The 113653-nt window shown below is 73.5% G+C and carries 106 protein-coding genes (1 of these 106 cut by a window edge); 39 read left to right on the forward strand and 67 right to left on the reverse strand.

Annotated features, from left to right (window positions below):
• The 3 genes from GA0070214_RS19330 to GA0070214_RS19340 all read left to right on the forward strand — a co-directional run.
• On the forward strand, positions 1-415 hold a 415-nt coding region (locus GA0070214_RS19330), incomplete at its 5' end, for a C39 family peptidase (protein ID WP_208602827.1).
• Between the two features lie 217 nt (positions 416-632).
• On the forward strand, positions 633-2036 hold the full coding sequence (locus tag GA0070214_RS19335) for an acyl-CoA synthetase (RefSeq protein ID WP_091265636.1): 1404 nt from the start codon (positions 633-635) through the stop codon (positions 2034-2036).
• 62 nt (positions 2037-2098) lie between these two features.
• Positions 2099-2836 carry a zf-HC2 domain-containing protein gene (locus GA0070214_RS19340; RefSeq protein WP_091265639.1) on the forward strand — a complete coding sequence of 246 codons (738 nt, stop codon included), beginning with the start codon at positions 2099-2101 and terminating at the stop codon, positions 2834-2836.
• 13 nt (positions 2837-2849) lie between these two features.
• Here GA0070214_RS19340 and GA0070214_RS19345 read toward each other — a convergent pair whose 3' ends face one another.
• Positions 2850-3425, reverse strand: a complete 576-nt coding sequence (locus GA0070214_RS19345) for a sigma-70 family RNA polymerase sigma factor (RefSeq protein ID WP_091265642.1) — start codon at positions 3423-3425, stop codon at positions 2850-2852.
• A gap of 152 nt (positions 3426-3577) precedes the next feature.
• Complete coding sequence (locus GA0070214_RS19350) at positions 3578-4051, reverse strand: molybdenum cofactor biosysynthesis protein (protein WP_091265645.1); 474 nt, start codon at positions 4049-4051, stop codon at positions 3578-3580.
• A gap of 89 nt (positions 4052-4140) precedes the next feature.
• Between GA0070214_RS19350 and GA0070214_RS19355 the strand changes: the two genes are divergently transcribed.
• Positions 4141-5364, forward strand: a complete 1224-nt coding sequence (locus tag GA0070214_RS19355) for a hypothetical protein (protein WP_091265648.1) — start codon at positions 4141-4143, stop codon at positions 5362-5364.
• Between the two features lie 18 nt (positions 5365-5382).
• Here the strand turns inward: GA0070214_RS19355 and GA0070214_RS19360 are convergent, their stop codons facing one another.
• The 4 genes from GA0070214_RS19360 to GA0070214_RS19375 form a co-directional block, all read right to left on the reverse strand.
• The gene (locus GA0070214_RS19360; protein ID WP_091265650.1) at positions 5383-6474 is read right to left on the reverse strand and encodes a PIN domain-containing protein; all 1092 of its coding nucleotides are present in this window, start codon (positions 6472-6474) and stop codon (positions 5383-5385) included.
• A 36-nt stretch (positions 6475-6510) separates the two neighbouring features.
• Positions 6511-6738 carry a hypothetical protein gene (locus GA0070214_RS19365; RefSeq protein ID WP_091265653.1) on the reverse strand — a complete coding sequence of 76 codons (228 nt, stop codon included), beginning with the start codon at positions 6736-6738 and terminating at the stop codon, positions 6511-6513.
• 46 nt (positions 6739-6784) lie between these two features.
• Positions 6785-7396, reverse strand: a complete 612-nt coding sequence (locus GA0070214_RS19370; protein ID WP_091265657.1) for a hypothetical protein — start codon at positions 7394-7396, stop codon at positions 6785-6787.
• Positions 7397-7676: 280 nt separating this feature from the next.
• Positions 7677-8231, reverse strand: coding sequence for a winged helix-turn-helix domain-containing protein (locus tag GA0070214_RS19375; RefSeq protein ID WP_091265660.1), 555 nt, complete (start codon positions 8229-8231; stop codon positions 7677-7679).
• Between the two features lie 303 nt (positions 8232-8534).
• Here GA0070214_RS19375 and GA0070214_RS19380 point away from each other — a divergent pair, with 303 nt between their 5' ends.
• Positions 8535-12944, forward strand: a complete 4410-nt coding sequence (locus GA0070214_RS19380) for a S8 family serine peptidase (protein ID WP_091265663.1) — start codon at positions 8535-8537, stop codon at positions 12942-12944.
• A 114-nt stretch (positions 12945-13058) separates the two neighbouring features.
• Here GA0070214_RS19380 and GA0070214_RS19385 read toward each other — a convergent pair whose 3' ends face one another.
• The 5 genes from GA0070214_RS19385 to GA0070214_RS31890 form a co-directional block, all read right to left on the reverse strand.
• The gene (locus GA0070214_RS19385) at positions 13059-13562 is read right to left on the reverse strand and encodes a winged helix-turn-helix domain-containing protein (protein WP_091266580.1); all 504 of its coding nucleotides are present in this window, start codon (positions 13560-13562) and stop codon (positions 13059-13061) included.
• Positions 13563-13823: 261 nt separating this feature from the next.
• Positions 13824-14375 carry a dihydrofolate reductase family protein gene (locus GA0070214_RS19390; RefSeq protein ID WP_091266584.1) on the reverse strand — a complete coding sequence of 184 codons (552 nt, stop codon included), beginning with the start codon at positions 14373-14375 and terminating at the stop codon, positions 13824-13826.
• A 55-nt stretch (positions 14376-14430) separates the two neighbouring features.
• A complete protein-coding gene (locus tag GA0070214_RS19395; protein ID WP_091265666.1) occupies positions 14431-15369 on the reverse strand; it encodes a sigma-70 family RNA polymerase sigma factor in 939 nt (312 codons plus the stop codon).
• Between the two features lie 24 nt (positions 15370-15393).
• Positions 15394-15879, reverse strand: a complete 486-nt coding sequence (locus GA0070214_RS19400) for a GNAT family N-acetyltransferase (protein WP_091265668.1) — start codon at positions 15877-15879, stop codon at positions 15394-15396.
• A gap of 20 nt (positions 15880-15899) precedes the next feature.
• Positions 15900-16313, reverse strand: a complete 414-nt coding sequence (locus GA0070214_RS31890) for a nuclear transport factor 2 family protein (RefSeq protein WP_167364295.1) — start codon at positions 16311-16313, stop codon at positions 15900-15902.
• A 160-nt stretch (positions 16314-16473) separates the two neighbouring features.
• Between GA0070214_RS31890 and GA0070214_RS31895 the strand changes: the two genes are divergently transcribed.
• Positions 16474-16989 (forward strand): DinB family protein, encoded by a 516-nt coding sequence (locus GA0070214_RS31895; RefSeq protein ID WP_167364296.1) that lies wholly within the window; start codon positions 16474-16476, stop codon positions 16987-16989.
• 84 nt (positions 16990-17073) lie between these two features.
• Here the strand turns inward: GA0070214_RS31895 and GA0070214_RS19410 are convergent, their stop codons facing one another.
• The gene (locus GA0070214_RS19410) at positions 17074-18660 is read right to left on the reverse strand and encodes a DHA2 family efflux MFS transporter permease subunit (protein WP_091265675.1); all 1587 of its coding nucleotides are present in this window, start codon (positions 18658-18660) and stop codon (positions 17074-17076) included.
• Positions 18661-18823: 163 nt separating this feature from the next.
• Positions 18824-19756 (reverse strand): AraC family transcriptional regulator, encoded by a 933-nt coding sequence (locus GA0070214_RS19415; protein WP_091265678.1) that lies wholly within the window; start codon positions 19754-19756, stop codon positions 18824-18826.
• An 81-nt stretch (positions 19757-19837) separates the two neighbouring features.
• On the opposite strand from GA0070214_RS19415, the gene GA0070214_RS19420 reads away from it, so the two are divergent.
• A complete protein-coding gene (locus tag GA0070214_RS19420; protein WP_091266588.1) occupies positions 19838-20338 on the forward strand; it encodes an anthrone oxygenase family protein in 501 nt (166 codons plus the stop codon).
• A gap of 8 nt (positions 20339-20346) precedes the next feature.
• Here GA0070214_RS19420 and GA0070214_RS19425 read toward each other — a convergent pair whose 3' ends face one another.
• Entirely contained in the window at positions 20347-20910 is a 564-nt protein-coding gene (locus GA0070214_RS19425) for a DUF305 domain-containing protein (protein ID WP_091265680.1), read from the reverse strand.
• 71 nt (positions 20911-20981) lie between these two features.
• Entirely contained in the window at positions 20982-21728 is a 747-nt protein-coding gene (locus tag GA0070214_RS19430; RefSeq protein WP_091265682.1) for a lytic polysaccharide monooxygenase, read from the reverse strand.
• 243 nt (positions 21729-21971) lie between these two features.
• On the opposite strand from GA0070214_RS19430, the gene GA0070214_RS19435 reads away from it, so the two are divergent.
• Positions 21972-24059, forward strand: coding sequence for a cellulose binding domain-containing protein (locus GA0070214_RS19435; RefSeq protein WP_091265685.1), 2088 nt, complete (start codon positions 21972-21974; stop codon positions 24057-24059).
• Positions 24060-24071: 12 nt separating this feature from the next.
• Here the strand turns inward: GA0070214_RS19435 and GA0070214_RS19440 are convergent, their stop codons facing one another.
• The 3 genes from GA0070214_RS19440 to GA0070214_RS32845 form a co-directional block, all read right to left on the reverse strand.
• Positions 24072-24956 carry a phosphatase PAP2 family protein gene (locus tag GA0070214_RS19440; protein ID WP_244167769.1) on the reverse strand — a complete coding sequence of 295 codons (885 nt, stop codon included), beginning with the start codon at positions 24954-24956 and terminating at the stop codon, positions 24072-24074.
• Between the two features lie 97 nt (positions 24957-25053).
• Positions 25054-26691 carry an MDR family MFS transporter gene (locus GA0070214_RS19445; protein WP_091265687.1) on the reverse strand — a complete coding sequence of 546 codons (1638 nt, stop codon included), beginning with the start codon at positions 26689-26691 and terminating at the stop codon, positions 25054-25056.
• The gene (locus GA0070214_RS32845) at positions 26688-27158 is read right to left on the reverse strand and encodes a MarR family winged helix-turn-helix transcriptional regulator (protein ID WP_279615663.1); all 471 of its coding nucleotides are present in this window, start codon (positions 27156-27158) and stop codon (positions 26688-26690) included. The genes GA0070214_RS19445 and GA0070214_RS32845 overlap by 4 nt, the downstream gene beginning before the upstream one ends.
• A gap of 101 nt (positions 27159-27259) precedes the next feature.
• Here GA0070214_RS32845 and GA0070214_RS19455 point away from each other — a divergent pair, with 101 nt between their 5' ends.
• From GA0070214_RS19455 to GA0070214_RS19470, 4 genes are all read left to right on the forward strand, one after another.
• On the forward strand, positions 27260-27850 hold the full coding sequence (locus GA0070214_RS19455; protein WP_091265695.1) for a TetR/AcrR family transcriptional regulator: 591 nt from the start codon (positions 27260-27262) through the stop codon (positions 27848-27850).
• 30 nt (positions 27851-27880) lie between these two features.
• Positions 27881-28222 (forward strand): MmcQ/YjbR family DNA-binding protein, encoded by a 342-nt coding sequence (locus GA0070214_RS19460; RefSeq protein ID WP_091265699.1) that lies wholly within the window; start codon positions 27881-27883, stop codon positions 28220-28222.
• A gap of 122 nt (positions 28223-28344) precedes the next feature.
• On the forward strand, positions 28345-29637 hold the full coding sequence (locus GA0070214_RS19465; RefSeq protein ID WP_377463581.1) for a low temperature requirement protein A: 1293 nt from the start codon (positions 28345-28347) through the stop codon (positions 29635-29637).
• A gap of 45 nt (positions 29638-29682) precedes the next feature.
• Positions 29683-30747 (forward strand): SRPBCC domain-containing protein, encoded by a 1065-nt coding sequence (locus GA0070214_RS19470; protein WP_091265705.1) that lies wholly within the window; start codon positions 29683-29685, stop codon positions 30745-30747.
• Between the two features lie 15 nt (positions 30748-30762).
• Here GA0070214_RS19470 and GA0070214_RS19475 read toward each other — a convergent pair whose 3' ends face one another.
• The 9 genes from GA0070214_RS19475 to GA0070214_RS19515 all read right to left on the reverse strand — a co-directional run bounded on the left by GA0070214_RS19475 (position 30763) and on the right by GA0070214_RS19515 (position 45212).
• Positions 30763-31047, reverse strand: a complete 285-nt coding sequence (locus tag GA0070214_RS19475) for a hypothetical protein (RefSeq protein ID WP_244167770.1) — start codon at positions 31045-31047, stop codon at positions 30763-30765.
• Positions 31041-31358, reverse strand: a complete 318-nt coding sequence (locus GA0070214_RS19480; RefSeq protein WP_244167771.1) for a hypothetical protein — start codon at positions 31356-31358, stop codon at positions 31041-31043. Before GA0070214_RS19480 ends, GA0070214_RS19475 begins: the two co-directional genes overlap by 7 nt.
• Before the next feature lie 112 nt (positions 31359-31470).
• On the reverse strand, positions 31471-35754 hold the full coding sequence (locus tag GA0070214_RS19485; protein ID WP_091265708.1) for a discoidin domain-containing protein: 4284 nt from the start codon (positions 35752-35754) through the stop codon (positions 31471-31473).
• Between the two features lie 93 nt (positions 35755-35847).
• A complete protein-coding gene (locus GA0070214_RS19490; protein ID WP_091265711.1) occupies positions 35848-38730 on the reverse strand; it encodes a galactose-binding domain-containing protein in 2883 nt (960 codons plus the stop codon).
• Between the two features lie 126 nt (positions 38731-38856).
• Positions 38857-40482, reverse strand: coding sequence for a glycoside hydrolase family 13 protein (locus GA0070214_RS19495; RefSeq protein ID WP_091266602.1), 1626 nt, complete (start codon positions 40480-40482; stop codon positions 38857-38859).
• A 110-nt stretch (positions 40483-40592) separates the two neighbouring features.
• A complete protein-coding gene (locus GA0070214_RS19500) occupies positions 40593-41480 on the reverse strand; it encodes a carbohydrate ABC transporter permease (protein ID WP_091265715.1) in 888 nt (295 codons plus the stop codon).
• 12 nt (positions 41481-41492) lie between these two features.
• Positions 41493-42446 (reverse strand): carbohydrate ABC transporter permease, encoded by a 954-nt coding sequence (locus GA0070214_RS19505; protein ID WP_091265717.1) that lies wholly within the window; start codon positions 42444-42446, stop codon positions 41493-41495.
• A gap of 79 nt (positions 42447-42525) precedes the next feature.
• Positions 42526-43905, reverse strand: coding sequence for an ABC transporter substrate-binding protein (locus tag GA0070214_RS19510; RefSeq protein ID WP_091265721.1), 1380 nt, complete (start codon positions 43903-43905; stop codon positions 42526-42528).
• A 305-nt stretch (positions 43906-44210) separates the two neighbouring features.
• Positions 44211-45212 (reverse strand): LacI family DNA-binding transcriptional regulator, encoded by a 1002-nt coding sequence (locus tag GA0070214_RS19515; RefSeq protein WP_091265725.1) that lies wholly within the window; start codon positions 45210-45212, stop codon positions 44211-44213.
• A 248-nt stretch (positions 45213-45460) separates the two neighbouring features.
• Between GA0070214_RS19515 and GA0070214_RS19520 the strand changes: the two genes are divergently transcribed.
• Complete coding sequence (locus GA0070214_RS19520) at positions 45461-47497, forward strand: glycosyl hydrolase family 28-related protein (protein ID WP_091265728.1); 2037 nt, start codon at positions 45461-45463, stop codon at positions 47495-47497.
• A gap of 72 nt (positions 47498-47569) precedes the next feature.
• Here GA0070214_RS19520 and GA0070214_RS19525 read toward each other — a convergent pair whose 3' ends face one another.
• Positions 47570-48346, reverse strand: a complete 777-nt coding sequence (locus tag GA0070214_RS19525) for an alpha/beta fold hydrolase (RefSeq protein WP_091266605.1) — start codon at positions 48344-48346, stop codon at positions 47570-47572.
• 56 nt (positions 48347-48402) lie between these two features.
• Between GA0070214_RS19525 and GA0070214_RS19530 the strand changes: the two genes are divergently transcribed.
• A complete protein-coding gene (locus GA0070214_RS19530) occupies positions 48403-48933 on the forward strand; it encodes a PadR family transcriptional regulator (protein ID WP_091266609.1) in 531 nt (176 codons plus the stop codon).
• Positions 48934-49020: 87 nt separating this feature from the next.
• Here the strand turns inward: GA0070214_RS19530 and GA0070214_RS19535 are convergent, their stop codons facing one another.
• The 5 genes from GA0070214_RS19535 to GA0070214_RS19555 all read right to left on the reverse strand — a co-directional run bounded on the left by GA0070214_RS19535 (position 49021) and on the right by GA0070214_RS19555 (position 57301).
• The gene (locus GA0070214_RS19535) at positions 49021-53472 is read right to left on the reverse strand and encodes a HAMP domain-containing protein (protein ID WP_341845078.1); all 4452 of its coding nucleotides are present in this window, start codon (positions 53470-53472) and stop codon (positions 49021-49023) included.
• A gap of 283 nt (positions 53473-53755) precedes the next feature.
• A complete protein-coding gene (locus GA0070214_RS19540; protein WP_091265731.1) occupies positions 53756-54568 on the reverse strand; it encodes a SigB/SigF/SigG family RNA polymerase sigma factor in 813 nt (270 codons plus the stop codon).
• Positions 54569-54723: 155 nt separating this feature from the next.
• Positions 54724-55284 carry a GerMN domain-containing protein gene (locus GA0070214_RS19545; protein ID WP_091265734.1) on the reverse strand — a complete coding sequence of 187 codons (561 nt, stop codon included), beginning with the start codon at positions 55282-55284 and terminating at the stop codon, positions 54724-54726.
• Positions 55281-56630, reverse strand: coding sequence for a sensor histidine kinase (locus tag GA0070214_RS19550; protein WP_091265737.1), 1350 nt, complete (start codon positions 56628-56630; stop codon positions 55281-55283). Before GA0070214_RS19550 ends, GA0070214_RS19545 begins: the two co-directional genes overlap by 4 nt.
• Positions 56627-57301 (reverse strand): response regulator transcription factor, encoded by a 675-nt coding sequence (locus GA0070214_RS19555; RefSeq protein WP_091265741.1) that lies wholly within the window; start codon positions 57299-57301, stop codon positions 56627-56629. The genes GA0070214_RS19550 and GA0070214_RS19555 overlap by 4 nt, the downstream gene beginning before the upstream one ends.
• Before the next feature lie 155 nt (positions 57302-57456).
• On the opposite strand from GA0070214_RS19555, the gene GA0070214_RS19560 reads away from it, so the two are divergent.
• The 4 genes from GA0070214_RS19560 to GA0070214_RS19575 all read left to right on the forward strand — a co-directional run bounded on the left by GA0070214_RS19560 (position 57457) and on the right by GA0070214_RS19575 (position 60244).
• Complete coding sequence (locus GA0070214_RS19560; RefSeq protein ID WP_091265744.1) at positions 57457-57771, forward strand: hypothetical protein; 315 nt, start codon at positions 57457-57459, stop codon at positions 57769-57771.
• A complete protein-coding gene (locus GA0070214_RS19565) occupies positions 57768-58364 on the forward strand; it encodes an STAS domain-containing protein (RefSeq protein ID WP_091265748.1) in 597 nt (198 codons plus the stop codon). The genes GA0070214_RS19560 and GA0070214_RS19565 overlap by 4 nt, the downstream gene beginning before the upstream one ends.
• The gene (locus GA0070214_RS19570) at positions 58364-58651 is read left to right on the forward strand and encodes a BON domain-containing protein (protein WP_091265750.1); all 288 of its coding nucleotides are present in this window, start codon (positions 58364-58366) and stop codon (positions 58649-58651) included. The genes GA0070214_RS19565 and GA0070214_RS19570 overlap by 1 nt, the downstream gene beginning before the upstream one ends.
• Before the next feature lie 132 nt (positions 58652-58783).
• Complete coding sequence (locus tag GA0070214_RS19575) at positions 58784-60244, forward strand: cellulase family glycosylhydrolase (RefSeq protein WP_091265753.1); 1461 nt, start codon at positions 58784-58786, stop codon at positions 60242-60244.
• Between the two features lie 44 nt (positions 60245-60288).
• Here GA0070214_RS19575 and GA0070214_RS19580 read toward each other — a convergent pair whose 3' ends face one another.
• Entirely contained in the window at positions 60289-61191 is a 903-nt protein-coding gene (locus tag GA0070214_RS19580; protein ID WP_091265756.1) for an AurF N-oxygenase family protein, read from the reverse strand.
• A gap of 49 nt (positions 61192-61240) precedes the next feature.
• Here GA0070214_RS19580 and GA0070214_RS19585 point away from each other — a divergent pair, with 49 nt between their 5' ends.
• The 4 genes from GA0070214_RS19585 to GA0070214_RS19600 all read left to right on the forward strand — a co-directional run bounded on the left by GA0070214_RS19585 (position 61241) and on the right by GA0070214_RS19600 (position 63741).
• A complete protein-coding gene (locus GA0070214_RS19585) occupies positions 61241-61957 on the forward strand; it encodes a TetR family transcriptional regulator (protein ID WP_091265759.1) in 717 nt (238 codons plus the stop codon).
• Positions 61954-62229, forward strand: coding sequence for a DUF4873 domain-containing protein (locus GA0070214_RS19590; protein ID WP_091265763.1), 276 nt, complete (start codon positions 61954-61956; stop codon positions 62227-62229). The genes GA0070214_RS19585 and GA0070214_RS19590 overlap by 4 nt, the downstream gene beginning before the upstream one ends.
• 26 nt (positions 62230-62255) lie before the next feature.
• Positions 62256-62921 (forward strand): ElyC/SanA/YdcF family protein, encoded by a 666-nt coding sequence (locus tag GA0070214_RS19595; RefSeq protein ID WP_091265766.1) that lies wholly within the window; start codon positions 62256-62258, stop codon positions 62919-62921.
• A 61-nt stretch (positions 62922-62982) separates the two neighbouring features.
• Positions 62983-63741, forward strand: coding sequence for a glycosyltransferase family 2 protein (locus GA0070214_RS19600; protein ID WP_091265769.1), 759 nt, complete (start codon positions 62983-62985; stop codon positions 63739-63741).
• On the opposite strand, the gene GA0070214_RS19605 is transcribed toward GA0070214_RS19600, so the two are convergent.
• The 4 genes from GA0070214_RS19605 to GA0070214_RS19620 form a co-directional block, all read right to left on the reverse strand.
• Positions 63701-64474 (reverse strand): SDR family oxidoreductase, encoded by a 774-nt coding sequence (locus GA0070214_RS19605; protein WP_091265772.1) that lies wholly within the window; start codon positions 64472-64474, stop codon positions 63701-63703. The genes GA0070214_RS19600 and GA0070214_RS19605 overlap by 41 nt on opposite strands.
• Positions 64475-64478: 4 nt before the next feature.
• Positions 64479-64601, reverse strand: a complete 123-nt coding sequence (locus GA0070214_RS19610) for a 50S ribosomal protein L36 (RefSeq protein WP_091265774.1) — start codon at positions 64599-64601, stop codon at positions 64479-64481.
• Positions 64602-64704: 103 nt separating this feature from the next.
• Entirely contained in the window at positions 64705-67290 is a 2586-nt protein-coding gene (locus tag GA0070214_RS19615) for a discoidin domain-containing protein (RefSeq protein WP_244167773.1), read from the reverse strand.
• Between the two features lie 253 nt (positions 67291-67543).
• On the reverse strand, positions 67544-68134 hold the full coding sequence (locus GA0070214_RS19620) for a TetR/AcrR family transcriptional regulator (protein ID WP_091265776.1): 591 nt from the start codon (positions 68132-68134) through the stop codon (positions 67544-67546).
• A 47-nt stretch (positions 68135-68181) separates the two neighbouring features.
• On the opposite strand from GA0070214_RS19620, the gene GA0070214_RS19625 reads away from it, so the two are divergent.
• Positions 68182-68745 carry a GNAT family N-acetyltransferase gene (locus GA0070214_RS19625; RefSeq protein ID WP_091265779.1) on the forward strand — a complete coding sequence of 188 codons (564 nt, stop codon included), beginning with the start codon at positions 68182-68184 and terminating at the stop codon, positions 68743-68745.
• Here GA0070214_RS19625 and GA0070214_RS19630 read toward each other — a convergent pair.
• A complete protein-coding gene (locus tag GA0070214_RS19630; RefSeq protein WP_091265782.1) occupies positions 68742-69725 on the reverse strand; it encodes an NAD(P)-dependent alcohol dehydrogenase in 984 nt (327 codons plus the stop codon). The genes GA0070214_RS19625 and GA0070214_RS19630 overlap by 4 nt on opposite strands.
• 101 nt (positions 69726-69826) lie before the next feature.
• On the opposite strand from GA0070214_RS19630, the gene GA0070214_RS19635 reads away from it, so the two are divergent.
• Positions 69827-70546: a TetR/AcrR family transcriptional regulator gene (locus GA0070214_RS19635; protein WP_091265785.1), complete on the forward strand. Its 720-nt coding sequence runs from the start codon at positions 69827-69829 to the stop codon at positions 70544-70546.
• 19 nt (positions 70547-70565) lie between these two features.
• Here the strand turns inward: GA0070214_RS19635 and GA0070214_RS19640 are convergent, their stop codons facing one another.
• On the reverse strand, positions 70566-71474 hold the full coding sequence (locus GA0070214_RS19640; protein ID WP_091265788.1) for a winged helix-turn-helix transcriptional regulator: 909 nt from the start codon (positions 71472-71474) through the stop codon (positions 70566-70568).
• Positions 71475-71558: 84 nt separating this feature from the next.
• On the opposite strand from GA0070214_RS19640, the gene GA0070214_RS19645 reads away from it, so the two are divergent.
• Positions 71559-72821: an MFS transporter gene (locus GA0070214_RS19645; protein ID WP_091265791.1), complete on the forward strand. Its 1263-nt coding sequence runs from the start codon at positions 71559-71561 to the stop codon at positions 72819-72821.
• A 6-nt stretch (positions 72822-72827) separates the two neighbouring features.
• Here GA0070214_RS19645 and GA0070214_RS19650 read toward each other — a convergent pair whose 3' ends face one another.
• Positions 72828-73199 carry a winged helix-turn-helix transcriptional regulator gene (locus GA0070214_RS19650; protein ID WP_091265795.1) on the reverse strand — a complete coding sequence of 124 codons (372 nt, stop codon included), beginning with the start codon at positions 73197-73199 and terminating at the stop codon, positions 72828-72830.
• A 54-nt stretch (positions 73200-73253) separates the two neighbouring features.
• On the opposite strand from GA0070214_RS19650, the gene GA0070214_RS19655 reads away from it, so the two are divergent.
• Positions 73254-74099: an MBL fold metallo-hydrolase gene (locus tag GA0070214_RS19655; protein ID WP_091265798.1), complete on the forward strand. Its 846-nt coding sequence runs from the start codon at positions 73254-73256 to the stop codon at positions 74097-74099.
• Between the two features lie 100 nt (positions 74100-74199).
• Here GA0070214_RS19655 and GA0070214_RS19660 read toward each other — a convergent pair whose 3' ends face one another.
• On the reverse strand, positions 74200-75273 hold the full coding sequence (locus GA0070214_RS19660) for a DUF4037 domain-containing protein (RefSeq protein WP_091265802.1): 1074 nt from the start codon (positions 75271-75273) through the stop codon (positions 74200-74202).
• A gap of 104 nt (positions 75274-75377) precedes the next feature.
• Between GA0070214_RS19660 and GA0070214_RS19665 the strand changes: the two genes are divergently transcribed.
• Entirely contained in the window at positions 75378-76301 is a 924-nt protein-coding gene (locus GA0070214_RS19665; protein WP_091265805.1) for a 5'-3' exonuclease, read from the forward strand.
• A gap of 41 nt (positions 76302-76342) precedes the next feature.
• Here GA0070214_RS19665 and GA0070214_RS19670 read toward each other — a convergent pair whose 3' ends face one another.
• Complete coding sequence (locus GA0070214_RS19670; RefSeq protein ID WP_091265807.1) at positions 76343-77215, reverse strand: MHYT domain-containing protein; 873 nt, start codon at positions 77213-77215, stop codon at positions 76343-76345.
• Positions 77216-77381: 166 nt separating this feature from the next.
• Positions 77382-80183, reverse strand: coding sequence for a DEAD/DEAH box helicase (locus GA0070214_RS19675; RefSeq protein WP_091265811.1), 2802 nt, complete (start codon positions 80181-80183; stop codon positions 77382-77384).
• Positions 80184-80269: 86 nt separating this feature from the next.
• Between GA0070214_RS19675 and GA0070214_RS19680 the strand changes: the two genes are divergently transcribed.
• Together GA0070214_RS19680 and GA0070214_RS19685 are read left to right on the forward strand one after the other, a co-directional pair.
• Positions 80270-81034 (forward strand): HAD family hydrolase, encoded by a 765-nt coding sequence (locus GA0070214_RS19680; RefSeq protein WP_091266619.1) that lies wholly within the window; start codon positions 80270-80272, stop codon positions 81032-81034.
• Between the two features lie 80 nt (positions 81035-81114).
• On the forward strand, positions 81115-82080 hold the full coding sequence (locus tag GA0070214_RS19685) for an EamA family transporter (RefSeq protein WP_091265815.1): 966 nt from the start codon (positions 81115-81117) through the stop codon (positions 82078-82080).
• On the opposite strand, the gene GA0070214_RS19690 is transcribed toward GA0070214_RS19685, so the two are convergent.
• The 5 genes from GA0070214_RS19690 to GA0070214_RS19710 form a co-directional block, all read right to left on the reverse strand.
• A complete protein-coding gene (locus GA0070214_RS19690) occupies positions 82043-82969 on the reverse strand; it encodes a diacylglycerol kinase (protein ID WP_091265820.1) in 927 nt (308 codons plus the stop codon). The two genes, GA0070214_RS19685 and GA0070214_RS19690, sit on opposite strands and share 38 nt — an antisense overlap.
• A 60-nt stretch (positions 82970-83029) precedes the next feature.
• Positions 83030-84073: a zinc-dependent alcohol dehydrogenase family protein gene (locus GA0070214_RS19695; protein ID WP_091265823.1), complete on the reverse strand. Its 1044-nt coding sequence runs from the start codon at positions 84071-84073 to the stop codon at positions 83030-83032.
• A gap of 138 nt (positions 84074-84211) precedes the next feature.
• Positions 84212-84907: a hypothetical protein gene (locus tag GA0070214_RS19700; RefSeq protein ID WP_091265827.1), complete on the reverse strand. Its 696-nt coding sequence runs from the start codon at positions 84905-84907 to the stop codon at positions 84212-84214.
• A gap of 182 nt (positions 84908-85089) precedes the next feature.
• Positions 85090-87141 carry an amylo-alpha-1,6-glucosidase gene (locus tag GA0070214_RS19705; RefSeq protein WP_091265830.1) on the reverse strand — a complete coding sequence of 684 codons (2052 nt, stop codon included), beginning with the start codon at positions 87139-87141 and terminating at the stop codon, positions 85090-85092.
• On the reverse strand, positions 87138-87506 hold the full coding sequence (locus tag GA0070214_RS19710; protein ID WP_167364297.1) for an SCP2 sterol-binding domain-containing protein: 369 nt from the start codon (positions 87504-87506) through the stop codon (positions 87138-87140). The genes GA0070214_RS19705 and GA0070214_RS19710 overlap by 4 nt, the downstream gene beginning before the upstream one ends.
• Positions 87507-87664: 158 nt before the next feature.
• Between GA0070214_RS19710 and GA0070214_RS19715 the strand changes: the two genes are divergently transcribed.
• Positions 87665-88549 carry an ABC transporter substrate-binding protein gene (locus tag GA0070214_RS19715; protein WP_091265834.1) on the forward strand — a complete coding sequence of 295 codons (885 nt, stop codon included), beginning with the start codon at positions 87665-87667 and terminating at the stop codon, positions 88547-88549.
• 10 nt (positions 88550-88559) lie between these two features.
• On the opposite strand, the gene GA0070214_RS19720 is transcribed toward GA0070214_RS19715, so the two are convergent.
• From GA0070214_RS19720 to GA0070214_RS19745, 6 genes are all read right to left on the reverse strand, one after another.
• On the reverse strand, positions 88560-88955 hold the full coding sequence (locus GA0070214_RS19720) for a hypothetical protein (RefSeq protein WP_208602830.1): 396 nt from the start codon (positions 88953-88955) through the stop codon (positions 88560-88562).
• A gap of 132 nt (positions 88956-89087) precedes the next feature.
• Positions 89088-90041, reverse strand: a complete 954-nt coding sequence (gene tatC / locus GA0070214_RS19725) for a twin-arginine translocase subunit TatC (RefSeq protein ID WP_091265838.1) — start codon at positions 90039-90041, stop codon at positions 89088-89090.
• A 20-nt stretch (positions 90042-90061) separates the two neighbouring features.
• Complete coding sequence (gene tatA / locus GA0070214_RS19730) at positions 90062-90352, reverse strand: Sec-independent protein translocase subunit TatA (protein ID WP_091265840.1); 291 nt, start codon at positions 90350-90352, stop codon at positions 90062-90064.
• A gap of 215 nt (positions 90353-90567) precedes the next feature.
• Positions 90568-90816 carry a hypothetical protein gene (locus GA0070214_RS19735; RefSeq protein WP_091265841.1) on the reverse strand — a complete coding sequence of 83 codons (249 nt, stop codon included), beginning with the start codon at positions 90814-90816 and terminating at the stop codon, positions 90568-90570.
• Positions 90817-90821: 5 nt separating this feature from the next.
• Positions 90822-91835: a helix-turn-helix transcriptional regulator gene (locus tag GA0070214_RS19740; protein WP_091265844.1), complete on the reverse strand. Its 1014-nt coding sequence runs from the start codon at positions 91833-91835 to the stop codon at positions 90822-90824.
• On the reverse strand, positions 91832-92830 hold the full coding sequence (locus GA0070214_RS19745; RefSeq protein ID WP_091265847.1) for a helix-turn-helix transcriptional regulator: 999 nt from the start codon (positions 92828-92830) through the stop codon (positions 91832-91834). The genes GA0070214_RS19740 and GA0070214_RS19745 overlap by 4 nt, the downstream gene beginning before the upstream one ends.
• A 151-nt stretch (positions 92831-92981) precedes the next feature.
• Between GA0070214_RS19745 and GA0070214_RS19750 the strand changes: the two genes are divergently transcribed.
• Together GA0070214_RS19750 and GA0070214_RS19755 are read left to right on the forward strand one after the other, a co-directional pair.
• On the forward strand, positions 92982-93989 hold the full coding sequence (locus GA0070214_RS19750; RefSeq protein ID WP_091265850.1) for a cation diffusion facilitator family transporter: 1008 nt from the start codon (positions 92982-92984) through the stop codon (positions 93987-93989).
• A 59-nt stretch (positions 93990-94048) separates the two neighbouring features.
• A complete protein-coding gene (locus GA0070214_RS19755; protein WP_091265853.1) occupies positions 94049-95134 on the forward strand; it encodes a DUF3866 family protein in 1086 nt (361 codons plus the stop codon).
• 12 nt (positions 95135-95146) lie between these two features.
• Here the strand turns inward: GA0070214_RS19755 and GA0070214_RS19760 are convergent, their stop codons facing one another.
• From GA0070214_RS19760 to pafA, 3 genes are all read right to left on the reverse strand, one after another.
• On the reverse strand, positions 95147-95695 hold the full coding sequence (locus GA0070214_RS19760; RefSeq protein ID WP_091266623.1) for a carboxymuconolactone decarboxylase family protein: 549 nt from the start codon (positions 95693-95695) through the stop codon (positions 95147-95149).
• Positions 95696-95796: 101 nt separating this feature from the next.
• The gene (locus GA0070214_RS19765; protein WP_091265856.1) at positions 95797-96018 is read right to left on the reverse strand and encodes a hypothetical protein; all 222 of its coding nucleotides are present in this window, start codon (positions 96016-96018) and stop codon (positions 95797-95799) included.
• A 64-nt stretch (positions 96019-96082) separates the two neighbouring features.
• Entirely contained in the window at positions 96083-97441 is a 1359-nt protein-coding gene (pafA, locus tag GA0070214_RS19770; protein ID WP_091265859.1) for a Pup--protein ligase, read from the reverse strand.
• Positions 97442-97559: 118 nt separating this feature from the next.
• Between pafA and rfbB the strand changes: the two genes are divergently transcribed.
• Positions 97560-98537: a dTDP-glucose 4,6-dehydratase gene (rfbB, locus tag GA0070214_RS19775; protein ID WP_091265863.1), complete on the forward strand. Its 978-nt coding sequence runs from the start codon at positions 97560-97562 to the stop codon at positions 98535-98537.
• 140 nt (positions 98538-98677) lie between these two features.
• Here the strand turns inward: rfbB and prcA are convergent, their stop codons facing one another.
• The 6 genes from prcA to arc form a co-directional block, all read right to left on the reverse strand.
• On the reverse strand, positions 98678-99514 hold the full coding sequence (gene prcA / locus GA0070214_RS19780) for a proteasome subunit alpha (RefSeq protein WP_091265865.1): 837 nt from the start codon (positions 99512-99514) through the stop codon (positions 98678-98680).
• Positions 99515-99572: 58 nt separating this feature from the next.
• Positions 99573-100412, reverse strand: coding sequence for a proteasome subunit beta (prcB, locus tag GA0070214_RS19785; RefSeq protein ID WP_208602831.1), 840 nt, complete (start codon positions 100410-100412; stop codon positions 99573-99575).
• Positions 100331-100648 carry an endonuclease VII domain-containing protein gene (locus tag GA0070214_RS33045; protein ID WP_377463559.1) on the reverse strand — a complete coding sequence of 106 codons (318 nt, stop codon included), beginning with the start codon at positions 100646-100648 and terminating at the stop codon, positions 100331-100333. Before GA0070214_RS33045 ends, prcB begins: the two co-directional genes overlap by 82 nt.
• Entirely contained in the window at positions 100626-100832 is a 207-nt protein-coding gene (locus GA0070214_RS19795) for a ubiquitin-like protein Pup (RefSeq protein WP_073836803.1), read from the reverse strand. The genes GA0070214_RS33045 and GA0070214_RS19795 overlap by 23 nt, the downstream gene beginning before the upstream one ends.
• A gap of 106 nt (positions 100833-100938) precedes the next feature.
• On the reverse strand, positions 100939-102456 hold the full coding sequence (gene dop, locus GA0070214_RS19800) for a depupylase/deamidase Dop (RefSeq protein ID WP_091265872.1): 1518 nt from the start codon (positions 102454-102456) through the stop codon (positions 100939-100941).
• Positions 102457-102636: 180 nt separating this feature from the next.
• Complete coding sequence (gene arc / locus GA0070214_RS19805) at positions 102637-104418, reverse strand: proteasome ATPase (RefSeq protein ID WP_091265875.1); 1782 nt, start codon at positions 104416-104418, stop codon at positions 102637-102639.
• Between the two features lie 177 nt (positions 104419-104595).
• Here arc and GA0070214_RS19810 point away from each other — a divergent pair, with 177 nt between their 5' ends.
• Positions 104596-104889 (forward strand): ferredoxin, encoded by a 294-nt coding sequence (locus tag GA0070214_RS19810; RefSeq protein WP_091265879.1) that lies wholly within the window; start codon positions 104596-104598, stop codon positions 104887-104889.
• A gap of 51 nt (positions 104890-104940) precedes the next feature.
• Here the strand turns inward: GA0070214_RS19810 and GA0070214_RS19815 are convergent, their stop codons facing one another.
• From GA0070214_RS19815 to GA0070214_RS19825, 3 genes are all read right to left on the reverse strand, one after another.
• A complete protein-coding gene (locus tag GA0070214_RS19815) occupies positions 104941-105513 on the reverse strand; it encodes a hypothetical protein (RefSeq protein WP_091265882.1) in 573 nt (190 codons plus the stop codon).
• Positions 105514-105680: 167 nt separating this feature from the next.
• Entirely contained in the window at positions 105681-106637 is a 957-nt protein-coding gene (locus tag GA0070214_RS19820) for a tRNA (adenine-N1)-methyltransferase (protein WP_091265885.1), read from the reverse strand.
• A complete protein-coding gene (locus GA0070214_RS19825) occupies positions 106634-107692 on the reverse strand; it encodes a M50 family metallopeptidase (RefSeq protein ID WP_244167788.1) in 1059 nt (352 codons plus the stop codon). The genes GA0070214_RS19820 and GA0070214_RS19825 overlap by 4 nt, the downstream gene beginning before the upstream one ends.
• 224 nt (positions 107693-107916) lie before the next feature.
• Here GA0070214_RS19825 and GA0070214_RS19830 point away from each other — a divergent pair, with 224 nt between their 5' ends.
• From GA0070214_RS19830 to GA0070214_RS19850, 5 genes are all read left to right on the forward strand, one after another.
• Positions 107917-108825, forward strand: a complete 909-nt coding sequence (locus GA0070214_RS19830; RefSeq protein WP_091265889.1) for a RecB family exonuclease — start codon at positions 107917-107919, stop codon at positions 108823-108825.
• Between the two features lie 77 nt (positions 108826-108902).
• Positions 108903-110096: a sensor histidine kinase gene (locus tag GA0070214_RS19835; protein ID WP_091265892.1), complete on the forward strand. Its 1194-nt coding sequence runs from the start codon at positions 108903-108905 to the stop codon at positions 110094-110096.
• A gap of 29 nt (positions 110097-110125) precedes the next feature.
• Entirely contained in the window at positions 110126-110809 is a 684-nt protein-coding gene (locus GA0070214_RS19840; protein ID WP_091266629.1) for a response regulator, read from the forward strand.
• Positions 110810-111067: 258 nt separating this feature from the next.
• Positions 111068-111835: an ABC transporter ATP-binding protein gene (locus GA0070214_RS19845; protein ID WP_091265895.1), complete on the forward strand. Its 768-nt coding sequence runs from the start codon at positions 111068-111070 to the stop codon at positions 111833-111835.
• Positions 111835-113653 carry the 5' portion of an ABC transporter permease gene (locus tag GA0070214_RS19850; protein ID WP_091265898.1) on the forward strand. The gene runs 731 nt beyond the window's last position, so only the first 1819 of its 2550 coding nucleotides appear in the window; it begins with the start codon at positions 111835-111837; the stop codon falls past the right edge of the window. Before GA0070214_RS19845 ends, GA0070214_RS19850 begins: the two co-directional genes overlap by 1 nt.

A 113653-nucleotide genomic window follows, 5' to 3' on the forward strand; every position in this document is an offset into this window, starting at 1 on the left:
CAAGAACATCGACGTGGACGCCATGGCCAAGGAGATGGGCACCACCGAGGCCGGCACCAACAGCATCAACGACATCACCCCCGTCCTGAACAAGGAGACCGGCAAGCACTACCGGTCCGTCGAAATCCGCGACGGCAAGGCCGACGACAAGCAGACCGACACCCTGCGCGCTGACATCGTGCGCACCGTCGACGACGGCCGCGCCGTGGTCGCCAACATCGCCGGCACCACCACCGACACCGACGGCAACACCCACTCCTTCGAAGGCGGCCACTACATCAGCGTCGTCGGCTACCGCGACAACGGCAACACCGTCACCATCGCCGACAGCGCCAACCCGAACATGGCCTCCTACCGCATCAGCGTCGACAACCTCGCCGACTGGATCGCCACCCGCGGCTACTCCGCGTCCTGATCCACCGCACCACGCAACACGGAAGGGCCCGACCCCACCAAGGGGTCGGGCCCTTTCGTCGTCTTGTCAGCGATCGCCCGCGTGCGGCCTCGTCGGGCACCTCGACGTGCTCCAGCCGCCCCGGACGGCCAACGATGGCACACTGCCCACGGGCCCGGAAGCAGGGCTTCGCCCCGGGGACGTCGGGGTGGTCGCGCGATCGGGGAGGAGCCGCGGTGTGGCGCTGCTGAGCTGGCTGTCCGAGTCGACCGACGAGCGGCCGGAGGCGGTCCGGGTCGACGACCGGTCGGTGTCCTGGGTCGAACTGCGCCGGATGGCCGCCGCGGTCGCCGAAGACCTGGGCGGCGTCGGGCGGGTGGCCGTGCCGGCCACACCGAGTCTGGAGACCGTGGTCGGCGTGGTGGGCGGGCTGCTGGCCGGGGCGGCAGTCGTCCCGGTGCCGCCGGACGCCGGGCCGGTGGAACGCGAGCACATCCTGCGGGACTCGGGCGCCGAGGCGCTGCTGACGCCCGCCGGCGGTGCGGTGGTCGACTCCCCCGCAGCGCCCCCGGCCGTGCCGGTCGACCTGACCCGGCGGTCGGACACCCGGCACCTGGAGCCGGACCCGGCGGCCACCGCGCTGATCCTCTACACGAGCGGCACCACGGGCGCTCCGAAGGGCGCGGTGCTGTCCCGCCGCGCCGTCGCCGCCTGCCTGGATGGGCTCGCCGACGCCTGGTCGTGGACACCGGACGACCGGCTGGTGCACGGGCTGCCGCTGTTCCACGTGCACGGGCTGGTGCTCGGCGTTCTCGGCCCGCTGCGGCTCGGCAGCCGGCTGCACCACGTCGGCCGGCCCCGCCCCGAGCGGTACGCGGCCGCCACCGGCTCGCTCTACTTCGGCGTACCCACGATCTGGTCGCGGATCGCCGCGGACCGGGACGCGGCGCGGGCCCTGCGCGGGGCGCGGCTGCTGGTCTCCGGCAGCGCCGCGCTGCCCGAGCCGGTCTTCGCGGCGCTCGCCGACCTGGCCGGCCACCGGGTCGTCGAGCGGTACGGCATGACCGAGACCCTGATCACCGTGAGCGCCCGGGCCGACGGGCCCCGGCGGCCCGGCACCGTGGGCCTGCCGCTGCCCGGGGTACGCACCCGGGTGGTGGACGAGCAGGGCGGCCCGCTGCCCGCCGACGGGATGGGCGAGCTCCAGGTGCGCGGCGACACGCTCTTCGACGGCTACCTGCACCGGCCGGACGCCGACGCGGCCAGCCGGACCGCGGACGGCTGGTTCCGCACCGGGGACGTGGCGACGGTCGGGCCGGACGGCTGGCACCGGATCGTCGGCCGCGCCGCCACCGACCTGATCAAGAGCGGCGGCTACCGGATCGGGGCGGGCGAGGTGGAGGACGCGCTGCTCGCCCATCCCGGGGTCCGCGAGGCGGCCGTGGTCGGCACGCCGCACCCGGACCTGGGCCAGCAGGTGACCGCGTACGTGGTCGGCGACGGCCTGCGGGAGGCCGACCTGATCGATTTCGTGGCCCGGCACCTGTCGGTGCACAAGCGGCCCCGGCAGGTCCGGCTGGTCGACGCCCTGCCCCGTAACGCCATGGGCAAGGTGCAGAAGAACCTGCTGGCGCAGGCGTGACGCGCGCAGGTCGGCGTCGGGGCCGCGGGAACCAGGCGGCCGGTGCGGACGACTACCTGTACATGGCGTGTGAGCAGTGGCGGGAGATCCTGTCGGCGCAGCTGGACGGGGAGGCGACCCGGTCGGAGAGCGCGGCGGCCGAGGCGCACCTGGCGGGGTGCGCCGGCTGCCGGGGGTGGTTCGAGGCGGCCGTCGCGGTGACCCGGCGGGCCCGTACGCAGCTCGCTCCGCCGGTGCCCGACCTGGTCGACGCGGTGCTCGCCGCGGCCCCGCCGGCCCGGCCCGGGTGGCGGGAGCGCGTGGCCCTCGGCCTGCGCGGGGTGCTCGGGCTGCTCGGCGCGGTGCAGCTCGTGCTGGGCCTGACCCAGGTCGGCCGGGAGGCCGTGATCGACCACGCGCACGCCACCGGCCAGCACCTCTGGCACGAGTCGGCGGCGTGGAACGTGGCCGTGGGCGCCGGCTTCCTCTACGTGGCGCTGCGGCGCTCCGCCCCGGCGGGGCTGCTGCCGATGCTCAGCGCGTTCGTCGCCACCCTGCTGCTGCTGTCGGTGAACGACCTGATCACGGGGCAGGTGGCGGTGCAGCGGCTGGTCAGCCACGGCTTCCTGCTGGTCGGCTGGGTGGTGATGGTGCTGCTCGCGCGGCCCCGGTGGCGCCCGGGCGGCACGCCGCCCCGGCAGGGCCGGTCGGCCGGGTCGCGCTGGTCGCTGCGTACCGAGGAGCCGCCGGAGCCCGCGCCGCTGCGCCTGGTGCCGCCCATGCCGTACGCCGCGCAGGCCCGCGACCGCCGGGCCGCCTGACGGGCCGGCCGGGTCAGACGACCCGGCTGCCCCGGGCCGGCCGCGCCTCGCCCTGCCACGCGGCGACCAGGTCCTCCCGGGCGCGGGCGACCCGGGACCGGATGGTGCCGACCGGGCAACCGCACACCTGGGCCGCCTCGGCGTAGGAGAGGCCGACCACCTGGGTGGCGACGAACGCCTCCCGCCGTTCCGGGGCGAGCCCGGCGATGAGCCCGCGCAGGGTCACGGCCTCGTCCCCGCCCGCGGTGACCGCCCCGGCCGCCTCGGCGGCGGCCTGCCAGTCGGGCAGCGCGGCCACCCGGGGGCGTGCCGTCGCGGCCCGGACGTGGTCCACGGCGACCCGGCGGGCGATGGCGAAGACCCAGGTGCGGGCCGTGGACCGGCCGGCGAAGCCGGGCAGGGCGCGCAGCGCGCGCAGGAACGTCTCCTGGGTGAGGTCGTCGGCCTCGGCGGGACCGGCCAGGTGCGCGAGGAACCGCCACACCGGGCCCTGGAGGGCCCGGACGAACGCGGCGGCGGCCTGCTGGTCGCCCCGCCCGGCCCGGTGCGCCCACCGGGTCACCTGCTCGTCGTCGGTCTCGGGGCTCATCCGCGCCCGGCCCGCCGGTCCACCACGGTCATGATCGACGGTACGGGCGCGAGGCTCGCTCGGTTCATCCCCGCCGTCCTCCCTGTCACCCCGCCACCGGCCGGACGGTCACCCGTTGGTCGGCCGACGAGGCCGGAAAGTTCCCGGCGCGCTCAGGAATCGACGGTCACCTCGACCGGCCCGACCCGCAGGACGCCGTCGGTGAGCGGGGCACAGCGCACACCGCCCCGGCCGCGCAGCGCCTTCCAGGTGCCGGGCGCGACGGTGACGTCCAGCCAGGCACAGGGCGGGGCGGCCCGGTGGACCCGCAGGCTGACCGGCCCGTCGCCGGAGTCCAGGGTGAGCACCCGGCCCACCAGGTCGTCGACGGCGATGCCACGGGTCAGCACGTTGCGCCGGACCTGGGTGAGGTCGGCCCCGGGAGGCAGCGATTCCTGCGCGATCAAGGTCACGCTCGCCTCCCGGTGCGCCGGCTTGCCGAAGTAGCGGTCACCGACGATGCCCAGGCCGGCCCGGATCCGGACCTCCTCGACCAGCTCGCCCGGCGGCGCCGGGGCCGGGCCGTCGGCCGGCCGGCCCACGTAGCGGTGCACCGGCGAGGCCAGCAACTGGACGATCTGCGCCATGTGCGGATTGTCGCACGGACGTACCGGCACCTAAGCGGACGATAGCCGCCCTCACGTGTCCACCCTCCGTGGAGGACGTTGTACCGGGCGTGACGACGAGACGGTCCACCCCGGCCGGGCGTCACCCCGAGCTGGGACGGCAGATTGCATGGACGCGGCGCGAGAACGAGCGCCGGCGAAGTGCGTACGAGGCGGCGGCCCGGACGTGGCGCCGCCGCACCGAGCACCTGGAGCGGCTCCGGATCGAGGCGACCGGCTTCCACGGCTGCACCCTCCCCGGCACCGACCTGCCGGTCGAGCTGGACGACGGCGAGGTGGTCTACCGCATCGTGCCGGTCGCCGAGCTGGTCGAGGCGGAGGCCCGGCACCTGCCGGGGCTCCCCGTGCCGGACCCGGCGCCGACCGTGGACGTGTCCGACCCGGCCGATGGCGCGCTCCCGGCCGGGCTGCGGGTGGTCGACACCGGCGCCGCCGTGGTGACCGACCGGCGGGTCGCCTTCGCCGGGCGGGCCGGCCGGCGTGAGTGGGCCCACGACGACCTGCTCGGCCTCGGGCACCACCCCGACCTGCCGGTCACCCTGCTGCACCCCGGGGACGGCCGGCGCCCGGCCGGCCTGCGCGTTCCGGTCACCGGCGCGGCGAACGTCCGCTTCTACCTCACCCTCGCGTACGCCGCCGCCACCGGAACCCGGGACACGGTCGCCACGCAGCTCGAGGCGCTGCTGGCCGCGCACCGCGCGGCCCGGCCCCGGCCACCGCGACCGCTCGGTGTGGCGGACGCCCCGGTGCCACGGCGGCGTGCGGAGCGCCTGGTCGCGGCCGGCGCCGTGGCGGTCGTGGTGCTTCTCGGCGTGACGGCGGCAGGCACCTGGCCCGCGACGGCCGGGCCGGTGCACCCGACGGGGACGACCGCGGACGGTGCCGCCCCGACACCCGGCGACGTGCGCGCGTCCGAACCGGTCCTCGGCACGCCCGACGGCGCCGCGACCCGGTCGCCGGCCGGCGAACCCACCCCGCTCCCCCGGCCGGCAGACGGCACGCGGCGGCCCGGCACCGGAAGCCCGACCCCGGTCGGCACGGAGCGGATCGCGCTGCCGGTGCCGTCCCGCGCCACGACGCCCGCCCCGACCCCACCGACGACGCCACCGGCGGTGAGCCCGACCGGGAGCCCGGCCCCGACCGTCACCCCGACCGCGAGCCCCACCGGGACGCCCACCGGCTCGCCCTCCCCGAGCGACCCCGCCGGGTCGGGCATCTGCCTGGATCCGCTGCGGCTGCCGGTGGTGGACCCGCTGCTGTGCCGCCGGACCTGAACGGGGGCGGGCCCGCCGTCAGGGGGTGTGCGGGGTGAGCAGGTAGTCGTCGGCCTCCGGGCTCCACCGCAGCTCGACTGCCCCGCTCGTGGCGGCGGCCTTGGCGAACTGGAGGAAGCTGCGGTAGCCGAGCTTCTTCTCGCTGAAGTCCGGCCGCGCCCGGCGGAGCTGGTCCTTGAGCCCGGACAGCGGCACTGCGCCACCCTCGCCGGCCAGGTCCACGACCACGGACCGCAGCAGCGCGAAGGCCACCTCCCGGTCGCCCCGCTCGGGCAGCGACACCTCCGGGTCACCCTTGGCGGGTCCCGCGGCCAGCTCGATGACGTTGTGCCCGGCCAGGTGGCGCAGCAGTTCCCCGAAGGTGCGGAAGCCGTAGTCGGATTCGCTGAACGTCGGGTCCTTGCGGAGCAGCGTGCGCTTGAGGCCGGAGGCGGTCACCTCGCCGCTGGAGCTGCCCTGCATGCCGGCCACGGTCTGGGCCACCAGCACGGCGAGCGTGTCGACGTCCCGCGCAGGCTCCTCCCCGGCCGACGGGGCCTCGGCCGGCGGCTCCGCCGGCAGCTCGGTCGGCGGCGGCGTCTGAGGCTCGGCCGGGCGGGCCGCCCGAACCCGGCGGCCGGCCGCCGGCGGCACGTCGACCCCTTCGAGGCGTTCGTAGAAGAGGAACTCGTCGCAGGCGGGCGGCAGCAGCGCCGACGTGGACTTCTCCACACCGACCCCGATCACCCGCTTGTTGAGTTCGCGGAGCTTGTGCACCAGCGGCGTGAAGTCGCTGTCGCCCGTGCAGATCACGAACGTCGAGATGTAGCCGCGCTCGAACGCCAGCTCGACGGCGTCGACGGCCATCTTGATGTCCGCGGCGTTCTTCCGCGAGGCGCCCATCCGCTGCGGAATCTCGATCAGCTCGACGTGCGACCGGGTGAGCATCCGCCGGTCCTCGTCGAAGTACGACCAGTCCGCGTACGCCCGGCGCACGACGACCCGGCCGCGCTCGGCGAGGGCGTCGGCGATCGGGCGGAAGTCGAACGGCCGGCCGCCGTGATGGTCCCGCACACCCAGCGCCAGGTTCTCGTAGTCGAGGAACAGCGCGATCCGGTCTTCCTGATCCACGCCGGTCAGCCTAACGGTGCCGGCGTGCCGCTCCGGTCACCGCCGCCGCTCGTCGCGGTAGAGGGTGTTGCGGCGGGCCACGTGCTGGATCGCGTAGCTGGCGATCAGGAGCAGCAGGGCCAGCGCGACCTCGACGCCGGCGACCGCGCCGTTGGCGACGGTGAGGCCGAGCAGCAGGAGGATCAGCCCGACCACCGCCAGCAGGCCGGCCAGGAGCAGGCGGTTGCGCCTCCCCGTCGACCGGCCCTGACCGTCAGCACCCACCGCTGCCACCTCCTTCCGGCCAGCCTAGGTGCTGCCCCTGCCGGTCCTACCTCACTTCGTCGAAGGCCCCCCGCAGGATGGCAATTCCCGTGCCGACGAGCCAGACGGCCGCGAGAAGCCGGAACGCCGGCTCCGGCCGGACGAGCGGCGGCAGCAGGATCGAGAGGGCAGAGGCCGCCACCAGCGGTCCCACGAGTCTCCCGTAGCCGAACACCCACCGGGGCCGCCGATGGGAACGCCACGCGACCGCCGAGGCCGCCGCGATCAGCAGGCCGGCGCCGAGCAGGTGTGCCGCACCGCCGAGCACCAGCGCGGCCCTGCCGAGACCGGCGACGGTCGTGTCGCCGGCCTGCGTCGCCAGCAGCAGGGCCAGCCCGCACACCACTGAGGCGAACAGCGACCCCGCGGTGATCGCCGTACCCCAACCCAGCACCGCGCCGGCACGGGTGCCCTTCGTGTGCAGCGCCGTGCGCAGCCGCCACCCGAACCGGTACAGGGCGACCGCCGCCAGGATCTGCAACGCTGACTGGACGAGCACCGCCGAACGGCTGGCGGCATAGAAGTCACGCAACTGCGCGACGGACGCGTCGGGCAGGTAGAGGCTCTCCCCCGCCTTGAGCGCGCTGCCAGCCGCGATGCTGGCGACGAAGGCGGCCACGAAGACGATGCCCCACCATCCCCAGCGCCGGCCCGGGGCGTTCGCCGCCCCCGGTCCGCGTCGTGGTGGCGCCCCGGCCGCACTCCCGAGCCGATTCTGTCCCATTGATCCCTCCCTCTGGGCGGACGCGGCCGGACGAGCCGGGACGTGCGTCCATCGGCCAGTCATGTTTCCAAGGAGCGGGCGGCGCGTCGTCCGACGTGGGGCGGCCGTCGAGGTACGGCAGCGGGGGTACGCCCGTACGCTCCGGGACGTAGTCGGTCACCGGGGCAGCGTGGCCCTAGCGGCCGTTCGGCAGGTGCCCGGTGCCCTGTGCCCGGGGCCGCCGGTGGTCGGTGAGCCGGAGCCCGACGCCCCGTACGGCGACGACGGTGACGCCGGTGCCCAACTGGTCGAGCTTGCGGCGCAGCCGCTTCACCAGGGACTGCACGTCCGCCTTGTCCTGCAGCCCCTCGTCGTGCCAGACGCAGCGGTGCAGCTCGGCGTACGTCCAGACCCGCACCGGCTGGGTGGTCAGGCAGGCCAGCAGGTCGCGCTCGAGCCGGGTGAGGACGATCTCCCGGTCGCCCCAGCGGGCGGTGGACCGGGCCGCGTCGATCACCAGCGTGTCGTCCGGCGGCGGCGTCGGGGCGGGCGGTGGCGGGGTGTCGAGGGCCGCCGGCGTCGCTCCCGGCGACGCGAGCAACCGGCGCAGTTCGTCGAGGTCGGCGACCAGGAGCAGGGGCGCGACGCCGTCGAGAAGCTCGGTGAGGCGGACCCGTTCGGCCGGCGCCGAGGTCACCCCGATCACCAGCGGGAACGGATGCTCCGCCCCGCTCGTCTCCTCCTCGGTCACCGTTACCCCCCGCCCGGAGGTACCAGCGGCAAAAATTGCCGCACCTGGGAATCGCCGTGACAGTCAATGTCAACCGCCCCCCACCGAGGGGGACCTGTTGGTGACAAGTTGCTCACGTACGGTGCTTGATCGCGCTTTCCTGTCGATCATAGTGTCCACTCAGGCAGCCGGCGTAGACCCGCACGGCGCCTAGGGGGCTTGGGGGGTTCGTTCAAACCGGTGTGATCCGACGGGAGAGGAGTCTCCTGCGCCCATCCGCCATGGCTCGAACATCCGCGGGTCGTTCTGGAGGAGGCAGCACCGATGCTGAGACGTCCACACAGGAGGGGCCTGGCCGGTCGGCTGGTGAGCGCGGGCGCGGCCCTGGTTCTCGCCGCGACCACCATGGCCGCCACCGGCACAGGCGCGCAGGCTGCGCAGACCGGAACGGGCACCGGCGCATCCGCCGGCGACAAGATCCGCCCCGAACTCACCCGGCAACTCCAGGGCAAGAGCGAGGGCGACTTCTGGATCCACTTCGGCGCCAAGGCCGACCTGGGCAAGGCCGGCGCGAACAAGGACTGGGCCAAGCGGGGCACCGAGGTCGCCGACGCGCTCAAGAAGACCGCCGCCGACAGCCAGGCGAAGATCCGCGCCGAACTGGACCGCTCGGGCACGAAGTACCAGACCTTCTGGGCGACCAACGCCATCAAGGTCAGCGGCGGTTCCCTCACGATGGCCCAGAACTTCGCCGCCCACGCCGAGGTCGACGGCCTGTACGCCCCCATCGAGTACAAGCTCCCCGAGGTCACCCAGGGCACCGACGAGAAGTCGGTGAACGCCCTGGAGTGGGGCATCGCGAACATCAACGCCGACGACGTGTGGTCCCAGTACGGCGTCAAGGGCGCCGGCATCACGGTGGCCAGCATCGACAGCGGCGTCCAGTTCGACCACCCGGCGCTGGTCAACTCCTACCGGGGCAACAACGGTGACGGCACCTTCGACCACAACTACAACTGGTACGACGCCGCCGGCACCTGCGCCACCGCCCCGTGCGACGAGGACGGCCACGGCACGCACACGATGGGCACCATGGCGGGTGCCGACGGCGCCAACCAGATCGGCGTCGCCCCCGAGGTCAAGTGGATCGCCGCGAACGGGTGCTGCCCGACCGACGCCGCGCTGATCTCCTCCGGCCAGTGGATGCTGGAGCCCACCGACCTCAGCGGGCAGAACCCGGACGCCAGCAAGCGGCCGAACATCATCAACAACTCGTGGGGCACCACGCTGCCCTCCACCGAGCCGTTCATGGAGGACGTGACCGACGCCTGGACCGCCTCGGGCATCTTCGGCACGTGGTCCAACGGCAACAACGGGCCCGCCTGCCAGACCAGCGGCTCCCCGGGCAGCCTGGCCAGCAACTACTCGGCCGGCGCGTACGACATCAACAACAACATCGCCAGCTTCTCCTCCCGCGGCGCCGGGCAGAACGGCGAGATCAAGCCCAACCTGTCGGCGCCCGGCGTCAACGTCCGGTCCAGCGTGCCGGACAACACCTACGCCAGCTACAGCGGCACGTCGATGGCGGCGCCGCACCTGGCCGGGGCGATCGCGCTGCTCTGGTCGGCGGCGCCCACGCTCGTCGGCGACGTCACGGCGACCCGCGCGCTGCTGAACGACACGGCGGTCGACAAGGCCGACACCCAGTGCGGCGGCACCACGGACGACAACAACGTCTACGGTGAGGGCCGGCTGGACGCGCTCGCGCTGCTCAACGCCGCCCCCATCGGCGACAACGGCACCCTCGCCGGCAAGGTGACCGACGCGGCCACCGGCGCCCCGATCGCCGGCGCCACCATCGCCCTCACCGGCGCGGCGACCCGCTCGCTGACCACCGCCGCCGACGGGACGTACTCGTCGCTGCTGCTGGCCGGCGACTACCAGGTCACCGTCTCGGCGTTCGGCTACCAGACCAGGACGCTCTCGGCGACGGTGACCACGAACACGACCACGACGTTGAACGTCGCGCTGACGGCGGTGCCGAGCGTCACCGTCGGCGGTCAGGTCACCGACGGCTCCGGGCACGGCTGGCCGCTCTACGCGAAGGTCAGCGTCGAGGGCCTCCCCGTCTCCGACTACACCACCCCCGCCAACGGCCGCTACAGCCTCAAGCTGCCGGCCGGGGCGACCTACCGGCTCAAGGTCGAGTCGCAGTACCCGGGCTACCCGACCGTGACCAAGGAGGTCGTGGTCGGCTCCGGCAACACCACGAGCAACATCGCCGTACCGGCCGACCCGAACGCGTGCACCGCGGCGCCCGGCTACACCAACAGCTCCGACGGCGAGTACGAGACCTTCGACGGCACCGGCGTGCCCGACGGCTGGTCCGTCGTGGACAACGCCGGCACCGGCCAGGTCTGGAAGTTCACCGACAGCGGTGACCGGGGCAACCTGACCGGCGGCTCCGGCGGGTTCGCCATCATCGACAGCGACGACTACGGCAGCGGTGGCCGGCAGGACACCTCGCTGGTCAGCCCCGTGGTCGACCTGACCGACGTCGCGGCGCCGGTGATCCGGTTCAACCAGGACTTCAACTGGCTGAGCTCCGACCGGGCGGACGTCGACCTCAGCCTCGACGGCGGCGCCACCTGGAGCAACGTGCTCCGGCAGGCGGCCGACGTGCGCGGGCCCCGGGTCACCGAGGTGCCCATCCCGCAGGCGGCGGGCCAGGCGCAGGTCCAGGTCCGGTTCCACTACTACGACGCCTCCTGGGAATGGTGGTGGCAGGTCGACAACGTGCTGATCGGCAGCAAGATCGTCTGCAAGCCGGTCGACGGCGGCCTGGTGCTGGGCCACGTCCGGGACAAGAACGACAACGGCTACGTCAACGGCGCCACCGTCACCAGTGACGACCGGCCGGCGGAGAAGGCCACCACGGTGGCGACCCCGGACGACACCGAACTCGCCGACGGCTTCTACTGGATGTTCTCGTCGCTGACCGGCCAGCACCCGTTCACCGCCAAGGCCGGCAACTACGTGAGCCAGACCAAGCAGGTCGACGTCGAGGCCGACTGGGCGACGGCGGCGAACTTCCAACTGGCCGCTGGCCGGCTGGCTGTGCAGCCGACGTCGGTGACCGGCACGGTCCGGATGCCCACCGGCAAGGTCAGCAAGACCTTCACGGTGACCAACACCGGCGGGGCCCCGGTCGCCGTCGAGTTCAGTGAGCAGGACGGCGGGTTCGTCCTGCAGCGGGCCGACGGGTCGCAGCTGTCCGAGCAGAAGCTGCTCGGCTCGCCCGGCGCGCCGGTGCAGCGGCTCACCACCCCGACGTCGGTCGCCGCCCGTCCGTCCGGCAAGTCGGCCACCGCGGCCGCCGCACCGACCGGCCCCCAGGCGGAGCCGTGGACGGGGATCGCCAACTACCCGGCGAACGTGATGGACAACCGGGTGGTGAACCTCGACGGCAAGATCTACTCGATCGCCGGCGGTGACGGCACGGCCTCCAGCACGAAGAACTACGTGTACGACCCGATCGCCCAGACCTGGACGGCGATCGCCGACCTCCCCGCCGCACGCAACGCCATGACGGTCGGGGTCGTCGACGGCAGGATCATCGCCACCGGCGGCTGGGGCGCCGCCGGGCCCGACGGCACGACCTGGTCGTACGACCCGGCTGCCAACACCTGGACCAGGAAGGCCGACAACCCCGCCCCGCGGGCCGCGGCCGGCCAGGCCGTCGCGGACGGCAAGCTGTACGCCGTCGGCGGCTGCACCACGGCCAGCTGCCTGCCGATGTCCAACTCGGTGGTCCGCTACGACCCGGGCACCGACGCCTGGGAGACGTTGCCGAACTACCCGAAGTCGGTGGCGTTCGCGTCCTGCGGCGGCATCGGTGGCACCGTCTACTGCACCGGCGGTAACGACGGTTCCGTCTCGCAGAAGGCCAGCTACGCGTTCGACCCCGGCGCCAACGCCTGGACCGCCGTCGCGGACGCGCCGGCCGACAACTGGGCCAGCTCGTTCGCCGTCGCGAACGGCAAGCTCCTGGTGGTCGGTGGCTCGCAGGGCGGGGCCATCACGAACGCCGGCTTCGCGTACGACCCGGCCACCGACTCGTGGGCGAACCTGCCCAACGCCAACACCCCCCGCTACCGCGGTGGTGCGGCGTGCGGCTTCTACAAGATCGGCGGCTCCTCGGGCAGCTTCAACGCCACGAAGGACAGTGAGGTGCTGCCCGGCCTTGAGGAGTGCACCGAGGGGCCGGCGGACGTCAGCTGGCTGACCATCGACAAGTCGAAGGTCACCCTGGCACCGGGTGAGAAGGTCACGGTGACCGTCGGCATGACGGCCAACGTCGACCAGCCCGGCACCTACTCGGCATCGGTCGCGATCAAGGAGAACACGCCGTACACCGTGCCGCCGGTGGCGGTCACGATGATCGCGCAGCCGCCGACCAGCTGGGGCAAGCTGATGGGCACCGTCTCCGGCCGGAGCTGCCAGGGCGCCGTCGCGCCGCTTCCCGGCGCGGTGGTCCAGGTCGACTCGTGGGCGATGTCCTGGACGTTCGCCACCGATGCCGACGGCAAGTACGCCTACTGGATGGACCGGCGCAACAACCCGCTCAGCATCATCGTCGCCAAGGACGGCTGGAAGCCCCAGACCCGCCAGACGAGGATCAACAACACCACGCCCACCGTGGAGGACTTCACCCTGTCCCCCATCCGCTGCTGACCATCGACCGTGAAGGTCCGGCCCGCCCGGTGTCCCCACCGGGCGGGCCGGACCGCGTTCACGGCCCGGATCGGAGGTGCCGGCTCCCCGGCTACGGCGGAGCGGAGAACCGGGTCAGGACGGCGCGAGGCGGAAGCCGATGCCGCGCACGGCGTGGATGGTCGGCGCCGCGCCCACCCGGCCGAGCTTGCGCCGCACCCGGCGCACCACCGAGTGCATGTCGGAGCCGCGCCCCAGGTGGTCGTTGCCCCACACGGCCCGGTGCAGCTGCGCGTAGGTCCACACCTGGCCGGGTGTGCCGGCGAGGCAGACCAGGAGGTCGTGCTCCAGCGGCGTCAGCCCGACCTCCCGCTCCCGCCACCGCAGGACGCGACGGTCGGAGTCGACGTCCAGCTCGGACACCGGCCCGCCGGCCGCCGGCGACTCGTCGGCGACCGCGGCGGGGGCGGGAGCCGGTCGCACCGCCCCCGGCGCGCGCAGCAGTTCGAGGAACCGCCGTGCCTGGTGCGCGCTGGAGACGATCAGGAAGGTCTCGGTGCCGCCGAGCAGCTGGGTGAGCTGCCGGCGTTCCGCGGCCGAGGCCGCGATACCGATGACCAGGGACGGCACCCCCGCCATCATCCGCCCTTCCGTTCCACCCTTGTGGTGACGCTCTTCCGCGCCGTCCGGAAATCGCCTGTGCAGGCAGCGGGAATCGGCCGCCGGGCGTGGGTGGATTCGGACGCGCGACGGTCGGCAGGCGCGGAAAATGTGCCGGAGCAGCGATTGTGTGAGGCGTTGCAGAACTGCTGATCGGCATCATATAGCCGGTCACCGATGATTGGTATAGCAGTTAACGTCAATGTAACGACGATGGCGCAACGCATTCGGCCGCGCCGTTCACGCCCGCTGGTACCGCGTGAGGACCGCCGCGCCGGCCTGCTCCGCCGACCGGCACCGCAGGTACGCGGGCGGACCCTCCGCCGGGAAGAGCCGCGCACCGGTGCGCAGGATCGTCGGGAAGGTGAGGAGGCGGTACTCGTCGATGAGGTCCTCGGCCATCAGCCGGTGCACGACGCTCAGGCTGCCCGTGACGATGACGTCGCGCCGCTCGCGCCGGACCGCCTCGACCAGGTCGCCGTCGACGACCGACGAGTTCGCCCAGGCCGAGACGTCGGCCAGGGTGCGGGTGGCGACCAGCTTGGGGACGGCGTTCATCCGGGCGGCGAACGGGTCGTCGCGTCCGGGCCAGAGCCGGGCGAACAGTTCCCAGGTGGTCCGCCCGAGAAGCAGCACCCCCTCGCCGAGCACTCTGCCGAGGCGGAACTTGTCCCCGGCCACGGTCTCCGGGCCGTGCCGGAAGGCCCAGCCGCCCGAGGGCGTGCCCCCGGACCCGTCCGGGTCCGACACGATCCCGTCCAGGGTCACGAACTGGATGACGACGACGCTCACGATGGTGTCCCTTCGGTAGGTGTCCACCGGTACGTACCGGCGGCACCGCCCGGACTCATCGCACCCGGGGCAACTCGTCGGCAGAGATCACCGCGGGCAGGTCGAACGCCGCGAGGACGCGCGGGTCGGCGAACACCACGTTGTGCGTGACGCGCCCACCGGCGACCGTGAGCACCTGCACCGTGTGCAGCCGGTGCGGGCCTCCGGGCTGCGGCGCGTACGCCGCGAGAGCCGGTTGCCCGTTGGCGCCCAGCCGTCGCACGTGCCAGCCGGTGCCCCGGGTCCGGAACACGCGATCCATGAACCGGCCGTAGTCGCCGCTTCCCCGGTACCAGAGGGGCACCGGCGGCATCTCCAGGACCGCCTGGTCGGCGAGCAGCCGCACGAGCCCGGGAACGTCGGCCGCCTCGAACGCCCGCACGTACCGGTCGACCACGGCCCGCACCCGCGGATCGTCCGGCTCGGCGACCTCACCGACGTCGCCCACGTCCGGGAGCGCCGCACGGGCACGCTGCAGTGCGCTGTTCACCGCGGCGACGGTGGTGCCCAGCTGCGCGGCGACCTCGGCGGCGGTGAACTCCAGCACCTCGCGGAGCAGGAGCACGGCCCGCTGCCGGGCGGGCAGCACCTGCATGGCCGCGACCAGCGCGAGGCGCATCTCGACCCGCGTCTCCAGCTCGTTCCGCGCGTCGGGAAACGGCTCCAGCCACGGCACGTCGAGCGAGGGCGTCAGCGGCGCCTCCGGGTCGACGCTCGGCGCGCCCAGCCCGGACGGCAGGGGCCGTCGCGCCCGCCCCTCCAGCGCGGTCAGGCACGCGTTCGTGGCGATCCGGTACAGCCAGGTCCGCTGCGAGGCACGCGCGGGGTCGTACCGGTCCCGGGCCCGCCAGGCGCGCAGCATGGTCTCCTGCACGACGTCCTCGGCCTCGTGGAACGAGCCCAGCATCCGGTAGCAGTACGCCAGCAACTCAGCCCGGTGCAGCTCGAAGTCCACCCGCCCATCCTGGCGGTACCGCGTTCAGCCGGGTGTCGGCGGGGCCTCGTGCTCCGGGCGCAGGACGAGGTTGAGCAGTTCCAGCCCGGTGACGGGCCGGAAGCCGGCCTCGGCGTAGAGGGTGCGGGCGGGGGTGTTGCCGGCCTCGGTCCGCAGTGACACGCGGTACGCCCCGGCGGCCCGCGCCTCGTCGACGACATACCGCAGGAGGGCCCTGGCGACACCGCTGCGGCGCTGGAACGGCGCGACATAGAGGTCGCTGATCGACCACGCGGTGCCCAACAGCAGCGACGCCGGGGTGACCGCCGTCGTGACGAAGCCGCAGACCTGTCCGGCGCGGGTGGCGGCGGCGAGCGCGAGCCGGTGCTGGGCGATCTGGTCGCGCAGCCACGCGCGGGTGCGCTGCGGGGACGGTTGATGGCCGTAGTGCGCCCGGTAGTCGTCGAAGAGGGCGGCCACGCGCTCGAAGGCGTGCTGGGTGGGGGCGATCGGCGCGACCGTCGTCAGCATGCCGCCCAGTCTCGCCCGCGCTAGGCCGGCACGTCCTGCCAGAGTTCGTTGAAGGCGATGCTGTCGAAGAAGGCGGTCCCCTCGACCACCTTGCCGTCCCGCATCCGCAGGAACCAGGCGACCGTGTCGGTGTACGTCGTGCCGATGGTGGTGGTCCCCTGGCCGTTCCACGCGACGATCACCGTGTCGGTGGCCGGGTCCTCGTGGATGCCCCGGATGAGCACCGGCCGGAACGGATCCTCCCGAGTGAAACGCGCGCCGAAGGGCGTCAGCGCCTCCTCGATGAACTGGCGCGCCGGCTGGTACACCCCGCCCGCCACCGAGCGGCCGGTGATCTCCCAGCGCATGTCCTCGGCGAAGATGTCGGTGATGCTGCCGGTGCCGGCGGACCAGGCGGCGAAGGCGTCCGCGACGATCTCCCGGTTGGCGGTCATCGGCGGCTCCCCTTCTCCCTGCGGCGGCACCCGGACGCGCCCGCTCCGCTCATCCTCCGCCGCCACGTCCGCGGCCGGAGGCGGATTCCGCGGGCCGCCCTCCTCCGGGCGGCCCGGGCGCGGCCTCCCGGGATGCCCGCGGACCACCTACCCTGAGCGCGTGGATCGGTGTGCCGAGTGCTCGTTCGTCTATTCCGCGCTCGACGGCGGCGACCTGCCGGGGCGGTTGCGCGACCTGGCCGGGGACTATCCGGCCGCCCTGCACGGGGTGCCGGACATGCGCCGGCGACCCGCCCCGGAGGTGTGGTCGCCGCTGGAGTACGCCTGCCACGTCCGGGACGTGTTCCGCGTGCAGGGTGAGCGGCTCGCGCTGGCGCTGCGCGTGACGGAGCCCGAGTTCACGCCGATGGGCCGCGACGAGCTGGTGGTCACCGAGCGCTACAACGCCCAGGACCCGGAGGTGGTCCTCGCCGACCTGGCCACGGCCGCCGACAGGTTCGTGGCCCGCTTCGCGGCGCTCGGCGAGGTCGACCTGGCCCGCACCGGCGTCTACCCGTGGCCGCAGCGCGAGGTGCGGACCCTGCTCTGGCTCGGCCGGCACACGGTCCACGAGGCCGAGCACCACCTGCTCGACATCCGCCGCGGCGCCGGGGCCCAGACGGCCGGCGGGGCCTGACGCCGGTCGGCGTCAGGCCCCGCGACCGCGAGCCGGACCGGGGTCGGGCCGGCGGGGCGAGGCCCCGGCGACCCGACCGGCGGGTCAGTGGATCGGCACCGGCGTGCGCTGCTCCTCGCCCGCGCCGCCGTCGAGCAGGTGCGACGGCTCGCGCCGGCGGGGCAGCAACGCGGCCGGGATGAAGGTGAGCAGCACCAGCCCGAAGCCGACCCAGAAGGTGGTGGCGAAGGAGCTGGCCGCGAAGTCGAGACCGCGCTCGATCAGCGACGGCGGCACCGGGAACTGCTGGAGCAGCTCCGGCCGCAGCTGCGAACCGATGGCCAGGCTGGCCTCGGTGACCGGCTTGCCGCTGTTCGGGTCGGTCACGCCGGGGATCACCTCGGAGCCGTTCAGCCGGCTGGTGAGGATCACCGACATCACCGCGGCGCCCACCGAGCCGCCGATCTGCTGGAGGATGTTGACAAGGGTCGAGCCGCGGGCCACCTCGGCGGCGTGCAGGGTCTTCAGCGCCGAGGTCATGATCGGCATCATGGTGCCGCCCATGCCGAGGCCCATCACGAACAGCGAGCCGCAGAGCAGCCAGTAGGACGTGTGCGGGTCGACCTGGGTGAAGGTGAAGAACCCGGCGGCGATGAGCACCAGGGCGAACGGCACCGTCCGGCCGACCGGCACCTTGTCGGCCAGCATGCCGGCGATCGGCATGGTCAGCATCGCGCCGATGCCCTGCGGCGCCATGAGCAGGCCGGCGGTCAGCGTCGACTCACCGCGGATCTGCAGGAAGTAGCTCGGGAACAGCAGGCCCGCGCCCATGAACGCGATGATGAAGACGAACAGGGTCACCGCGGCGATGGTCAGGTTGCGATTGTGGAACAGCCGCAGGTCGAGCAGCGGGTGCCGGGGCCGGAACGAGTAGAACACGAAGGCCACCACGAGCACGGCGCCCACAAGCATGGGCAGCCAGACGCTGTTGTCGCGGATCGTGCCGGCCTCGGGCAGCGACGAGACGCCGTAGAGGAAGAGCGCCAGGCCGGGCGACAGCATCAGCATGCCGAGGAAGTCGAACGACTCCGACGGCTCCGGGTTGTCCTTCGGCAGGGCGAGCTGGGCGTAGATCAGGGCGACCAGGCCGATCGGCAGGTTGATCAGGAAGATCCAGTGCCAGCTGGCGGTGTCGATCAGCCAGCCGCCCAGGATCGGGCCACCGATCGGGCCGAGCAGCATCGGGATGCCGAGGACGGCCATGAGCCGGCCGATCCGGTGCGGGCCGGCCGCGCGGGTCATGATCGTCATGCCGAGCGGCATGAGCATGCCGCCGCCGAGGCCCTGGAGCACGCGGTAGCCGATCAGCTCGCCGATCGAGTCGGCGGTGGCGCACAGCCCCGAACCGATGGTGAACAGCGCGAGCGCCACCATGTAGAGGCGCTTGGTGCCGAACCGGTCGGCGGCCCACCCGCTGAGCGGGATCACCGTGGCAAGGGCGAGGGTGTAGCCGGTCATGGTCCACGCCACGCGGGCGTAGGAGGCGTCGAACTCGTTCTGGAACGTCGGCAGGGCCACGCTGACGACCGTCACGTCGAGGATCGACATGATCGCACCGAGCACGACGACGCCGGCCACCTTGAGAACCGCGGCGTCGAGTTTGTTCGATGTCGCGACAGGTTGCTGGGTCACAAACAGTCTCCTGGTTCAGGTCCGGTCGGGGGCGGTGGCGGCGCCGCGCGCCCGGCGGGGCGCGGGGTGACGTGCGGTGGGGCGGCGTCCGGCAGGAAGCGTAGCCATGGGTTGCGACATCGCGCGGCCGGTTTACCGGGATCACCGGCGACGCGGGAGGGCCTCAGGCCGTGGCGCGGTGGTCGCGCGGATTGACGCCGCGGACCCGCTTGAAGGCCGCGCTGAGCGCAAAAGGGCTGCTGTAGCCGACTCTGCGGGCAACCGCGGTGAGGGTCAGCCCGGTGTCGCTCAGCAGGTCGGCGGCGAGCGTGAGGCGCCAGTTGGTGACGAAGGTCATGGGCGGCTCGCCGACCAGTTCGGTGAACCGGCGGGCGAAGGCGGCCCGGGAGGCGCCGGTGGCGGCGGCGAGGCCGGCCACCGTCCAGCCCCGGGCCGGGTCGTGCTGGACCAGCCGGACGGCGTGGCCGACCACCGGGTCGGCGTAGGCCCGGTACCAGCCGGGCGGCTGCGCGCCGGGACGGCCCAGCCAGGTGCGCAGCACCCCGATGACGAGCAGGTCGAGCAGCCGGTCCAGCACCGCCTCCTGCCCGGGCCCGTCCCGGTCCAGCTCCGCGGCGAGCAGCGCGACGACCGGCAGCTCGCCGTCGGCGGCGGTCAGTACCACCAGGGGCGGCAGGGCCGCGAGCAGCCCGGCGCCGACCGCGCCGCTGCTGGCGTACGTGCCGGTGAGCAGGGCGGTCGCGCCGTCCGGCCGGGTGCCCCAGGTGCGCAGGCCCAGTGCCATGGTCTCGGTCAGCTCCTGCCCGCCGAGGGTGGTGCACCGCTGCCCGGGGTGGATCACCACCTGCGGCGGCGTCTCCGGGTGGTCGGCCACCGTGTACGGGTCGGGCCCGCGCAGCACGGCCACGTCCCCGGGGCGCAGCAGCGCCGGCGCGCCGCCGTCGGGCGCCACCCAGGCCTCGCCCCGGACCACGGTGGTGATGCTCAGCGGGGCCGCGTCGCGCACCCGGATCGACCAGGGCGGGTCCATGACGGTACGGAGCAGGAAGGCGTCCCGGGCGCGGAGCCCGCGCAGCACGTCGGCGAGCACGTCCACGCGGTGAGCGTAGACGCTCGCGTATGGTTCGGGGCGTTCCGGCCATGGAGCGTCCAGCTCCCGCGGTGTCCAATGGTCCTCATGATCGCTTCGAATCTCCGGGCCGGCGTGCTGCTGCTGGCCACGGTGACCACGGGTCTGACGGCGGGGCTCTTCGCGGCCTTCGCGTACGCGGTGATGCCGGGCCTGGCCCGGGTCGACGACCGGGCGTTCGTCGCCGGCCTGCGGTCGATCAACCAGGCCATCCTCAACGGCTGGTTCGCGCTCTGCTTCGGCGGTGCGCTGGTGTGCACCCTCGCGGCGGTCCTGCTGCACCTGCCCGCCGGGCGGCGCGGGCCGCTGCCCTGGCTGGTCGCCGCCCTGCTGCTCTACGTGCTGGTGCTCGCGGTGACCGCTGCGGTGAACGTGCCGCTCAACGACCGGCTGGAGGCGGGGGCCGCTCGGCTGGCCGACCCGGCGGAGCTGCGGGCGGCGTTCGAGAGCGCCTGGGTGCGCGCGAACGTGGTCCGGGCGGTGTTGAACACCGCGTCCTTCGGCTGCCTCGGCTGGGCGCTGCTGGTGTCCCGGTCGCTGCCGGGCTGACCCGCGGATCAGCGCGCGCGCAGCTTCGTCAGCAACGCGACCTCGGCGGTGCGGGACCGTTCGATCCGGCCGGCGAGGTCGCGTACCCGGGTGCTGGTGCCGGCCTGGACCTGGGCTCCGGCCAGCTTGGCCGCGGTCCGCTGGTGGGCGGCGAGCACGTCGAGCAGCACCCGGTCCGTGTCGCCGGGCGGGGCGGCCCGCAGCCGGGCCAGGCCGGCGGCGGCGTCGCTGTGCCCGGAGTGGTCGTGCCGCTCGGCGGCCGCCACGGCGGACGGGCCGGCCTCGCGCAGCCAGCCGCGCATGGTGGCCAGTTCGTCGGTCTCGGTGGCCTGGACGGCGGCGATCAGCGTGCGGATCCCGGGATCGGCGGTGCGGTCGAGCCCGACGCCGACGATCTCCAGGGTCTGCTCGGTGTGCGCCACCATCATGGCCAGGAACAGCGCGTCGATGCCGCTGGTCGCCGTCTCGGCCGCCGGCCCGGGAGGGGTGGCGGCGGTCCGCGCCGGCTGGCCGGTGCAACCGGCGCCGGCGAGCAGCACGGCCACCAGGGCGGCGGCCAGCGGGCGGCTCATGCCGGTCCTCCGATCGGCGTGTCGACGGGTGCCGGGTGCGGCGCACGCGGGGCGTGGCCGCACCCGTCCGGTCAGATCTGGAGCCACAGCGCCGGCACGTTCGGCGGTTCCCAGCCGGGGATCGCGGTGTGCGCCTGGCGGCAGCGGTAGGTCAGGCCGTTGTAGGTGACCGTGTCCCCCACCTGGTAGGCGCGACCGGCGGTCCAGGTGCCGCCCGGCGCCGGCGAGCTGGTCGGGGTGGGCGTGGGCCGCGGGGTGGTCGGGGCCGGCGTGGGCGTCGGCGACGGCGTGGGGTTGCCGCCTCCGCCCCCGCCGATCTGGAGGTCGACGCAGGAGTAGAAGGCGTTCGCCGTGTCGGCGATGTTCCACACGGCGAGGAGCTTCTGCCGGCCGGAGAAGCCACCGAGGTTGACGGTGTGCGACACGGTGGCGTCGGGCTGGCGGCCTCCGCCGTCGACGACCGCGACCCGGGTGTTGCCGATCCAGTACTCCCAGTTGGACGTGGCGTGCCGGGCCGTGTTGATCCAGGTGAACGTCACCGTGCTGCCGACGGACGTGGCGGGCCAGCCGCGGCTGTCGTCGTTGAGCACGGCGAACTGGGCGATGCCGGCGTGGCAGCTCTTGAGGCCCTTCGGGCCCTCGACGCTCTGCGGCTCGTACTTGATCTGGCCGCAGTCGGGCACCCGGTTCTGGGCACAGAGCGCCTGGCGGCTGGGGGGCGATGAGACGTAGCCGTGTGCCTGGGCGGGCGCGGCGACCGCCAGGGTGGCGGTGACCGCACCCGTGGTGAGCAGCGGCAGGGTGATTCTTCGACGCATGGCGGCAACTCCTTCGGGGTGGTGGGAGGAGATGCCAATGAACATAAATTAAACCTTGTTAACAGTAAAGACTCCTGTCTATAAATTAAGCCGCGTACCCGAGGTCCGTCTTGAGCCCCGGCGGACCGCCGTGGGATTCTGGTACGTCGATGGCTCAGCGCGGGGCCGACCGTCTCCCAGGGCACCCGGACACCGGGAGGGCGACGCAGGACAGACGATCGCCCGACCCCCGAAGGACCCCGCATGAGCAGAACCCCCTCCACCCCGCGCCGCCTCGCGGCGTACGCGGCGTACGCGGCGAGCCTGCTGCTCGCCGTCACCGTCCCGGCCGCCCTCGATCCGCCCGCCGCCGGCGCGGCGGCCGACCCCGTGACGGTGACCGTGAACGCCCGCGCCGGGCTGGCCACCGTGCCGGACACCGCGCTCGGCGTCAACCACGCCATCTGGGACCAGCAACTCGGCAGCACCGAGACCTCCGACCTGCTCCGCGCGGCCGGCGTGAAGATGCTGCGCTACCCGGGCGGCTCCTACGCCGACATCTACCACTGGCGCACCCACACCGCGCCCGGCGGGTACGTCGCCCCGGACACCGACTTCGACACCTTCATGGCAGCGGCCCGCCGGGTCGGCGCCGAGCCGATGATCATCGCCAACTACGGCACCGGCACACCGGCCGAGGCCGCCGAGTGGGTGCGGTACGCCAACGTCACCAAGGGCTACGACGCGCGGTGGTGGACGGTCGGCAACGAGAACTACGGCAACGGCCACTACGGCTCGGCCTGGGAGGCCGACGACCACCCCGACAAGAGCGCCACCCAGTACGCCCGGCTGGTCGTCGAGTACGCCGACGCCATGAAGGCGGTCGACCCGGACATCAAGGTCGGCGCGGTGCTGACCATGCCGGGGAACTGGCCGGACGGGCTGACCGCCGGCGCCGACCCCGGCCCCTGGAACCAGACCGTGCTCTCCCTCGCCGGTCCGAAGATCGACTTCGTCGACGTGCACTGGTACCCGGGCGGCACCGCCGCCGAGTCCCTGGCCCGGACCGCCCACCTCCCGGACGCCGCCTGGCTCCTGCGCCAGCAGATCGCCCGCTACGCCGGCCCGGACGCGGGCCGGATCGGGATCAGCTTCACCGAGTTGAACGTGGGCGCCGGCCAGAACACCCAGCCCGGCGCGCTCTTCCTGGCCGACGCCTACAGCGGGCTGCTGGAGCAGGGCGTCTTCACCGTGCAGTGGTGGAACACGCACAACGGGATCGGCACGGTCTCGCAGGTCGCCGGGCAGACCGACTACGGCGACTTCGGGCTGCTCGCAAGCGGCGGGTGCACGGCCGACGGGTCGGTCTGCGAGCCGCCGTTCAACACGCCGTTCGCGCCGTACCACGGGCTGTCCATGATGAACCTCTTCGTCCGGGCGGGCGACCAGCTCGTCCGGGCCGGCAGCGACGAGCCGCTGGTCGCCGCGCACGCGGCCCGCCGGCCCGACGGCAGCCTGGCGGTCCTGCTGCTGAACAAGGACCCGGACACCGCCCACCCGGTGACGATCGACTACGCCGGGTTCACCCCCGCGGACGAGGCGCCGACCGTGCACACGTTGACCAACGGGGCGGGCGGCGTGGCCACCGGCCGGTCCGGCGGCGCGTCCAGCCGGACGCTGCCGCCGTACTCGCTGACCACGCTCGTGCTGCGCCCGGCCGCCGCAGCCGGCGCCCGCCCCGGCGCGCCGGGGCGGCCCACCGCCGGCGCGGTGACCGACCGGGCGGCGACCCTCTCCTGGCCGCCGGCCGCGCCCGGCGGCGCGCCGATCGCCAAGTACGAGGTGTACCGGCAGCACGGGGCGGTCAGCGAGCAGCTCGGCGAGACGGCCGGCACCTCGCTCACGGTGGGCAACCTCGAACCGGGCACCCGGTACACGGTCAACGTGCTTGCCCGGGACACCGCGGGCCGGGTCTCCTGGTCCTCCCCGCCGCTCACTTTCGCCACCGGCAGCCCGGCCGCCAGCACGTGCACCGTGCGCTTCCACCCGGGCACCGACTGGGGCAACGGCTACGTCGCGACCGTCGACGTCGTGAACACCGGCCCGAGTGCCCTCGACGGCTGGACGCTCACCTGGACCTGGCCCACGCCGTGGCAGCAGGTGAGCAGCGGCTGGAGCGCCAACTGGTCACAGGTGGGCACCGAGGTCCGGGTGACCAGCACCGCCGACAACCGCCGGCTCGCCGCCGGTGGCGGCAGCACCAGCGCCGGCTTCGTCGGCGCGTACAGCGGGCCGAACGTGCCGCCCGGCGCGTTCCGGCTGAACGGCGCCGTCTGCACCGTCACCGGGTGAACCGGGGGCAGGTCAGCCCCGTCGGGGCGGCCTGAGCCGGCCGTCGGCCGCCGACGGGGTCCGCGGGCTCCGTCGGCGGCCCGCGCCGCCCGGCCGCCGCGGGGGCGGGACCACGTGCGGTCGCAGGCGCGCGGCCGACGCCGGCGGATCCGGTGGCCGGCGCGGCACACCGGGGCGGGGCAGCACCGCCAGGATCAGCCCGAGGAGCACCACGGCGACCACCCCGTCGAGCCAGTAGTGGTTGCCGGTGCCGACCACCACGAACAGGGTGAGCACGGGGTGCGCCAGCCAGAGCCACCGCCACCGCCCGGCGGTGACCGTGACCAGCGCGACGGCGACGGCCACGGCCCAGCCGACGTGCAGGGAGGGCATGGCCGCGTACTGGTTGCTCAGGGTGTCGGCCTCAGGGGGGCCGTAGACGGCGGGGCCGTAGCGGCTGCCGGTGTCCACGAGGCCGGTGAGTGCGGTCATCCGGGGCGGCGCGAGCGGGACGAGGACGTGCAGGGCCAGCGCCGCCGCGGTGAGTGCGGCCAGGGCCCGCCGCAGCCACCGGTAGTGCACGGGATGGCGGAGGTAGAGCCAGATGAGGCACAACGCGGTGGCGGGGAAGTGCACGTACGCGTAGTAGCAGTTGGCCAGCTGGACCGGCAGCTCGTGGAGGAGCAGGGGCGCCTGCACGGCGGCCTCGTCCGGCAGGTGGAGCAGCCGCTCCAGCCACCAGATCCGTTCCCCGTTCGCCCGCGCGGTGGCGGACCGTCCGGCCACCGCCAGCCGGCCCGCCTTGTACGCGAGGAAGAGCACGGCGACGAGGGCCAGCTCACGGACCGCCCGGCGCACCGCCCCGGGCGGCCGCGCGTCGGCGGTCACCGGCGGCGGCGCGGGCCGCGTGATGTCCACAGCGCCTCGATTCGCTCAGGGCCGGCGTGCGCCGGCCCGGGTGGGCACGGGCCAGGGCCGCCGCCGGGATCGGCGACGGCCCTGGGACGACGGTGCGTCAGCGGCGGGCGCGTTCGCCCGGCCCCGTGACGTCGACGGCCACCTCGTCGAAGGCGGGCGCCCCGTCGACCGCGTCGGCCGCGACGGCGACCGAGCGGGCGGTGTCGGGCAGGTCCAGGCTGGACCGCAGGGTGACCGGCTTGAGGAGCAGCGCGGCCAGGATGCCGACGACGCCGATGGCGGCCGAGATCCAGAAGATGTGCCCGGTCGCGTCACCGTACGCGGCCCGCACAATGTTCTGCACCGGAGCGGGCAGGGCGGCGAGGTTGAGCGTGCTGCCGCCACCGCCCGAGGCGGGGATCCCGAGCGCGGCCAGATCGTGGGTGATCCGGTCGGTGACCTGGCGGGCCAGGACCGCGCCGAGCACCGACACGCCGATGGTGCCGCCGAGCGAGCGGAAGAACGCCACGCTCGAGCTGGCCGCGCCGATGTCCTTGAGCGCCACCGTGTTCTGCACGGCGAGCACCAGGTTCTGCATGGTCATGCCGACGCCCACGCCGACGATGAACATGGCCGCGCCGACCAGGACCAGCGAGGTCTCGTGGTCGATGGTGCCGAGCAGGGCGAAGCCGATGACCAGGATGATCGACCCGGCGACGATGTACGGCTTGATCTTCCCGGAGGACGTGATCAGCCGGCCGGCGACGATCGAGGAGAGCAGGACGCCGGCCATCATGGGGATGGTGAGCAGGCCGGCCTCGGTCGGGCTGTAGCCGCGGCCGATCTGGAAGTACTGGCCGAGGAAGACCGCGCCGCCGAACATCGCCATGCCGACCGCGAGGCTGCCGAGGATCGCCAGCGCCGTGGTGCGCTCGCGGACGATCTCCAGCGGCACGACCGGCTCGGCGGCCCGCGACTCCACCAGGACGGCGAGGGCGAGCAGCAGCACCGAGCCGCCGACCATCGCGCCGGTCTGCCAGGACAGCCAGGCGAACGAGTCGTCGACGAACGAGATCCAGATCAGCAGCAGGCTGACGCCGGCCGCGATCAGCGTGGCGCCCAGGTAGTCGATCTTCACGTTGTCCCGCCGCGCGGTGGGCAGGTGCAGGGTGGCCTGGAGCAGGAGCAGCGCGACGGCCGCGACGGGCACGCCGACGAAGAAGCACCAGCGCCAGCCGAGCCAGGAGGTGTCCACGATGAGGCCGCCCAGCAGCGGGCCGCCGACCGTGGCGAGGGCCATCACGCCGCCGAGGTAGCCGTTGTAGCGACCGCGCTCCCGGGGCGGGATCATCGCGGCGATGGCCACCTGGACCAGGGCCTGGAGACCGCCGACGCCGATGCCCTGGAAGGCGCGGGCGGCGATGAGCTGACCGGCGGAGTGCGCGAAGCCGGCCGCGACCGAGCCGACCAGGAAGACCACGATGGCGACCTGGATGAGCAGCTTCTTGTTGAACAGGTCGGCGAGCTTGCCCCAGATCGGGGTGGTCGCCGTGGCGGTGAGCAGGGTGGCCGTGACCACCCAGGTGTACTGGGTCTGCGAGCCGTTGAGGGCTCCGATGATCTTCGGTAGTGCGGTCGAGACGACCGTGCTGCTCAGCATGGCCACGAAGAGCACCAGCAACAGGCCGCTGAGGGCTTCCAGCGTCTTCCGCCGGCTCATGGGCGCGGCGTCCGCCGTCGCGGTGGGTGCGCTCATCGCGCGTCCTCCAGGTTGTCGTGTCGGGTGAGGGCGACCTCGAGGTCGCGGGTGAGGCGGCCGAGCGCGGCGGACAGGGCCGCCACCTCGCCGGGGGTCCAGTCGGCGAGCGCCCGGGAGAGCACCCCGCCGTACCAGTCGTGGGCCTCCGTCAGGGCGGCCCGGCCGGCCGGGGTGAGCGTCAGGTGGCTGGCCCGGCGGTCCTCCGGGTCGGCGCGCCGGTCGACCAGGCCGTCGGCCACCAGGGCGGCGACCGCCCGGCTGACCGTCGAGGGGTCGAGCCGGCTCCGCTCCGCCAGGTCCCTGGCGTGGCAGCCGGTGGTGCTGTCCCGGTCGATGTGCCGGAGCAGGCCCACCAGACCGGGCGGCACGGCCGGCCGGTCGTCGGCGCGCCGCTGCTTGAGCAGCCGGACGCCGGTCAGCAGGTCCTGCAACCGGGCGACGAGTTCTCGGCTCGTGGCGTCCACTCTTCCCCTCCCTGCCTTGGTTGCCCCAAGCAATCATTCGCGAATCTTGCGCAGCAGGCAAGTTTGCTCATTGAGAAACGGATCACGTACGCTGGGGAACCATGGAGGAGGCCACCGGGCTGCGGGAGCGCAAGAAGGCGGCGACCCGCGTCGCCCTGCACGAGGCGGCCCTACGCCTCGCCGCCGAGCAGGGGCCGGACCGGGTCACCGTCGAGGCGATCGCCGACGCCGCCAACGTGTCCCGGCGCACGTTCTCCAACTACTTCTCCAGCAAGGAGGAGGCGCTCTTCCACGGCGACACCATGCGGCTGCGCCGGCTGCTGGACCTCATCGCCGAGCAGCCCGCCGACCTGGCGCCCTGGGCGGCGCTGAGCCGGGCCACGCTGCGCCAGGCCGACGAGATGTACGACGACACCGCCGAGTCCTGGCTCAACCGGCGCCGCCGGCTGCACGGCAACCCCGGCCTCGTGGCGCACCAGGTGGCCGCGTACACGGCGATCGAGCGGGAGCTCGCCGGGGAGATCGCCGGCCGGCTCACCGGCCCCGACGTGGCGCTGCGCGCCCGGATCCTGGCCGCGACCCTCCTGGCCACCCTGCGGGTCGCCGTCCAGCAGTGGATCGAGCAACCGGACCACCCGCTGTCCGACACGCTGCGCGCCGCGCTCGCCCACGCCGCCCCGGCCGCCGGCTGACTGTCAGAGGGTGGGGCTAACGTCCCCGGCGTGGTGACCGACGACGACGTCCGCGCCCTGGCCCGCACGCTGCCCCGCACCAGCGAGCACCTGATCCACGACCGGATCAAGTTCCGGGTCGGCGCGATCGTCTACGTGGCGTTCAGCCGCGACGAGCAGACCATGGGCTTCGGCTACCCGAAGGAGCAGCGCGACGGGCTGATCGCCGCCGAGCCGGCGCTGTTCTTCCTCCCCCGCCCCTCCGACCTGCGGTTCAACTGGGTCTGCTGCCACCTCGACCGGCTCGACCACGACCAGATGACCGAGCTGGTGTGCGAGGCGTGGCGGATGGTGGTGCCGAAGTTCCTGGCCCGCCAGCGACTCGGCGGCTGAGCCTGCGACGACCGCACCGGGCACGGGCGGGACGGCCGTCGATTCCGGCCCGCCGCCCGGCCCGCCGCTGACAGACTCGGGCGGTGGGCCGCAACGGGTGGGGCAAGGGTCTGGGTCCCGCCATGCGGATCGCCCCGGCCGCCCGGGTCGACAAGTTCGAGATCTTCTTCGACCTCGTCTTCGTGGTGTCCTTCTTCATCATCACGCGCGCCACCGCCGCGAACGTGACCGGCCGGGAACTGCTGCACGCCATGCTGGTGCTCGCCGTGCTCTGGTGGTGCTGGGTCGTCCACAGCGCCGTGGCCACCCGGCTCCGGCTGGGCGAGGGTTTCGTCCCGGTGCTCATGGTCATCGGCATGATCGCGTTGTTCACCTTCGCGCTGGCCCTGCCGCAGACCTTCGGCAGCCTCCAGCAGGGCAGCGCCGGACCGATGCTGGTCACCGTCAGCTACGTGGTGATCCGTGCCGTGCACCTGTCGCTGTACGAGTACGCCACCCGCGGCGACCCGGCCGCCCGGCGCAAGGCGTGGCTGCTCGTCCCCGAGGTCCTGATCACCACCAGCCTGCTGCTCGTCGCGGCGCTGCTTCCCCCGAGGGTCACGGACCCGGAGCTCGGGTTGTGGCTGCGCGACGGACTCTGGATCGCCGTGGTGGTCATCCAGTACGCCAGCGGCCTCCTGGGCGGCACCGAGGGGTGGCAGCTCACCTCCGCCGAACACTGGACCGAACGCTACGACCTCATCCTGATCATCGCGCTCGGCGAGTCGGTCATCTCGGTCGGCGTCGGCGGCAACCTGATCGGCAAGCCCGTGACCTGGCCGGCCATCCCCGCGGCGATCTTCGGCATCCTGTTCACGGCGGCGCTCTGGTGGGTGCACTTCGACATGATCGGCCCGGCCGCCCGGATCGCCCTGCACGCCGCCGAGGGCCGACCGCGCGTGGCGATGGCCCGGGACGCGTACGCCTTTCTCTACCTGCCGATGATCGCCGGAGTGATCCTGTTCGCGATCGGCGCCGAGGAGCTGGTGCGGACGATCACCGACCCGGCCGGCGGGGTGGCGGAGCGGGGCCACGGGCCGGCCGTGCCGCTGCTCTTCGCCGGGGTGATGATCTACCTCGCCGCCGACATGGCGTTCCAGCTGCGCACCCTGCGGACCGTGTCGTGGACGCGGGTCGGCGCCCTCGCCACGCTCGCCGCCGGGCTGCCGGTCGCCCGGCACCTGCCGGCGCTGGCCGCGCTCGGGCTGCTCACCGCGATCTGCGTCGCGCTCGTCGCCCTCGAGCTCGTGACGATGGCAGATGCCCGCACCGCGCTGCGCCGGACGGTCTACGAGGAGAAGGCCAGCCACGAGGCGAGCGAGGCGGCCTTCCGGGCCCGCTGGCACGACGGCGGCGCGGGCTCGCCCGCAGGCTGACCGGCCCCGCTCGCCAGGGTCGGGCGCGACCCTTAGAGTCTCCGCGTGATCGAGATCGCCACCGAGGTCGACCTGTCCCACCCGCCCGCACGGATCTGGCGGGCGCTGACGGAACAGGCGCTGCTCGCCAAGTGGTTCGCCGGCAGCGAGTCGGTGGGAGACCGGACGCTGCTGCGGACCGCCGGACTGCCCGGGTACGACGCCGACACCGAGGTGGAGGTGGTCGAGCTGCGCGCGCCGGAACGGCTGGTGCTGCGCTGCCGGGAGGCGGACCGCAGCACCCGCCTGGCCTGCGACCTGACCCCCATCGGCCACGGTTCGCGGCTGTCGGTGCGGGAGGTGCTGGAGGAGGGCGACTGGGACGCCGACCGCCGCGCCGAGCAGCACGAGCGGGCGGTGACCGGGCGGCTCCCGGCGATCCTCGACTGGCTGGCGTTCCAGGAGGTGGACCTGCGCCGCGCCGAGGGCGGGCTGACCGCCGAGCTGCCGGTGATCCCGCTCGCCCCGCCACGCGGCCGGACGGCCCGCCGGCGGGCGCTGCTGCTGGCCGGCGTGCTGGCGGTGCTCGGCCTGGCCGCCGGGGCGACGGTGTGGGCCACCCGGCCCGCGCCCACAACGCCCGCCGCGCAGCCGGCGTCGACCCCGTCGGCGCCGCTGGCGACGTCCGCCGCGAGCAGCGGGTCGCCGCGGGCCACCCCGTCGCGGCCCACGCCGTCGGCCACCCGCCGCAGCGTCGCGCCGACGCCCACCGCGTCCGCCTCCCCCACCCGTACGCCCAGTGCCCGCCCGCCGGCGGCCGCGCCCCTCGCGGCGAGCTACGAGACGGTCTCCGACCGGGTCTTCGGCTACCGGGGCCAGGTGGTGGTGAGCAACCCCGGCCCGGCCGCGCGGCCGGACTGGACAGTGACCGTGACGCTGGGCGACGACGCCACCGTCGGCAGCGTCAACGGTGCCGAGGCCACGCAGAACGGGCCCGTGGTCACGTTCACCGGGGCGGCGGTGCCGGCCGGTGGGTCGGCCACCATCCGGTTCGACGTGCGGGATCCCGACCTGACGGCCACGAAGCCGGAGGGCTGCGCGGTGGACGGCGCGGCCTGCGCCGGGCTGTGAGCGGCGCGGGCCGGGTCAGCAGAACCAGCCGTCCTGCACCCAGCCGTGCCGGTTGACGTGCCCGTAGGCGAAGCCGTAGACGTAGCCGCCGCTGCGCGGGCCCTCGACCAGGAAGGTCTGGCCGCGGTAGAGGGTGCCCATCCACGCGCCGTTGGGATCGGTCCGGACGAAGAGGTCGGTGGCGCAGACGGTCTCCCGCTGCCCGATGGTGCCGTTGGCGGCGTGCGCGGCCGTGGGCAGGGCGGTCACCGCGAGCGCGGCGGCCAGGCCGGCGGCGGCGAGCCGGGTCGGTTTCACCATGAGTCGTAGCCTCCGATGCACTCCAGGCGCAGGTAGCCCCAGTCGTTGGGGCCGAAGTCGAAGGACGCCGCCCAGCCGTTGTAGACCGGGTGCACGCCGGGGGTGTGCCCGATCTTGTTGCCGTAGGTGAGGGTGCGCTTGAGCCCGTACGGGCCGCGGGCCGAGTCGTAGTTGTCGTAGAAGCTGGCGGTCTGGCACACCACGACGGCGTGCCGCGGGACGACCGTCTCGGCTCGCGCCGCCGTCGCCGCCCACGGCGTCAGGCAGGCGCCGGCGACCGTCGCGGCCACCAGCCGTGTCGTTCGACGCATGGGGTTCCTCCCTTCCTCGGTGGCCCACCCTAACCCCAGCGAGTGATGTTCATCTATAGGAACGGCGCCGCCGGGAGGAGTGACCCTCCCGGCGGCGCCGCTGACCCGGGGGTCAGTTCCGGGTGATGGTGAAGGTGCTGGTCGTGTTCCGGATGTCCTGGTAGTTGTCGGTCAGCCGGAGGTTGGTGAAGGTGGCGGAGCCGACCGCCGGGCCCTGCCCCGGCTCGGGCATCTCGTTGACCCAGATGCCGAAGCCGGACTTGGCGTCGAACGCGTCACCGCTGCGCCTTGCCCCCGAGATGGACACGTTGGTGAGGACCGTGTCGGTGACCGGATTCTCCGGCTGGCTGCCGGTGTACTTGGTCTGGAACATGATCCCGGAGTACGTCGGGTCCACGATGTCCACGTCGGAGATCCGGATGCCCCGGAACTCCTTGGAGGCGGAGAACAGCCACATGGCCGGGAACGTCTGCTGACCCCAGAAGTGCCCGCCCGCCCGGATGAGCGAGACGTTCTGGAACTGGGTGGGCGGGCTGGCCCCGAACCCGACGAACGGGTAGCCGAAGTCCAGCGAGCTGATGGTGATGCCCGAGTAGGTCAGCATGTCGGCGATGTAGAGGTTGCGGAAGACGTTGTCGTAGCCGCCGTACACCGCCACCCCGGCCGCGCGCCAGGTGAGCGTGGCGGTCAGGTTCTCGAACACGTTGCCGTGGTTGCCGCCCGCGCCACCCTGGTCGGTCGCGGAGAACAGCGCGAAGGCGTCGTCGCCGTTGGAGCGGCCCTCCGAGTTGGTGACCAGGTTGTTCGTGCTGGCGTTGGTCATGTTGACCGCGTCGGCGAAGGTGTCGCGGAACCGGCTGTCCCGGATGGTCAGCCCGCTGACGCTCACCCCCCAGTACGCGCACACGGTGTGCTCGACCCAGACGCTGTCCAGCGTCATGTTGTCGACGTCCTTCAGCTCACCCCACACCTTGCCCGGACCGTCGATCCGGTTGGTGTAGTTGCCGAAGAACGCCAGGTGGGCGAAGGTCGACCCGCTCGCCGAGGACTCCACCCGGAAGCCGGCGTCGGTGTTCTGCTGGTTGGTGGGCGTCTGGAAGCGCGTGTACCACATGCCCGCACCGACCACCCGGACCGGCTTGCCGTACACCTGGAACTTCTGCGCGGTGTCGTAGGTGCCGGGCGGCAGGTAGACGCCGACCAGGGTGCCGGTGGTGTCCATCCGGACGGCGTCCAGGGCGTTCTGCACGTCGGCGTGACTGAAGCCGTTCGGCACCTTGTAGCGGGCCGGATCCGGGTTGGCCCGCGGCGACACCAGCTCGGTGTTGACGAAGTCGATGGCGTACGTGGTGCTGTTGGCCGGGTCCTTCTGGAGCCGGATGGTGGCGCCGGCCGGAACCGTTGAGTTCAACATCACGTTGGCCTCGTCGTACAGGTGGCGGGGTGCGCCGGCGCCCGGCGAGTCGCTCGGGCCCGCCTCGGCCCCGTAGAGCCAGATGTGCTTCGAGGTCAGGTTGATCGGCTTGTGCAGCACCCCGTTGACGTAGATGTTCAACGTCGAGTCGATCCCGCCGCCGCCCGGGGCGTCCGGGATGGAGAAGCGGGTGACCAGGGTGTTGGTGGCCGCCCGGGTGGTCCACTCGACGTACGCGCCGGTGGTGTTCAGGGTGACCGCGCGGCGGCCGGACGCCTCACCGGCCAGGTCGCCGATGGTCCGGTTCGGCCCGAGCACCTGCGCCCCGCCCCCGATCCGGCCGTCCTCGGCCTCGTACATGTCGTACGGGACGTTGGCGCCCCGCCCGACGAAGAGCGGCCGGTCGCTGGTGTTGTTCTGCTGCTTGACCGGCAGCTCGTTGGCGTCCGCGGCGAGCACGACCCGCACGGTGTAGCGCCCGTTGGCCGCCGTCCAGCTGCCGAGGTCGACCGTCGGGCTTGTCGCTCCGGCCGCCAGGGCGCCGCTGTAGGAGCCCGTCAGGGTGCGCACCACCGCGCCGGTGTCGCTGAGCACGGTGAGGGTGATGCCGTGCGCCCCGCCGGCCGAGGCGACCGTGCCCTGGTTGCGGATCGACACCGAGAAGGTGACCGTGGCGCCGGCGCTGGGCGTGCCGGGTGACCAGCTCACCGCCCCGGCGACCAGGTCGGAGCTGGGCACCGCGCTGACCGTCAGCGAGGCCGTGCGGCTGTTGTTCGACTCGTTCTGCTCGATGACCGTGTTCGCCTCGTCGGCCGTGGCCGTCACCTCGTAGGTGCCGGCGTTACGGGCGCCGATGGTGAGGGTGACGGTCGCCGAGGCGCCGGCCGCGAGCGCGCCGACGGCCGCGGTGCCGACCTTCGTCGTACCCAGGGAGAAGGTCACCGCGGAGGCGGCGGCCGGCGCGGTGCCGGCGTTGCGGACGGTGGCGGACAGGGTGATCGGATCGGTCTCCACCGGCGCGGAGGGCGCCGCGGACAGGGCGGTGACGGTGAGGTCCGGGTTCGGCGCCGGGGTGCCGATCACCTGGAACTCCGCGACCTGGCCGTTGGACGAGCCCGAGTTCGCGGTGAACTGGAGCCGGACGTCCGCGGCCGTGGCGCTGACCGGGATGGTCACCGTGTTGCTGCTGGTCGGGCTGAACGAGTACGTGGCCGAGCCGACCACCGAGGTGAAGCCGGACGCGGACTGCTCCCGGCCGAGCACCTGGAACGTCTGGGTGCGCGGCCCCCAGACCGGATCCGGGTTGAGCTTGACCACGATGGCGCTGATGCTGGCGTTGGCGCCGAGCGCGACGGTCAGCGTGCTCGGGTACGCCCCCGGCGCGCCCTCCCAGTAGGTCGTCACGTCGTTGTCGTTGGCGTTGACGGCGTTGAACACGTGCACCACCGAGGAGGCGGTGATCGGCTTGCCGGCGGCCAGGTTGGTGCCGCCCGGGGTGCTGCCGGTCCGGGTGACCGTGTTGGAGGTCGCCGAGACGTTCCCGGCCCCGTCGCGGGCCCGGACGAAGTACGAGACGGTGGCGCTGTCCGGCTGGCTGTCGGTGTACGTCAGGGTCGAGCCGTTGACGCTGCCGCGCAGCGCGTTGTTGGCGTAGACGTCGTAGCCGGTGACCCCCACGTTGTCGGTCGACGCCGTCCAGGTCAGCCGGATCTGCCCGGCCGCCGGCTGCGTGTACGCCAGGTTGCCCGGCGCGGTCGGCGCCGTGGTGTCCCCGGTGTTGCCGGTGCGGGTGACGGTGTTGCTGTTGGCCGACTGGTTGCCGGCCGCGTCACGGGCCCGCACGTAGTAGGAGACGGTGGCGCCGGCCGGCTGGGTGTCCGTGTACGTCAGGGTCGACCCGCTGACGCTGGTGCGCAGCGTGCCGTTGGCGTAGACGTCGTAGCCGGTGACCCCCACGTTGTCGGTCGACGCCGTCCAGGTGAGCCGGACCTGGTCGGCGGCGGGCTCGGTGAGGGCCAGGTTGCCGGGGGCGCTCGGCGGCTGGGTGTCGCCGGTGGCCGGGCCGTAGACCTCCAGCTCGGCGAGCTGCCCGGCGGGCCAGCCGGTGTTCGCGGTGAACAGCAGCCGCACGTAGCGGGTGGTCGCCGTGCCGAAGGTGACGGTGACCGAGTTGCCGCTGCCGGGGTTGAACGCGTACCCGGCGGAGCCGGCGAGCGTGCCGAAGGTGGAGCCGTCGGTGCTGCTCTGCACGGTGAGCGTCTGGGTGCGCGCCGGCCAGCCGGCGGGGAGCTTGAGCACCACCTTGTTGACCGCCGCGGCGGCGCCGAGGTCGACCCGGAGCCACTGCGGGAACGCGTTGTTGGCGCTCTCCCAGTAGGTCGCCGGGTTGCCGTCGTTGGCGTTGCCCGCGCCGTAGACGTCCGAGTGGCTGCTCTCCGCCATGGTCCGGCCCAGGGCCAGGTTCGTGGAGGCGCTCGCCGACCCGTACACCTCCAGCTCGGCGAGCTGCGCCGCGGCCCAGCCGGTGTTGGCGGTGACGGCGATCCGGACGTGGCGGGTGCTGGTGGCCGGGAAGCTCAGCGTGACCGTGTTGCCGTTGGCCGGGCTGAACGTGCGCCCGGCCGAGGCCACCAGGGTGGTGAAGGTGCCGCCGTCCGTGCTGCCCTGCACCGACAGGGTCTCGGTGCGGGACTCCCAGCCCGCGGGGAGTTTCAGCACGACCTGGTCGACCGACTGGGCGGAGCCGAGGTCGACCTGCGCCCACTGCGGGAACGTGCCGCCGGCGCTCTCCCAGTAGCTGCCGGCGTTGCCGTCGGTGAGGTTGCCGGCCGCGTAGGGGCCGTTGACGCTGCTGGCCGTTGCCGTGCGGCCGAGCGCGAGGTTGGGACCGCCGGCCGCGGCCGCCGGGGACGGGGGCGGGGCCGTGACGGCCAGCGCGACCGCGGCGAGCACCGCGACCAGCCGGGTACGGAATCTGGACATGGTGGAGGGACACCTTCTTCCCGGGACGTGGAGAGGTGGGTGTGGTGGGGGGTGGACGGGGTCCCCGCCGCGCCGCGGGGACCCCGGGGGCGGTCAGGTGGCGTACACCTCGAACTCGCCGAGCTGGCCGGCCGGCCAGCCGGTGTTGCCGGTGAAGGTCAGCCGCAGGTGCCGGCGCCCGGCGGACGGGAACGTGATGGTGGCGGTGTTGCCGGTGGCCGGATCGAAGGTGTAGCCGGCCGACGCCTTCACCGTGGTCCAGGTCGACCCGTCGGTCGAGCCGAGCACCGACAGCGTCTGGGTGCGGGTCTGCCACGCCGACGACGGCGGCAGCTTCAGCACGATCCGGGACACCGGGTACGTGGCGCCGAGGTCCACGGTGACCGACTGCGGGAAGGCGTTGTTGGCGCTCTCCCAGTAGGTCCCGGCGTTGCCGTCGACCGTGTTGGCCGCGCCGTACACGTCGGCGTGGCTGGTCTCGGTGACCGGCCGCCCGGCGGCCAGGTTGCCGCTCGGCACGGGCGGGGTGGTGGCCGGGGGCGGCGTGGTGGTCGGGGGCGGCGTGGTGGTCGGCGGCGGGGTGGTGCTCGTGCCGCCGTACACCTCGAACTCGGCGGCCTGACCGGCCGGCCAGCCGGTGTTGCCGGTGACGCTGAGCCGCAGGTGCCGCCGCTCCCCCGCGGTCAGCGGGATCGTCACGGTGTTGCCGGTGGCGGGGTCGAAGGTGTAGCCGGCCGACGCCTTCACCGTGGTCCAGGTCGACCCGTCGGTGGAGCCGAGCACGGACAGGGTCTGCGTCCGCCGCTCCCAGCCGGGCGGCAGTTTGAGGACGACCCGGTCGACGGTGCGCGCGGCCCCGAGGTCGACGCTCAGCGTCTGCGGGAAGGCGTTGTTGGCGCTCTCCCAGTAGGTGCCGGCGTTGCCGTCCACGGCGTTCGTCGCCGCGTACGTCTGGGTGCTGCTGGACGCGGTGGCCGGGCGGCCGAGCGCGAGGTTGCCGCCCGGCGGCGGCGGGGTGGTCGGGGTCGGGCTCGGCGTCGGGGTGGTCGGGGTCGGGGTGGGCGGCGTGGACGGGCCGTTGCCCCACTGCGGCTCGGGCCACGGCCCGCAGTACGGGTTCGCCGAGTACCAGCCGGAGTTGCCGGCGCCCTGGGTGATCTGGAAGCCGCTGCCGACGCAGTTGTACATGGGGTTGGCCTGGGCGATGCCGGTGGCCCGGACGTTCGTGAAGCTGACCTGGCTGGGCGCCTGCACCTGCAGCGCGAAGGTCCCCGCGCCGTCGATGCGCACGTTGTTCAGGCTGATCCCGCTGGTCTGCCCCTCGATCCAGTGCAGGGCCGCGTAGGAGCTGTCCAGGATGTCGGTGTCGGTGACGTTGATGGTGGCGCCCTGGATGGGCTCGTTCAGCGCCGAGAACCAGAGCGCGCCGACACCGAAGCGCCAGTTGTAGTCGGAGTTGCCGTTGCGGATCAGTGTGTTGCGGGCGACGGTGATCGTGCCGGCGACGGCGGTCGGGCCGTTGACGCCGGGATAGCGGTTGGCCACGTGGATGCCGCCGCCGTTGGTGACCGAGTCGGCGGTCACGTTGTCGGTGATCCGGATGTCCCGGCCGCCGTAGGTGACCAGGTTGTTGGCCAGGATCGTCACGCCGACGGTGTTGAAGGTGAAGGCGTTGTTGACGTTCGGCACGCTCTGCGCCCACATGGCCAGGCCGTCGTCGCCCGTGTTGCGGACGAAGGTGTTCGTCACGGTCGAGTTGGTGACGCCCCAGTGGAAGTTCACCCCGTCGGCGGTCTGGTCGAGGATGCGGCTGTTGCGGATGGTGAAGTTGTCCATGGGGCCGTCCATCCAGGCGCCGACCTTGGTGTGCTGCAACCAGAGGTTGTCCACCACCGAGTTCGACATCGCCCCGCCGAGGGCGTTGACCTGGTCCTCGTCGACCCGCTCGCGGATGTCGCCGATGATGGCGAAGTCCCGCAGGGTGACGTTGCGGCTGGGCCCGCCGGCCTCGTGCGGGCGGATCCCGCCGCTGTAGCCGCCGCCGGCGACGTACTTGCCGTAGATGCCGGCGGCGCGCTTGCGGTCGGTGGGGTGCCGGCCGCCGAGCACCGAGTACCAGGGCCCGGCGCCGCGCAGGGTCACCCCGTCGACGACCACGTGGTCCCAGAGGGTGAAGGTGCCGGCGGGGATCCACACGACCTTCCCCTGCGCCTTGCCGGCGTCGACGGCGGCCTGGAACTTCGCCGTCGAGTCGGTGGCGCCGCTCGGGTCGGCGCCGAAGTCGGTCACCACGTCCAGCACACCGGCGGGCTTGGTGATCTGCGCGCCGACCAGCTCGAAGTCGGCCAGGTCGATGGTGAAGGTGGGCGACTGGGCGGTCGAGGAGATCTGGAGGCGGATCTTCGTACCGGCCGGGTACGTGGTGCCGAACAGGGTGCGGGTCTCGTCGTAGAAGTGGTGCGGGTTGGTGTCGCCCGGGTTGTTGTTGAACGGGTAGCCGCCGTAGTACCAGCCGTACCGGGAGGTGACCGGCACGGACTTCACGAGGGCGCCCCCGGCGCGCAGGTCGATGCTGGCGTCCCGGCCGGTGCCGGCGGCGCTGTCCGGCAGGCTGTACCGGAAGGTGACCGCGTTGGCCGGCGCCGTGAGGGTGAACTCGACGTACTCGCCGACTGCGTCGAGGGTGACCGCCTCCCGGCCGGACGCCTCGGAGGGCAGGGTGCCGTAGCGCCGGTCGGGGCCGATTCGGGTGCCGGTGTGGGCGGCGTTCTCGGCCTCGTGCTCGACGAAGGGAACGGTGGCGCCGCGACCGGCGATGTCGAACGGGGACAGCCCGGCGGCCCGGGCCGGGGTGGTGGTGGCCGTGAGCGCCACGACGGTGACGGAGGTGGCGGCCAGCGCGGCGCCGGCGAGGGCGGCGAGCCCCGCGCGGAGCCGGCTGCGGCGGGGATGGTGCGGGGTGGTGTGATCGGCCATGAGGGGTGCGCTCCCTTTCGTCGGATGGCCAGGTCCCCCGTGCGGTGCGGTGGTTGCTCCCCTCCTTCCTGGTCGGGTGGCGCGGCGGGCGGCGCCGGCGGTCGGGGCCGCCGGCGCCGGGACGGGTCAGCCGGTGCGCAGCCAGACCGCGGTGTCCGGCGGCAGCCGGTCGTCGTCGAGCGGCCCGCTGGCCAGCAGCAGCCGCTCGTGCGGGGGCAGCGGCACGGCGGCGGCGGACAGGTTGACCAGGCACGTGAAGCCGGGTTCCCGGGCGAACGCGAGCACCCGGTCGGGGGCGGGCAGCCAGGTGAGCGCGCCGTCGCCGAGGGCGGCGTCGGACCGGCGGATCGCGATGGCCGCCCGGTAGAGCTCCAGCATCGAGTGCGGGTCGCCGGTCTGGGCGCGGACCGTGCGGTCCTTCCAGTCGGCCGGCTGCGGCAGCCAGGGCCCGGCCGCGGCGCCGTCGGGGCTGAACCCGAACGGTGGGGCGTCACCGGCCCACGGCAGCGGCACCCGGCAGCCGTCCCGGCCGGGGTCGACCCGGCCGGAGCGTTCCCACATGGGGTCCTGGCGCAGCTCGAACGGGATGTCCTCAACCTCCCAGAGGCCCAGCTCCTCGCCCTGGTAGACGTACGCGGCGCCGGGCAGCGCCAGGGAGAGCAGCGCGGCGGCCCGGGCCCGGCGGGTGCCCAGTTCCAGGTCGGTGGGGATGCCCTCGCGCTTCGCCGCGAAGCTGAACCGGGTGTCGGCGCGGCCGTAGCGGGTGACGTGCCGGGTGACGTCGTGGTTGGACAGCACCCAGGTGGCCGGGGCGCCGACCGGCGCGTGCGCGTGGAGCGTGCCGTCGATGCTCTCGCGCAGCGCCGACGCGTCCCAGGCGCAGCCGAGGAAGTCGAAGTTGAAGGCCGCGTGCAGCTCGTCCGGGCGCAGGTAGTTGGCGAACCGCTGCCGGTCCGGCAGCCACACCTCGCCGATGAGGGCCCGGTCGCCGGGGTACGAGTCGGCGACCCGCCGCCAGCCCCGGTAGATCTCGTGCACCCCGTCCTGGTCGCGGAAGGGGTGCGGCCGGTCGGGCCGGGTCTCGGGCAGCGTGCCGTCCTTGACCAGCAGCCCGGCCGAGTCGATCCGGATGCCGTCCACCCCGCGGTCGAACCAGAACCGCAGGACGTCCTCGAACTCGGCGCGCACCCGCGGGTGGTCCCAGTTGAAGTCCGGCTGCTCGGGGGCGAACAGGTGCAGGTACCAGTCGCCGGGGGTGCCGTCCGGGTTGACCGTCCGGGTCCAGGTGGGGCCGCCGAACTCGCCGACCCAGTCGGTGGGGCGCTCGTCGCCGTTCGGGCCGCGCCCGGGGCGGAACCAGAACAGCTCCCGCTCGGGCGCGTCCGGCCCGCCGGCGAGGGCTGCCTGGAACCAGGGGTGCGCGTCGGAGCAGTGGTTGGGCACCACGTCGACGATGGTCCGGATGCCCAGCTCGTGTGCCTCGCGGATCAGCGCCTCCGCCTCGGCGAGGGTGCCGAAGACCGGGTCGATGTCGCGGTAGTCGGACACGTCGTAGCCGGCGTCGGCCATCGGGGAGGGATACCAGGGGCTGAACCAGATCGCGTCGACGCCGAGCTCGGACAGGTAGTGGAGCCGGGACCGGATGCCGGCGAGGTCGCCGATGCCGTCGCCGCCACCGTCGGCGAAGCTCCGCGGGTACACCTGGTAGATAACCGCTCCACGCCACCACGGACCACTGTCTGCTGTGGACACGAGCACCTGCTTTCTGCGTCGGTACGTCGGCGGGTTCGCCGGACCTGGATGTGTCGGGCGAACGGTCGTCGGTCGCCGCGGGAGGTTTCGCCGGTGGTGTCCGGCCGGGGTCAGCCCTTGAGGCTGCCGGTGGTCAGGCCGGACATGATGTTGCGCTGGAAGATCAGGAAGATCACGACGGTCGGGATGGCGGCGATGACCGAGGCGGCGATCACCACGTTCATGGGGGTGCCACCGGAGAAGGCGTAGATGCCGACGCTGACCGTCCGGGTCTCCGGCGACGGCATGACCAGCTTCGGCCAGAGGAAGTCCTTCCAGACCGCCGTCACCGCGAAGATCGAGACCACGCCGAGGATGGGGCGCGACATCGGCAGGATGATCGACCAGAGCGTGCGCAGCGGGGTCGCCCCGTCCACGAAGGCCGCGGCCATCAGGTCCTCGGGGATCGAGTCGAAGAACCGTTTCAGCAGGAAGATGTTGAAGGCGTTCGCGACCAGGGGCAGCCAGATGGCGAACGGCGAGTCGAGCAGGTTGACGTGCAGGATCGGCAGGTCGATCACCGTCACGTACTGCGGGACGATGAGGACCATCGCCGGGATCATCAGCGTCGCCAGCATCAGGCCGAGGATCGCGTTGCCGAAGATCGGCCGGAGCTTCGACAGCGAGTACGCCGCCGCGGTGTCCAGGACGAGTTGGAACAGCACCGCCCCGGTCGCGTAGTAAAACGTGTTGAACAGCAGCTTGGCGAGGTCCAGGTTGTGCCACGCGTCGACGTAGTTCTGCGGCTGGGGATCCTTCGGGAACAGCGACGGCGGGGTCTGCGCGATCTCCTGACCGGACTTGAGCGCGCCGGTGACCATCCAGTAGAGCGGCCCGATGAAGACGAGCGTGAAGGCCACCACGACGACGACGAGCAGCGTCCAGTAGATGACCCGGCCGCGGCCCCGTTCGAGCTGGGCCTGGGAGATGAGGGTCCGGGTCCCGGAGTCCTGTGCCATTCCTCGTCCGTCCTAGTCCTGTTTCGCGGTGAGCCGCACGTAGACGGCGGAGAAGCCGGCCAGCACGACGAGCATGATCACGCCGAGCGCCGCGGCGCCGTTGAGGTCGTTCTGGAAGAACCCGTGCTGGTAGATGAGGTACGCGACCGAGGTCGCCGAGTCCCCGGTGCCCGCGCCGTTGGCGAGGATCAGCGGCTCGATGAAGAGCTGCATGGTGGCGACGATCTGGAGCATCGCCAGGAGCGCGAGGATGAGCCGGGTCTGCGGGACGGTCACGTGCAGGATCCGCCGCCAGATCCCGGCGCCGTCGAGTTCGGCGGCCTCGTAGAGCTCACCGGGGATGTTCTGCAGCGCCGCCAGGTAGATGAGCACCGCGCTGCCCATGTTCATCCAGGTCGACGCGAGCACCATGGCCGGCATGGTCATCCCGGGTGACTGCATCCACTCGGAGGTCGGCAGGTGCAGCGCGGCGAGGACGGCGTTGAACAGCCCGGCTTCGCTGGGGTCGTAGGCGTAGAACTTGAAGAGGAACAGCGCCGAGGCCGGCGGCAGCATCACCGGCAGGTAGACAAGGATCCGCAGGTAGGCCCTGGCGTGCCGGAACTCGTTGAGCAGGATCGCCACGAAGAACGGCACCAGGTACCCGAGGACGAGCGCCAGGACCGTGAAGTAGAAGGTGTTCTTCCAGGCGGTCCAGAAGCTGGGGTCGTCGATGATGCGGGTGTAGTTGTCCCAGCCGACCCAGGTGGTCTCGCCCCGGCGGGTGCGCTGGAAGCTCATCACGATGCCGCGGACCATCGGGTACCAGGAGAAGACCGCGAAGCAGACGACCGCCCCGATCAGGAACGTGTGACCGGTGAGGTTGTCCCGTACCTTGCGGCCGAGGCCCGCCCGGCGGCGGGTCGAGGGGTACGGCTCGCGTCGACCCGGTGGTCTGGTGGTACCCGGGACGGTGGTGATCGCCAAGGCATCTCCTGCGGAAGTGGGGTGACGGACGCTGCGGGCGGAGGGTGGGAGCCGGCGCGCGGCCCCCACCCCCGTCGGCTCAGCTGCCGGCGGCCAGCAGCTGGTTGACCTTGTCTTCGGCCGTCTTGAGCAGCGCGTCGATGTTCGCGTTCGGGTTCGTCAGCACCCCGGACATCGCCGCGTCGAGCACCGCGTAGACCGCCTGCGCGTTGCGGGGCTCACCCTTGATCGGGACCGGGTTCGCCTCGAAGATCGCGAAGTTCGCGGTGTCGACGTTCGCGTTCGCCTTGCGCAGCTCCAGTTCCTGCTTCTGCGCGTCGCTGCCGTTGGCGAACAGCAGCGGCTGGGGCAGGCCCACCGGGTAGTTCTGCGGCTTGGCCCGGACGTAGTCGAGCTGGCCCTTGCCCGGGGTCAGCTTCTGGTAGGCAATCCACTTGAGACCGGCCTTGACCTGCTCGGGCGTGAGGCCCTTCTTGAAGAAGTAGCCCTCACCGCCGCCGAGCGTCGCCTTCGCCGCGCCGTCCTGGCCGGGCAGCGGAGCCATGGCCCAGTCCTGGAACTTGCCCTGGAACTGGCTGACGATGGCCTGGGTGGCGTCCGGGGCGCCGATGAACATGCCGACCTTGCCCGCGCCGGCGTTGGTCAGCAGGTCGCCCCACTGCAGCAGCTGGCGGCTGCCCATGCTGTTGTCGCCGTACCGCATGTCCTTGAGGTTCTGCAGGACCTGCTTGCCCATGGCGTTGTTGAAGTCGGCCTTCTTGCCGTCCTCGGTCAGCACCTGACCGCCCTGGGAGTAGAGCAGGGAGGTGAAGTGCCAGCCGCCGGTGTTGCCGGCGCTGTACTCCGAGTAGCCGGCGATGCCGTTGCCCAGCGCCGAGATCTTCTTGGCCGCCTCGCGGACCTCGGCCCACGTCTTCGGCGGGTTGTTCACGTCGAGCCCGGCCCGCTGGAACAGGACCTTGTTGTAGACCAGGCCCATCGAGTAGTTCTTCACCGGGACGGCGTAGAGCTTGCCGCCGTCGGTGAAGACCTCCTTCAGCGCCGGGTCGACGCTGTCCCAGGTCGGGACCGTGTCCTTGTTGGCGTACTCCGTGATGTCCATGGCCTGACCGGAGTCGAGCACCTGCTGGAGATCGGTCATGTACCCGTAGAAGACGTCGGTCACCGTGCCGCCGGCGAGGCGGGCGGTAAAGTCCGGCGGGTTGTTGCACTGCTCGCCGACGCTGACGCTCTTGATGATGATGTTCGGGTTCTGCCGCTGGAACTCGGCGACGTCGTCGTTCCAGTTCTTCAACAGCTCTTTCTGGGCGCCGACCGGCTGGCAGTCGACGGTGATGGTGACCTTGCCGCTGGCGTCCTTCGCGGCGTCGTCGCTCTTCGTGGAGCAAGCCGCGAGGCTGAGCCCCACACCGGCCACGAGCGCTATCGCCGCAGCCTTCCGGTACTGCGGTACGGACATCTGTCCATCCCTTCGGGGAACGGGTGTATCCATGGCCTTCGCTTGATCTGCCGTGATCGCCACCGCTCGGCCTGGGCCGGCGTGTGAGTGGAGTCACTGTAGCGAGGCCGACTCATTGCGGCAAGGTTTCGATTGTGATGTGAAAGGAAACGACTTTGCGACGACAGATGTTGACAGTCGGCCGACCGACGCCGGGGGTTCCGGCTTTCGTCCCTTTCGGTCCCGAACTCGGCGGGGGCCACGACGAAAGGGCCGCCGACCGCGGGCAGCGGTCGACGGCCGGAGCGTCGTTCGAGGTCAGATGGTCAGCGGCGGGGGGCGGGCGCGGTCGAGCCGCGGACCACCAGTTCGGGCTCGAACAGCAGCTCGTCGCGCAGCACACCGGCCCCCTCGATCTGGGTGACCAGCAGATCCACCGCGGCCTGCCCCATCGTCTCGATGGGCTGCCGCACGGTGGTCAGCGGCGGGTCGGTGCAGGTCATGAACGCGGAGTCGTCGAAGCCGACCACGGACACGTCGGCCGGCACGGCGCACCCGAGCCGCCGCGCGGCCCGGATGGTGCCCAGGGCCAGCACGTCGCTGGCGCAGATGATGCCGGTGACACCCCGCTCGATGAGCTTGGTCGCCGCGACCCGCGCCCCCTCCATCGAGAAGCTGGAGCGCTCCACGTACGTGGTGTCGTCGGCCCAACCCGCGGCCTGGATCATCGCGGCCAGCTTGCGCCGGGACGGGACGTGCCCCTCCGGGCCGAGCACCACGCCGATCCGCTCGTGCCCGAGGGAGCGCAGGTGCCCGTGGGCCTGCTCGACCGCCACGGCGTCGTCGGTGGAGACCCGGGGGAAACCCAGCTCGTCGACGCCGGCGTTGACCAGCACCACGGGCAGGCCCCGGTCGGTCAGCCGGCGGTAGTGCTCGTGCGTGGCGTCGGCCAGGGCGTACGACCCGCCCGCGAAGATCACGCCGGAGACCTGGTGGTCGAGGAGCATCTCGACGTAGTCCGACTCGGAGACCCCGCCGATCGTGCGGGCACAGAGCGCGGGGGTGAAGCCCCGCTGTGCCAGCGAGCCGGTCACCACCTCGGCGAGCGCCGGGAAGATCGGGTTCTGCAGCTCGGGCAGGACCAGGCCGACCAGCCGGGCCCGCTCGCCGCGCAGCTTGGTCGGGCGCTCGTAGCCGAGCACGTCGAGCGCGGTCAGCACCGCCGTCCGGGTCGCCTCGGACACGCCCCCGCGCCCGTTGAGCACCCGGCTCACGGTGGCCTCGCTGACGCCCGCCTTGCGGGCCACCTCCGTCAAGCGTTTCGTCACGGCGGCAATCGTACGTCGAATTCTTGCAAGAAATGAACAAGGGCCGGCGCCCCCGTTGCCTGGTCCGGCCCGGCAGCGGGTCCCCGGCCCGGCCCGCCGGGCGGCGATCATCACCGCAAGATTTGGGCAAAGAGGCGCTTGAATATTGACAAAGCCCGGGAATAACATGGGGCACCTTTCGGCGGGCGCGTCCAGCCGCGCCGACGCCACCACCGTCTCCCCCGTCCCCCGTGAAAGTGGGTAGCCCGATGCAGTGGAGCGTGGAAGGCGCGGCGGGCCGTCGCCCGGCCGTGCCGATCGCCAGGATCCTCACGGCGGCGGCCGCCGCGGTCGCGCTGGCCGTACCGTCCGGCAGCGCCGCCCTGGCCGCCGGCCCCGCCGGCCCGGCCCCCGTGGTCACCCGCGCCGGGCTCGACCCGGCGCTGGTCGAAGGCCGGGGCGCCGACGTGGACTTCGTCGAGCAGGAGGCCGAGCACGCCCGGACCACCGGCACCGTCATCGGCCCGGACCGCGCCGCCTACACCCTGGCCGGCGAGGCGTCCGGGCGGCGGGCGGTGCGCCTCTCCCCCGGCCAGTACGTCGAGTTCACCCTCCCGAGGGCGACCAACGCGCTCACCGTCCGGTACAGCATCCCCGACGCGCCGGGCGGCGGCGGCATCACCGCGCCGCTGCGCGTCACCGTCGGGCACGGCCCGGCCCGGACCATGACGCTCACCTCCCAGTACGCCTGGCTCTACAACCAGTACCCGTTCACCAACGACCCTGACGCCGACCTGCTCCACCCGGACTGGTGGATCACCGAGTGCTCGTGCGTGCCGGCGGCCACCACGCCCACGCCCACCATCACCAAGCCGTTCCGGCCGCACCACTTCTACGACGAGCAGCGCCTGCTGCTGGGCCGCACCCACCGGGCCGGCGAGGTGGTCCGGCTGACCGCGCCGACGGGCACGGCCGCGGCGTGGACGGTGATCGACCTGCTCGACGCGCACCTCGTCGCCCCGCCCCGGGTGCTGCCCCACGCCGTGAACGTGCTGGCCTTCGGCGCCGACCCGACCGGGCGCCGGGAGTCCTCCGCCGCGTTCGACCGGGCCGTCGCGTACGCCCGCCGGGTGGACCGCACCCTCTACCTGCCACCGGGCACCTATCAGGTGAACCGGCACATCACCGTCGACGACGTGACGATCGCGGGCGCCGGCAGCTGGTACACCGTCGTGAAGGGCCGCGAGGTCGCCCTCGACACCCCGGCCCCCGACGGCTCGGTGCACACCGGCGTCGGCTTCTACGGCCGCGACGCCGCCGACGGCGGCAGCAGCAACGTCCACCTCTCCGGCTTCGCCATCGAGGGCGACGTGCGGGAACGCATCGACACCGACCAGGTCAACGGCATCGGCGGGGCGCTCAACCACTCCACGGTCGACGGCCTCTACCTGCACCACACGAAGGTCGGCCTGTGGTTCGACGGCCCGATGACCGACCTGCGGGTGACCAACACGGTCATCGCCGACCAGATCGCCGACGGCCTCAACTTCCACACCGGCGTCACCCACTCCTCCATCTCGAACAGCTTCATCCGCAACACCGGCGACGACGCCCTGGCCATGTGGTCGGAACGGACCGGCAACGCGCACAACACGTTCGACCACAACACCGTGCAGTCCCCGGTCCTGGCCAACGGCATCGCCCTCTACGGCGGCTCCGACCTCACCGTCTCGCACAACCTCATCGCCGATCCCGTCCGCGAGGGCAGCGCCATCCAGATCGGCTCCCGGTTCGGCGCCGAGCCGTTCGGCGGCCAGCTCCGGATCACCGGCAACACCACGGTCCGGGCCGGCACGTATGACCTGAACTGGAACATCGGCCTCGGCGCCATCTGGTTCTACGCGCTGGACCGCAGCATCGACGCCGACATCCAGGTGGTCGGCGACCGCTACCTCGACAACACCTACAACGCGATCATGCTGGTCAGCGACTGGCCCGTGAAGGACGCGGTGTCGATCACCAATGTCCACTTCCGGGACATCCGCGTGGACGGCACCGGCACGTCGGTGGTGAGCGCCCGTACCGCTGGCTCCGCCTCCTTCGCCGATGTGGACGCGCGCAACGTGGGCGCGGTCGGCGTGAACAACTGCGGATCGTTCCACTTCACGCCGGCCGGGTCGGAGTTCAGTCTCACCGACCTCGGCGGCAACGACGGCGGCTGGCTCGCCCCCTGGCTGCTCCCGAACACGATCACCTGCGACGACCGCCCACCCGTGACGCCTCCGCCGCCTCCCACCCCGTGGTGAGGTGAGCCCTGCGACAGCGGCCCGGCGGGCACCCTGCCCGCCGGGCCGGACCCCGCCGACTCCGAAGTCGGGTCAGTCGCGCAGCGCCGCTCGTACCGCGCCGGCGAAACCCGGCACGTTGTCGAGCATGATGTTGTGCCCGCAGTCGGGGACCGCCACCACGGCGACGCCCGCGCCGGCCAGTCGATCGGCGTCGAACCGCGGCCCGTCGGCCGCCGGGTACAGGAACGTGCGAGGTATGGGCAACTTCTCCAGGCTCTCGCGCGGCGCCGGCTCGGTGCCGCGCAGCAGGCTCATGGCACTGCGGTAGAGGGCCTGCGGCCCGGCCAGGCGCATCGTGGCCGCCCATTCCGGGCCGACGAAGTCGAGCGTCTCGTCCCAGCCGCGATCGAGGAACTCCTTCTCGGTGTGGTAGACCCCGATGCCCGAACTGCCCGGCCGCTTGGCGGTGGGCAGCTCGCGCACCGGATCGAGGGGCGCGTCGACAAGGACGAGCCGGCGTACCAGCCAGGGGTGCGACGTGGCCAGGGCGACGGCCACCGCGCCGCCCATGCTGTGCGCGACCACGTCGGCACCGCTCACCCCGGCCTGCTGGAGCGCGCGGGCCAGGACGTCGGCGTGCATCTGCAGGGTGTAGGAGGCGTCCTGCGGACGGTCGCTGATCCCGAAACCCAGCAGGTCGACCATGAGGGAGCGGTGGCCGGCCAGGGCGGGGTGCGCCAGCGCGGCGGAGAAATAAGGCGCGGAGCTCGCACCGAGGCCGTGCACATAGACACGGGTGGGCTCGGCGCCGGGGATCTCGACCCAGCGCACCCGGGAACCGTCGGGAAGTACCTGAGCGCTCAGCATGATCGAGACCATACCTCGGTCCCGAGGTATCTCGGCAAGGGGGTATGGTTGTGATCATGCTGGAGCTCGCGATCCTCGGCTTCCTCCGAGACGGACCGTTGCACGGCTACGACCTGCGCAAACGCCTCGCGGCCCTGACCGGGCACATCCGCCCTATCGCCGACGGCACGCTCTACCCCCTGCTCAAGCGCATGGAGGCGGCCGGACTGCTGTCCCGTGAACTGCAGCCCGGTCAGGCGGCCGCTCCCCGGCACATGCTGTCGCTGACCGAGGCGGGCGCCACGGTGCTGCGAGACCGGCTCCGCGAGCCCGACGAGCTTTTCATCACCGACGAGAACCGGTGGTTCACCGTGCTCGCCTTCCTGCGTCACCTCGACGACCCGGCCGCACAGGCCGCCGTGCTGCGGCGCAGGCTGCACTTCCTCACCCAGCCCGCCAGCTTCTTCTGGGACGGCGACCGGCCGCTGCGTGCCGCCGACTTCGACGACGTCTTCCGGCAGGGACTGTTCACGATCGCGACCGCCACCACGCGCGCGGAACTCACCTGGCTGCGCCAGGCGCTGGCCACCCTGGAGCAGACCTCCTGACGTCCCCGGCGTCGGTCGGCGCTCACGGTGACGCCGAGGGCGTCGATGGTCAGCCGGGTGAGGTCGTCGCAGTACCTCGGTACGAAGTCAGCTCGTCAGCCAGCGGTGGATGCAGGTGAGAAGGTCCTCCGCGTCGACCGGCTTGGTCACGTAGTCGCTGGCGCCCGAGGAGATGCTCTTCTCCCGGTCCCCGCGCATCGCCTTCGCGGTCACCGCGATGATCGGCAGGTCCGCGTAGCGGGGCATGGCGCGGATCGCGGCGGTGGCCGCGTACCCGTCCATCTCGGGCATCATGACGTCCATCAGCACGAGGTCGATGTCGTCGTGCCGCATCAGCGTCTCGATGCCCTTGCGCCCGTTCTCCGCGTAGACCACGTCCATGCCGTGCAGTTCGAGGATGTTGGTCAGGGCGAACACGTTGCGGGCGTCGTCGTCGACCACGAGCACCTTGCGGCCGGACAGCTCCCGGACCACCGGCTCGCTGACCGGGCTGCGGTCGGCGACCGGCGCCGTGAACGACGGCACCCGCTCCGGGGCGTCCGCCGTCAGGTGCAGCACGATCCGCTCCCGCAGCTCGTCGAGGCTGCCGAGGATCTCCAGCGGGCGGTCCGCGGCCATCCCCTGCAGCAGGGTCTCCTGGCCGCCGGCAAGCGGCTGCCCGTGGTAGGCGAGCACCGGCAGGCCGCGCAGGCCGGGGTGCTCGTGCAGCGCCTTGAGCAGTGCCGTGCCCTGCTCGTCGTCCGGATCGAGCTGCACCACGAGCAGGTGGTGCCGGTGCCGGGCGAGCGTGCCGACGGCCGCCTCGACGTCCAGCGCCGTCGACACCTCGACCGGACCGCCGGTCTCGGCCGCGACCCCGCGGGCCAGCAGGGTGAGCAGCCCTTTCTCGTGCGGTTCGAGCACCAGCACCCGCCGCTGCTGCCGCTCCACCCAGCGCCGGGCCTCCGACTCGACGGGAGCGGTCGTGGCCACGGCCGGGACGCCGGGCCCGGTGTCGGGCAGCGCCGCCGTGGCGGTGGCGGGCAGGTAGAGGGTGAACGTGCTGCCCTGGCCGAGGACGCTCTCCGCGGTGATCTGCCCGCCGAGCAGCCGGGCGATCTCCCGGCTGATGGACAGGCCCAGGCCGGTGCCGCCGTAGCGCCGGCTCGTGGTGCCGTCGGCCTGCTGGAACGCGTCGAAGATGGCGGTCAGGTGCTGCTCGGCGATGCCGATACCGGTGTCGACGACGCGGAACGCGATGACCGTCTCCGCCGGCGGCATCCCGGCCGGCAGCTCGTCCGGGCGAGCCCGCTCGATGCGCAGCTGCACCCGGCCGTTCTCGGTGAACTTGACCGCGTTGGAGACGAGGTTGCGCAACACCTGCCGGAGCCGCTGCTCGTCGGTGTGCAGGCGGGCCGGCACGTCGGGGCCGGTGACCAGGTCGAGCTCCAGCCCGCGCGGAGTGGTGAGCGGGCGGAACGTGGCGTCGACGTAGTCGCGCAGCGTGGACAGCTCGAACGTCTCCGGGTTGATGTCCATCTTGCCGGCCTCGACCTTGGACAGGTCGAGGATGTCGTTGATGAGCTGGAGCAGGTCGGCGCCGGCCGAGTGGATGACGGTGGCGTACTCGACCTGCTTCGGGGTGAGGTTGCGGTTGGGGTTCTGCGCCAGCAGCTGGGCGAGGATGAGCAGCGAGTTCAGCGGCGTACGCAGCTCGTGGCTCATGTTGGCGAGGAACTCCGACTTGTACTTCGAGGCGAGCGCGAGCTGCTGGGCGCGGGCCTCCAGCTCCTGGCGGGCCTGCTCGATCTCGGAGTTCTTCGTCTCGATGTCGTGGTTCTGCCGGGCCAGCAGGGCGGCCTTCTCCTCCAGCTCGGCGTTGGAGCTCTGGAGTTCCTCGGAACGGGCCTGCAGCTCCTCGGAGCGGGCCCGCAGCTCGGCGGCGAGCCGCTGCGACTCGGTCAGCAGCACGTCGGTGCGGGCGTTGGCGACGATGGTGTTGACGTTGACGCCGATGGTCTCGGTGAGCTGGTCGAGGAAGTCACGCTGGATCTCGGTGAACCGGCCCATGCCGGCCAGCTCGATGACGCCGAGAACCTGGTCCTCGAAGAGGATGGGCAGCACCACCAGGTGCAGCGGCACGGCCGCGCCGAGGCTGGACGACACGGTGACGTAGTCGGCCGGCACGGCGTCCACCACGATGGCCCGCTTGCTGAGCGCGGCCTGCCCGACCAGCGAGTCGCCGAGGGCGTAGCGGCGGCGGGTGGCGTCGTGGCCGTAGCCGCCGACCACCCGCAGGCCGGGGCCGTCGGCGGTCTCGTCGACCAGCAGGAACGTGCCGAGCTGCGCGGAGACCAGCGGGGCCAGCTCGTTCATCACCAGGCCGGCGACGACCTCCAGGTCCCGGTGGCCCTGCATGAGCCCGGAGATGCGGGCCAGGTTGGTCTTGAGCCAGTCCTGTTCCTGGTTGGTCCGGGTGGTCTCGCGCAGCGACTCCACCATGGAGTTGATGTTGTCCTTCAGCTCGGCGACCTCGCCGGAGGCGTCGACGGTGATCGAGCGGGTCAGGTCGCCGGTGGCGACCGCGCTGGTCACCTCGGCGATGGCGCGCACCTGCCGGGTGAGGTTGCCGGCCAGCTCGTTGACGTTCTCGGTGAGCCGCTTCCAGGTGCCGGAGACACCCTCCACCTCGGCCTGACCGCCGAGGCGGCCCTCGCTGCCGACCTCCCGGGCCACCCGGGTCACCTCGGCCGCGAAGCTGGAGAGCTGGTCGACCATCGTGTTGATGGTGGTCTTCAGCTCCAGGATCTCGCCGCGGGCGTCCACGTCGATCTTCTTGGTCAGGTCGCCCTGCGCCACCGCCGTGGTCACCTGGGCGATGTTGCGCACCTGGCCGGTGAGGTTGTTCGCCATCGAGTTGACGTTGTCGGTCAGGTCCTTCCAGGTGCCGGCCACGTTGGGCACCCGGGCCTGGCCGCCCAGCTGGCCCTCGGTGCCCACCTCGCGGGCCACCCGGGTCACCTCGTCGGCGAACGCGCTGAGCGTGCCGACCATCGTATTGATGGTCTGGGCGAGCACGGCGACCTCGCCCTTCGCCTCGACGGTGATCTGCCGGCTCAGGTCGCCCTGGGCGACGGCGGTGGCGACCAGCGCGATGGAACGCACCTGGTTGGTCAGGTTGTTCGCCATCTCGTTGACGTTGTCGGTCAGGTCCTTCCAGGTGCCGGCCACGTTGGAGACCCGGGCCTGGCCGCCGAGCCGGCCCTCGGTGCCCACCTCGCGGGCCACCCGGGTCACCTCGTCGGCGAACGCGGAGAGCTGGTCGACCATCGTGTTGATGGTCTCCTTCAGGGCGAGGATCTCGCCCCGGGCGTCCACCCGGATCTTCTGCGTCAGGTCGCCCTTCGCGACCGCGGTGGTGACCTCGGCGATGCTGCGGACCTGGGCGGTGAGGTTGTCCGCCATGACGTTCACCGACTCGGTGAGGTCCTTCCAGGTGCCCGAGACCCCCTTCACGTCGGCCTGGCCGCCGAGGCGACCCTCGGTGCCGACCTCCCGGGCCACCCGGGTCACCTCGTCGGCGAACGAGGAGAGCTGGTCCACCATCGTGTTGATGGTGTTCTTCAGCTCCAGGATCTCGCCGTGCGCGGTGACGGTGATCTTCTGCGACAGGTCGCCCCGGGCCACCGCCGTGGCCACCTGGGCGATGCTGCGCACCTGGTCGGTGAGGTTGACCGCCATCGAGTTCACCGAGTCGGTGAGGTCGCGCCAGGTGCCGGCGACGCCGCTGACCTGGGCCTGACCGCCGAGCCGGCCGTCGGTGCCGACCTCCCGGGCCACCCGGGTCACCTCGTCGGCGAACGAGGAGAGCTGGTCCACCATCGTGTTGATGGTGCTCTTGAGCTCCAGGATCTCGCCCCGGGCGTCGACGGTGATCTTCTGCGACAGGTCGCCCCGGGCCACGGCCGTGGTCACCTGGGCGATGTTGCGCACCTGGCTGGTCAGGTTGCCGGCCATGAAGTTCACCGAGTCGGTCAGGTCCCGCCAGGTGCCGGCGACGCCGGGCACCTCGGCCTGACCGCCGAGCCGGCCCTCGCTGCCGACCTCCCGGGCCACCCGGGTCACCTCGTCGGCGAACGACGAGAGCTGGTCCACCATCGTGTTGATGGTGACCTTCAGCTCCAGGATCTCGCCGCGCACGTCGACGGTGATCTTCTGCGACAGGTCGCCCCGGGCCACCGCCGTGGCCACCTCGGCGATGTCGCGCACCTGGTCGGTCAGGTTGCCGGCCATCGCGTTGACCGAGTCGGTCAGGTCCTTCCAGGTGCCGGAGACGCCGGGCACGTCGGCCTGGCCGCCGAGCTGCCCCTCGGTGCCGACCTCCCGGGCCACCCGGGTCACCTCGGAGGTGAACAGCGAGAGCTGGTCGACCATGCCGTTGAAGACGGTGGCGATCTCGCCGAGCAGCCCGTCGGCGTCCTCCGGCAGGCGGGTGCCGAAGTCGCCGTCCCGAACCGCGGTGAGGCCGGCCAGCAACTGGCGCAGGCCCGGATCGGCCACGGGGGCGCCGGTCGCCGGAGTTGTTTCGCGTCGCCGCGGGATCGCCTGGTCGACCACCACTACCGCCTCTGTGACGACCCGGGCGGACCGCCCGGGCAACGATTGCAACCGCGCAAGTATGCACACACCCGCCCCGGCCCGCTCGACAGGCGAGGCGGGTGGTGAGACAGACGCACCGCCACCGAGGAAAGTCGGTGGCGGTGCGCAGGCCCCGGGAAGTGGGGGCAGTGCCCCCGCATGTGCCGGGATGGACGGACTCGGGCGGGTGCGCCGCCCGGACGGATCAGGCCTCGGTGAGCTGGCCGCGCAGCTTGGTCAGCGCGCGGGCGAGCAGCCGGGACACGTGCATCTGGGACACGCCGACCCGGGCGGCGATCTCGCTCTGGGTCAGGTTGCCGTAGAAGCGCAGGGTGAGGATCTTCTGCTCGCGCTCGTCGAGGGTGGCGAGCGCCGGGCCGAGCGAGGCGCGCAGCTCGGCCAGCTCGTACTCGTTGTCCTCGGTGCCGAGGGTGTCGCCCAGCTCGGTGGCGCTGTCGCCGTCGCCGATCGGCGTGGAGAGCGAGACGGCGTTGTAGGCGCGGGCGCCTTCCAGCCCCTCGAGCACCTCTTCCTCGGTGACGTCGAGGTGGCTCGCGATGTCGGCGACCGTCGGGGCCCGGTTGAGGGTCTGGGTCAGGGTGCTGTTGGCCTCGGAGATGCGCAGCCGCAGCTCCTGGAGGCGGCGCGGGACCCGGATGTTCCAGGTGCGGTCGCGGAAGTGCCGCTTGATCTCACCGAGGATGGTCGGGATGGCGAAGCCGGCGAAGTCCACGCCCCGGGAGGCGTCGAACCGGTCCACCGCCTTGATCAGGCCGAGGGCCGCCGTCTGCGCCAGGTCGCCGGCCGGCTCGCCGCGGCCGCTGTAGCGGGCGGCGAGGTGGTTGGCCAGCGGCAGCCACGCCTCGATGACCTGGTTGCGCAGGGCCGCGCGCTGCGGGTGACCCTCGGGCAGCTCGGCCAGGGCGGCGATCAGCTCGCTGGCACGGGTCTCCTCGCCGGTCACCGCGGTGCGGTGCACCTCGCCGGTGGTCGTCGGCGCGATGGTGGTCGTGGTCATGCTGCCCTTCCTGTCCTGAGGAGAACGGGTGCCTCCTGAGCACCGGTCGTGCCAGCCACCCTAGACCAAAGTCCGTCACCTAATCAACCGAACGGACGATGGCGATTTGCCTCAGGAGCGGACATATGTGTGTGGCCGCCACCACTTCGGCCCCGTCAGCGGCCCAGCAGCGGCCGGTAGTCGGCGGCGGTGAGCGGCAGCGAGGACACGTTGCCGTCGGCCCGGGGCACCTCCAGCGGCTGCCCGTCCCGGCGGAACGCGACGCTGTCGACGTCGGGGCGCTGGGTCAGGGTGCAGACGATCTGCCCGAAGGCGAGGATCTCGTCGTTGCGGCCGGTCTCCTCGCCGGCCTGCCGCACGTCGACGGTGGCCACGGTGCCGGTCAGGGTGGCGCCGGCCACCGCGACCGTGCCCGGCAGGGCGGTGGCGAGCCCCCGGTCCCGCTCGGCGCCGTCCGGCCCGGCCAGCAGGTGTTGCAGGTGGGCGTCCACGCCGGGCAGGCCGTCGACCCGGCGGGTGGCCGCCGCGAGCCCGTCGCCCCGGACGAAGCAGAGCGGCTCGTCCACCCGCCCGTCCGGTTCGGCCGTCGCCGTGCCGGCGGGCGTCGGGAAGCCGCCCGGCGGCGGCTGGACCCGCCGGGGCTCGTCGTCGACCGGCACCCCGCAGCCGCCGAGCAGCGCGGCGGCGAGCAGCACCGGAAGCAGTCGCCGGGTCATCCGCCGGCCCCCGGCAGCTCGACCCGGAACCGGGCGCCCCGGTCGCGGTCGACCACGGCCGCGTGCCCGCCGTGCGCGGCGGCGTGCTGGGCCACCAGGGCGAGGCCCAGGCCGGTGCCGTCGGTGCCGGCCCGCGCGTGGGCGGCCCGGCCCCGGACGAAGCGGTCGAAGATGACCTCCCGGTCGGCCTCCGGCACGCCCGGCCCCTCGTCGTCGACCTCCAGCACGCCGATCCCGTCGTGCAGCCCGAGGCGTACGGCGACCGGGCCGCCGCCGTAGCGCACGGCGTTGTCGAGCAGGTTGAGCAGGATCTGCTCGACCCGGCGCCGGTCGACCCGCCACTGGGCCGGGGTGCCGGCGGCCACCTCGACGAGGCTCTCCGGCAGCGCCCGCTCCCGGCAGGCGGCGCGGGCCAGCGCGGGCACGTCGACCGTGTCGCGGTGCGCGGGCTGTTCGGTGCGGGCCAACTGGATCAGGTCGTCCACCAGGCGTTGGAACCGGGCCACCTCGTCGGCCACCAGTCCCGCCGCGGTCGCGGTGCGCGCGTCCTGGTGTTCCTGGCGGCGGGTCAGCACGCTCGCGGCGGCGGCCAGGGTCTGCAACGGGGAGCGCAACTCGTGACTGACGTCGGCGGCGAACCGGCGGTCCCGCTCGATCCGCCGTACCAGCTGGTCGACCATGTGGTTGAACGAGGTGGAGAGCCGGGTGAGGTCCGGGTCGGTGGTGGGGTCGAGCCGGGTGGCGAAGTCGCCGGCGGCGATCCGCTCGGCGGCGTCGGCGACCGCGGTGAGCGGCCGGACGCTGTGCCGGGTCGCGTACCAGCCGAGGGCGGCGCCGGCCCCGGCGACCATGATGGCCACCGCGGTCAGTGCCAGCCCGACCACCTGGAAGGTCCCCTCGACCTCGCGCAACGAGGTCAGCTCGTAGTAGCCCAGCTCGCCGGCGAGCGGGACGCCGACCAGCAGGGTCGGCTGCCCGTCCAGCCGGACCCGCTGCACGGCCGGCTGGCCGGCGGCGACCATGCGTTGCAGCTCCACCGGGACCGAGCCGGCCCCGACGTCGGCGGTGCGGGCGTACCAGCCGTCGCGCAGGTGCAGCAACGGGCGGCGGCTGCTGCCGGTGTCCAGGGAGCGCAGGACCGCCACCACGTCCGGAGTCCCGGTGTCCAGCCCGGACCGGACCACCGCGGCGTCGTAGTAGGCGGCCCGGACGGCGGTGCGCTCCCGCTCGTCGAGCAGCGAGCGGCGCGTCAGGTCGTACGAGAAGAGGGCCATCACCGCGGCGAGCAGCAACGCGCCGACGGCGAACGCGGCGGTCACGCGGGCGCGCAGTCCGAGGCGGGTCATCGCTGGAGCTTGTAGCCGAGGCCGCGGAGGGTGACCAGGTGCCGGGGGTTGGCCGGGTCCGGCTCGATCTTCTGCCGCAACCGGCCCACGTGCACGTCGACCAGCCGTTCGTCGCCGGTCTCGTACCCCCAGACCCGGCGCAGCAACTGCTGGCGGGACAGCACCCGGCCGGCGTGCTCGGCCAGCTCGCAGAGCAGCCGGAACTCGGTGCGGGTCACCGCGACGGGCCGGCCGGCGCGGCGGACCTCGCCGGCCTCGGCGCTGATCTCCAGGTCACCGAAGACCTGGGCGGGGACGGCGTCGGTCAGGACCCGGCCGCGCCGGCGCAGGGCCCGCAGCCGGGCGGACAGCTCCTTGATCGCCACCGGCTTGACCACGTAGTCATCGGCCCCGGCCTCCAGCGCGGCGACGATGTCGTGGGTGTCGTCGCGGGCGCTGACCACCACGATCGGGACGTCGTCGTCGCGGCGCAGCCGGCGGATGCACTCGAACCCGTCGAGGCCGGGCAGCATCAGGTCCACCAGCACGTGGTCGGCGGGCTCCTCCCGCTGCCGGCGCAACCCCTCCTCGGCGGTCGCCGCTCCGGACGCGGAGTAGCCCTCCTCCTCCAGGGCGAGCAGCAGTGCGAGCCGGATACGGTCGTCGTCCTCGATCACCAGTACGGCCGTCATATGCGCATCATGACCGCCCGCCCCCACGTCGCCCAACCGCGTCCGCCGTTCCCGGCTTTTGTCATGGAACTGTCATACAACCGCGGGATACCCTCCACGGTCCTTACGGAGGGTGGGAGCCGGAACCGGACACCGGGACCGGCGAGGGAGGAACCGTGGAGGGCAGCACGCTGGTCGGGGCGCTCGTCGTCGGGCTCGCCGTCGGCGCGGTGGGTCGCCTGGTCGTGCCGGGGCGCACGGCCGCGCCGGTCTGGCTGACCCTCGCGCTCGGCGTGGCCGCCGCGCTGCTCGGCGCGATCGTCGCGGGCCTCGTGGACACCGCGCCCGGCGGGCCGGCGGTGTGGCCGCTGGTCGTGGAGTCCGGCTTCGCCGCCGCGGCGGTCGTCCTCGCGGTGCTGGCCGCGGGGCGCCCGGCGCCCGGGAAGCAACCGCCGCCCCGACCGGGCGTGCGACGGGAGGAGGGATCGTGACGGTCGTACCGGCGGAGCACCTGATGCTGCTCATCTGCGACACCTGCGGTGACAGCGTCAGGGGCACCGGCTGCACCCTGCCCGACGCCGAGGTGGTCTGGACGCTGGTGTTCGAGAACGGCTGGGCCGGCTCGCCCTTCGCCTCCGGGCCCCACCACTGCCCGCGGTGCAGCGCCCGGGCCACCGTGGCGGACGGGGGCCTGGGCGTCGACGACCTGGACGAGGTCGGCGGAGCCCCGGCCGTCCCCGAGGCCGACGCCGCCGAGCCGGTACGCCGGGCGCTGGCCGAGGCCGTCACGGTGGGCGACCGCGTGCTGGTCGACCTCAGCGCGGTCGAGGTGATCGACTCGGCCGGGCTCGGGCTGCTGGTGCGGGCCCGGCAGGAGACCCGGCGGGACGGGCGGCGGCTGTGCCTCGTGGCGCCGTCCCGGTTCGTGCGCACCGTGCTGCACACCATGCGGCTGGACGGGGTCTTCGCGGTCTTCGACAGCCGCGCCGGGGCGCTGGCCGGGTCGGTCCGGGCGGTGCCGGCCCGCCGGTCCGAGACGGCGGTGGAGAGCCGCGAACCCGCGGAAGGAGCGCGCGCCTCGTGATGCCCTGGCCGTTCCCCGACTTCCCGTTCGCCGAGGACGGGCAGCCCGCGCCCGACGGTGCGGACGTGCGGCTCGCCGCCCTGGTGGCGCAGCGGCTGAGCATCGACTGGACCACCCGGCGGCAGCAGATCACCGTCACGGTGCAGAACCGGGTGGTGATCCTGGCCGGGATGGTGGCCGACGCGGAGACCCGGCGGGTCGCCGGCGAGCTGGCCTGGGACGTGTCCGGGGTGTTCGACGTCTGCAACGCGCTCCGGCTGCGCGCCGGGCGGCGCCGCGGTCGCTGAGGCGGTTGCATGGATCGGCGTCCACCTCTACCCTCGGCGTGGGAGCGCTCCCGAACCTGCCGCGTCGGACTTTCCGGGCGAGTTCACGACGGGCACCGTCCACCAACCACCCACCAGATGGGACGATCCCGCATGTTCTCGATCCCCCGCCCGTCCCGGCGGCACCTCCTCGTGGGCGGCGCCGTCGGTGCGCTGGCCCTGGCCGCGACGGCCGTCCTGCCGTCGACGAACGCGATGGCGGCGACCGGCTGCGCCGTCACGTACACCACCAACTCGTGGCAGGGCGGCTTCACCGCCACGGTCACCGTCAAGAACCTCGGCGACCCGGTGAACGGCTGGACCCTGGGCTTCAGCTTCCCCGACGCCGGCCAGCGCGTCACCCAGGGCTGGTCGGCGACCTGGCAGCAGAGCGGCAGCGCCGTCACCGCGCGGAGCATGAGCTACAACGGCTCCCTCGGCACCGGCGCGAGCACCACCGTCGGCTTCAACGGCTCCTGGACCGGCGCCAACCCGTCCCCCACGGCGTTCACCCTGAACGGGACGGCGTGCACCGGCGGGACCACGACGCCCACGACGCCGCCACCCACCACCACTCCCCCGCCCACCACCCCGCCACCGACCACGCCGCCCCCGACGACGCCCCCGCCCACCGGCACCACCCCGGTGGCGATCAACGGTCAGTTGCGGGTGTGCGGGGTCAACCTCTGCAACCAGTACGGCCGGCCGATCCAGCTGCGCGGCATGAGCTCCCACGGGTTGCAGTGGTTCGCCAACTGCTACAACGACGCCTCGCTCGACGCGCTGGCCAACGACTGGCAGGCCGACCTGTTCCGCATCTCGATGTACGTGCAGGAGCAGGGCTACGAGACCAACCCGGCCGGCTTCACCAACCAGGTCAACACCCTCGTGGACAAGGCGGCCGCCCGCGGCCTGTACGCGCTGATCGACTTCCACACGCTGACCCCGGGTGACCCGACGTACAACCTGGAGCGGGCGAAGACCTTCTTCGCGGCGGTCTCGGCCCGCAACGCGGCCAAGAACAACGTGATCTACGAGATCACCAACGAGCCGAACGGCGTGAGCTGGTCGACCATCCGGAACTACGCCGAGCAGGTCATCCCGGTGATCCGGGCGAACGACCCGGACGCCGTGGTCATCGTCGGCACCCGGGGCTGGTCGTCGCTGGGCGTCTCCGAGGGCGGCAACTCCGACGAGATCGTCAACAATCCGGTGCGGGCCGACAACATCATGTACACGTTCCACTTCTACGCGGCGTCGCACAAGGACAACTACCGCAACGAGGTGCAGCGGGCCGCCGCCCGGCTGCCGCTGTTCGTCACCGAGTTCGGCACGGTGACGTACACCGGCGACGGCGCGGTCGACACGGCCAGCAGCACCGCGTGGCTCGACCTGCTGGACCGGCTGAAGATCAGCTACGCGAACTGGACGTACTCCGACGCGAGTGAGGGCAGCGCGGCGTTCCGGCCGGGCACCTGCGCGGGCGGCAGCTACGCCGGCACCGCGGTGCTCACCGACTCCGGGAACTTCATGCGCAGCCGCATCCGCACTCCGGACAACTTCCCCACCTCCTGACCGGCGCGACCGGCGGTGGCCCTCCCCGGGCGGGCCGCCGTCGGTCAGTCCCCGAGCAGGCCGGCCCGGCGCCAGAGCGCCCGGCCGGGCCCGGCGACCAGCCCCAGCTCGGTCAGGTGGTCGGCGATGCGCTGGGCCGACCAGCGCAGGGTGGCCCGCCAGTGCGGGTTGGACCGGGCCGCGGCCACCCCGACGGCCGGCGGGATGCCGACCGCGGCGTACGCGCGTGGGTTGACCAGCCGGCGGGTGATCGAGTACGCCGCCCGCCCGATCACCAGCCGCGCGTAGGCCAGCCCGAGCGGGCCGGCCGCCTCGACCTGGCGGGTCAGCTCGTCCCGGGCGAAGCGCACGTGCCGGGCCTCCTCGACCACGTGGATCCGGGACACCATCCGGATCAGCGGCTGGATCGACTCGTCGGCCATGGCCTCGCGCTGGAACGCGTCGAGGATCTCCTCGGCGATGAGGATCGCCGCGTACATCCGCGGGCCGGTGGCGGTGGCCTTGAGCCAGCGCCCGAGCAGGTGGTCGAACGGATCGGCCCGGTAGACCGGGCAGCCCATGGCCTCGATGAGCCGGCCGAACATGATGGAGTGCCGGCACTCGTCGGCGACCTCGGTGAGCGCGTACTGGGCGTGCCGGGTGGTCGGGTCGGCGTCGTAGTAGTGCCGGATGAGCATCTGCATGAGGATCGTCTCGAACCACAACCCGGCGCTCGCCGCGCTGGCCACCTCGTGCTTGGTCAGCTCGATCCGCTGCTCCTCGCTCAGCCCCGCCCACAGCTCCGTGCCGTAGAGGCTGCTGCGCTGCGGCGGCATCCAGTAGGCCCCGGTGACGGGCGGTGCCGACCAGTCGATGTCGACGACGGGGTCGTAGCTCGTGCGCACCGAGGCGGCGAGCAGGCGGGTGGCCACCGCCTCGCGCGGGAATCCGGCCGGCGTCCCCTCCATGACCCCTCCACAGTTGACGTAACTTCGAGTAACTGTTACGAGTGGTAGCATGCGACGCACCTCCACGGATGTCAATGGCCCGGACGGCACCCCGGAGCCGCCCACGGCCCGGCCCACCGGCCGGCGGGACCGCTGGGCCGGCCACCGCGAGCAGCGGCGCCAGGAGTTGATCGGCGCGGCCGTGCAGGCACTGCTGCGGCACGGGCCGACCGTCGACATGGACCAGGTCGCCGCCACGGCCGGGGTCAGCAAGCCGGTGCTCTACCGCTACTTCGCCGACAAGGCGCAGCTCTGGCTGGCCGTCAGCGAGGTGGTGGCCGCCCGGGTCGTCGACGCCGTGGCCCCCGCCGTCGAACGGGTCCGCGAGGAGCGCGCCCTGGTCGAGGCGACCATCGACGCCTACCTGAGCGTCATCGAGTCCGAGCCGACGCTCTACCGGTTCCTGCTGCACGAGGCCGGCCATCCCGGCATCCAGCAGGTGGTGGCCGGCACCAGCCGGCAGGTGGCCACCGGCCTGGCCCGGGTCATCGGCGACCGGCTGCGCGCGCTCGGGCTCGACGCCGGCCCCGCCGAACCCTGGGCGTACGGGCTTGTCGGTTTCGTGCAGGCGGTCGGCGACTGGTGGGCCACCCACGGCCAGCCGATCCGCCGGGCGGCCCTCACCGACTACCTGACCACCCTGCTCTGGAGCGGCATCGAGGGAGTCCGGCGCGGCGCCGACCTGCCTCACGAACTGACCCGCGCGCACGAGCGGATCGAGCCGTGAGCTGGCAGGGCCCGGCCGAGATCGCCGGCACCACGGTCCGGCTGCACGCCAGCGGGCGCTGGGAGCCGGTCGACGGGCGCTACCACTGGGCGGGCCGGATCGAGCCGGAGCCGCGCATGCTGCGGCTGCTCCGCTCCGGCCGGCGCGACGTCGAGGTCCGGGTCGGCGAGCGGGTCGCCCGGGGCCGGCTCGCCGAGGCCGACCCGTGGGGCGGGGTACGGATCACCGGCGTCGGCCAGCCGCCCTGGCCACCCGGCGCCGACGAGGACTGACCGCCGGCCGGCGTACCGTGGGTCGGGTGACGCCGACCGCGACCGTGCTGCTGGTGTTCGGGCGCGGGGTGGTGGCGGGCGACGGCGGCTACCGGCTCACCGCGGAAAGCGCCGCCCGGGTCGCGGCCGCCATCGGGTACGTCCGCGCGCACGCCGCCGAGTTCCGGCGTGCCGCCGGTGCCCGGGTGGTGTTCACCGGCGGATGGCCGCACGGCCCCGCCGGCACGCCGGAGCCGCCCGCCGGGTGCCGGGAGGGCGAGCTGATGCTGGCCCTGGCCCGCGACGCCGGCCTCGACGGGTACGCCCGGCTGCACGCCGAGACCCGGTCCCGGACCACCCTGCAGAACCTGGCGCACACCGTCCAGGACGGACTGCTCGCCGGGCCGGACCACACCCCGGCCCGGCCGCTCGGGCTGGTCTCCCACCCGTGGCACCTGCCCCGGATCCGGTTCCTGGCCGGCAAGGTGCTCGGGCTCTCCGGCGCGGCGCTGCTGGACGTGCCGGTGACCGCGCCCGACCCGGTGCCCGCTCGCCACGAGCGGGTGGCCCGGGCGGCCAGCCGCCTGTGCTACCTCGGCCTGCGTACCCCCGAGGCGCTGTTGCGCCGGGAACGCGGCCTGTCCCGCGCGGCGCAGCGGATCTCGGACCTGTTCCCGGACCGGCGCGGATTCGCCGGCCGGCGCCGCGGGTAAGGACGACCGTCGATCGGCCCCGACGGCGGGCCGGCGGCGACGGGTCCACCCGGGAGGTTCCGTGATCGTGCTGGTGCCGGTGTACCGACCCGGGGACCGCCTGCCGCGGCTCGTCGACGACGTGGCCGCCGCGCTGCCCGCGGCGCACGTACTCGTCGTCGACGACGGCAGCGGCCCGGCCGCCGCCGGGGTGCTCGCGGCGGCCCGCGACCGCGGCGCCACCGTCCTGCGGCGGCGGGTCAACCGGGGCAAGGGCATCGTGCTGAAGACCGGCTTCCGGTACGTCACGGGCCACCACCCGGGGCGGGACGTGGTGTGCGTGGACGCCGACGGGCAGCACCTGATCCCCGACGTCGTCCGGGTCGCCGACCGGATGCGCGACACCGGCGCGCCGGCGCTGGGCGTGCGCCGCTTCGACGGCGAGGTGCCGCTGCGCAGCCGGTTCGGCAACGCGATGACCCGGGCCGCATTCCGCGTCGCCACCGGCCGCCACGTGCGGGACACCCAGACCGGGCTACGGGCCTACCCGGCCGGACTGCTCGGCTGGCTGGGGACCGTTCCCGGCGAGCGGTTCGAGTACGAGATGAACGTGCTGCTGTTCGCCGCCCGGGCCGGGCTGCCGATCGCCCAGGTCCCCATCGCCACCCGCTACCAGGCCGGCAACTCCTCGTCGCACTTCTCCTCGCTGGCCGACTCCGCCCGGATCTACCGGCCGCTGGTGCGGTTCGCCGCCGAACGGCTGCTGGCCCCGGAGCGGCGTGCCGACGAGGCGGCCGAGGTCACGTCGTCGCGTCCCAGACCTGCGACTCGAACTCCCTGAGCTGCTCCCGGAGCTGATCGGGGTACGCCGTCCGGAACGGATGCCGGTCGGCCGGGATCACCCGGACCATCTCCTCGACCATCTCCCCCGGGTCGCGCTGGTGCTCCAGGTAGTCGGCGAAGTCCGGCCGGTCCAGCAGGGCGGTGGAGGGGTCCCACCACTGGAACATGGCCTCGACCCCGGTGTCGTTGTAGCCGGTCCGGTAGGGGCCCGGGTTGATCACGGCGACCCGGACGCCGCGCGGTTCCAGCTCGCCCTTCATGGCCCAGGCGAGCGCCTCGATGGCGTGCTTCGTGGCGGCGTAGACGCCGATGAACGGCCGGGTGCGGATGCCGACCGCGGAGGACACCCAGACGACCTTGCCCGCGCCCCGCTCCAGCATCGGCGGCACGAGGTCCTGCGCGAGGTGCAGGTGGCCGAAGACGTTCACCTCGAAGGACCGGCGCACCCGGTCCATCGGGATCTCCACCACGGCCCCCGCCTCCTGGACGCCGGCGTTGAGCACCAGGATGTCGGCCCGGTGGCGCCGGGCGGCGGCGCGGTCGGCCGGGTCCGTCACGTCCAGCTTGATCGCGTCGAGGGTGACGCCGGCACGCTCGGCCTCGGCGCGCAGGTCGCGCACCTGGGGCCAGATCTCGGCGCCGGCGATGACGTGGTGGCCGGCCCGGGCCAGGCCGAGCGCGGCGCCCCGGCCGAGGCCGCTGCCGGCCCCGGTGATGAGGATGTCGGCCATCCGGTCAGCCCTGCCGGGCCTTCTGCCGGGGATCCGCCTTGTTGAGCACGAACACCTTGCCGCGGCGGCGTACCACGATCGAGTTGGCCTTGCGCTTGAGCGCGCGCAGGGAGCTTCGGACCTTCATCCCGTTCCTCCGTTCCCGCTGGTTTCCCCGTTCGGGGTCGCGTACCCGCCGGGGCTCCCGTCATGCGCGGGGGCGGCAGGTCTCCCCACCGCCCCCGGCACGGTCACGGGTAGCTGACCACGTTCACGGGAACGGTGTTCGTGCCCTGCGCGGTGCCGCCGGTGTCGTTGATGACGTGGGTGATCGACCCGTTGCCGCCCAGCGAGACGGTGAGCAGGCTGTGGAAGCGCACGCCGGCCCGGGTCGGCGCCTCGAAGCCGTGGTACGCCGCGATGGTCGGGTCGACGTTGAAGTAGCAGTAGCTGCCCATTCCCCAGCCCTCGAACGAGGTGACCGCGTCGGCCACCTTGAACGCGGCGTAGCCGACCCGCGAGCCGTTCATCCAGGCCGAGGCGCTCGGCGGGTCGTACGGCAGCTCGTTCTGGAAGAAGATCGTCCGTCCGTTGTTGCCGTTCCAGATCACCTCGTACTTCTGGTAGTGCTCGACGAAGAGCCCGAGCGCCGTGACGTTGTTGCCGTTGACGATCAGGCCGGTGTCGGCGGTGTTCACGGTCCAGCCGATGCCGGTGCCGTGGTCGCCGCGCCAGGCCCAGATGTGGTCGATGAGCGCGTCGTTCTGGTTGACCACGAGGCTGGTGGTGGCCTTGCCCGCGCCGGCGCCGCCGATGCGGAAGAAGACGTCCTGGATGGAGGTCGGGTTGGCGGCGTGGCTCGCGGTCGAGCCGGCCGGGCCGACCTGGAGCAGCACCGGCGAGTTGGTCGGGCCGGCGTCGAAGAGCAGCCCGGCCAGCCGGACGCCGTCGACGTCGGCGACGGTCATGGGGGTGACGCCGTTCTGCGGGATCAGCGTCGGGTAGCCGATGCCGAGCACCACGGTGCCGGGCCGGTTGACCGTGATGGTCTGGCTGACCGGGTAGATGCCCGGCGTGAAGAGCAGGTTCAGCCCCTGTGCCAGGGCCGCGTTGATGGTGGCGGCGGAGTCGCCCGGCTTGGCGACGTAGAACTGGCTCAGCGGCACCGAGGTGCCGGGCGTCGCGCCGCCCAGCCAGGAGGCGCCGCTGGCGTTGGTCCGGGTGGACGGGACGAAGACCTGGTAGTTGCCGCTGCCGTCGAGGTAGAGGTAGGGGACGTCGCGGCTCACCGGGGTCTGCGCCAGGGTGGTGTACGCCGGGTTGGGGAAGCTGGTGGCCGGTGCGCCGACCACGCCGGAGCTGGTCACGTTCCACACGGCGTTGAGGTAGCCGCCCACGTTGCTGTCCCGGGTGTACCACTGCTGCTGCGAGTACGGCTGGACCACGCCGGTGACCCGGCTGTCCGCGATGTAGCCGCCGCTGGCCCAGCCGTAGCCGTTCGGAGCGAGGTTGAGGTCGCCCTGGATGTCCATCCGGCGGAACGGCGCGGCCTGGGAGACGGCCCACCGGGTGAACCCGGCCGAGGGGAACACCTGCATGTTGGACGCCGACCGCCAGAAGTTCTGGGTGGCGTTGCCGTTGAACCAGCCGGCGTCGACGGTGACGTCACCGTGGATCCGGACGTCGCCGGGGTTCCGGCCGAGCCCCATGATCGAGGTGTAGAAGCCGATCTGCGCGTTGATGCCGGAGTAGTCGCCGGGCTTGAACAGGAGGGCGTACCGCTGGGTGCCGAACTGGTTCGACTCCTGGGTGCGGAAGACCGCGTCGAGCTGGCTCTGGATGCTCGCGCTCGACATCGACGGGTCGAAGGTGAGCACGTTCGGCCCGAGCGAGCCGCCGCCCGGGATGGTGCCGCCGCCGGCGGTGTTCACGGTGAGCTCCCAGAGCGAGTAACCCCAGCCGGTTGCCCGGGCGGTGCCGTACATGCGCACGTAGCGGCCGGAGCCGCTGACGGTGAGGGTATCGGTCCCGCCGTCTCCGGTGGTGGTGGCGTACACGGTGGTCCAGGCGGCGCCGTCGGTCGAGGTCTGGATCTGGTACGCCCGCCCGTAGGCGGCCTCCCAGCTCAGCACGACCCGGCAGAGGGTACGGACGCTGCCGAGGTCGACCTGGAGCCACTGGGGGTCGCTGGCGGCGCTGGCCCAGCGGGTGGTGGCGCTGCCGTCGACCGCCGCCGCGGCGGGGGTGCCGGCGTTCTCGCTGGACGAGGCGGTGGCCGGCCGGCCCTGCGCCGCGTTGGTCGCGGTGTCGCAACCACTGCCGCCGCCGGTGGCGCCGTAGACCTGGAACTCCCACAGCGAGTAGCCGTAGGCGGTGGCCCGGGCGGTGCCGGTCATCCGCACGTAGCGGCCGGTGCCGGTGACCGTGAGGTCGTCGGTGCCGCCGTCGCCGGCCGCCGTGCTGAAGACGGTGGTCCAGGTGGCGCCGTCGGTCGAGGTCTGGATCTGGTACGCCCGCGCGTACGCGGCCTCCCAGACGAGGGTGACCCGGGAGACGGTGGCGGTCGCGCCCAGGTCGACCTGGATCCACTGGGGATCGGCGAAGGCGCTGGCCCACCGGGTGCCGGTGTTGCCGTCGGTGGCGTTGCCGGCCGGGGTGCCGGCGTTCTCCACCGAGGAGGCGGTCGTGGGCCGCCCCTGCGAGAGCAGCGGATCGGCCGCCCGGACCGGGGACGGCGGGGCCACCAGTGCCACGGTGGCGAGCAGCGCGGCCAGCATGGCGAGCAGCCGGCGCAGCGGCGGGCGGGGTGGGCTGAGGTGCGGCGGGGCGGGTGACATGGGCGTCTCCGTGGCGGGGGTGGTGGGGAGCGGAACGACGAACGGGTTACCGCGGTGTTGCGGGCACCTGTTCCGCTGGACCCTTTCGCCGGACAGCGGCGCATGTCAATTCCTCGATCGCCTCCGCACCCCTTTTTTCGCGCCTTGTGAAAAGTCCGGAACTAACCGTGGGACGGCCGTCGGGAGGGCACCTCCCGACGGCCGCCGGCCAGTCCTCAGGCGACCGTGCAGCGGGCGCCGTCGAGCCGGCCCGTCAGGCCGGGAACAGCCCGGCGAGGAAGCGGTCGAGCAGCGCCACCTGCCGGGACGCGGGGAAGGCGGCCGGGTCGAAGAGCGCCTGCACGACCAGGCCGTGCGCGAAGGCCGCGCAGGTGGCCGCCAGGTCGGCGGGGTCGGCGTCCGGCCCGGCGGGCGCCCGGCGCAGCGCGGCGTCCACCTGAGACCGCAGCCGCGCGCGCCACCGGTCGTAGCGGCGGCACTGGTCGGCGGCGAACTCCTCGTCGGCGAGAGCACCGTCCCAGTAACTGACCCAGACCCGGCTCATCACCGTCGCCTCGGCGGTCAGCGGCAGCACGTCGAGCAGCGCGGCGCGCAGCGCCGGCCGGCCCTCCCCCGCCGCGGCGTGGCGCTCGCGCGCGTCGGTGTGGCGTTCGGCCACGTCGACGGCGTGCCGCACGAGGGCCCGCTTGCTCGGGAAGTAGTGCGTCAGCAGGCCGGTGGAGACGCCCATCTCGGCGGCGACCGCCCGCAGGGTCAGCCCGCCGAACCCGCGGGCGGCCAGCACCTGCCACACCGCCGCCGAGACGTCGGCGCGGCGGGCCTCGTGGTCACCTCGTGCCGGCATGCGGCTAGAGTACATAACAAACGTTCGGTACGCACCTTGGGAGCACCGTGTTCTCTCTTCCCCTCACCGACCGCGCCAGCCTGCAGCCGCTCGCCCCGTGGCAGGCGGCGGAGTTCGCCGACTTCGTGGCACGCACCCGCACCCATCTCGCGCCCTGGCTGCCGTGGGCGCACACGATCACCGACACCGACACCGCCCGCGCGTTCCTCCAGCGCTACGCCGACGCGCAGGCCCGCGACGCGGGCTCCATCCACGGCATTCGGCTGGACGGCGAGCTGGTGGGCGGCACCCTGTTCCGTACCTTCGACGCCGTGGCGGGAGTCTGCGAGATCGGAGTCTGGCTCGCGCCGGAGGCCGAGGGGCAGGGGCTGGTGACCCGGGCCGCCCAGCGGATGATCGACTGGGCGGTCGGCGAGCGCGGTCTGGCCCGGGTGGAATGGCGGACCGTGCCGCACAACGCACGGAGCCGGGCGGTGGCGCAGCGACTGGGCATGACCCGCGAGGGCGTGCTGCGCGCGGCGTTCCCCTTCCTCGGCGAACGGCTCGACATCGAGGTCTGGTCGCTGCTGGCCGACGAGTGGCGCCCCGGAGAGCCGGGCGCCGGCGTCTAGACGGCGATGACGACCTTCGCCCGCGCGTGCTCTCCTTCGAGGTACCGCATGGCCTGGGGCACCTCCCGGAGCGGATAGGTCCGGTCGATCACCGGGGTGAGGCGGCCGGCCTCGGCGTGGGCCCGGAGCGCGTCGAGGTGCGGCCGGCTGGGTGCCGTCGCGAGGATGACGATGCGCTGCCGGACGAAGGGCGCCAGCAGCCGCCCCCGCGCGATGAGCCAGACCGGTCCGACGAGACTCCCGCCGCGGTAGACGCCCCCGCCGGAGAGCACCAGCGTCCCGGTCGGGGTCAGGACCCGCCGGAGCGCGGTGAGCGAGCGGTTGCCCACCAGGTCGAACACGACGTCGTGCCGGCGGGTGTCGCGGGCGAAGTCGTCGCGGGTGTAGTCGACGACGTGGTCGGCGCCCAGCGAGCGGACCAGGTCCACGTTGCGGGTGCTGCACACTGCGGTCACGGTCGCACCGAGCGCCTTGGCGAGTTGGACCGCCAGGGTGCCGACGCCGCCGGAGGCGCCGTTGATGAGCAGGCGGTGGCCGCGCTCGACCCGCGCGACGTCGCGCAGCCCCATGAGCGCCGTGATGCCGGCCAGTGGCAGGGCGGCCGCCTGCTGCGGGGTCAGGTTCGCCGGCCTCGGCGCGACCTGGGTCGCGGGCACGCAGACGTACTCGGCGAACGCGCCGTTGGCCTCGCCGAGGTCGCCGAAGACGGCGTCGCCCGGGCGCACCTGCCGGACGTCGGCGCCCACGGCCTCGACGCGGCCCGCGAAGTCGCGGCCACGGACGCGGGCCCGCGGACGGGACCGGCCCATCGACAGTCGCGCCAGCCGCGGGTCGCCGCGCATGGCGTGCCAGTCGTACGCGTTGAGCGCGGCGGCCTCCACCCGCACGAGCACCTCGCCGGCGGCGGGCACCGGCGTGTCCACCTCCGCGAGGGCGAGCGTCTCCGGGGGCCCGTACCGGTCCTGAACGATCGCCTTCATTGTCCCCTCCTAGGTGTACGCCGTACACTCACGGTAGGTGTACGGCGTACACCCGTCAAGGGCGTTATGGTTTGCACCGTCGCCGGAAGACGAGGAGCGAGATGCCCGAGCAGGCTGAGACGCTGCGCCGGACGCCGCTGAGCAGGGACCGGGTCCTGCGCGCCGCCGTCGCGCTCGCCGACGAGGCCGGGATCGAGTCCCTCAGCATGCGCAACCTCGCCCAGGATCTGGGCGTCGTCCCCATGGCCCTCTACAAGCACGTGGCCAACAAGGACGAACTGCTCGCCGGCATGATCGACGTGGTCGTCGGCGAGATCGACCCAGCCGTGGCCGGCGGCGACTGGAAGCAGGCCGTCCGCCGGCGCATCCTCTCGGCGCGGGAGATGCTGCTGCGCCACCCCTGGGCGCCCCTCGCCATCGAATCCCGCAACACGGCGACGCCGGCCATCCTGGCCTACCTCGACTCGATGATCGGGACGTTCCGGGCCGGCGGGTTCTCCGTCGACCTCGCGCACCACGTGATGCACGCGATGGGCAGCCGGATCCTGGGCTTCAGCCAGGAGTTGTTCGACGCCTCCCGGCGCGCCGGCCGGTCCGGCACGCCCGACCCGGAACCGCCGGCGGCCGACTTCCCACCGGAGGTCGCGGCCGCGTTCCCGCACGTGGCGGAGATCGCCAGGGCGGCGTCCCACGACGACGAATCGGTCGTGGGGCCGGGCTGTGACGACCAGTTCGAGTTCGAGTTCGCGCTGGACCTGCTGCTGGACGGCATCGAACGGCTGCAACGGCAGGGCTGGACGTCGTCCCACCGGTCCCGGTGAGACCGCCGGCGGCCGCAGGTCAGGACCGGCGGGACCCCGGGGCCGCGTCGGCGGCGGTGCGGCGGCGCACCTCGGCGAGCATCTCGTCGACCGAACCGGCCGGGTCGGTGACCGGGAACTGCACCGCCCGCACCACCGCCTCCGGGTCCAGCAGCAGGGTGAGCCGCTTGAACCGGGCCACGCCACCGGCCCGGAAGGTGGGCAGCAGCAGGCCCGCGGCGAGCCGACCGTCCTCGTCGGACAGCAGCGGGTACGGCAGCCGCGCGTGCGCCGCGAACGCGGCGAGCTGGTCCGGACGCTGGGTGCTGACACCCCGCACCTCCGCCCCGGCCGCCTGGAACAGCGGGTGCCGGTCGGCGTACGTCCGGGACTCCAGCGTGCACCCGGCGGCACCGGGGATCTCGCCCCAGGCCGGCGGCAGGGCCGGCGTGCCCGGCGCGAACGCCCCCGGGAAGAGGTAGAGCACGGTCCATCGACCGGGCACCGCCGGCGGCTCCGCGCCGCCGTCGTGCCTGGGCAGGCTCATCGGGGGTACGCGGCGGCCGACCAGCCGGTGCGCCCGGCGCGCCTCGGCCGAGTCCGCGTCGGCGGTCGCGGTCAGCGCTCCGTCGCCCATCACGTGCCGGGTCCCCCAGTCCTGGAGGGCCACCAGCACCGGCAGCAGGGCCTCCCCCTTGGGCGTGAGCAGGTAGTCGTGGCGCGGCGGGTGCACCGAGTACGGCTCGCGGCGCAGCACGCCGTGCGCGACCAGCCCACCCAGCCGCTCGGTGAGCGCGCGCCGGCTGACGCCCAGTTCGCGCTGGAGCCCGTCGAACCGGGTGACGCCACCGGCGATCTCGCGCACGATCAGCACCGTCCACCAGTCGCCCAGCACGCCGAGCGCCTGCGCGATGCCGCAGTCGGCGTCGCCGAGGTCCGCCCGTCTCACATCCCACCTCCCGCTCGACCCGAGGCCTCGACTATAGTCCGTTTCAGATTGGAACTCACTGGCTTCGGATCGGGGGTTGGCGGCATGTCCGTCGGGCAGGGGGCCGGGGTGTTCTGGCGCTGGTGGACCGCCGGCACCACCAGCTCGGTGGGGTCGGCGGTCGGTGCGGTCGCGTTGCCGCTGACCGCGTTGACCGTGCTGGACGCGTCCGCGTTCGAGATGGGCCTGGTGGCCGCCGCCAGCTACGTCGCCTGGCTGGTGATCGGGCTGCCCGCCGGCGTGATCGTCCAGCGGCTGCCGCTGCGCGGCGCGCAGGTCGGCGCCGACCTGGCCCGGGCCGCCGCGGTGGCCTCGGTGCCGCTCGCCTGGTGGTGGGGCCGGCTCACCGTCGCCCAGCTGGTCGTCGTGGCGCTGGTGGTCAGCTTCGCCAACGTGCTGTTCGACGTCGCCAACGCCACCTTCCTACCGGCCATCGTGAGCCGCGACCAGCTGCACTCCCGCAACAGCCTCACCTCGGCCACCCACGCCGCCACCCAGCTCAGCGGGCCCTCCCTGGGCGGCGTGGCGGTGCAGGCCCTCGGCGCGGTGCCGGCCGTGCTGGTCGACGCGGCCAGCTACCTGGTCTCCGCCGCGCTGCTCGGGTCGCTGCCCGCGCGCCGGGTCGACGCTCCGGACCGGTGGCCCCCGGTCCGCGCCATGATCGGCGAGGGCTGGCGGTACGTCACCCGCCACCCGGTGATGGGACCGACCATGTGGACGGCCACGGCCGTCAACTTCGTCTGCGGGGCGCAGCTCGCCGTCTACCCGCTCTACCTGGTCCGGGAGCTGCACGCACCGGCCGCGCTGGTCGGTGTGCTGCTCGCGGTCGAGGGGGTCGGCTCGCTGGTCGGCGCGACCCTGACCCCGTGGATCACCCGACGGTGGGGCACCGCCCGGTCGCTGCTGGTCGCGTGCCTGGTGTCCGTCGGCGGCGCATTCGTGGTCCCGTTGGGCGTCGGCTGGCCCGCGTACCTGGCGTTCGCGGCCGGCAACGTGGTCTTCGCCGGCGGCGTGGTGGTGCTCAGCGTGACCACCCGCACCTACCGGCAGACCGCGAGCCCGCCCGAGCTGCTGTCCCGGGTCATGGCGACCGTGCGGTTCGTCTCCTGGGGCGCCATCCCGGTCGGCGGGCTGCTCGCCGGGGCGCTCGCCGGACTGGCCGGCGCCCGGGTCACGCTGTTCTGCTTCGCCGCCGCCACCGTGCTCGCTCCCCTGGCGCTGCTGCTGTCCCCGGTACGCCGCCTGCGCGACCTGACCGACCTGCGGATCGACGAGCCGACCGCCCCGGAGCCCGTCGCCGCACGCTGAGCCCCGCTAGCCGGCCTCCGCCGCGCCCCAGTCCCACATGGCCCGGAGCACCGGCAGCAGCTCCCGGCCGCGCCCGGTGAGCGTGTAGGTCACCCGGGGCGGCCACGATGCGGTCCGGTGGCGGGCGATCACGCCGGCTGCGGTCAGCTGGAGCAGGCGATCGGTCAGCACCTTGTCCGACAGGGCCGGCAGCGCGTGCGCGAGGTCGGTGAACGAGTGCGGCCCGCGGGCGACCGCGCCGATCACCAGGGCGGTCCAGCGGCCGCGCAGTGCGGCCAGGGTGACCTCGACCGGGCAGGACGGATCGGGGCGGGCGTCCGGGCCGGAGCAGAGCCGGCGCAGATCCACCCCGTCGTGGCCAACCGTTTGGTGAGTCACGAGACCGCCTCCTAGCGTTCGGCACGGCCGTTCGTCGCCAGCTCAGGGGGAACCATGCGCATCCACCATCTCAACTGCGGATCCATGCGGGAGGTCGCCCCGCCGTCCGATCCGGACGGCGCGCTCCGGCCGTTGCCCGCAGTCTGCCACTGCCTGCTCGTCGAGACCGACTCCGCCGGCCTGGTGCTCGTCGAGACCGGTTACGGCACGCTCGACGTCCGGGACCCGCAGCGGCGGCTCGGGCCGGACTTCCTCGCGTGGGCCCAGCCCGTCCTCGACCCGGAGGAGACCGCCGTCCGCCAGGTCCAGCGGCTCGGGTACGCGCCGGACGACGTCCGCCACGTCGTCGTGACCCACCTGCACCGGGACCACACCGGCGGGCTCGCCGACTTCCCGCACGCGCGCGTGCACCTGCACGAGGCCGAGCACCACGCCGCCACCGTCGTCGGCCACGACCGCTACCTGTCGGCGCACTGGGCGCACGACCCGCACTGGCTCACCTACTCCGGCGCCGACGGGGAGCGCTGGCTGGGCTTCGACGGGGTCCAGCAGCTCGCCGGCCTGCCGCCGGAGATCCTGCTGGTGCCGCTGGCCGGGCACACCCCGGGACACGTCGCCGTGGCGGTGCGACGCCCCACCGGCGGCGGCTCGGCGTGGCTGGTCCACGCCGGCGACGCCTACTTCTACCGCGGGGAGGTCCAGGCCGGCCTGCCGCCGACCCCGCCGGCGTTCGACGCCCTGCAGGCGTCCGTCGAGACGGACCGCCCGCTGCGGCTGCGCAACGTGGACCGGCTCCGCGCCCTCCTCGCCGAGCAGCCGGACCAGATCGACGTGGTCTCCGCGCACGACCCGTGGGAGTTCGCGCGGCACCGGCAGGAGGCTCCGGCGAGCTCCGTCTGACGCCCGGGCGGCCGGCGGCGGACCCGGCGTGGATTCCGTTCGACGGCTGTGCGCCGGCGCGGGCCCTGCGCGGGTTCGTCGCCGGCCGGACCGTCGGTGCTCAGTCCGGGAGGACGGCGGCGGCGACCCGCCGGGCCCGGTCCGGGTGGGTGAGCACGTCGACGTTGTCGAGGTACTGGTCCACCCCGCCCACCGGCGGGCGTTCGCGCAGCACCGGGTCGGTGATCGCGGCCCGCAACGCGCCCGTGAACCGCTCGGCGTCGAGAACCAGGAACGGCCGGTCGTGGAACGGTCGCGCGGCCGGGTCGACCGGCGCGGCCAGGCCGGTGTCGTTGGTCCAGGTCGCGACCGTCTCCAGCGCCCGGACCAGCCCGGCCTGCCGCCGGGGCCACCCGTCCGGGCCGAGGGCGGTGGCCAGTGCGTCCACCAGCGGCGCCGACGCCGGCAGCGTGGCGAAGACCGTGCCGAGCCATTTCGCGTACGGGGGCCAGCGGCGATGCAGCAGCAGGCCGAGCCGCATCAGGTCGCGGGCCAGCCCGGCGGTCACCACCCGGCTGCCCAGCTCGTCGCCGACCTCGGCGCAGCGGCCGGCCAGGTGCTCGGCCTGGCCGACCCGCTGCCACCCGGCCGCCAGCACGTGCCGCCAGACGTCGTCCGGATACCACGCCAGCCGGGCCCGGACGGCGGTGAGCGCCCCGTCCAGCCCGTCGTGGAACACCGCCCCGCCGGTCAGCTCGGCGAGCCGCTGCGTGGGCGCGGCCAGCCAGTCCGCCGTCGTCATCCCGGCCAGCGGATCCCCGCCGAGCCGGTCGCGCAACCACGCCCCCAGCTCGTCGACGCTCACCCCGTGCCGCTCGCCGTCGGCGCGGGCCACGCCGAGCCGGACGGTCGGGCCGCCGGTGAACCGGGTCGGCCAGCCGAGGAACTCGGTCGGCAGCTCCGCGTCGAGGACCGCCCGCACCGGCGCCACCTCGGCCGCCGTGGCGACGAAGAGCTGCGTCCGCGGCCCCCAGTCGTGGTCGGTCGACCGGGGCGTGTCCAGGCCGAGCAGCTCCGAGCCGCCGTCGAGCAGCCCGGCCGCGTAGCGCAGGCCGGGCAGCCGGCGGGCCAGCAGCGGGGCGACCACCTCGTCGTGGAACCGGTGCGCCAGGGTCAGCCCGGGTACGAACGTCACCCCGCCAGTCTGCGCACCGCACGCCGCCCGCGCCCCCCGGTTTCCCGAGCGGCGTGGGGTTGCCGGTCCCCCACCTCGTCGGTGGGGTGTGCCAGGCTGTCGGCGTGGCGAACCGACCCCCGATCCTGCTGATCGACTCCCCGAGCCTCTACTTCCGCGCCTACTTCGGCATTCCCGAGTCGGCGGCGAAGACGGCCGACGGCCAGCCGGTCAACGCCGTGCGTGGCTTCCTCGACATGCTGGCCCAGCTGGTGCGCACCCGCCGGCCCGACCGGATGGTGTGCGCGCTCGATTACGACTGGCGGCCGGCGTGGCGGGTGGAGCTGCTGCCGTCGTACAAGGCACACCGGGTCGCGCCGCAGGGCGGCGAGGTCGTGCCGGACACGCTCTCCCCGCAGGTGCCGATGATCCTGGAGGTGCTCGACGCGTTCGGCATCACCGCGGTCGGCGCCACCGGCTACGAGGCCGACGACGTGCTCGGCACCCTCTCGGTGACCCAGCCCGGCCCCGTGGAGGTGGTCTCCGGCGACCGCGACCTGTTCCAGCTCGTCGACGACGCCCGCCAGGTGCGCCTGCTCTACGTCGGCCGGGGCGTGGCCAAGCTCGACGACTGCGACGACACCGCGGTCCGCGCCCGCTACGGGGTGCCCGCCGACCGCTACGCCGACTTCGCGGCACTGCGCGGCGACCCGAGCGACGGCCTGCCCGGCGTGCCGGGGGTGGGCGAGAAGACGGCGGCCCGCCTCATCGAGCGCTACGACGGCCTGCCCGGCATCCTGGCCGCCCTGGACGACCCGGGCTCGGGCTTCGCCCCGGGGCTGCGCACCAAGCTCAACGCGGCCCGGGACTACCTGGCCGTCGCGCCGAAGGTGGTCCGGGTCGCCCTCGACGTGCCGCTGCCGGAACTGTCCACCGCGTTGCCCACGGCGCCGGCGGATTCCGACCGGCTGCTGGAGCTGGCGCAGCGGTGGAACCTGGCCGGGTCGTGCCGGCGCCTCGTGGACGCGCTCGCGCTGCCGCGCGGCTGACCGAGCGATAGATCCCGCGCCCCCTGACCGACCGAAAGCGGTCAGCGGCGGCGGGACGGGAACGGGGTTCCCGGCTGCCCCAGGGTGGACCGGGCGCGCAGGCCGACCGGGTCCGGCGCGGGCTCCCCCGCGTCGGCCTCCGGCAGCCCGTCCCGCCGCGAGTCCAGATACGCGAGGCCGGCACGGTCGTCGTCGGTCGGCGCCGCCAGCAGCGCGTAGACCAGCCCGACGACGCCGAGGACCACGGCCAGGAGGATCGGCACCAGCAGGCCGCCCACCGCGGTGCCGGCCAGCTCGCCGCGCGGCTCGTGCGGGTGCACCGACAGGGCGCTCATCCCGGTGAAGTGCATGCCGTTGACGGCGATGCCCATGACCAGGGCGGAGACGGCGATGGCCAGGCCCCGGCGCACGGTCATCGAGAGCCAGAGCGCCACCGTGGCCGCCACCACGGCGATGGCCACCGAGAGCGCGACCCGCTCCCGGTCGTAGTCGAGGGTGCCGTCCAGGCGGAGCGCGGCCATCCCCGTGTAGTGCATGGCGGCCACCCCGACGCCGGTGAACAGGCCGCCGGCGATCACCCGGACCGCCGAGAGCCGGCCGGTGCCCACGATGGCCAGGCCGATGCCGACGGCGGCCACGGCGATCGCCGTGCTGGCGGCGGTCAGCGGGATGTCGTACCGGATCCGGGTGCCCGTGACGGCGAAGCCGAGCATCGCCACGAAGTGCATGGCCCAGATCGCCGTACCGCCCAGTGCCCACGCGGCCAGCAGCCCCCACCAGGCCCGCTGGCCGGCGCCGGTCGCGGTCCGGATCCGCCCGGCGCAGACCAGCCCGAGCGCCGAGCCGAGCACGGAGAGCGCGTAACTGAGCGCGGGGGTGATCCACCCGTACTCGAAGTGATTGATCTCTGCCACGACGGCCTTCCCCCCAGTTGGGCTACCGGCGCGTAACACTTGCGCCTCGGCAATCATCGGGGTGCCGCCGAACCGGCGTGACACCGCCCCCGGATGTTCCGGGCGGTGGTGTCACAGTGACAGAGCGGTGCGTCGATTCTCCGGCCGCGCTGACCGGAAGTGATGATCAGGCGGCGGCGTGGTAGGCCAGCACCCCGCGGTTGACCGCCGCGATCGCCTGCCGGGCGGTGGAGCGCAGGTCGGCGGAGGCGCCCCCCGAGTCGGCGAGCTGGCCGAGCAGATCGACCACCTGGCGGGCCCAGCGGACGAAGTCGCCGGCCGGCATCTCGCCGTCGAACTGGTGCCCGCTGGCGAGCACCTTGGCGAGGGCCTCACCGCGGGCCCAGCGGTAGATCGGCCAGGCGAAGCCGAGGTCGGGCTCACGGGTGACCGTCAAACCCCGGGAGGCCTCGTCCGCCTCGATGTCGCCCCACAGCTTCAGCGTCTCGTCAACCGCGTCGACGACCGCGCCGCGCGGCAGCGAGGCCCGCTCGTCGACGTCCCGGCGAGCCTCGAAGACCACCACCGAGACAGCGGCGGCCAGCTCGGCCGGGGAGAGCCCGTCCCACACCTTGCGGCGCAGGCACTCGGCGACCAGCAGGTCGGCCTCGGTCCAGATCCGACCCAGCATCCGGCCGGCGTCGGTGACCTCGCCGTCGGCGGACAGGTAGCCGCGCGCGGTCAGCAGCGCGACGATCCGGTCGAAGGTACGGGCCAGCGAGCCGGTCCGCCCGGCCACCCGCTGGCGCAGCTCCTCGGTGTCGCGTTCCAGGCGGCGCCGCCGCTCGGCCCAGCGGGCGTGCTCCTCCCGCTCGGGGCAGGCGTGGCAGGGGTGCCGGCGCAGCTCGGTGCGGAGCTGGCTGAGCCGGTGGTCCTCGCCGACCGCCTGCCGGGAGCGGCCACCGCGCCGGCCGCCGTGCCGATCGAGGCCGGTGCCGCTGACCTCGGCCGCCAGGTCGCGGCGGGCCGCCGGCGAGCGGTGGTTGAAGTGCTTGGGCACCCGGATCCGGGCGAGCACCTCGGCCGGGGTGGTGAAGTCGCCGGGGCTGACCCGCCCGGCCCACCGGTCCTGCGTGAGCACCAGCGGGCGGGGCTCGCCGAAGCCGCCGGTGGCCGGGTCGAGCACCACCGCCAGGCCGGCCCGACGGCCCGACGGCACCCGGATCACGTCGCCCACCCGCAACCGCTCCAGCGAGGCCACGGCCGCCGCCTTGCGCTGGGTCTGGCCCTGCCGCGCGATGGCGCGCTCCCGGTCGGCGATGGCCACCCGCAGGGCGAAGTACTCATCGAAGTCACCGTGGTGGCAGGCGGCCTCGGCGCCGTACGCCTCGATGGTCTCGGTGTTGCGCTGTACCTGCCGGGCCAGCCCGACCACCGACCGGTCGGCCTGGAACTGCGCGAAGGACGACTCCAGCAGGGCCCGGGCCGGCTCCGCGCCGACGGTGCCGACCAGGTTGACGGCCATGTTGTAGGAGGGTCGGAAGCTGGACCGCAGCGGGTAGGTACGGGTGGAGGCGAGACCGGCGACGTGGCGGGGGTCGGTCTCCGGCGACCAGACCACCACGGCGTGCCCCTCGACGTCGATGCCGCGCCGGCCCGCCCGCCCGGTGAGCTGCGTGTATTCGCCCGGGGTGAGGTCGACGTGCGCCTCGCCGTTGAACTTGACGAGGCGCTCCAGCACCACGCAGCGGGCCGGCATGTTGATACCCAGCGCGAGCGTCTCCGTGGCGAAGACCGCCTTGACCAGGCCGCGGACGAACAGCTCCTCGACGACCTCCTTGAAGGCGGGCAGCATGCCCGCGTGGTGGGCGGCGAGCCCACGCTCCAACCCGTCGAGCCACTCCCAGTAGCCCAGCACGGTCAGGTCCTCGCCCGGGATGGCGGTGATCCGCGCCTCGACCACCTCGCGGATCTCGGCGCGCTCCTCGGGCGAGGTGAGCCGCAGCCCGGCGGCCAGGCACTGCTGGACGGCCGCCTGGCAGCCCGCCCGGCTGAAGATGAACAGGATCGCCGGGAGCAGGTTCTCCCGGTCCAGCCGCTCGACGATGTCGGGGCGCATCGGGCCGCGCCAGCGGGGCCCGCGCCGGCCCGCGCCGGGACCGGCGCTGCGCCCCTCCCCCAGCTCCAGCCGGCGCACCGTGTCCCGGGTGTAGCGCAGCAGCTCGGGGTGGACGTCGTGCTTGCGGGCCGCGTCGGCGTCGTGGAACAGGTCGAACATCCGCTTGCCGACCAGCATGTGCTGCCAGAGCGGCACCGGGCGGTGCTCGCTGACCACCACGGCGGTCTCGCCGCGCACGGTGACCAGCCAGTCGGCGAACTCCTCGGCGTTGGAGACGGTGGCGGAGAGCGAGACGAGCGTGACCGAGGCGGGCAGGTGAATGATCACCTCTTCCCACACACCGCCGCGGAACCGGTCGGCGAGGTAGTGCACCTCGTCCATCACCACGTAGGCCAGGCCCTCGAGGGTCGCCGAGCCGGCGTAGAGCATGTTGCGCAGCACCTCGGTGGTCATCACCACCACGGGCGCGTCGCCGTTGATCGCGTTGTCGCCGGTGAGCAGGCCGACCTGCTCGGCGCCGTAGCGGTCGACCAGGTCGTGGTACTTCTGGTTGGACAGCGCCTTGATCGGCGTGGTGTAGAAGCACTTGCGCCGGGTGGTCGGCCCCCCGCCGCCGTCGGCGGCCGCCGGCTTCCCGGGCGTGCCGCGCAGCGCCAGGTGTACGGCGAACTCGCCCACCACGGTCTTGCCGGCGCCGGTGGGGGCGCAGACCAGCACACCGCTTCCCCGTTCCAGGGCCTCGCACGCCTCCCGCTGGAAGTCGTCGAGGTCGAACCCCAGGTCGCGGGCGAATTCGTCCAGGGCCGGGAAGGCGGAGGCCTGCGCGGCCCGGCGGCGCGCCGCGGCGTACCGCTCGGCGGGGCTCGACATGTCCCCAAGATTAATCGGTGCGCACGACGACCACCGGCCAAGGCCGTCCGGCAGGTGGGTCGGAGCGGGTCGGTAGGGTGCACGACGTGCCGGATCATGCCGAACCGCCCCGAGTCTCGAGCGGCGCCGACGACGCCGTCCGCCCGAGCCCGTCCCGTCGGCCCGTGGAGGCGGTGCTCTTCGACTTCCACGGCACCCTCGCGCAGGTGGAGGAGCCGCGCGACTGGGTGCTCGCCGCCGCGGCGGCCTGCGGGGTCGAGCTGGACCGGGTGCGGGCCACCGCGCTGGCGGACCGGCTGCTCACGGCCGGCCGGGCGGGCGGGCCGCTGCCGGCCCGGGTGCCGCCCCGGCTGGCCGAGCTCTGGTCCGACCGGGATCTCTACCCGCACGCCCACCGGGGCGCCTACACGGGGCTGGCCGAGACGGTGGACGCCGGCATCGACGGGTTCGCCGACGCGCTCTACGAGCGGGTGCTGGTCCCCGAGGGCTGGGTGCCGTACCCGGACACCGAGCCGGTGCTCGGCGCGCTCCGGGAGGCCGGGGTGAAGGTGGCGGTGGTCAGCAACATCGGCTTCGACCTCCGGCCGCTGTTCGCCGCGTGGAAGCTCGACGAACTGGTCGACGCCTGGGCCCTGTCGTACGAGGTGGGGCGCTGCAAGCCCGACCCGGGGATCTTCCTGCGGGCGTGCGGCATGCTCGGCGTGGACCCGGAGCGCACGCTCATGGTGGGCGACACCCGCGCCGACGCGGGGGCCGTGGCCGCCGGCTGCGCCGTGCTGGTGCTGCCCTGCGCCGACCCGGGCCGGCCGAACGGGCTGGGCGCCGTGCTGGACCTGGCGCTGCGGAACTGACGGCACCGGGCGGGGGCGGGCGCCCGGACGCCGGGCGGCCCGGCGGCATCCCGGCTGACCAGCGGCGCTAGCGTAACGGCATGACGTCCGACCGCTCCTTTCGTCCCCGGCTCGCCGGACGGCTCTCCGGCGGCCGGCTCGGCGCGGTCGGGCTGGTGCTCGGCGGGGCGCTGTCGGTGCAGTTCGGCTCGGCGGTGGCCGCGCTGCTGTTCCCGCGTACCGGGGTGGCGGGCGCCGTCACCCTGCGGTTGACGATCGGCGCGCTGCTGATGCTGGCCGTGTGCCGTCCCCGGTTGCGGGGGCACGGCCGGGGCGACTGGGCGGCCGTGGTCGCCTTCGGGCTGGCCCTGGCCGGCATGAACTCGATCTTCTACCAGGCGATCGAGCGGATCCCGCTGGGACCGGCCGTGACCCTGGAGGTGCTCGGGCCGCTGGCGCTGTCCGTGGTCACCGCCCGGCGGCTGGCCGCCTGGTGCTGGGCCGGGCTGGCGCTGGCCGGCGTGGCCCTGCTCGGCCAGGGCGGGTTCGACCGGCTGGACCCGGTCGGCGCCGCGCTGGCGCTGGCGGCGGGCGCGCTGTGGGCCGCGTACATCGTCTGCTCGGCCCGGGTGGGCGGGCGGTTCCCGCGGGCCGACGGGCTGGCCCTGGCGCTCGCGGTGGCCGCACTGATCACCCTGCCGATCGGGCTGGTGGGCTCGGGGGGCCGGCTGTGGCACCCGGCGGTGCTGGGGCTCGGCACCGGGCTGGCCCTGCTCGCGTCGGTGCTGCCGTACACCCTGGAGCTGCTGGCGCTGCGGCGGCTGCCCACGGCGACCTTCGCCGTGCTCATGAGCCTCGGGCCGGCCATCGCGGCGCTGGCCGGCTGGCTGGTGCTCGGCCAGGCGCTGCACCCGGTGGAGGTGCTGGCCATCGCCCTGGTGATCGCCGCGAGCATCGGCGCGGTACGGGCCGGCACCCCGGCCGCCGCGCCGCCGCCCGCCGGGACGGGCGCCGAGGGCGGCGCGCTGGTCAGCGCAGCAGCCGCACCGCCGCCGGCACCGCGCTGACCCGCACCGGAAGGTCGAACGCCCGCTCCCCGTCGACGTACGTGGTGATGCCCTCGGCGTCCAGCTCGACGGTCCGGGCCCGGTAGCTGCGGACCAGCGGGTGCGTGACGTGGGTGCCCTCGTAGATGCGGGGCTTGACCCGCATGAGGGTGCGCCGGTCGAAGCGGCCGCCCACCACCACGTCCAGCAGGCCGTCGTGCGGGTCGGCGTCGGGGCAGATCCGCATGCCGCCGCCGTAGCTGGCCGCGTTGCCGACCGCCACCAGCACGGCATCCAGCTCGTGCTCCACGCCGTCCAGGCGCAACCGGTAGCGACGCGGCCGCAGCCGGGCCAGCTCGACCAGGATGGCCAGGTCGTAGCGGCGCGGGCCGCGCGGCCAGCGCATCCGGTTGGCCCGCTCGTTGACGATCGCGTCGAAGCCCGCGGCCAGGACGGCGCCGTACCAGCGGTCGCCGCCGCCCGGGGTGGTGAGCCGGGCCAGATCGACCGGGTGGGTGCGGCCGGCGCGCAGCGCGTCGGCGATCACCGCCGCGGCGGCGAGGGGGTCGGCCGGGAAGCCGGTGTCCACGGCGAAGTCGTTGCCCGTGCCGGCGGGCACCGGACCGAACGGCACCGCCGTGCCGGCGACCGCCTGCAACGCCCGGTGCACGGTGCCGTCCCCGCCGACCGCGACCAGCGCCCCGGCGCCACCCGCGACCGCGGCGTGGCACGCCGCCTCCGCCTCCTCCGGGGTACGCGCCGCCAGCAGCTCGACCGGCCGGCCGGCGCCGCCCAGCCGCTCCAGCAGCCGGGGCAGCAGGCCACGGTGCCGTCCCCGGCCGGCCGTCGGGTTGGTGAGCACGGCCACCGGGCCGGGCGGGACAAGATCGTGCGCGGTCACGGCGAGCACCGTACGGCACGAACCACGCCGCTCACCAGGGGAGACACCCCTATCCGCGGCCGCCGCGGGTCAGAAGGTGATACGCACCTTCAGCGCGGTCCGCTCGTCCATGGCCCGGTAGCCCTCCGGCACCCCGTCGAGGGTCACCGACCGGTCGAAGACCGGGGACGGGTCGATGGTGCCGGCCAGCACGTCGGCCAGCAGTTCCGGGATGTAGGCCCGGGCCGGCGCGACGCCACCGGCGAGGGCCACGTTGCGGTCGAACATCTGGCCGATGTCCACCCCGGCGCTGCCGCCGTGCGGGACGCCCACGTAGCCGACGGCGCCGCCGTCGCGGGCGATGGAGATCGCGGTCCGCATCGAGTCCTCGGTGCCGACCGCCTCCAGCACGGCGTGCGCGCCCTGCCCCCTGGTCAGCTCCCGCACCGCGGCGATCGCCGCCTCGCCGCGCTCCGCCACCACGTCGGTGGCTCCGAAGGAGCGGGCGATGTCGGTGCGGGCGGTGTGCCGGCCCAGCGCGATGATCTGCTCCGCGCCGAGCCGCTTCGCGGCGAGCACCCCGCAGAGCCCGACCGCGCCGTCGCCGACCACGGCGACGGTGGCGCCGGGGCGGACCCGGGCGGCGAGCGCGGCGTGATGGCCGGTGGCCAGCACGTCGGAGAGCGCCAGCAGCGCAGTGAGCAGCCGCTGGTCGCCGGCCGCCTCGGCGGGCAGCTTCACGAGGGTGCCGTCGGCGTACGGGACCCGGACGGCCTCGCCCTGACCGCCGTCGGAGCCGACGGACCCCCAGAAGCCGCCGTGCGGGCAGGACGTGTGCAGCCCCTCGCGGCAGAAGTCGCAGGTGCCGTCGGACCAGACGAACGGCGCCACCACGAGGTCGCCGACCCGCACCGAGGCGACCTCGGCGCCGACCGCCTCGACCACGCCGAGGAACTCGTGCCCGATGCGCTGACCCGGCTGCCGCTGCGCCACCCCCCGGTACGCCCACAGGTCGCTGCCGCAGATGCAGGCCAGCACGGTGCGGACGACGGCGTCGGTGGCGGTACGGACGGCGGCGTCGGGCACCTCCTCGACCCGGATGTCGTTCGGACCGTGGATCACGGTGGCGCGCATGGGCGGGGATCCTCCCGGTGAGCGGGGCGACGCCGGGCCGGTGCGGCGGGCGGCGGGGCGGGCGGCCCCGGGCGAACACTAGACCGCCCGGGACGCGCCGCGACCCCGCTCCGTGCGGCGCGTGGCCGGAGTCACCGGTCAGCGCACCACGAGCCGCTTGGTCACCGAGGGAACGCCGTCGCCCTTGGCCCTCAGGGCCCAGGTGCCGGCTCCACCGAGCGTCACGACCCCCACGGCCGTCCCGTTCGCCGCCACCTTGACCTGCCCGACCCGCTTGCCGTCCGGGTTGAGCACGTTCAGCGTCCGGGGGTCGTTGATCTTGTTGGTCACCTTGAGCTGGATCTTCTCTCCGGGCTCGGCGATCAGCCCGTCCGCGCCGGTGATCCCGGCCTCGGTCAGCTCGACGGCGACCTCGCGGTCGTACGCCGTCTCGGCCGCGGCGCTGGCCACGGTGCCGTCGTCGGAGACGGTGATCCGGGCCCGCACGCCGTCGCCCTGCCGGCCGGGCTTGCAGGCGACCTCGTACAGGCCGGTGGCGAGGGTGGCGCTCAGGTCGCCGGTCTTGCCCGGTGCGACCTCCGCCGTCTCGGCGACCACCTTGGTGAACCCGTCCTCCGCGCGGCCGTACAGGTAGACCCCGGTGGCCTGCTGCCCCCGGTTGGTCACCGCGAAGGTGACCGCGCCCGGGGTGAAGAGGGTCGTGGCCACCTCGCAACTGGTGTCGGTGGCGGTCACCGGGACCTGAGCGCCCTCCGGGGCGGGGTCGTCACCGCAGGCGGTGAGGGCGGCGGTGGCGCAGATCGCGACCACGACGGCGGCGGTACGGCTCTTCATCGGCTCTCCGAGGCGGAGGTCAGCGCGCTGACCAGGACGGACGCCGATCATCACCCCGGCACACCGCCCGGGGGGACTTCGGCGGAGTCAGCAGAGTCTAAGCACTCCCGGCGTCCTGGCAAGGGCAGCGGTTGGCACGGGGTCGACGGCCCCCGGCCGGGCTGCCCCGATGCGCGGCGTAGTCAATGGTCGGCGTGGGCCAGCCCGCTGCCGATCACGTCCCGCCGGCCCCACCGGCCCGGCACGTCGAGCAGTTCCACCCGGCCGAACCGGGCCGGCACCCGCGGCGCCATGAGCAGGTGCTCACCGACCGTCTCCAGCCCGAGCAGGGCGCGCAGCAGCAGGAACGGGGCGGCCGTCGCCATGGCCTGCGGGTTGTTCGCGGTCGGGTAGCGCACCGGATACTCGGTCAGCTCGCGCGGGTAGCCGGCGAACGCCTCGGGCAGCCGGCCGTGGAAGTACCCGGACACGTCCACGATGGCCTCGGCGATCCTCCCCGCCTCCTCGGCGAAGCCGTACCGGCGCAGGCCCCAGGTGATCAGCGCGTTGTCGAACGGCCACACCGCACCGACGTGGTAGCCGAGCGGGTTGTACCGCTCCTGGCCGGTGGCCAGGGTGCGGATCCCCCAGCCGGAGAAGAGCCGGGGACCGACCAGGTGGGCCGCGACCTGCGCGGCCCGGTCCGCGGGGACGATGCCGCTCCACAGCAGGTGGCCCATGTTGGACGCCAGCGCGTCGACCTGCCGGCCGTCGCCGTCCAGGGCGAGCGCGTAGTAGCCCCGGTCGGCGATCCAGAAGTCCCGGTTGAAGCGTTCCCGCAGCGCCGCGGCCTCCCCCTCCAGCCGGTCGGCGTACGCCGGGTCGCCCCAGAACTCCCGCGCCATCCGCGCGCCGCGCAGCTTCGCGTCGTACGCGTACCCCTGGAGCTCGCAGGTGGCCAGCGGCGGGCCGGGCAGCCGCCCGTCGGCGTAGCAGATCGCCTCCGGCGAGTCCTTCCAGCCCTGGTTCGCCACGCCCGAGTGCTCGTTACGCCGCAGGTACCGGACGTAGCCGTCACCGAGCAGGTCGCCGTACTCGTCGATCCAGTGCAGCGCCGCCCGGGTCTCGTCCTCGAACTCCCGCACCAGGTCGACGTCGCCGCTCCACTGCTCGTACTCGTCGAGCAGGATCACGTAGAGCGGGGTGGCGTCGGCGCTGCCGTAGTACGGGGACTGCGGGCGCTCCTCGAAGGCCACCATCTCCCCGTAGCGGAACTCGCGGAGGATCTTGCCGGGTTCCTCGTCGCGGAAGTCGTCGAGCACCGCACCCTGGTCGATGCCGAGCATCCGCACCGTGGCCGACGCCAGCTCGGACGCGACGGGCAGCGCCATGAAGCTGGTCAGGATGCTGTCCCGGCCGGTGATGGTGGCCGCCCAGGGCAGCCCGGCGGCGGGCATCACCTGGTCGGGCAGGGTCAATGGCGAGTAGCGCAGGGCCGCCAGATCCACCAGGCTGCGCCGGTAGACGTCGGTCAGCGCCTCCCAGTCGCAACTGAGCTGCGGCGCCCGGGACAGCCACCCGGCCAGGTCGTCCTGCCGCTCGTGGAGGCGGGCCCGGGGCCGCCGCTCCAACCGGGCCCGGACGTCCACACCGTCCGGGCGCAGCACGAGCGACCGGACCCGCAGCTTCACCGTCCAGGCCTCCTTGGACGCCAGCCGCACGGTCCAGGTGAGGCCCCGCTCGTCCACCCGCACCGGTTCGCTGCTGGTCACCACCGTCTCCCGCTGGAACCTCTCCCGCTGGTAGCCGAGGCACAGCCCGCGCTCCTCGCGCCGGTGGTAGAGCCGTCCCGGCGGCGTGCGGTCGGCGGCGACGCCCAGGATCGGCGCGAAGTCGCTGCCCACGTCGAGCCGCACGGTGAAATCCTCCGGCGCGTGATGGTGGTTGAACACCGTCAGGCGCTCCTCGAACACACCCCCGTTGATCGTCCGCTCCCGGATCAGCGACGACTTGGCGTCCACGTAGTGGGTCGGCGCGCCCGGGACCAGGAAGAAGCGCAGGTGGAGGTGGTCCCGCTCGGCGGTGGAGAGCTTACTCAGGCGCTCCCCGTTCAGGGTGAGGCGCCAGACCGACAGGAACCGGGTGTCGAAGTCGAAGAAGCCGACCGGGTTGATCCTGGTCGCCTCGATGTCGCCGTTGTCGTCGCTGAGCACGAAGACGTTGCCGTCCAGTACGCGGACCAGGTTCGGGTTCATCCGGGTTCCCCGGTCAGGGCCCGCGGATGCCGTGCCGCGGGCGGCGCCGGGAAGAGCCGCTCCAGCAGCACCACGAACCGGAAGTGCCCCTCGGCGGTGATGTCGTTGCGCAACCAGGCCGTGAGCGGCTTGGCCTCCCCCCGGCACATCCGGAGGAAGAAGTCCCGCCGGGTCCGGATCACCGTGTCGGCCTGCCGCGCCCGGCGGTCCACCCCGATCCGCCCGTTGTCGATGGTCAGGTGCCAGACGTCGAGCCCGTCGGTCCCCTCCAGCTCGAACCGGATCGTGCCGGCGGTGCGGCGCAGCAGCCGCCCCGGTGCCTGCCGGGCGAGCTGCGCGAAGAACGCCTCGATCGGATCGGACACCACATTGCCTCCCGGGAGAGGGCCGTCGCGCCACCGGCACCGATGCTCGGCGGGCCGGGGACGGGTCCGCACCGCGTCGGGCGCCGCCCCAGACTAACGCCGGGCCCCGGCACGGACCCGCGGATCGAGGGAACTGCGGCGACCGGCAGGATGGCGGCATGCGCCTGGTCTCGTTGCTTCCCGCGGCCACCGAGATCGCCTACGCCCTGGGGCTCGGCGACGAACTGGTCGGGGTCACCTTCGAGTGCGCGGTGCCGCCCGCGTACCGGGCCGGCACCACCGTCGTGGTGGGTGGGCGGGACACCCGGGGCATGAGCCCGGGCGAGATCGACGCCTACGTCAAGGGGCAGCTCGCCACCGGCGCGGACCTCTACACCCTGCACGCCGGAGCGCTCGCCGGGCTGGATCCGGACCTGATCCTCACCCAGGACCTGTGCCGGGTCTGCGCCCTGCCGTCGGGCCGGGTGGCCGACGCCGTGGAGCACCTCGGCTGCCGGGCGGAGGTGCTGTCGCTCGACCCGTACACCCTGGCGGACGTGCTGGACACGATCCTGGCCGTGGGCACGGCGGCCCGGGTGCCGGACCGGGCGGGCGCCCTGGTGGACGGGCTGCGGGCGCGGCTCGCGGCGGTCCGCGCGGCGGTGGCCGGCCGGCCCCGGCGGCGGGTGGCCGTGGTGGAGTGGGTGGACCCGCCGTTCGGCGCCGGGCACTGGATCCCCGACCTGGTCGAGGCCGCCGGTGGCGAGCCGGTGGCGACCAGTCCCGGGGCCCGGTCCACGCCGACCACCTGGGCGGCGCTGCGGGCCGCCCGGCCCGAGGTGGTGCTGGTCGCGCCGTGCGGCTTCCACCTGGACGGGGCCGTCGCCCAGGCCGCCGGGGTGGCCGGGCACTTCCCCGGCGCGGAGGTCTGGGCGCTCGACGCCGACGGGCTGGTCGTGCGGGCCGGTCCGCGCCTGGTCGACGGCGCCGAGGCGATCGCGGCGATCCTGCACCCCGGCGCCGTGCCCGCCCCGCCGGAGGGCGCGATCCGCCGGGTGGCCTGATCCGGCGGGGTCAGGCGGCGCGGCGGGCCGGACGGCCGTCGCGTCCGAGCGGGGCGAGCCGGCGCCAGCGGGGCAGTTCGGTCACCAGGGTGGCCGCCGCCAGCAGAGTGACCGCGACCGCGACCGGCCGCGGCCAGGCCGCCCAGGCCCCGAGCGCCGCAGCGACCAGTTGCAGCAGCACCAGTGCGACGGTGACCGGCCCGGGCACCGGCACGATCACCTGCCGCTTGTCGCCGGGGGTGGCGAACACGGTGGGCAGGCCGATGAGCAGCACCACCGAGCCGATCGCCAGCACCACGGAGTGCGGGGCGAGGGCCCAGGGGGCGGCGACCCAGGCGACCAGTTCGGTGAGGAAGCGCAGCGCCGAGGGCAGGTCGGGGCGTCCCGCCCGGTCGTTGTCGATCACGGCCGCCAGTATGCCGAGCCACCGGGCGCCACGGTGTCCCGGAACCCCGCTCGCCCTGTTCCGACCACCGGACGCACGAACGCCGCCCCCTGCGGCGGGGGCGGCGTTCGCGTCGGTGCTCGGTGGAACCGGTCAGGTCATGTCGTCGTAGCGGCGTTCGATCGGCGTCGGCGCGGCGATCGGCTCGGGCGCCCCGACCGGGGTGGCGGCCTCGACCCCGCCCGCGGCACCGACCGGCTCGACGGACAGGTCCAGCGGGGACACCTCGTCGTCGGCCAGGTCCGAGTAGAGCTCCTGCCCCCGCCTGCGCCGCCGGTCGTTGACGAAGGCCACCGCCACCGCGCCGAAGTAGAGCGCGGACAGGCAGATCGCCAGCGCCGTCATGCCGAACGGGTCAGGCGTCGGCGTGACCACCGCGGAGAACGCGAAGAACACGAAGATCGCCACCCGCCACCAGCTCAGCAGGCGTTTCGCGCTGGCCAGCCCGACGAAGTTGAGCATCAGCACGATCAGCGGGAACTCGAACGCCACCCCGAACAGCAGGATCAGGTTCGTCACGAACGAGATGTAACGGGTGACCTCGAGGTTGGTCGCGATGTCGTCACCGGAGACGTTGAGCAGGAACTCGAGCCCCTTGGTGGTGACGAAGAACGCGAGCACCGCGCCGGCCGCGAACAGCGGCGCGGCCAGCGCCGTGAAGATGTACGCGTAACGCCGCTCGTGCTTGTGCAGGCCCGGGGCGATGAACGCCCAGAGCTGGTAGAGCCAGATCGGCGCGGCGATGATCAGGCCGACCCAGAGGCCGATCTTCAGGTTCAGCAGGAAGACGTCCGCGACGCCGAGCTGCACGAACAGGCACTTGCCGGTTTCCGGGTCGATCGACTGCGGCAGGTCGCAGTACGGCTTCGAGAGCAGGGTCCGGACCGGCGTCGCCAGCCAGATGCCGAACCCGAAGCCGACCAGAATCGCCAGCGAGGCGCGGAACAACCGGGTACGCAGTTCCCGGACGTGCTCGATGAGGGTCATCGAGCCATCGGCGGCCCGCTCGAACGTGCTCGGGCCGCGCTTCTTCAACCCGAAGGCCACGGTGGTGGGGCCCTCTCGGCTCAGTTCTCGCGGACGCGCTGCACCGGGTCGACCGGCTGCTGCGGCTGCGCGAACTGCTGCGGCTGCGGCTGCGCGACCTGCTGCTGCGGCGGGAGCGGCTGGTAGCCGGACTGCGCGTCGGCCTTCTCCGCCAGGTCACGGTCGTCGTCGTGCAGGCTCTTGGTCTCGGCCTTGATGATCCGCAGCGAACGGCCCAGCGAGCGGGCCGCGTCGGGGAGCCGCTTCGCGCCGAAGAGCAGGATCAGCACGACCACGAGTACGGCGATGTGCCACGGCTTGAGGGCACCCATGGGAAGCTCCAGTCGCTCTGTGTCGGTGAGGGTGGTCGGAGCCCATCGTACGTGCGTCGAAGGCGGTTGCCACCCTGCCGGGCCCCCGGTTGCGGGCCTGGTCGGTGAAGTCTCGGCCAACCCGGAGTGTCCCGTCAACCACCCGCGGGGGCGCAATCGTGCGCGGATCCGGCCGCGAACGCGCAGCTACCGAACAGCGGACCGATCGCCGTCGATCACTTCCCGCGGCTGGCCTTGATCAACGCGATCCGTTCCTGCGCGACGGTCGCCCGCTCCTGGAGCGACTCGGCCCGCGCCTGGAGTTCCTCGGCGGCGGACCGCAGCGACTCCGCCTCGGTGGCGCGCCGCTGCAGGGCCAGCGCCGCGCGGCGCAGCCGGGGCAGGCGCGCCAGCACCGGCCGGACCGCGAGGGCCAGCACGATCAGCGCGAGCAGCACGACCCCGAGCACGATCCACGTCACCACGGCGGTCAGCCTACGCCGGTGGCGCCGGCCACCGCCGGGTCGGCGCGGTCGACCGGGGTGGCGTACGCGTCGAGCGCGGCGGCCGCCTGGGCCCGCACCTGCTCGGCCAGCTCGGCCGGCGCGACCACCGTCACGTCGGGCCCGAGCCCGAGCACGAACCGGCGGGCCCAGCCCAGGTCGGTGACGCGCAGCGACACAAGCCACTGCTCGCCGTCGGCCTCGACCCGCTCGCACGGGTAGTACTCGGTGATCCACCGCTCGCCCCGGCCGATCCGCAGGGTGATCAGCGGCAGGTCCGGCGAGGGGCGGAACACCCCGTCGCTGAGGTCGTGCGGGCGGGCCTGCGGCGGGACCACGGCCTGCTCCGCCAGCTCGGTGACCGCGTCGATCCGGTCGGCCCGGAACAGCCGGACGGCCTCGGCCCGGCGGCACCACGCCTCCACGTAGGCCCGGCCGCCGACCATCAGCATCCGCAGCGGGTCGATGGTGCGCTCGGTCGTCTCGTCGCGGGCCGCCGTGTAGTAGGTGATCCGCAGCGCCCGGCCGCGCTCCACGGCGGCGCGCAGCTCACGGACGCGGGCCGTGTCGCCGGGCAGCCGCACCTCGACCGGGGCGCCGGCCAGGTCACCGGCCGCGCTCTCGATCTTGGCGAGGGCCCGCTCGACCGCCTCCCGGTTGGCCACGCCAGGGGTCTCGGCGAGCATCCGCAGCGCCACGACCAGGGCCAGGGCCTCGTCCGGGGTGAGCCGCAGCGGGCGGTCGATGCCGGCGTCGTAGGTGATGGTCACCCGGTCGCCGTCGAACGCCATGTCGATGAGGTCACCGGGGCCGTAACCGGGCAGCCCGCACACCCAGAGCAGTTCCAGGTCCTCGCGGAGCTGCTTCTCGGTCACCCCGAGGTCGTGGGCCGCCTCGGCGATCTCGATGCCGGGGCGGGCCAGCAGGTAGGGCACCAGGTTGAGCAGCCGGGCCAGCCGGTCCGCCGAGGCGCGGCCGCCGCGGGCCGCCGGGCGGGTCACCGGGCACCCCCGGCCACGGCCAGGTCGTCGTGGCGGGCCGCGATCTCCTTCAGCCGCTGGATGACAGCCTCGCGGACCTCCGGCGGCTCCAGCACCCGCACGTCCGGGCCGTAGCCGACGATCTGGCCGGCCAGGTAGTCGGCGTCGGCGTAGGGCAGGACCAGATGGTCGCCGTCCGGCCCGGTCTGGGTCTCCACCGCCCAGCGGCGCAGCCCAGCGGCGCGGCCGGGTGCGACCAGCACGGTGGCCCGCCCGGTGCGCTCCACCGGCCCGGACCAGCGGGCCACGTGACTGATCAGGTCCACCCCGGCGGGCGGCTGGTAGGCCTCCGGCCGGCCGGTCACCCGGACCGCGCCCACCACCCGGGAGAGCCGGAAGCAGCGGGTCGCCGCCCGGTCCAGGTCGTGGCCGACCACGTACCAGCGGCCGCGCCAGCAGACGACGCCCCACGGCTGGAGCCGGCGGCGGGTGGGGGCGTCCCGGTCGGGCACCCGGTAGTCGAAGTTGACCTCACGCCGGTCGCGCGCGGCGGCGGTCAGCGGCGCGAACGCCGGGTCGACCGTGACCATCGGCTCCAGGCCCAGCGTGGCCTGCGGGTCCACGTCGATGCCGGCGGCGCGCAGCTTGGCCAGCCCGGACGAGGCCGCGGCGGCCAGGCCGGCGTGCTGCCACAGCCGCGCCGCGATGCCCACGGCGGCCGCCTCGTCCGGTTCGAGAGGGATGTCGGGCAGGGCGTATTCCCGGGGCGCGATCCGGTAGCCCGGCTCGGCGTCGAAGACGCTGGCCGTGCCGGTCTCCAGCGGCACCCCGAGTTCCCGCAGCTCGGCCTTGTCCCGCTCGAACTTGCGCTGGAACGCCTCATGGTCCTTGGCGTCGTCCGGATCGTGCTCGTAGCCGGGCACGGTCGCGGCGATCTGCGCGGCGGTCAGGAACCGTCGCGTGGACAGCAGGCAGATCACCAGGTTGACCAGGCGTTCGGTACGGGTCCGCGACACGTGGGAAACGCTAGCAGCCCGCACGTCCGCAGCGCGCACCCGCGCGGGCGCGGCGCGCGGGAGTCCCGCCGCCGAGGCGATCCGCACCACACCGCCCGGGCCCCGCGCCGCTCGCCGCGCGACGGGCCGACGGCGGCCATAGGGTGAGCCCATGGCGGAGCCGGAAATCAAGAGCGAGAGCGTCGGCACCGTCGTGGTGGCCGGCGCCGCGAACCTCGCCATCGCGATCGCCAAGCTGGTCGCGGGCCTGCTCTCCGGCTCCGCGGCGATGCTCTCCGAGGCCGCCCACTCGGTCGCCGACACCACCACCGAGGTCCTGCTCTACCTGGCGCTGCGCCGCGGGGCGCGGCCCGCCGACAACCGGCACCCCTTCGGGTACGGCAAGGAGAGCTACGTCTGGGCGTTCCTCGCCGCGCTGTTCACGTTCGTGGTCGGCGCCGGCTTCGCCATCACCCACGGCGTCACCACCATCCTCGTGCACGAGCACACCGGCGACTACCTGGCGTCGTACATCGTCCTGGCGATCTCCTTCGCCATCGAATCGGTGTCGCTGGCCCGGGCGGTCCGGCAGGTCCGCAGGGAGTCGCGGCGCTGGCGGGCCAGCCCGCACCGCTACCTGCGGCTGACCGCCGACACCACGGTCAAGGCGGTCTTCCTGGAGGACAGCGCCGCCCTCATCGGCCTGCTGCTCGCCGCCGCCGGCCTCACGCTGTCACACCTCACCGGCGACGAGGTCTACGACGGCGTCGCCTCGATCCTCATCGGCGTGCTGCTGCTGGTCGTCGCCGGCATCCTGGCCCGCAGCAACATCTCGCTGCTGGTCGGCCGGGCGGTGTCCGACCGCGTGCACCGCCAGATCGAGCGCGAGCTGGCCGGGCTGCCCGCCGTGGACCGCGTCGACACCCTCATGACCATGTTCCTCGGCCCCGAGGACATCCTGGTCGCCGCCAAGGTCGACTTCCATGACGACGCCACCGGCGCCGACATCGAGGCCGCCGCCGACGAGGCCGAGCGGCGGCTCACCGACAGATACCCGGAGATCGGCTACGTCTTCCTCGACCCGACCCGCTCCCGGCGCGGCAGCGCCGGGCACCGGGCCCGGACCACCCAGGACGAGGACGAGCGGGCGGTGGACCAGGAGCCCGGCGGGGTGCCCTGACCGGCGGGCCGCCGACCCGGCCGCACCCCCGCCCGTCGCCGGCCGATAGCGTGCCCGGCATGGTGCGATGGCGGACCGGCACGGTCACGGCGGTACGGCGACGGTGGGCCGGCGCCACGGAACTCGACGTCGACCTGCCCGACGGCGGCCGCATGCGCGCCCTGGCCTATCCCGCGCTGGTCGGTGACCCGGAGCCCGGCGACCGGGTGCTGCTCAACGCCGGCGCCCTGCTCATGGGCCTCGGCACCGGCGGGTACGCCCTCGTCGTCGCCCTGCCCGACCGGCTCCCCGCCGACCCGCCGCAGGCCGCCGACACCCGCGACGCCGGGCACCTGGTCAAGGCCCGCTACACCCCGCTGCAGCCGATCCTGCTCGGGGTGGACGAGGAGGCCTCCCCGCACCACGCGCGGCTGGCCGCCGCCGAGTCCGTGGACGGGATGCCGGTGGTCACCGCCGACCTGCACTCCGCGCTGCCCGCGATCCTGGCCGGCGTCCACGCCGACGCCCCGGGCGCCCGGGTGGCCTACCTGCTCACCGACGGCGGGGCGCTGCCGGCCTGGTTCTCCCGCACCCTCGCCGGGCTCGCCGGCCACCTCGCCGGCACGGTCAGCGTGGGCCAGGCGTTCGGCGGCGACCTGGAGGCGAGCACCCTGCACAGCGGCCTGCTCGCCGCGCGGCACGTGCTCGGCGCCGACGTCGCGATCGTCGCGCAGGGCCCCGGCAACCTCGGCACCGGCACCCGCTGGGGCTTCTCCGGCGTGGCCGTCGGCGAGGCGGTCAACGCGGTCGCCACGCTGGGCGGGCGGCCGGTCGGCTCGCTGCGCGTCTCCGACGCCGACCCCCGCCCCCGGCACCGTGGCGTCTCCCACCACAGCCTCACCGCGTACGGCCGGGTCGCCCTGGCCCCCGCGGAGCTGGTCGTGCCGGACGGCCTGGACCCGGCTCTCGCGGCCGAGGTGGCCGCCGCGCTGGCCCCGCTCGCGGCGCGGCACCGGATCGTCACGGTGCCCACCGACGGCCTGGACGCGGCGCTGCGGGCCAGCCCGGTCGGCCTGTCGACGATGGGGCGCGGGCTCGACGGCGACCACGCCTACTTCCTGGCCGCGGCCGCCGCCGGCCGGCACGCGGCCCGCCTGCTGGGCTGAGCCGGGCCGCGCTCAGCTTGCGCCGTAACCGTTCGCGACGATGTGCTCGGCGGCCCGCGCGTAGGCCTCGGGGTCCTGCGGCGCCCAGGTGCCCAGGCCGTCGACGTAGCGGTTGAACATGCAGAACGCGGCGGCGATCAGCACCGTGTCGTGGATCTCCAGGTCGGTGGCGCCCTCCGCCCTGGCCGCGTCGACCAGCTCGGTGGTGACCTCCCGGCCGCTGCGCTGCACCGCCGCGGCGATCCGCAGCAGGGCCCGCAGCTTGACGCTGACCGGCGCGGTGCCGACATCCGCGCGCACCTGGTCGACCAGGTGCATCCCGGCGGGCAGTTGGGCGGCGGCGAAGGCCGAGTGCGACGAGCAGCAGAAGGTGCAGTCGTTGAGCCCGGACACGTACGCCGCGATCAGCTCGCGCTCGCCGGGCGTCAGCGTGGGATGCGGGGCGCGCAGCAGCGTCTCCGCCAGCTGGTTCAGTGGCTTCGCGGTCTCCGGGCGGAACAGCATCGGCCCGTTGATGCCCGGATGCGCCTTCTCGTCCAACCCCAGGTCGATGTGTGCGATGACGCCGCCCTCCCCTGGCACGCCGACCGTCGAATCCGGTCGATGTGACCACCCTGCCGGGCGGCCGGGCCGCGGGCAACTCCCCCGTTGCGGTTCGCGCGTCAGCCGGCCAGGAAGATCAGCGCCAGCCAGGCACCCACGATCAGCACCAACGCCGCCGCCAGTACCCAGGTCGGCACGGTGAACTCGCCGCGGCGGTTGCGCTCGACCTCGGCGCGGATCTTCTCCCGGCGCCGCTCGATCCAGTTGAGCTTCTCGGCGCCGCCGTCGTGGCCGGCGGACGTCTCGCGGCCGGGGCGGCCGGCAGGTTCGGAAGTGTTCATCGCGACGCCAGCGTACCCGTGAGCCCGGCGGCCGGCGCTCCCGGCACCGGCCGCCGAACCCGCCTCACATGCTCGCGATGAGCCGCTCCACCCGCTCGTCGTACGCCCGGAACGGGTCCTTGCACAGCACCGTGCGCTGGGCCTGGTCGTTCAGCTTCAGGTGCACCCAGTCCACGGTGAAGTCCCGCCGCTTTTCCTGGGCGTGCCGGATGAACTCGCCGCGCAGCCGCGCCCGCGTGGTCTGCGGCGGGGTCTCCTTCGCCTCGAAGATCTCCGGGTCGGTGGCCACCCGGTCGACCTCGCCGCGCCGCTCCAGCAGCCCGTAGAGGCCCCGGCCGCGCCGCAGGTCGTGGTAGGCCAGGTCCATCTGCGCCACCCGCGGGTGCGAGAGCGGCAGGTCGTGCTTGCGCTGGTAGCGCTCGATCAGCCGCAGCTTCGTCACCCAGTCGATCTCGCGGGCCACCGGGTCCAGGTCACCGGTCTCCACGGCCCGCAGCACGCGGCCCCAGAGCTCCACCACCCGCTTGGCGGTCTGGTCGCCGCCCCGGCGCTCCACGAACTCGGTCGCCTTCGCCAGGTATTCCTGCTGGATCTCCAGCGCCGAGACCTCCTTGCCGGAGGCCAGCCGCACCTTGCGCCGGCCGGTGATGTCGTGGGACACCTCGCGGATCGCCCGGATCGGGTTCTCCAGCGTCAGGTCCCGCATCACCACACCGGCCTCGATCATCCGCAGCACGATGTCGGCCGTGCCGACCTTCAGCAGCGTGGTGACCTCGTTCATGTTCGAGTCGCCGACGATGACGTGCAGGCGCCTGTAGCGCTCGGCGTCGGCGTGCGGCTCGTCGCGGGTGTTGATGATCGGCCGGCTGCGGGTGGTCGCCGAGGAGACGCCCTCCCAGATGTGCTCGGCCCGCTGCGACAGGCAGTAGACCGCGCCGCGCGGGGTCTGGAGCACCTTGCCCGCGCCGCAGATCAACTGCCGGGTGACCAGGAACGGGATCAGCACGTCGGCCAGCCGGCCGAACTCGCCGTGCCGGGACACCAGGTAGTTCTCGTGGCAGCCGTAGGAGTTGCCGGCCGAGTCGGTGTTGTTCTTGAACAGGTAGATCTCGCCCGCGATGCCCTCGTCGTGCAGCCGCTTCTCGGCGTCGACGAGCAGCCCCTCCAGGATCCGCTCCCCCGCCCGGTCGTGGGCCACCAGGTCGGTCACCGAGTCGCACTCCGGCGTCGCGTACTCCGGGTGCGAGCCCACGTCCAGGTAGAGGCGGGCTCCGTTGCGCAGGAAGACGTTGCTCGACCGGCCCCACGACACCACCCGCCGGAACAGGTACCGCGCGACCTCGTCGGGGGACAGTCGGCGTTGCCCGCGATAGGTGCAGGTGACGCCGTACTCGGTTTCGAGGCCGAAGATTCGCCGCTCCATGATGTGACATTAGCCGCCCGGGGCCCCAGATGGGCAGCGCTCAACCCAGTGGTCTCATCCGCATCGGGCCGGGCATTCCCCGCGTTCGCACATCCCACCGCCGGGTACGGTCCCAGCCGTGAGAATCCTCGTCACCGGCGGCGCCGGCTTCATCGGATCGGCGTACGTCCGGCGGCTGCTCACCGGCGCCGAGCCGGACCTCTCCGCCGACGCCGTCACCGTGCTCGACGCCTGGACCTACGCCGCCACCGAGGGCGCCCTCGACCCGGTCCGCGCCGACCCGCGGCTGCGGATCGTCCGCGGCGACATCCGCGACGCCGCCCTGGTCGACGCCACCGTCGCCGGGCACGACCTCGTCGTGCACTTCGCCGCCGAGTCGCACGTGGACCGCTCCATCGCCGCCGCCGCCGACTTCGTCACCACCAACGTGGTCGGCACCCAGATCCTGCTCGACGCGGCCCTGCGCCACGGCGTGCGCCGCTTCGTCCAGGTCTCCACCGACGAGGTGTACGGCTCCATCGCCACCGGCGCCTGGACCGAACGGACCCCGCTCGACCCCAGCTCCCCGTACTCGGCCAGCAAGGCCGCCGCGGACCTGCTCGCCCTCGCCTACCACCGCACCCACGGCCTCGACGTCGTGGTCACCCGCGGCGCCAACACCTACGGGCCCTACCAGTACCCCGAGAAGATCATCCCGCTCTTCGTCACCAACCTGCTCGACGGGCACGACGTGCCCCTCTACGGCGACGGCGGCAACGTCCGGGACTGGCTGCACGTCGACGACCACTGCCACGGCGTCGCGCTGGCCCAGACCCGCGGCCGGGCCGGCGGCGTCTACCACCTGGGCAGCGGCGACGAGCTCACCAATCGGGACCTCACCGGCCGGCTGCTCGCCGCCTGCGGCACCGGCTGGGAGCGGGTCCGGCCGGTCGCCGACCGCAAGGGCCACGACCGCCGGTACGCCCTGGACACCACCACCACCCGCCGGGAGCTCGGCTGGGCTCCCACCGTCGACCTCGACGCCGGGCTGGCCGCCACCGTCGACTGGTACCGGGACAACCGCGACTGGTGGACGCCGCTGAAACCGCACCGCTGACGGCACCGCGCCGGCTCACCGGCCGATGACGCGCAGGTGATCGAGTCCAGGTCGGCGAGGTGGCGGCTTCCGGCCCCGGCGAAACCGCCATTTCGGCGAGCCAGTGTCGATCACAGCCTCGGCCGCCACCCGGGCCCGCGTCACTCCCCGGGCTGCTCCTCCTGCGGCTGACCCTCCAGGTCCGCCGAGCCCGCCGACGTGGTCGGCTTCTTCGCCTCCTCGGTCGGCACCGTGGGGGTCTTCGCCCGCCCCGGCGCCGGCGCCGCGTCCGCGCTCGCGTCGCCGTCCAGCAGCCCGGTCAGGGCCGCCCCGGTGATCCGCCGGAACGTCCGCCCCACCCGGCGCCGGTCGAGGACCGCCACCTCCAGCTGGTTGGCCGCGATCGTGCGGGCCGCCCCGCCCTCGCCGCCGACGCTGCTCAGCGCCTTCACGGCGGCCCGGACCGCCTCCGCCAGCGACATCTCCGGCCGATGCTCGTTCTTCAGCACCCCCGTGATCGCCTCGGCCTGGCCGCCCATCGCCATCCGGCCCGGCTCGTCGTTGACCGACCCGTCGTAGGTCAGCCGGTAGAGCGAGTCGTCCTCCGGCGTGGCGCCCACCTCGGCCACGCAGATCTCCACCTCGAACGGCTTCGACTGCTCCGTGAAGATCGCGCCGAGGGTCTGCGCGAACGCGTTCGCCAGGCCCAGCCCGGTGACGTCCCGCCGGTCGTAGCTCAGGCCGTTCAGGTCGGCCATCCGCACCCCGGCCCGGCGCAGGTTCTCGAACTCGTTGTACCGGCCCACCGCGGCGAAGCCGATCCGGTCGTAGATCTCGCTGACCTTGTGCAGGGTGCTGGACAGGTTCTCCGCGACGAAGAGCACCCCGCCCTCGTAGCTCAGGACCACCGCGCTGCGGCCCCGGGCGATGCCCTTGCGGGCCAGCTCGGAGCGGTCGCGCATGATCTGCTCGGGCGAGGCGTAGAACTGCATGGCCACGGCGGCGGTTCTCCTTCGGGCGTTGTGCTGCGGACTGCTGACTCAGGTGGGAGCGGGGTCAGCCGCCCGGGTTCTCCATCCGGCCGGACACCACGCTCTCGGCGATCGTCGCCGTCTCGGCGTCGGTCAGCCGGTGGGTGCCCTCGGCGGTCGCCGTCATCACCACCGGGTAGATCCGGCGGGTCAGGTCGGGGCCACCGGTCGCGGTGTCGTCGTCGGCCGCGTCGTAGAGCGCCTCCACGGCCAGCCGCACCGCGTCGTCGACCGACAGGCCCGCCCGGAACCGCTTCTTCAGCGCCGACTTCGCGAACAGCGAACCGGAGCCGATCGCGTCGTAGCCGGTCTCCTCGTAGGGGCCGCCGGTCACGTCGAAGCTGAAGATCCGCCCGGCCCGGGCCGGGTCGGCGGCGGCCAGGTCGAAGCCGGCGAAGAGCGGGATCACGGCGAGGCCCTGCATGGCGGCGCCCAGGTTGCCCCGGATCATCGAGGCCAGCCGGTTGGCCTTGCCGTCGAGCGAGAGCATGGCGCCCTCGATCTTCTCGTAGTGCTCCAGCTCCACCTGGAACAGTCGCATCAGCTCGATGCCGATGCCCGCGGTGCCCGCGATGCCGACCAGCGAGTACGCGTCGGCCGGGTGCACCTTCTCGATGTCCCGCTGGGCGATCAGATTGCCCATCGTGGCGCGGCGGTCGCCGGCCATCACCACGCCACCGCTGGCCGAGATGGCCACGATGGTCGTCGCGTGCGGCGCCATGTCGGCGGCCATGCCGGGCGGCAGCGGCCGACGGCCGGGCAGCATCTCCGGGGCTACCTTGCTCAGGAACGCTGTGAAGGACGACGTCCCCGCGTTGGTGAACACATCTGGAAGACGCCCGGATGGATCAAAACCCGCTGCCACGTGGTTCCTCTCAGGTACGTGATCGCCCTGGCCAGCCTCGCGGGACTGTCACGGAACTGGCCAAGACCACCGTTGCAGTTGAAGCAGAGTATCCCGCGCACCCATCCGGTGCGATGATCGTGGTCCACATGTTCCGGATCGGGATTCCACCCGGTCCACGCCGGTCCTACGCGGGATCCGAGTCCCGCTGGAAGGGCGAAACGGACATATGCCTCATTGTCCGCCCTTCTGTACATATCCGCGGACGAATTCCTCGGCGTTCTCCTCCAGGACGGAGTCGATCTCGTCGAGCAGGTCGTCGACGTCCTCGGTGATCTCGGCGTGCCGCTCGGCAACCTCGGGGTTGGCCTGCGCGGTGACCTCCTCGACCTCCTCGTGGGACTTGCCGGACTGGGTCTGCCCGCCTTCTTGGGTCGCCATGGTGTGCCTCCTCCACGATCGCCTGCGATCAACTTACCTCGCGCCGACGACGAAAAGCCCGTCGCGCGCCGGGTTCCGGCACGGGACGGGCTTTCCGGCATCCGGCTCAGCCGCCGGTCAGCATCTCCAGCAGGTCCTTGGCGCTCTCGCAGCGGTCGAACAGCTGCCCCACGTGCGCGCGGGTGCCCCGCTCCGGCTCCATCATCGGCACCCGGACCAGCGACTCCCGGCCCACGTCGAAGATGACCGAGTCCCAGCTCGCGGCGACGACCTCGGAGGCGTACTGGGCGAGGCAGCGGCCGCGGAAGTAGGCCCGGGTGTCCTCCGGCGGCTCGGTCATGGCGGTACGGGTCTGCTCGTCGGTCAGCAGGGTCTTCATCGAGCCCCGCTGCACCAGCCGGTGGTAGAGGCCCTTCTCCGGCCGCACGTCCGAGTACTGCAGGTCGACCAGCTGGAGCTTGTGCGAGCCCCAGCCGAGCTTCTCCCGCTCCCGGTAGCCCTCCAGCAGCCGCAGCTTGGCCACCCAGTCCAGCTCGTCGGCGCAGAGGAAGGCGTCGCGGCCGAGCCGGTCCAGCACGCTCTCCCAGCGGTCGAGCACGTCGGTGGTCTGCGCGTCGGCGTCGCTGCCGTAGCGGTCGTCCACGAAGGACCGCACCCGCTCCAGGTACGCCCACTGCACGTCCAGCGCGGTCAGCTTGCGGCCGTCGCGCAGCCGCATGAGGTGCTTGAGCGACGGGTCGTGGCTGACCGCGCGCAGCTCGCTGACCGGGTCGGCGATGCCCAGGTCGGCCCCGAGCGCCTTCTCCTCGATCATGGTGAGGATCAGCGCCGTGGTGCCGACCTTCAGGTAGGTGGAGATCTCCGAGAGGTTGGCGTCACCGATGATGACGTGCAGCCGGCGGTACTTGTCGGCGTCGGCGTGCGGCTCGTCCCGCGTGTTGATGATGGGCCGCTTCAGGGTCGTCTCCAGCCCCACCTCGACCTCGAAGAAGTCGGCGCGCTGGGAGATCTGGAAGCCGCTCTGGCCGCCGTCCTGGCCGATGCCGACCCGGCCGGCGCCGCAGACGATCTGCCGGGTGACGAAGAACGGCGTCAGGTACGCCACGATGTCGGCGAACGGGGTCTGCCGCCGCATCAGGTAGTTCTCGTGGGCGCCGTAGCTGGCGCCCTTGTTGTCGGTGTTGTTCTTGTAGAGGTGGATCGGGTGGGTGCCCGGGATCGTGGCGGCCCGCTTGGAGGCCTCGGCCATCACCCGCTCACCGGCCTTGTCCCAGCGCACCACGTCGAGGGGGTTGGTCACCTCGGGCGTGGAGTATTCGGGGTGCGCGTGGTCGACGTAGAGCCGGGCGCCGTTGGTGAGTATGACGTTGGCCAGTCCGAGGTCCTCGTCGGCGAGCGCCTCGGCCGGGTCGTAGGCCGCCCCGGAGTAGGTGAAGCCGCGGGCGTCGCGCAGCGGCGACTCCTCCTCGTAGTCCCAGCGGGCCCGGCCGCCCCGGTTGAGTTCCGGTCGTGCCCCGTAGGCGTTGACCACCTGGGAGGAGGTGACCATCGGGTTGGCCCCGGCCTGGCCGGGCACGGAGATGCCGTACTCGACCTCGGTGCCCATGATCCGTCTAACGCTCATCGACCTGCCCGCTCCGCTCGCCCGTCCCGGTCCCCCGTCACGTCGAGCGTAGTCGCCGTCACGCGGGATGGGGGCGCGGCGGCCCGGGGGCGTCCGGTGTGGCGGCGCGCGGCGGCGCCGGGCGCGGACGCGCGGAGGCCCGCGGCGCGGTGCGCCGCGGGCCTCCGTCGTGCCGTCGGACTACAGGTACTGGCCGGTGTTGCTGGCGGTCTCGATGGACCGGCCGGCCTCGGCGCCCTTGCCGCCGGAGACGAGCGTGCGGATGTAGACGATCCGCTCGCCCTTCTTGCCGGAGATGCGGGCCCAGTCGTCGGGGTTGGTGGTGTTGGGCAGGTCCTCGTTCTCGCGGAACTCGTCGACGCAGGCGTCGAGGAGGTGCTGGAGCCGGAGCCCCTTACGCCCGGAGGTGAGGAACTCCTTGATGGCCATCTTCTTGCCCCGGTCGACGATGTTCTGGATCATCGCGCCGGAGTTGAAGTCCTTGAAGTAGAGGACTTCCTTGTCGCCGTTGGCGTAGGTGACCTCGAGGAAGCGGTTCTCCTCGGTCTCCGAGTACATCCGCAGGACGACCGCGTCGATCATCGCCGCCACGGTGGCCTGCGGGTCGCCGCCGTGCTCGGCCAGGTCGTCGGCGTGCAGGGGCAGGCCGGAGAGGATGTACTTGGAGAAGATGTCCTTGGCCGCCTCGGCGTCCGGCCGCTCGATCTTGATTTTCACGTCGAGCCGGCCGGGGCGCAGGATCGCCGGGTCGATCATGTCTTCCCGGTTGGAGGCGCCGATGACGATGACGTTCTCCAGGCCCTCCACGCCGTCGATCTCGCTGAGCAGCTGCGGGACGATGGTGTTCTCCACGTCGGAGGAGACACCGGAACCGCGGGTGCGGAAGACGGAGTCCATCTCGTCGAAGAACACGATCACCGGGGTGCCCTCGCCGGCCTTCTCCCGCGCCCGCTGGAAGATCAGCCGGATGTGCCGCTCGGTCTCGCCGACGTACTTGTTGAGCAGCTCGGGGCCCTTGATGTTGAGGAAGAAGCTGGTGTGCTTCTCCTCGCCCCGCCGCTCGGCGATCTTCTTGGCCAGCGAGTTGGCCACCGCCTTGGCGATCAGCGTCTTGCCGCAGCCGGGCGGGCCGTAGAGCAGGATGCCCTTCGGCGGCCGGAGCTGGTGCTCGCGGAACAGGTCGGCGTGCAGGAAGGGCAGCTCGACCGCGTCGCGGATCTGCTCGATCTGCGAGTGGAGGCCACCGATGTCGGAGTAGTCGACGTCGGGCACCTCCTCCAGGACGAGCTCCTCGACCTCGCTCTTCGGGATCCGCTCGTACGCGTAGGCCGAGCGGGGCTCGATCATGAGCGAGTCGCCGGCCCGGATCGCGGTGCCGATCAGGGTCTCCGCGAGGTGCACGATGCGCTCCTCGTCGGAGTGCGAGACCACCAGCGCCCGGTCACCCGGCGCGCCGTCGGGCCCGGCGAGCACCTCCTTGAGCATCACGACCTCGCCGACCCGCTCGTAGCCGAACGCGTCGACGATGTTGAGCGCGTCGTTGAGCAGGACCTCCTGGCCCCGGCGCAGCTCCTCGACCTCGAGCGAGGGCGAGACGGCCACCCGGAGCTTGCGCCCGCCGGTGAAGACGTCCACCGTGCCGTCGTCGTGCTTCGCCAGGAAGACGCCGTAGCCGCTCGGCGGCTGGGCGAGGCGGTCGATCTCCTCCTTGAGCGTCACGATCTGCGCGCGAGCCTCCTTGAGGGTGCTCACGAGCCGTTCGTTGTTCTCGGTCAGCCGCGCCAACTGCGCCTGGGTGGCCGCCAGCCGCTCCTCGAGCTGCCGGACGTGTCGGGGGCTTTCGGTCAACTTGCGCCGCACCAGAGCGAGTTCCTCTTGAAGGAACGCGACCTGCGTGGAGAGATCGTGGGCCTCCTTCTCCCACCGTGCGGCGCGCGAGTCCGCGTCGTCGCTGCGTGCCACGTCCCACCTCCCCGGGGGGCTTGAACGTTCTGAGCTAACACTAGCCGCTATGAGCCCGATTCGGTCCTCCGCAACGCGCTCGTCACCGAAGCTTGATCGCCAAGGGCTGGTCGACGGGCGGGTACGGGCGTTCGGGTACCGTCGGAGGGTGGGACGGGAGAACATGGGGGGTGCTTCGTGACCGACGTCGCGACGGACCAGCTGCAGGTCTGGGTGGATCAGGACCTGTGCACGGGTGACGGGCTGTGCGTGCAGTACGCGCCGGAGGTCTTCGAGTTCGACGTCGACGGCCTGGCGTACGTCAAGGGGCCCGACGGCGAGCTGCGGCAGACGTTGGGCGCCCGGGTGGACGTGCCGGAGCACCTGCGCCTCGAGGTGATCGACTCGGCGAAGGAGTGCCCGGGCGAGTGCATCCACGTGGTGCGCGCGGGCGACGGCACGGAGGTGGCCGGCCCGGAGGCCGAGGACTGACCTGACGGACGTCACGGGCCGGGGACGGGGTCCCCGGCCCGTGGCGTCCGGTCAGAGCATCGGGCGGCCGACGACCGAGGCGACCAGCCGGGCGAACTCCTCCAGCCGGGCGATCTGCCCGGCGCCGCCGTCGTCGAGGGTCTTGCCGAAGCGCAGGGCGTCGTGCCGCGGCGCACCGGCCGCCTCGTCGCTGGGCGGCGCCTCGTCCAGCGAGCTGAGCAGCAGGTAGACGTCGATGCTGTCGACCCGGACCTCGCCGGTGTCGGAGCGGGTGAGCCGCCGGCGGCAGCCGACCTCGGTGACCGTGGAGACCGGCACCACCCGCAGCGAGGAGGTCATCGAGCCGGGCGGCCCCTCCCCCGGCGGGACGTCCTCACCGTGCCAGAGCACCAGCCGGCTGCCGTCGCAGACGACGACCTCCTGCCACACCCCGTTGACCTCGTTGACGAAGCGTTCCAGGGTGAAGCCGAGCACGGAGGCGCCGCGCAGCACCCCGCCGAGGGCTTCCAGGGCGATGTCGGGGTCGCGCAGGTAGGCCCGGGCGGCCGACTCCAGGTCGGTGTAGGGCGACCAGTCGGGGAAGACGGCGGGCAGGTCGCCGTTGCCGTAGCCGGGGCTGCTCATGCCGCCGCCTCCCGGCCCGTGCGCCGCCGCCGGTCCGGACCGCCGGGGCGGGCGCCGTCCGCGCCGCGTGCCCCGATCCGCTCGCTCATGCCACCGTCTCCACCCGCTCGGTGTCGTCCACGCCGGGACCCATGATCCGCCCGCTCAAACCCGCCCGCGCCGCGGGGTCACGCCTGATCCGGCTCCTCGCCCTCGGCGGCCGTCCGCCGGGCCGCCTCGGCCGCGCGCAGCGCGTCCCGGCGCTGGGCGTACGCCTCGGCGCCCTTGCTGGGCTTACGGCGCCGCGGCGGGGCGGTGACCCCGGGGGCGAGCTTGCGCGCGGAGACCAGGAAGGCGGTGTGCGCGATCATCCGGTGGTCGGGCCGGACCGCGAGCCCCTCGGCGTGCCAGTCCCGGACCAGGGACTCCCAGGCGCGCGGCTCGGTCCAGCCGCCCCGCTCGCGCAGCGCCTCGACCAGCTCGGAGAGCTGCGGCGTGGTGGCCACGTAGCCGATCAGCACGCCGCCGGGGACGAGGGCCCGCTCGACCATGTCGAGCATCTCCCACGGGGTGAGCATGTCCAGGATGATCCGGTCGAAACCGGTCTCGGTGCACCCGGCGACGTCGCCGACGTGCAGCCGCCAGGCGGGGTGCGGGCCGTTGAAGAACGCCTCGACGTTGCGCCGCGCGATCTGGGCGAAGTCGTCGCGTACCTCGAAGGAGTGCAGCTCGCCGTCGGTGCCGACCGCCCGCAGCAGCGAGCAGGACAGCGCGCCGGAGCCGGCGCCGGCCTCCAGGACCTTCGCACCGGGGAAGATGTCGCCCATGGCGACGATCTGCGCCGAGTCCTTCGGGTAGATCACCTGGGCGCCGCGCGGCATGGAGAGCACGTAGTCGGACAGCAGCGGCCGCAGGGCCAGGAACGCGGTGCCGCCACCGGCCGTGGTGACCACGCTGCCGTCGGGCAGGCCGATCAGCGTGTCGTGCTTGAGGATCCCCCGGTGGGTGTGGAACTCCTTGCCGGGCTCCAGCGTCACGGTGTGCATCCGGCCCTTCGGGTCGGTCAGCTGGACCCGGTCGCCGGGGCGGAACGGCCCCCGGTGCACGGGTGGCAGCGCCGGGACGGTGGAGGTATCTGCGGTCACGTGTTCGTCTTCCGTTTGGGTTCGAGGAGCTGGGCGAGATCCGCGATGTGCAGCACGCCGACCACATCTTCGCCTGCCGTCACGACGTACTGCGCGCCCGGGTGGGTGCGCACGGTCTCCAGCACCCGTTCGCCGTCCGCGCCGAGCGGCAGGGCGGGCATCCGGTCCAGGCCGCGGGCCACCTCGTCCACCGCGAGCCACGGCCGCCGTTCCGGGGGTACGGCGGCGGCGCGGGCCGGGTCGACCAGGGCGACCGGGCGGCCGGCGGAGTCGACCACGGCGAGCGCGGCGTCCGGGGTGAGCCCCTCGGCGCGGCGGCGCTGCGCCTCGGCCAGCGGGGTGCCGGTGGGCACCGGCAGCAGCGGGCGGGCCAGCCGGGCCAGGTCGACCAGCGGCAGGCGGCGGCCGATCCGGGCCATCCGGATGGACTGGCCGGCGCCGCGCCAGAGGGTCACGGCGACCAGCAGCATCAGCGGCAGGGCGAGCGGGGCCAGCGCCCGGCGCAGGGTGAGCGCCACGGCCAGGACGACGGTGGCGACGGCCACGGCCCGCCCGATCCAGCCGGCCACCTCGGTGCCCCGGTGCCGGTCCCGGGTGACCGCCCAGACCGCGGCGCGCAGCCCCCGGCCCCCGTCCAGGGGCAGCCCGGGCAGGCTGTTGAAGACGGCGACCACGACGTTGCTGAGGGCGAGCTGGAAGGTGAGCTGGTGGGCGAGGGTGCCGGCGGGCAGGGCGAGGGTGGCGGCGACCGCCCCGGCGCCGAGCACGGCGGACACGGCCGGGCCGGCGAGGGAGACCAGCAGGTCGACCTTGGGGCTGGGGGCGTCCCGGTCCATCTCGGTGTAGCCGCCGAGCAGCTCCAGGGTGATCCCGCGCACACCGATGCCGTACCGCCGGGCGGTCAGCGCGTGGCCCAGCTCGTGCAGCAGCACCGAGCCGAGCAGGGAGACGACGAAGCCGAGGCCGACCAGGTAGCCGCCGAGGTGGCCGAGGTCGAGCTGGCGGCGGGCCAGCGCGGCGTAGAGCACCGTGACGACCACGGTGAGCAGCAGCATCGACGCGTCGGCGCGCAGCGGCACCCCGAAGACCCGGCCGAGGGTCAGCCCGGGCCGGCGCGACGGTCGGGTCCGCTGCTCCACCGGGGCGATGCTACGTGAGCGCGAGGAGTGACCCGGTTCTGCGAGCCCCGCAGTCACGAACGAAGGACGGCACCGCGGGGCGGATCATGCCCGGTGCGGCGACGGCGGCCCTGTCACACCGGTGCCCTAACCTTCCGGGCATGACGGCGGAACCGGTGATCGACACGCAGCCCGACCCGACGGCCACGCCGCCCACGGTGCGGGCGTCGCTGTCCCCGTCGCGCGCGGCCGACTTCAAGACCTGCCCGCTGCTCTACCGGTTCCGCAGCATCGACCGGCTGCCCGAGCGACCCACCGTCGAGCAGGTCCGGGGCACGCTGGTGCACGCCGTGCTGGAGCGGCTGTTCGACCTGCCGGCGGCGGCCCGCACCCCGGAGTCGGCCGGCGACCTGGTCGCCCCGCAGTGGGACCGGCTGGTCACCGAGCAGCCGGAGCTGGCGACGCTGTTCCCCGAGGGCGACGCGGCCGCGGTCGACGGGTTCCTCCGCTCGGCGGCGGGCCTGCTGGAGGGCTACTTCGCCGTGGAGGACCCGCGCCGGCTGGAGCCGGCCGAGCGGGAGGCGCTGATCTCCGCGGTGGTCGACGACGAGCTGCTCATCCGGGGCTACCTCGACCGGCTGGACGTGGCGCCCGACGGCGCGCTGCGGGTGGTCGACTACAAGACCGGCGGCGCCCCGCGGGAGGCGTTCGAGGCGCGGGCGCTGTTCCAGCTGAAGTTCTACGCCCTGGTGCTGTGGCGCACCCGCGGTGTGGTGCCGCGGGTCCTGCGGCTGCTCTACCTCAAGGACGCCGAGGTCTGCGACTACTCCCCCGACGCCGACGAGCTGCTGCGCTTCGAGCGCACGGTGGTGGCGCTCTGGCAGGCCATCGAGCAGGCCACCGCCCGGCAGGACTTCCGGCCCCGGCCCAGCCGGCTCTGCGACTGGTGCAGCCACCGGGCGCTCTGCCCGAGCTTCGGCGGCACCCCGCCGCCCTTCCCGGTCGCGGGCCCGGCCGACCCGCTCACCGACGCCCGGTCCCGCCCGGCCGCGCCCGGCGCGGACGAGTGATCCTCCTCCCCACGGAGGAGACCGGGTTCGGCATCGGCGACGACCGGCCGGCGCGCGGCGGCGGCTAGCGTCGACGCATGACCAACCGGCTGCGCGCGTGGGCGCGGGACCGGCCGCTGGCCGTGGACGCCGCCACGGCCGTCGCGCTGGCGCTGGTGGACGCGGCGTTCCTGCTGCTGACCCCGCGGGAGCTGCGGCCCGACCAGCTCTGGGCGGCGCTGGGGTGGAGCGTGCTCTGCGCCGCCCCGGTGGCCATCCGCCGGGTCGCCCCGTGGCCGGCCGTGGGCGCGGCGGTGGCCACCCTGGCCGTGCCGGTGCTGTTCCACCTCGCCCCCACCACCCAGGGGCTGACCTTCGTGGTGCTCACCTACACCATGGCGGCGCACCGGCCGCTACGTCCGGCCACCCTCGCCGCGCTGCTGCTGTGGGTGCCGGTCATGCTGGCGAACCTGGCCGCGCCGCTGGACGGCGTGCTCGACATGGGCCCCGGCGTGCTGGTGCTCAACAACCTGCTCACCGCCTCGGTGGCGTACGCGGTGGGCCGCGCGGTGCAGGCCCGCCGCCAGTCCACCCGGATGCTGCGGGAGCGGGCCCGGATCGCCGAGACCACCCAGCGGTCGCTGGCCGAGCAGGCCGTCGCCGACGAGCGGCGCCGGATCGCCCGGGAGCTGCACGACGTGGTGGCCCACCACGTCAGCGTGATGGGCGTGCTGGCCACCGGGGCCCGCCGGGTGCTCCGGCGGGACCCGGACGCGGCGGACGAGGCGATGGCCACCGTCGAGGAGACCGGCCGGGCCACCCTGCGGGAGCTGCGCCGGCTGCTGGACGTGCTGCGCACCGACGCCGAACCGGCCGCCGAGCTGACCCCGCAGCCGGGGCTGACCGGCATCGAGGCCCTGGTCGAGCAGGTCCGCGAGGCCGGGCTGCCGGTCACGCTGCGGGTCGACGGCACGCCCGGGCCGATGGAGGACGGGGTGGCGCTCACCGTCTACCGGATCGTGCAGGAGGCGCTGACCAACGCCCTCAAGCACGCCGGCCGGGCAACGGCGCTGGTCCGGCTCACCCTCGCCGACGGCTTCCTGGCCGTGGAGGTCACCGACACCGGGCGCGGCCCGACGCCCGCGGCCGGCCGGATCGGGCACGGGTTGGTCGGCATGCGGGAACGGGTCGCCCTCTACGGTGGGATCCTGCGGACCGGCCCGCGGCCGGGCGGCGGCTTCCGGGTGTACGCGCGGATCCCGCTGGAGCCCGCCGGGGCGGTCCCGGCGTGACCGGCACCCGGCCGAACGAGGGGAGACCGATGACCGACAGCACCGCCGGCCGACCGGTGCGGATCCTGCTCGCCGACGACCAGCCGCTGCTGCGTACCGGCTTCCGGATGGTGCTGGGCACCGAGGACGACCTGGACATCGTGGCCGAGGCCGGCGACGGGGTGGAGGCGGTGGAGCTGTCCCGGCGGCTGCTGCCCGACGTGGTGCTCATGGACATCCGGATGCCACGGATGGACGGGGTGGCCGCCACCCGGGCGATCGTGGACGCCCGGCTGCCCGTGCGGGTGCTCATCCTCACCACCTTCGACCTCGACGAGTACGTGGTCGGCGCGCTGCGGGCCGGGGCCAGCGGCTTCCTGGCCAAGGACGTGCCGGCCGAGGACCTGGTGACCGCGATCCGGACGGTGGCCGCCGGGGAGGCGGTGGTGGCCCCGCGGATCCTGCGCCGGCTGCTGGACCGCTTCGCCGACATGCTGCCCGACCCGGCGGCCACCCCGCCGAAGGCGTTGGACGCGCTGACCGAGCGGGAGCGGGAGGTGCTCGTGCAGGTGGCCCGCGGGTTGTCCAACGCCGAGATCGCCCGGGAACTGTCGGTGAGCGAGACCACCGTGAAGACCCACGTCGGGCACGTGCTGACCAAGCTGGGTCTGCGCGACCGGGTGCAGGCCGTCGTGCTGGCGTACGAGACGGGTCTGGTCCGCCCCGGCGGGTGAGGTGGCGCCGGTCACCTACCGTGACCATCGGCGGCGCGGCGGGGTTGACCATGACGCGACGTGAGGTCCTAGCGTCGGCGGCGCCGGCTGGTCAGGGATGACCCTGAGCCGGCCTCGGGGGCGACCCCAACGGAAAGTTCGGCGACGGTTCCGCCCGGGGGTGGACGGATCCGCGCCCGGCGGCGCCGAGGATGGGAACTGCCGCACCGGCCAGCGGGGGCGGTGCGGATCAGCAGGCTGACGGAAGAGGTAGATGACGTGACCGCGACGGTAGGGCAGCAGGCGCAGGCCGCGGCCCGGGCCAGCGACGTGTGGAAGGTGTACGGCAGCGGCGAGGCGCAGGTCATCGCGCTGCGGGGGGTGAGCGCCGAGTTCGAGCGGGGCCGGTTCACCGCGATCATGGGCCCGTCCGGCTCGGGCAAGTCGACGCTCATGCACTGCCTGGCGGGTCTGGACTCGGTGACCCGGGGCACCGTCATGATCGGTGACACCACGGTGACCGGGCTGGGCGACGCCGGCCTGACGAAGCTCCGCCGCGACAAGGTGGGCTTCATCTTCCAGCAGTTCAACCTGCTGCCCACGCTCACCGCGCAGGAGAACATCCTGCTGCCGCTGTCGATCGCCGGCCGCAAGCCCGATCCGGCCTGGTACGACACCGTGATCGACACGGTCGGCCTGCGGGAGCGGCTCGGGCACCGCCCGGCGCAGCTCTCCGGCGGCCAGCAGCAGCGGGTGGCGTGCGCCCGAGCCCTGGTGGCCCGCCCCGAGGTGATCTTCGCCGACGAGCCGACCGGCAACCTGGACTCCCGCTCCGGCGCCGAGGTGCTCAACTTCCTGCGCAACTCGGTCCGGGAGCACGGCCAGACGATCGTCATGGTCACCCACGACCCGACCGCCGCCGCGTACGCCGACCGGGTGGTCTTCCTCGCCGACGGCCAGATCGTCTCCGAGCTGATCGAGCCGACCGCCGACACGGTGCTGGACACCATGAAGAAGCTCGACGCGCCGGCCGAGGTGGGCAACTGATGTTCCGGGCCACTCTGAAGAGCCTGCTGGCGCGCAAGCTGCGCCTGCTGCTGTCCGGCCTGGCGGTGGTGCTCGGCGTCATGTTCGTCTCCGGCGCGTTCGTGCTCACCGACACCCTCGGCCGCTCCTTCGACGCGGTCTTCTCCGACGCGTTCTCCGAAGTCGACGTCAACGTCGCCGCCAAGCCGAAGGTCGCCCTGTCCGAGGTCGAGGGCGAGCAGGTGGCCACCCCGGTGCCCGCGTCGGTCGTCGACCGGGTCAAGGCGGTGCCCGGCGTCACCGACGTCCAGGGCGTGGTCAACGCCGACGGGGCCCGGCTGATCGGCAGCAACGGCAAGGTGGTCACCTCGTTCGGCCCGCCGCAGCTCGGCGAGAACTGGCTCGGCGAGAGCGACCTGCTGAAGCTGCGCGAGGGGCGCGCGCCGCAGGCCGACGACGAGATCGTGGTCAACGTGGCGCTCGCCGACGCGGCCAAGGTCAAGGTCGGCGACCGGGTCGGCGTGCTGACCCTGGCGCCGAAGAAGGAGTTCACCCTGGTGGGCGTCTTCGGCTACAGCGGCGGCCGGGACTCGGTCGGCGGGGTCAACGAGGTCGCGTTCACCACCCCGGTCGCCCAGCAGCTGATGCTCGGCAAGCCGGACGTGTTCTCCAACGTGACCGCGCAGGCCGCCGACGGCACCACGCCCGAGGCGCTGCGCGACGACGTGGCCCGCGCCCTCGGCACGGACTACGAGGTGAAGACCGGCAAGCAGCTCGCGGACGACGCGTCCGCCAGCCTGAAGGAGGGCCTGTCCTTCTTCAACAAGATCCTGCTCGGCTTCGCCGCGGTGGCGCTGCTCGTCGGCACGTTCCTGATCCTCAACACCTTCTCGATCATCGTGGCCCAGCGCACCCGCGAGCTGGCGCTCATGCGGGCCATCGGCGCGAGCGGGCGGCAGATCATCGGCTCGGTGGTGCTGGAGGCCGTGGCGGTCGGCCTGATCGCCTCGGTGCTCGGCCTCGCCGCCGGCATCGGGGTCGGCGCGCTGCTGGCGTACCTGTTCGGCAAGCTCGCCGGCGGGCTCACCCTGGCGGGGCTCGGCGTGCCGCCCGCGGCGATCATCGGCGCCTTCGCCGTGGGCACGGTGATCACGGTGGTGGCGGCGCTGCTGCCCGCGCTGCGGGCCTCGCGCATCCCGCCGATCGCCGCCATGCAGGACGTCGCCACGCCGGACCGGCCGCTGACCAAGGTGACCGTCGGCGGGTCGGTGGTCACCGCGATCGGCGCCGGCCTGCTGTTCCTCGGGCTCGGCGGCCACGCCGGCGACAACACCCTCGCCACCATCCTGGGCGGCGTGCTGTTCGCCTTCATCGGCGTGGCGCTGCTGACCCCGCTGATCAGCCGGCCGGTCGTCGCCCTGCTGGGCTCGATCTTCGCCTGGTCGGTGCCGGGCAAGCTGGGGCGGCTGAACTCCGGCCGCAACCCCCGCCGCACGGCCATCACGGCTGCCGCGCTGATGGTCGGCATCGCGCTGGTGACCGGGGTGACCGTGATCCTCGACTCGGCCAAGGGCAGCATCAGCGCCCTGGCGGAGGACACCATCAAGGCCGAGCTGGTGATCTCCGGCGCCCAGACCGGCCCCCGGCCGGCGAGCTTCGACCCGGCGGTGCTGGAGAAGGCCGCCGCCATCCCCGGGGTGCGGCTGGTCGACGGCGAGTACGGCGACATGGCCACCATGAACGGCGAGCGCACCTGGGTGGCCGTGTCCAGCGACGTCGCCGCGCTGGAGCGGATCTTCGGGGCGAAGGCGAACGCCGGTGACATCAGCCGGCTGAACC

Source organism: Micromonospora chaiyaphumensis, assembly GCF_900091435.1.
GTDB classification, from domain to species: domain Bacteria; phylum Actinomycetota; class Actinomycetes; order Mycobacteriales; family Micromonosporaceae; genus Micromonospora; species Micromonospora chaiyaphumensis.

What these genes read in the sequence shown, in the direction of transcription:
- GA0070214_RS19340 (WP_091265639.1), top strand. Translation starts at nt 2,099, where the DNA reads ATGGCGTGTGAGCAGTGGCGGGAGATCCTGTCGGCGCAGCTGGACGGG.
- GA0070214_RS19345 (WP_091265642.1), bottom strand. Translation starts at nt 3,425, where the DNA reads ATGAGCCCCGAGACCGACGACGAGCAGGTGACCCGGTGGGCGCACCGG.
- GA0070214_RS19350 (WP_091265645.1), bottom strand. Translation starts at nt 4,051, where the DNA reads ATGGCGCAGATCGTCCAGTTGCTGGCCTCGCCGGTGCACCGCTACGTG.
- GA0070214_RS19380 (WP_091265663.1), top strand. Translation starts at nt 8,535, where the DNA reads ATGCTGAGACGTCCACACAGGAGGGGCCTGGCCGGTCGGCTGGTGAGC.
- GA0070214_RS19385 (WP_091266580.1), bottom strand. Translation starts at nt 13,562, where the DNA reads ATGGCGGGGGTGCCGTCCCTGGTCATCGGTATCGCGGCCTCGGCCGCG.
- GA0070214_RS19400 (WP_091265668.1), bottom strand. Translation starts at nt 15,879, where the DNA reads ATGCTGACGACGGTCGCGCCGATCGCCCCCACCCAGCACGCCTTCGAG.
- GA0070214_RS31890 (WP_167364295.1), bottom strand. Translation starts at nt 16,313, where the DNA reads ATGACCGCCAACCGGGAGATCGTCGCGGACGCCTTCGCCGCCTGGTCC.
- GA0070214_RS19420 (WP_091266588.1), top strand. Translation starts at nt 19,838, where the DNA reads ATGATCGCTTCGAATCTCCGGGCCGGCGTGCTGCTGCTGGCCACGGTG.
- GA0070214_RS19425 (WP_091265680.1), bottom strand. Translation starts at nt 20,910, where the DNA reads ATGAGCCGCCCGCTGGCCGCCGCCCTGGTGGCCGTGCTGCTCGCCGGC.
- GA0070214_RS19430 (WP_091265682.1), bottom strand. Translation starts at nt 21,728, where the DNA reads ATGCGTCGAAGAATCACCCTGCCGCTGCTCACCACGGGTGCGGTCACC.
- GA0070214_RS19435 (WP_091265685.1), top strand. Translation starts at nt 21,972, where the DNA reads ATGAGCAGAACCCCCTCCACCCCGCGCCGCCTCGCGGCGTACGCGGCG.
- GA0070214_RS19445 (WP_091265687.1), bottom strand. Translation starts at nt 26,691, where the DNA reads ATGAGCGCACCCACCGCGACGGCGGACGCCGCGCCCATGAGCCGGCGG.
- GA0070214_RS19455 (WP_091265695.1), top strand. Translation starts at nt 27,260, where the DNA reads ATGGAGGAGGCCACCGGGCTGCGGGAGCGCAAGAAGGCGGCGACCCGC.
- GA0070214_RS19465 (WP_377463581.1), top strand. Translation starts at nt 28,345, where the DNA reads ATGCGGATCGCCCCGGCCGCCCGGGTCGACAAGTTCGAGATCTTCTTC.
- GA0070214_RS19475 (WP_244167770.1), bottom strand. Translation starts at nt 31,047, where the DNA reads ATGGTGAAACCGACCCGGCTCGCCGCCGCCGGCCTGGCCGCCGCGCTC.
- GA0070214_RS19480 (WP_244167771.1), bottom strand. Translation starts at nt 31,358, where the DNA reads ATGCGTCGAACGACACGGCTGGTGGCCGCGACGGTCGCCGGCGCCTGC.
- GA0070214_RS19485 (WP_091265708.1), bottom strand. Translation starts at nt 35,754, where the DNA reads ATGTCCAGATTCCGTACCCGGCTGGTCGCGGTGCTCGCCGCGGTCGCG.
- GA0070214_RS19490 (WP_091265711.1), bottom strand. Translation starts at nt 38,730, where the DNA reads ATGGCCGATCACACCACCCCGCACCATCCCCGCCGCAGCCGGCTCCGC.
- GA0070214_RS19500 (WP_091265715.1), bottom strand. Translation starts at nt 41,480, where the DNA reads ATGGCACAGGACTCCGGGACCCGGACCCTCATCTCCCAGGCCCAGCTC.
- GA0070214_RS19510 (WP_091265721.1), bottom strand. Translation starts at nt 43,905, where the DNA reads ATGTCCGTACCGCAGTACCGGAAGGCTGCGGCGATAGCGCTCGTGGCC.
- GA0070214_RS19520 (WP_091265728.1), top strand. Translation starts at nt 45,461, where the DNA reads ATGCAGTGGAGCGTGGAAGGCGCGGCGGGCCGTCGCCCGGCCGTGCCG.
- GA0070214_RS19525 (WP_091266605.1), bottom strand. Translation starts at nt 48,346, where the DNA reads ATGCTGAGCGCTCAGGTACTTCCCGACGGTTCCCGGGTGCGCTGGGTC.
- GA0070214_RS19530 (WP_091266609.1), top strand. Translation starts at nt 48,403, where the DNA reads ATGCTGGAGCTCGCGATCCTCGGCTTCCTCCGAGACGGACCGTTGCAC.
- GA0070214_RS19540 (WP_091265731.1), bottom strand. Translation starts at nt 54,568, where the DNA reads ATGACCACGACCACCATCGCGCCGACGACCACCGGCGAGGTGCACCGC.
- GA0070214_RS19545 (WP_091265734.1), bottom strand. Translation starts at nt 55,284, where the DNA reads ATGACCCGGCGACTGCTTCCGGTGCTGCTCGCCGCCGCGCTGCTCGGC.
- GA0070214_RS19550 (WP_091265737.1), bottom strand. Translation starts at nt 56,630, where the DNA reads ATGACCCGCCTCGGACTGCGCGCCCGCGTGACCGCCGCGTTCGCCGTC.
- GA0070214_RS19555 (WP_091265741.1), bottom strand. Translation starts at nt 57,301, where the DNA reads ATGACGGCCGTACTGGTGATCGAGGACGACGACCGTATCCGGCTCGCA.
- GA0070214_RS19570 (WP_091265750.1), top strand. Translation starts at nt 58,364, where the DNA reads ATGCCCTGGCCGTTCCCCGACTTCCCGTTCGCCGAGGACGGGCAGCCC.
- GA0070214_RS19575 (WP_091265753.1), top strand. Translation starts at nt 58,784, where the DNA reads ATGTTCTCGATCCCCCGCCCGTCCCGGCGGCACCTCCTCGTGGGCGGC.
- GA0070214_RS19580 (WP_091265756.1), bottom strand. Translation starts at nt 61,191, where the DNA reads ATGGAGGGGACGCCGGCCGGATTCCCGCGCGAGGCGGTGGCCACCCGC.
- GA0070214_RS19585 (WP_091265759.1), top strand. Translation starts at nt 61,241, where the DNA reads ATGCGACGCACCTCCACGGATGTCAATGGCCCGGACGGCACCCCGGAG.
- GA0070214_RS19605 (WP_091265772.1), bottom strand. Translation starts at nt 64,474, where the DNA reads ATGGCCGACATCCTCATCACCGGGGCCGGCAGCGGCCTCGGCCGGGGC.
- GA0070214_RS19610 (WP_091265774.1), bottom strand. Translation starts at nt 64,601, where the DNA reads ATGAAGGTCCGAAGCTCCCTGCGCGCGCTCAAGCGCAAGGCCAACTCG.
- GA0070214_RS19615 (WP_244167773.1), bottom strand. Translation starts at nt 67,290, where the DNA reads ATGTCACCCGCCCCGCCGCACCTCAGCCCACCCCGCCCGCCGCTGCGC.
- GA0070214_RS19620 (WP_091265776.1), bottom strand. Translation starts at nt 68,134, where the DNA reads ATGCCGGCACGAGGTGACCACGAGGCCCGCCGCGCCGACGTCTCGGCG.
- GA0070214_RS19630 (WP_091265782.1), bottom strand. Translation starts at nt 69,725, where the DNA reads ATGAAGGCGATCGTTCAGGACCGGTACGGGCCCCCGGAGACGCTCGCC.
- GA0070214_RS19635 (WP_091265785.1), top strand. Translation starts at nt 69,827, where the DNA reads ATGCCCGAGCAGGCTGAGACGCTGCGCCGGACGCCGCTGAGCAGGGAC.
- GA0070214_RS19645 (WP_091265791.1), top strand. Translation starts at nt 71,559, where the DNA reads ATGTCCGTCGGGCAGGGGGCCGGGGTGTTCTGGCGCTGGTGGACCGCC.
- GA0070214_RS19655 (WP_091265798.1), top strand. Translation starts at nt 73,254, where the DNA reads ATGCGCATCCACCATCTCAACTGCGGATCCATGCGGGAGGTCGCCCCG.
- GA0070214_RS19675 (WP_091265811.1), bottom strand. Translation starts at nt 80,183, where the DNA reads ATGTCGAGCCCCGCCGAGCGGTACGCCGCGGCGCGCCGCCGGGCCGCG.
- GA0070214_RS19685 (WP_091265815.1), top strand. Translation starts at nt 81,115, where the DNA reads ATGACGTCCGACCGCTCCTTTCGTCCCCGGCTCGCCGGACGGCTCTCC.
- GA0070214_RS19695 (WP_091265823.1), bottom strand. Translation starts at nt 84,073, where the DNA reads ATGCGCGCCACCGTGATCCACGGTCCGAACGACATCCGGGTCGAGGAG.
- GA0070214_RS19700 (WP_091265827.1), bottom strand. Translation starts at nt 84,907, where the DNA reads ATGAAGAGCCGTACCGCCGCCGTCGTGGTCGCGATCTGCGCCACCGCC.
- GA0070214_RS19705 (WP_091265830.1), bottom strand. Translation starts at nt 87,141, where the DNA reads ATGAACCCGAACCTGGTCCGCGTACTGGACGGCAACGTCTTCGTGCTC.
- GA0070214_RS19715 (WP_091265834.1), top strand. Translation starts at nt 87,665, where the DNA reads ATGCGCCTGGTCTCGTTGCTTCCCGCGGCCACCGAGATCGCCTACGCC.
- tatA (WP_091265840.1), bottom strand. Translation starts at nt 90,352, where the DNA reads ATGGGTGCCCTCAAGCCGTGGCACATCGCCGTACTCGTGGTCGTGCTG.
- GA0070214_RS19750 (WP_091265850.1), top strand. Translation starts at nt 92,982, where the DNA reads ATGGCGGAGCCGGAAATCAAGAGCGAGAGCGTCGGCACCGTCGTGGTG.
- GA0070214_RS19755 (WP_091265853.1), top strand. Translation starts at nt 94,049, where the DNA reads ATGGTGCGATGGCGGACCGGCACGGTCACGGCGGTACGGCGACGGTGG.
- GA0070214_RS19765 (WP_091265856.1), bottom strand. Translation starts at nt 96,018, where the DNA reads ATGAACACTTCCGAACCTGCCGGCCGCCCCGGCCGCGAGACGTCCGCC.
- pafA (WP_091265859.1), bottom strand. Translation starts at nt 97,441, where the DNA reads ATGGAGCGGCGAATCTTCGGCCTCGAAACCGAGTACGGCGTCACCTGC.
- GA0070214_RS33045 (WP_377463559.1), bottom strand. Translation starts at nt 100,648, where the DNA reads ATGTACAGAAGGGCGGACAATGAGGCATATGTCCGTTTCGCCCTTCCA.
- GA0070214_RS19795 (WP_073836803.1), bottom strand. Translation starts at nt 100,832, where the DNA reads ATGGCGACCCAAGAAGGCGGGCAGACCCAGTCCGGCAAGTCCCACGAG.
- dop (WP_091265872.1), bottom strand. Translation starts at nt 102,456, where the DNA reads ATGAGCGTTAGACGGATCATGGGCACCGAGGTCGAGTACGGCATCTCC.
- GA0070214_RS19815 (WP_091265882.1), bottom strand. Translation starts at nt 105,513, where the DNA reads ATGAGCAGCCCCGGCTACGGCAACGGCGACCTGCCCGCCGTCTTCCCC.
- GA0070214_RS19825 (WP_244167788.1), bottom strand. Translation starts at nt 107,692, where the DNA reads ATGCTGCTGCTCACCGTGGTCGTCACGGTGCTCTACGCCGCGCTGGCC.
- GA0070214_RS19830 (WP_091265889.1), top strand. Translation starts at nt 107,917, where the DNA reads ATGACGGCGGAACCGGTGATCGACACGCAGCCCGACCCGACGGCCACG.
- GA0070214_RS19835 (WP_091265892.1), top strand. Translation starts at nt 108,903, where the DNA reads ATGACCAACCGGCTGCGCGCGTGGGCGCGGGACCGGCCGCTGGCCGTG.
- GA0070214_RS19840 (WP_091266629.1), top strand. Translation starts at nt 110,126, where the DNA reads ATGACCGACAGCACCGCCGGCCGACCGGTGCGGATCCTGCTCGCCGAC.